At 49.9% G+C, this 115,343-nt stretch carries 104 protein-coding genes, 7 tRNA genes and 1 pseudogene (2 of these 112 running past the window's edge); 61 read left to right on the top strand and 51 right to left on the bottom strand.

All coding sequences use genetic code 11. From position 1 onward, the window contains the following. The 6 genes from BTA35_RS06720 to BTA35_RS06695 all read right to left on the bottom strand — a co-directional run. Positions 1-1,965 carry the 5' portion of a formate dehydrogenase subunit alpha gene (locus BTA35_RS06720; protein ID WP_078319048.1) on the bottom strand. 900 nt of this gene lie to the left of the window's left edge, so only the first 1,965 of its 2,865 coding nucleotides appear in the window; it begins with the start codon at positions 1,963-1,965; its stop codon lies off the left edge, out of view. A gap of 18 nt (positions 1,966-1,983) precedes the next feature. Then, positions 1,984-2,229 (bottom strand): twin-arginine translocation signal domain-containing protein, encoded by a 246-nt coding sequence (locus tag BTA35_RS06715; protein WP_078319047.1) that lies wholly within the window; start codon positions 2,227-2,229, stop codon positions 1,984-1,986. 205 nt (positions 2,230-2,434) lie between these two features. Next, positions 2,435-3,085, bottom strand: a complete 651-nt coding sequence (locus BTA35_RS06710) for a TorD/DmsD family molecular chaperone (protein ID WP_078319046.1) — start codon at positions 3,083-3,085, stop codon at positions 2,435-2,437. Positions 3,086-3,097: 12 nt separating this feature from the next. Next, positions 3,098-4,912, bottom strand: a complete 1,815-nt coding sequence (locus tag BTA35_RS06705) for a 4Fe-4S binding protein (RefSeq protein WP_078319045.1) — start codon at positions 4,910-4,912, stop codon at positions 3,098-3,100. A 471-nt stretch (positions 4,913-5,383) separates the two neighbouring features. Beyond that, complete coding sequence (locus BTA35_RS06700; protein ID WP_160055128.1) at positions 5,384-6,082, bottom strand: DUF3306 domain-containing protein; 699 nt, start codon at positions 6,080-6,082, stop codon at positions 5,384-5,386. Further along, positions 6,079-6,606, bottom strand: a complete 528-nt coding sequence (locus tag BTA35_RS06695; protein WP_078319043.1) for a DUF3305 domain-containing protein — start codon at positions 6,604-6,606, stop codon at positions 6,079-6,081. The genes BTA35_RS06700 and BTA35_RS06695 overlap by 4 nt, the downstream gene beginning before the upstream one ends. Positions 6,607-7,128: 522 nt before the next feature. On the opposite strand from BTA35_RS06695, the gene BTA35_RS06690 reads away from it, so the two are divergent. Together BTA35_RS06690 and BTA35_RS06685 are read left to right on the top strand one after the other, a co-directional pair. After that, complete coding sequence (locus tag BTA35_RS06690; protein ID WP_078319042.1) at positions 7,129-7,812, top strand: GntR family transcriptional regulator; 684 nt, start codon at positions 7,129-7,131, stop codon at positions 7,810-7,812. Between the two features lie 331 nt (positions 7,813-8,143). Next, entirely contained in the window at positions 8,144-9,661 is a 1,518-nt protein-coding gene (locus tag BTA35_RS06685; protein ID WP_078319041.1) for an aldehyde dehydrogenase (NADP(+)), read from the top strand. A 146-nt stretch (positions 9,662-9,807) separates the two neighbouring features. Here the strand turns inward: BTA35_RS06685 and BTA35_RS06680 are convergent, their stop codons facing one another. The 11 genes from BTA35_RS06680 to BTA35_RS06635 form a co-directional block, all read right to left on the bottom strand. Further along, positions 9,808-10,824, bottom strand: a complete 1,017-nt coding sequence (locus BTA35_RS06680) for an Ldh family oxidoreductase (RefSeq protein WP_078319040.1) — start codon at positions 10,822-10,824, stop codon at positions 9,808-9,810. Positions 10,825-11,119: 295 nt separating this feature from the next. Beyond that, positions 11,120-12,148, bottom strand: a complete 1,029-nt coding sequence (locus BTA35_RS06675) for a trans-3-hydroxy-L-proline dehydratase (RefSeq protein ID WP_078319039.1) — start codon at positions 12,146-12,148, stop codon at positions 11,120-11,122. Positions 12,149-12,151: 3 nt separating this feature from the next. After that, entirely contained in the window at positions 12,152-13,267 is a 1,116-nt protein-coding gene (locus BTA35_RS06670; RefSeq protein WP_274378419.1) for an NAD(P)/FAD-dependent oxidoreductase, read from the bottom strand. Next, entirely contained in the window at positions 13,215-13,481 is a 267-nt protein-coding gene (locus tag BTA35_RS18690) for an FAD-dependent oxidoreductase (protein ID WP_274378418.1), read from the bottom strand. The genes BTA35_RS06670 and BTA35_RS18690 overlap by 53 nt, the downstream gene beginning before the upstream one ends. Before the next feature lie 94 nt (positions 13,482-13,575). Further along, positions 13,576-14,550 (bottom strand): 4-hydroxyproline epimerase, encoded by a 975-nt coding sequence (locus BTA35_RS06665; protein ID WP_078319038.1) that lies wholly within the window; start codon positions 14,548-14,550, stop codon positions 13,576-13,578. Then, entirely contained in the window at positions 14,538-15,500 is a 963-nt protein-coding gene (locus BTA35_RS06660; RefSeq protein ID WP_078319037.1) for a dihydrodipicolinate synthase family protein, read from the bottom strand. Before BTA35_RS06660 ends, BTA35_RS06665 begins: the two co-directional genes overlap by 13 nt. Positions 15,501-15,668: 168 nt before the next feature. After that, positions 15,669-16,391, bottom strand: coding sequence for an amino acid ABC transporter ATP-binding protein (locus BTA35_RS06655; protein WP_078319036.1), 723 nt, complete (start codon positions 16,389-16,391; stop codon positions 15,669-15,671). Beyond that, positions 16,388-17,050 carry an amino acid ABC transporter permease gene (locus BTA35_RS06650; RefSeq protein ID WP_078319035.1) on the bottom strand — a complete coding sequence of 221 codons (663 nt, stop codon included), beginning with the start codon at positions 17,048-17,050 and terminating at the stop codon, positions 16,388-16,390. Before BTA35_RS06650 ends, BTA35_RS06655 begins: the two co-directional genes overlap by 4 nt. 13 nt (positions 17,051-17,063) lie before the next feature. After that, complete coding sequence (locus BTA35_RS06645) at positions 17,064-17,726, bottom strand: amino acid ABC transporter permease (protein ID WP_078319034.1); 663 nt, start codon at positions 17,724-17,726, stop codon at positions 17,064-17,066. Positions 17,727-17,800: 74 nt separating this feature from the next. Continuing rightward, positions 17,801-18,601 carry a transporter substrate-binding domain-containing protein gene (locus BTA35_RS06640; RefSeq protein ID WP_078319033.1) on the bottom strand — a complete coding sequence of 267 codons (801 nt, stop codon included), beginning with the start codon at positions 18,599-18,601 and terminating at the stop codon, positions 17,801-17,803. Positions 18,602-19,379: 778 nt separating this feature from the next. Then, positions 19,380-20,282 (bottom strand): AraC family transcriptional regulator, encoded by a 903-nt coding sequence (locus BTA35_RS06635; protein WP_078319032.1) that lies wholly within the window; start codon positions 20,280-20,282, stop codon positions 19,380-19,382. Between the two features lie 154 nt (positions 20,283-20,436). On the opposite strand from BTA35_RS06635, the gene BTA35_RS06630 reads away from it, so the two are divergent. From BTA35_RS06630 to BTA35_RS06610, 5 genes are all read left to right on the top strand, one after another. After that, on the top strand, positions 20,437-20,973 hold the full coding sequence (locus BTA35_RS06630) for a peroxiredoxin-like family protein (protein ID WP_078319031.1): 537 nt from the start codon (positions 20,437-20,439) through the stop codon (positions 20,971-20,973). A gap of 345 nt (positions 20,974-21,318) precedes the next feature. Next, positions 21,319-22,242 (top strand): formate dehydrogenase accessory sulfurtransferase FdhD, encoded by a 924-nt coding sequence (locus BTA35_RS06625; protein WP_103989716.1) that lies wholly within the window; start codon positions 21,319-21,321, stop codon positions 22,240-22,242. Positions 22,243-22,304: 62 nt separating this feature from the next. Then, positions 22,305-23,213: a substrate-binding domain-containing protein gene (locus BTA35_RS06620; protein WP_078319029.1), complete on the top strand. Its 909-nt coding sequence runs from the start codon at positions 22,305-22,307 to the stop codon at positions 23,211-23,213. A gap of 192 nt (positions 23,214-23,405) precedes the next feature. After that, on the top strand, positions 23,406-24,659 hold the full coding sequence (locus BTA35_RS06615; protein WP_078319028.1) for a YeeE/YedE family protein: 1,254 nt from the start codon (positions 23,406-23,408) through the stop codon (positions 24,657-24,659). Positions 24,660-24,826: 167 nt separating this feature from the next. Then, a complete protein-coding gene (locus tag BTA35_RS06610) occupies positions 24,827-25,159 on the top strand; it encodes a YnfA family protein (RefSeq protein WP_078319027.1) in 333 nt (110 codons plus the stop codon). Between the two features lie 335 nt (positions 25,160-25,494). Here BTA35_RS06610 and BTA35_RS06605 read toward each other — a convergent pair whose 3' ends face one another. The 4 genes from BTA35_RS06605 to BTA35_RS06590 all read right to left on the bottom strand — a co-directional run bounded on the left by BTA35_RS06605 (position 25,495) and on the right by BTA35_RS06590 (position 26,760). Continuing rightward, the gene (locus tag BTA35_RS06605; RefSeq protein ID WP_078319026.1) at positions 25,495-25,782 is read right to left on the bottom strand and encodes a type II toxin-antitoxin system RelE/ParE family toxin; all 288 of its coding nucleotides are present in this window, start codon (positions 25,780-25,782) and stop codon (positions 25,495-25,497) included. Next, on the bottom strand, positions 25,775-25,996 hold the full coding sequence (locus BTA35_RS06600; protein ID WP_078319025.1) for a TA system antitoxin ParD family protein: 222 nt from the start codon (positions 25,994-25,996) through the stop codon (positions 25,775-25,777). The genes BTA35_RS06605 and BTA35_RS06600 overlap by 8 nt, the downstream gene beginning before the upstream one ends. 75 nt (positions 25,997-26,071) lie before the next feature. After that, positions 26,072-26,398: a branched-chain amino acid transporter permease gene (locus BTA35_RS06595; RefSeq protein ID WP_078319024.1), complete on the bottom strand. Its 327-nt coding sequence runs from the start codon at positions 26,396-26,398 to the stop codon at positions 26,072-26,074. Then, entirely contained in the window at positions 26,356-26,760 is a 405-nt protein-coding gene (locus tag BTA35_RS06590) for an ABC transporter permease family protein (RefSeq protein WP_078319023.1), read from the bottom strand. The genes BTA35_RS06595 and BTA35_RS06590 overlap by 43 nt, the downstream gene beginning before the upstream one ends. Positions 26,761-27,213: 453 nt before the next feature. On the opposite strand from BTA35_RS06590, the gene BTA35_RS06585 reads away from it, so the two are divergent. Next, complete coding sequence (locus tag BTA35_RS06585) at positions 27,214-28,695, top strand: Fic family protein (RefSeq protein WP_078319022.1); 1,482 nt, start codon at positions 27,214-27,216, stop codon at positions 28,693-28,695. Positions 28,696-28,876: 181 nt separating this feature from the next. Here the strand turns inward: BTA35_RS06585 and BTA35_RS06580 are convergent, their stop codons facing one another. After that, positions 28,877-29,167 (bottom strand): type II toxin-antitoxin system RelE family toxin, encoded by a 291-nt coding sequence (locus BTA35_RS06580; RefSeq protein WP_078319021.1) that lies wholly within the window; start codon positions 29,165-29,167, stop codon positions 28,877-28,879. Next, positions 29,157-29,441, bottom strand: a complete 285-nt coding sequence (locus tag BTA35_RS06575; RefSeq protein WP_439098063.1) for a type II toxin-antitoxin system Phd/YefM family antitoxin — start codon at positions 29,439-29,441, stop codon at positions 29,157-29,159. Before BTA35_RS06575 ends, BTA35_RS06580 begins: the two co-directional genes overlap by 11 nt. Positions 29,442-29,658: 217 nt before the next feature. Here BTA35_RS06575 and BTA35_RS06570 point away from each other — a divergent pair, with 217 nt between their 5' ends. Beyond that, positions 29,659-30,291, top strand: coding sequence for a peptidase M15 (locus tag BTA35_RS06570; protein WP_078319020.1), 633 nt, complete (start codon positions 29,659-29,661; stop codon positions 30,289-30,291). Positions 30,292-30,511: 220 nt separating this feature from the next. On the opposite strand, the gene BTA35_RS06565 is transcribed toward BTA35_RS06570, so the two are convergent. The 4 genes from BTA35_RS06565 to BTA35_RS06550 all read right to left on the bottom strand — a co-directional run bounded on the left by BTA35_RS06565 (position 30,512) and on the right by BTA35_RS06550 (position 35,494). After that, positions 30,512-30,838, bottom strand: a complete 327-nt coding sequence (locus tag BTA35_RS06565; protein WP_078319019.1) for a branched-chain amino acid transporter permease — start codon at positions 30,836-30,838, stop codon at positions 30,512-30,514. Then, positions 30,796-31,548, bottom strand: coding sequence for an AzlC family ABC transporter permease (locus BTA35_RS06560; RefSeq protein WP_078319018.1), 753 nt, complete (start codon positions 31,546-31,548; stop codon positions 30,796-30,798). Before BTA35_RS06560 ends, BTA35_RS06565 begins: the two co-directional genes overlap by 43 nt. A gap of 368 nt (positions 31,549-31,916) precedes the next feature. Further along, entirely contained in the window at positions 31,917-34,058 is a 2,142-nt protein-coding gene (locus tag BTA35_RS06555; protein WP_078319017.1) for a sensor histidine kinase, read from the bottom strand. After that, positions 34,058-35,494: a sigma-54-dependent transcriptional regulator gene (locus BTA35_RS06550; protein ID WP_078319016.1), complete on the bottom strand. Its 1,437-nt coding sequence runs from the start codon at positions 35,492-35,494 to the stop codon at positions 34,058-34,060. The genes BTA35_RS06555 and BTA35_RS06550 overlap by 1 nt, the downstream gene beginning before the upstream one ends. A 342-nt stretch (positions 35,495-35,836) precedes the next feature. Between BTA35_RS06550 and BTA35_RS06545 the strand changes: the two genes are divergently transcribed. The 9 genes from BTA35_RS06545 to moaA all read left to right on the top strand — a co-directional run bounded on the left by BTA35_RS06545 (position 35,837) and on the right by moaA (position 43,874). Further along, positions 35,837-36,673 (top strand): ABC transporter substrate-binding protein, encoded by an 837-nt coding sequence (locus BTA35_RS06545; protein WP_078319015.1) that lies wholly within the window; start codon positions 35,837-35,839, stop codon positions 36,671-36,673. Between the two features lie 209 nt (positions 36,674-36,882). After that, positions 36,883-37,587: an ABC transporter permease gene (locus BTA35_RS06540; RefSeq protein ID WP_078319014.1), complete on the top strand. Its 705-nt coding sequence runs from the start codon at positions 36,883-36,885 to the stop codon at positions 37,585-37,587. Between the two features lie 13 nt (positions 37,588-37,600). After that, entirely contained in the window at positions 37,601-38,350 is a 750-nt protein-coding gene (locus tag BTA35_RS06535; RefSeq protein WP_078319013.1) for an ATP-binding cassette domain-containing protein, read from the top strand. Between the two features lie 196 nt (positions 38,351-38,546). After that, positions 38,547-39,155 carry a molybdenum cofactor guanylyltransferase MobA gene (gene mobA, locus BTA35_RS06530; protein WP_078319012.1) on the top strand — a complete coding sequence of 203 codons (609 nt, stop codon included), beginning with the start codon at positions 38,547-38,549 and terminating at the stop codon, positions 39,153-39,155. 319 nt (positions 39,156-39,474) lie between these two features. Continuing rightward, entirely contained in the window at positions 39,475-40,083 is a 609-nt protein-coding gene (mobB, locus tag BTA35_RS06525) for a molybdopterin-guanine dinucleotide biosynthesis protein B (RefSeq protein WP_078319291.1), read from the top strand. Continuing rightward, the gene (locus tag BTA35_RS06520; RefSeq protein WP_078319011.1) at positions 40,083-41,393 is read left to right on the top strand and encodes a bifunctional molybdopterin-guanine dinucleotide biosynthesis adaptor protein MobB/molybdopterin molybdotransferase MoeA; all 1,311 of its coding nucleotides are present in this window, start codon (positions 40,083-40,085) and stop codon (positions 41,391-41,393) included. The genes mobB and BTA35_RS06520 overlap by 1 nt, the downstream gene beginning before the upstream one ends. Positions 41,394-41,549: 156 nt before the next feature. Beyond that, positions 41,550-42,389 carry a cyclic pyranopterin monophosphate synthase MoaC gene (gene moaC / locus BTA35_RS06515; RefSeq protein ID WP_078319010.1) on the top strand — a complete coding sequence of 280 codons (840 nt, stop codon included), beginning with the start codon at positions 41,550-41,552 and terminating at the stop codon, positions 42,387-42,389. A 4-nt stretch (positions 42,390-42,393) separates the two neighbouring features. After that, positions 42,394-42,867, top strand: a complete 474-nt coding sequence (gene moaE / locus BTA35_RS06510) for a molybdopterin synthase catalytic subunit MoaE (protein WP_078319009.1) — start codon at positions 42,394-42,396, stop codon at positions 42,865-42,867. Then, on the top strand, positions 42,864-43,874 hold the full coding sequence (gene moaA / locus BTA35_RS06505) for a GTP 3',8-cyclase MoaA (protein WP_078319008.1): 1,011 nt from the start codon (positions 42,864-42,866) through the stop codon (positions 43,872-43,874). Before moaE ends, moaA begins: the two co-directional genes overlap by 4 nt. Positions 43,875-43,880: 6 nt before the next feature. Here the strand turns inward: moaA and BTA35_RS06500 are convergent, their stop codons facing one another. The 4 genes from BTA35_RS06500 to BTA35_RS06485 all read right to left on the bottom strand — a co-directional run bounded on the left by BTA35_RS06500 (position 43,881) and on the right by BTA35_RS06485 (position 49,588). After that, positions 43,881-45,821 (bottom strand): hypothetical protein, encoded by a 1,941-nt coding sequence (locus tag BTA35_RS06500; RefSeq protein ID WP_078319007.1) that lies wholly within the window; start codon positions 45,819-45,821, stop codon positions 43,881-43,883. 82 nt (positions 45,822-45,903) lie between these two features. Beyond that, the gene (locus BTA35_RS06495) at positions 45,904-47,010 is read right to left on the bottom strand and encodes an ABC transporter substrate-binding protein (RefSeq protein ID WP_160055060.1); all 1,107 of its coding nucleotides are present in this window, start codon (positions 47,008-47,010) and stop codon (positions 45,904-45,906) included. A 134-nt stretch (positions 47,011-47,144) separates the two neighbouring features. Next, positions 47,145-47,774, bottom strand: a complete 630-nt coding sequence (locus BTA35_RS06490) for a response regulator transcription factor (RefSeq protein WP_078319005.1) — start codon at positions 47,772-47,774, stop codon at positions 47,145-47,147. Positions 47,775-47,803: 29 nt separating this feature from the next. Next, positions 47,804-49,588, bottom strand: coding sequence for a sensor histidine kinase (locus tag BTA35_RS06485; RefSeq protein ID WP_160055057.1), 1,785 nt, complete (start codon positions 49,586-49,588; stop codon positions 47,804-47,806). Between the two features lie 363 nt (positions 49,589-49,951). On the opposite strand from BTA35_RS06485, the gene BTA35_RS06480 reads away from it, so the two are divergent. Continuing rightward, complete coding sequence (locus tag BTA35_RS06480; RefSeq protein WP_078319003.1) at positions 49,952-50,542, top strand: diguanylate cyclase domain-containing protein; 591 nt, start codon at positions 49,952-49,954, stop codon at positions 50,540-50,542. A 121-nt stretch (positions 50,543-50,663) separates the two neighbouring features. On the opposite strand, the gene BTA35_RS06475 is transcribed toward BTA35_RS06480, so the two are convergent. Together BTA35_RS06475 and BTA35_RS06470 are read right to left on the bottom strand one after the other, a co-directional pair. Beyond that, on the bottom strand, positions 50,664-51,197 hold the full coding sequence (locus BTA35_RS06475; protein ID WP_078319002.1) for an alpha/beta hydrolase: 534 nt from the start codon (positions 51,195-51,197) through the stop codon (positions 50,664-50,666). A gap of 59 nt (positions 51,198-51,256) precedes the next feature. Further along, positions 51,257-51,922: an acyltransferase gene (locus BTA35_RS06470; RefSeq protein ID WP_078319001.1), complete on the bottom strand. Its 666-nt coding sequence runs from the start codon at positions 51,920-51,922 to the stop codon at positions 51,257-51,259. A 167-nt stretch (positions 51,923-52,089) separates the two neighbouring features. Here BTA35_RS06470 and BTA35_RS06465 point away from each other — a divergent pair, with 167 nt between their 5' ends. Beyond that, positions 52,090-52,374: a cysteine-rich CWC family protein gene (locus BTA35_RS06465; RefSeq protein WP_202931194.1), complete on the top strand. Its 285-nt coding sequence runs from the start codon at positions 52,090-52,092 to the stop codon at positions 52,372-52,374. Positions 52,375-52,383: 9 nt separating this feature from the next. On the opposite strand, the gene BTA35_RS06460 is transcribed toward BTA35_RS06465, so the two are convergent. Next, positions 52,384-53,658 carry a cyclic di-GMP phosphodiesterase gene (locus BTA35_RS06460; RefSeq protein ID WP_078318999.1) on the bottom strand — a complete coding sequence of 425 codons (1,275 nt, stop codon included), beginning with the start codon at positions 53,656-53,658 and terminating at the stop codon, positions 52,384-52,386. 254 nt (positions 53,659-53,912) lie between these two features. Between BTA35_RS06460 and BTA35_RS06455 the strand changes: the two genes are divergently transcribed. Both BTA35_RS06455 and BTA35_RS06450 read left to right on the top strand, forming a co-directional pair. Continuing rightward, the gene (locus BTA35_RS06455; protein ID WP_078318998.1) at positions 53,913-56,135 is read left to right on the top strand and encodes an OsmC domain/YcaO domain-containing protein; all 2,223 of its coding nucleotides are present in this window, start codon (positions 53,913-53,915) and stop codon (positions 56,133-56,135) included. Positions 56,136-56,150: 15 nt separating this feature from the next. After that, positions 56,151-56,618 carry a hypothetical protein gene (locus tag BTA35_RS06450; protein WP_139363631.1) on the top strand — a complete coding sequence of 156 codons (468 nt, stop codon included), beginning with the start codon at positions 56,151-56,153 and terminating at the stop codon, positions 56,616-56,618. Positions 56,619-56,732: 114 nt separating this feature from the next. Here the strand turns inward: BTA35_RS06450 and BTA35_RS06445 are convergent, their stop codons facing one another. From BTA35_RS06445 to BTA35_RS06425, 5 genes are all read right to left on the bottom strand, one after another. Further along, the gene (locus BTA35_RS06445) at positions 56,733-57,191 is read right to left on the bottom strand and encodes an NfeD family protein (protein ID WP_078318996.1); all 459 of its coding nucleotides are present in this window, start codon (positions 57,189-57,191) and stop codon (positions 56,733-56,735) included. 2 nt (positions 57,192-57,193) lie between these two features. Then, positions 57,194-58,138 carry an SPFH domain-containing protein gene (locus BTA35_RS06440; protein WP_078318995.1) on the bottom strand — a complete coding sequence of 315 codons (945 nt, stop codon included), beginning with the start codon at positions 58,136-58,138 and terminating at the stop codon, positions 57,194-57,196. 205 nt (positions 58,139-58,343) lie between these two features. Beyond that, entirely contained in the window at positions 58,344-60,947 is a 2,604-nt protein-coding gene (gene acnB / locus BTA35_RS06435; protein ID WP_078318994.1) for a bifunctional aconitate hydratase 2/2-methylisocitrate dehydratase, read from the bottom strand. Positions 60,948-61,145: 198 nt separating this feature from the next. After that, positions 61,146-61,862, bottom strand: a complete 717-nt coding sequence (locus tag BTA35_RS06430; RefSeq protein ID WP_078318993.1) for a UDP-2,3-diacylglucosamine diphosphatase — start codon at positions 61,860-61,862, stop codon at positions 61,146-61,148. A gap of 193 nt (positions 61,863-62,055) precedes the next feature. Beyond that, a complete protein-coding gene (locus BTA35_RS06425; protein WP_078318992.1) occupies positions 62,056-62,553 on the bottom strand; it encodes a peptidylprolyl isomerase in 498 nt (165 codons plus the stop codon). Positions 62,554-62,872: 319 nt separating this feature from the next. Between BTA35_RS06425 and BTA35_RS06420 the strand changes: the two genes are divergently transcribed. Together BTA35_RS06420 and cysS are read left to right on the top strand one after the other, a co-directional pair. Next, on the top strand, positions 62,873-64,555 hold the full coding sequence (locus tag BTA35_RS06420; RefSeq protein WP_078318991.1) for a glutamine--tRNA ligase/YqeY domain fusion protein: 1,683 nt from the start codon (positions 62,873-62,875) through the stop codon (positions 64,553-64,555). 5 nt (positions 64,556-64,560) lie between these two features. Further along, positions 64,561-65,946, top strand: a complete 1,386-nt coding sequence (gene cysS, locus BTA35_RS06415) for a cysteine--tRNA ligase (protein WP_078318990.1) — start codon at positions 64,561-64,563, stop codon at positions 65,944-65,946. 103 nt (positions 65,947-66,049) lie between these two features. Here cysS and folD read toward each other — a convergent pair whose 3' ends face one another. Then, positions 66,050-66,907 (bottom strand): bifunctional methylenetetrahydrofolate dehydrogenase/methenyltetrahydrofolate cyclohydrolase FolD, encoded by an 858-nt coding sequence (gene folD / locus BTA35_RS06410; protein ID WP_078318989.1) that lies wholly within the window; start codon positions 66,905-66,907, stop codon positions 66,050-66,052. Positions 66,908-67,128: 221 nt separating this feature from the next. Here folD and BTA35_RS06405 point away from each other — a divergent pair. From BTA35_RS06405 to BTA35_RS06345, 13 genes are all read left to right on the top strand, one after another. Further along, positions 67,129-67,205 (top strand) — tRNA-Pro (locus BTA35_RS06405). A 16-nt stretch (positions 67,206-67,221) separates the two neighbouring features. Next, positions 67,222-67,298: transfer RNA gene (locus tag BTA35_RS06400), tRNA-Arg, on the top strand. 47 nt (positions 67,299-67,345) lie between these two features. Beyond that, positions 67,346-67,421, top strand: a tRNA-His gene (locus BTA35_RS06395). A 60-nt stretch (positions 67,422-67,481) separates the two neighbouring features. Further along, positions 67,482-67,558, top strand: a tRNA-Pro gene (locus tag BTA35_RS06390). Between the two features lie 25 nt (positions 67,559-67,583). Then, positions 67,584-67,659, top strand: a tRNA-His gene (locus tag BTA35_RS06385). A gap of 28 nt (positions 67,660-67,687) precedes the next feature. Beyond that, positions 67,688-67,764, top strand: a tRNA-Pro gene (locus tag BTA35_RS06380). Between the two features lie 239 nt (positions 67,765-68,003). After that, positions 68,004-69,323, top strand: a complete 1,320-nt coding sequence (tig, locus tag BTA35_RS06375) for a trigger factor (RefSeq protein ID WP_078318988.1) — start codon at positions 68,004-68,006, stop codon at positions 69,321-69,323. Positions 69,324-69,402: 79 nt separating this feature from the next. Beyond that, positions 69,403-70,020, top strand: coding sequence for an ATP-dependent Clp endopeptidase proteolytic subunit ClpP (clpP, locus tag BTA35_RS06370; RefSeq protein ID WP_078318987.1), 618 nt, complete (start codon positions 69,403-69,405; stop codon positions 70,018-70,020). A 65-nt stretch (positions 70,021-70,085) separates the two neighbouring features. After that, entirely contained in the window at positions 70,086-71,369 is a 1,284-nt protein-coding gene (gene clpX / locus BTA35_RS06365; protein ID WP_078318986.1) for an ATP-dependent Clp protease ATP-binding subunit ClpX, read from the top strand. Positions 71,370-71,589: 220 nt separating this feature from the next. Further along, a complete protein-coding gene (lon, locus tag BTA35_RS06360) occupies positions 71,590-74,013 on the top strand; it encodes an endopeptidase La (protein WP_078318985.1) in 2,424 nt (807 codons plus the stop codon). 117 nt (positions 74,014-74,130) lie between these two features. Further along, on the top strand, positions 74,131-74,403 hold the full coding sequence (hbs, locus tag BTA35_RS06355) for a non-specific DNA-binding protein Hbs (RefSeq protein ID WP_078318984.1): 273 nt from the start codon (positions 74,131-74,133) through the stop codon (positions 74,401-74,403). Positions 74,404-74,427: 24 nt separating this feature from the next. After that, positions 74,428-74,504, top strand: a tRNA-Asp gene (locus BTA35_RS06350). A gap of 192 nt (positions 74,505-74,696) precedes the next feature. After that, positions 74,697-76,556, top strand: a complete 1,860-nt coding sequence (locus BTA35_RS06345) for a SurA N-terminal domain-containing protein (RefSeq protein WP_078318983.1) — start codon at positions 74,697-74,699, stop codon at positions 76,554-76,556. 102 nt (positions 76,557-76,658) lie between these two features. On the opposite strand, the gene BTA35_RS06340 is transcribed toward BTA35_RS06345, so the two are convergent. The 6 genes from BTA35_RS06340 to gloB form a co-directional block, all read right to left on the bottom strand. Continuing rightward, positions 76,659-78,209, bottom strand: coding sequence for an ABC transporter ATP-binding protein (locus BTA35_RS06340; protein WP_078318982.1), 1,551 nt, complete (start codon positions 78,207-78,209; stop codon positions 76,659-76,661). Next, positions 78,209-79,276, bottom strand: coding sequence for an ABC transporter permease (locus BTA35_RS06335; protein WP_078318981.1), 1,068 nt, complete (start codon positions 79,274-79,276; stop codon positions 78,209-78,211). The genes BTA35_RS06340 and BTA35_RS06335 overlap by 1 nt, the downstream gene beginning before the upstream one ends. 1 nt (position 79,277) lies before the next feature. Beyond that, on the bottom strand, positions 79,278-80,363 hold the full coding sequence (locus BTA35_RS06330) for a microcin C ABC transporter permease YejB (RefSeq protein WP_078318980.1): 1,086 nt from the start codon (positions 80,361-80,363) through the stop codon (positions 79,278-79,280). A 94-nt stretch (positions 80,364-80,457) separates the two neighbouring features. Next, positions 80,458-82,290: an extracellular solute-binding protein gene (locus BTA35_RS06325; protein ID WP_078318979.1), complete on the bottom strand. Its 1,833-nt coding sequence runs from the start codon at positions 82,288-82,290 to the stop codon at positions 80,458-80,460. Between the two features lie 187 nt (positions 82,291-82,477). Further along, a complete protein-coding gene (locus BTA35_RS06320; RefSeq protein WP_078318978.1) occupies positions 82,478-84,157 on the bottom strand; it encodes a LysM peptidoglycan-binding domain-containing protein in 1,680 nt (559 codons plus the stop codon). A gap of 30 nt (positions 84,158-84,187) precedes the next feature. Next, entirely contained in the window at positions 84,188-84,949 is a 762-nt protein-coding gene (gloB, locus tag BTA35_RS06315) for a hydroxyacylglutathione hydrolase (protein ID WP_078318977.1), read from the bottom strand. A gap of 328 nt (positions 84,950-85,277) precedes the next feature. Between gloB and BTA35_RS06310 the strand changes: the two genes are divergently transcribed. From BTA35_RS06310 to BTA35_RS06240, 15 genes are all read left to right on the top strand, one after another. Next, positions 85,278-86,075 carry a class I SAM-dependent methyltransferase gene (locus tag BTA35_RS06310; protein WP_139363630.1) on the top strand — a complete coding sequence of 266 codons (798 nt, stop codon included), beginning with the start codon at positions 85,278-85,280 and terminating at the stop codon, positions 86,073-86,075. A gap of 180 nt (positions 86,076-86,255) precedes the next feature. Further along, positions 86,256-86,705 carry a ribonuclease HI gene (gene rnhA / locus BTA35_RS06305; RefSeq protein ID WP_078318975.1) on the top strand — a complete coding sequence of 150 codons (450 nt, stop codon included), beginning with the start codon at positions 86,256-86,258 and terminating at the stop codon, positions 86,703-86,705. 126 nt (positions 86,706-86,831) lie between these two features. Then, entirely contained in the window at positions 86,832-87,545 is a 714-nt protein-coding gene (gene dnaQ / locus BTA35_RS06300) for a DNA polymerase III subunit epsilon (RefSeq protein ID WP_078318974.1), read from the top strand. A gap of 47 nt (positions 87,546-87,592) precedes the next feature. Further along, positions 87,593-88,345, top strand: coding sequence for a hypothetical protein (locus BTA35_RS06295; RefSeq protein ID WP_139363629.1), 753 nt, complete (start codon positions 87,593-87,595; stop codon positions 88,343-88,345). Further along, positions 88,345-89,262, top strand: a complete 918-nt coding sequence (locus BTA35_RS06290) for a type II secretion system protein N (RefSeq protein WP_078318972.1) — start codon at positions 88,345-88,347, stop codon at positions 89,260-89,262. The genes BTA35_RS06295 and BTA35_RS06290 overlap by 1 nt, the downstream gene beginning before the upstream one ends. Before the next feature lie 136 nt (positions 89,263-89,398). Beyond that, entirely contained in the window at positions 89,399-91,300 is a 1,902-nt protein-coding gene (gene gspD, locus BTA35_RS06285) for a type II secretion system secretin GspD (RefSeq protein ID WP_160055054.1), read from the top strand. Position 91,301: 1 nt separating this feature from the next. Beyond that, positions 91,302-92,897 carry a type II secretion system ATPase GspE gene (gene gspE, locus BTA35_RS06280; RefSeq protein ID WP_078318970.1) on the top strand — a complete coding sequence of 532 codons (1,596 nt, stop codon included), beginning with the start codon at positions 91,302-91,304 and terminating at the stop codon, positions 92,895-92,897. A 2-nt stretch (positions 92,898-92,899) separates the two neighbouring features. Next, the gene (gspF, locus tag BTA35_RS06275) at positions 92,900-94,111 is read left to right on the top strand and encodes a type II secretion system inner membrane protein GspF (RefSeq protein WP_078318969.1); all 1,212 of its coding nucleotides are present in this window, start codon (positions 92,900-92,902) and stop codon (positions 94,109-94,111) included. A 62-nt stretch (positions 94,112-94,173) separates the two neighbouring features. Continuing rightward, entirely contained in the window at positions 94,174-94,638 is a 465-nt protein-coding gene (gene gspG, locus BTA35_RS06270) for a type II secretion system major pseudopilin GspG (RefSeq protein WP_078318968.1), read from the top strand. Between the two features lie 6 nt (positions 94,639-94,644). Further along, on the top strand, positions 94,645-95,229 hold the full coding sequence (locus BTA35_RS06265) for a prepilin-type N-terminal cleavage/methylation domain-containing protein (RefSeq protein WP_078318967.1): 585 nt from the start codon (positions 94,645-94,647) through the stop codon (positions 95,227-95,229). Positions 95,230-95,320: 91 nt separating this feature from the next. Continuing rightward, positions 95,321-95,890, top strand: coding sequence for a type II secretion system protein GspM (locus BTA35_RS06260; protein WP_160055051.1), 570 nt, complete (start codon positions 95,321-95,323; stop codon positions 95,888-95,890). 6 nt (positions 95,891-95,896) lie between these two features. After that, complete coding sequence (gene gspI, locus BTA35_RS06255) at positions 95,897-96,334, top strand: type II secretion system minor pseudopilin GspI (RefSeq protein WP_078318965.1); 438 nt, start codon at positions 95,897-95,899, stop codon at positions 96,332-96,334. 3 nt (positions 96,335-96,337) lie between these two features. After that, on the top strand, positions 96,338-97,027 hold the full coding sequence (gene gspJ / locus BTA35_RS06250; protein WP_078318964.1) for a type II secretion system minor pseudopilin GspJ: 690 nt from the start codon (positions 96,338-96,340) through the stop codon (positions 97,025-97,027). Continuing rightward, positions 97,027-98,055, top strand: coding sequence for a type II secretion system minor pseudopilin GspK (gspK, locus tag BTA35_RS06245; RefSeq protein WP_078318963.1), 1,029 nt, complete (start codon positions 97,027-97,029; stop codon positions 98,053-98,055). The genes gspJ and gspK overlap by 1 nt, the downstream gene beginning before the upstream one ends. Before the next feature lie 46 nt (positions 98,056-98,101). After that, entirely contained in the window at positions 98,102-98,851 is a 750-nt protein-coding gene (locus tag BTA35_RS06240; protein WP_160055048.1) for a type II secretion system protein GspL, read from the top strand. A gap of 67 nt (positions 98,852-98,918) precedes the next feature. Here BTA35_RS06240 and BTA35_RS06235 read toward each other — a convergent pair whose 3' ends face one another. The 3 genes from BTA35_RS06235 to BTA35_RS06225 all read right to left on the bottom strand — a co-directional run bounded on the left by BTA35_RS06235 (position 98,919) and on the right by BTA35_RS06225 (position 101,430). Then, positions 98,919-99,317, bottom strand: coding sequence for a DUF6172 family protein (locus tag BTA35_RS06235; RefSeq protein ID WP_238377511.1), 399 nt, complete (start codon positions 99,315-99,317; stop codon positions 98,919-98,921). A 203-nt stretch (positions 99,318-99,520) separates the two neighbouring features. Continuing rightward, positions 99,521-100,162 (bottom strand): response regulator, encoded by a 642-nt coding sequence (locus BTA35_RS06230; RefSeq protein ID WP_078318961.1) that lies wholly within the window; start codon positions 100,160-100,162, stop codon positions 99,521-99,523. A gap of 269 nt (positions 100,163-100,431) precedes the next feature. Beyond that, positions 100,432-101,430, bottom strand: coding sequence for a sensor histidine kinase (locus BTA35_RS06225; protein WP_078318960.1), 999 nt, complete (start codon positions 101,428-101,430; stop codon positions 100,432-100,434). Positions 101,431-101,811: 381 nt separating this feature from the next. Between BTA35_RS06225 and BTA35_RS06215 the strand changes: the two genes are divergently transcribed. From BTA35_RS06215 to BTA35_RS18685, 4 genes are all read left to right on the top strand, one after another. Then, positions 101,812-102,450, top strand: a complete 639-nt coding sequence (locus BTA35_RS06215; protein ID WP_078318958.1) for a MipA/OmpV family protein — start codon at positions 101,812-101,814, stop codon at positions 102,448-102,450. A 158-nt stretch (positions 102,451-102,608) separates the two neighbouring features. Beyond that, complete coding sequence (locus tag BTA35_RS06210; RefSeq protein ID WP_202931193.1) at positions 102,609-103,184, top strand: hypothetical protein; 576 nt, start codon at positions 102,609-102,611, stop codon at positions 103,182-103,184. 363 nt (positions 103,185-103,547) lie between these two features. Continuing rightward, positions 103,548-104,069: a PAS domain-containing protein gene (locus BTA35_RS06200; protein ID WP_078318956.1), complete on the top strand. Its 522-nt coding sequence runs from the start codon at positions 103,548-103,550 to the stop codon at positions 104,067-104,069. Then, complete coding sequence (locus BTA35_RS18685) at positions 104,044-105,345, top strand: methyl-accepting chemotaxis protein (RefSeq protein ID WP_078318955.1); 1,302 nt, start codon at positions 104,044-104,046, stop codon at positions 105,343-105,345. The genes BTA35_RS06200 and BTA35_RS18685 overlap by 26 nt, the downstream gene beginning before the upstream one ends. A gap of 84 nt (positions 105,346-105,429) precedes the next feature. Here the strand turns inward: BTA35_RS18685 and BTA35_RS06190 are convergent, their stop codons facing one another. Further along, a complete protein-coding gene (locus tag BTA35_RS06190) occupies positions 105,430-105,903 on the bottom strand; it encodes a LabA-like NYN domain-containing protein (protein WP_078318954.1) in 474 nt (157 codons plus the stop codon). 150 nt (positions 105,904-106,053) lie between these two features. Between BTA35_RS06190 and BTA35_RS06185 the strand changes: the two genes are divergently transcribed. Further along, positions 106,054-106,968 carry a bestrophin family protein gene (locus BTA35_RS06185; RefSeq protein WP_078318953.1) on the top strand — a complete coding sequence of 305 codons (915 nt, stop codon included), beginning with the start codon at positions 106,054-106,056 and terminating at the stop codon, positions 106,966-106,968. 6 nt (positions 106,969-106,974) lie between these two features. On the opposite strand, the gene BTA35_RS06180 is transcribed toward BTA35_RS06185, so the two are convergent. Next, on the bottom strand, positions 106,975-107,973 hold the full coding sequence (locus BTA35_RS06180; protein ID WP_078318952.1) for a YeiH family protein: 999 nt from the start codon (positions 107,971-107,973) through the stop codon (positions 106,975-106,977). A gap of 287 nt (positions 107,974-108,260) precedes the next feature. Here BTA35_RS06180 and BTA35_RS06175 point away from each other — a divergent pair, with 287 nt between their 5' ends. The 4 genes and pseudogenes from BTA35_RS06175 to nirB all read left to right on the top strand — a co-directional run. Next, positions 108,261-109,400 carry an efflux RND transporter periplasmic adaptor subunit gene (locus BTA35_RS06175; RefSeq protein WP_160055045.1) on the top strand — a complete coding sequence of 380 codons (1,140 nt, stop codon included), beginning with the start codon at positions 108,261-108,263 and terminating at the stop codon, positions 109,398-109,400. A gap of 1 nt (position 109,401) precedes the next feature. Continuing rightward, positions 109,402-112,561 (top strand): annotated as a pseudogene (locus BTA35_RS06170) (efflux RND transporter permease subunit). 101 nt (positions 112,562-112,662) lie between these two features. Then, positions 112,663-113,520, top strand: a complete 858-nt coding sequence (locus BTA35_RS06165) for a Rossmann-like fold-containing protein (protein ID WP_078318950.1) — start codon at positions 112,663-112,665, stop codon at positions 113,518-113,520. Positions 113,521-113,846: 326 nt separating this feature from the next. Next, positions 113,847-115,343, top strand: partial view of a nitrite reductase large subunit NirB gene (gene nirB / locus BTA35_RS06160; protein WP_338013004.1) — the 5' portion only. It continues 1,047 nt past the right edge of the window; the window shows 1,497 of its 2,544 coding nt (coding positions 1-1,497); the start codon lies at positions 113,847-113,849; its stop codon lies beyond the right edge, outside the window.

Below are 115,343 nucleotides of genomic sequence, written 5' to 3'. Positions count from 1 at the left end.
CATCTCAGGAGTACCCCAGCACGGCCAAGGCATTCCGTAGAAATCACCATCCGCTGCGCCACCGTCTGCTTTCAGGGTTTCAAAGTCGAAGGTGTGCCAGTTTTTCTGGTGGTCTTTCAGACGTTCAGGGCTCTGGGCGCTGTAACCGATGGTCCACATGCCGCTGTTAAACTCACGGGTGATGTCTTCAATCACCGGAATATTGTTTTCAACCCGAATCTTCTTGAACAGTTGATCAGCAAAGCCAAGCTTCTTAGCAAAGCGATACATGATTTCATGGTCTGTTTTTGACTCAAACAGAGGTTCAATCACCTGATCCCGCCACTGAATAGAACGGTTCGATGCCGTCACAGAGCCGTAGGTCTCAAACTGAGTACAGGCCGGTAACAGGTAGACACCATCTTTACGGTCATGCATAACCGCCGCATGGGTTGGATAAGGGTCAACGATGACCATCATATCCAGCTTCTCCATCGCTTTTTTCATCTCAACGCCACGGGTCTGAGAGTTTACGGCGTGACCCCAGTAGAACATGGCGCGGATGTTGTCTTTTTGCTCGATCTGATCTTTGTTTTCCAGTACGCCATCTACCCAGCGTGATACCGGAATACCGGAGTTGTACATCGGCTGTTTGCCACGGTACTTGCCCTGGTCGAAACGACTTTTGATCCACTCCAGGTCAAGATCCCAGACTCCGGCCCAGTGCTTCCAGGCTCCGGCAGCAAGACCGTAGTAGCCCGGCAGGGTGTGGGAGAGAACACCCAGGTCGGTGGCACCCTGTACATTGTCGTGGCCACGGAAAATATTAGCGCCGCCGCCACTAACACCCATGTTGCCCAGAGCCAACATCAGAATGCAGTAGGCGCGGGTGTTGTTGCTGCCGGTGGTGTGCTGGGTTCCGCCCATACACCAGACAATAGAGCCGGGGCGGTTGGTGGCCAGCATTTTGGCAACTTTGCGCATCTGCTCTTCGCCAACACCGGTAACATTCTCAACTTCAGCCGGTGTCCAGTTGGCAACTTCCTGACGTACCTCGTCCATACCGTAAACACGCTGGCGGATAAACTCTTTATCTTCCCAGCCATTTTCAAAGATATGCCACAGCAGACCCCAAACGTAAGCAACATCTGAGCCCGGGCGAATACGGACATATTCGTTCGCTTTGGCTGCGGTACGGGTGAAGCGGGGATCAACCACGATAATTTTGGCGTTGTTGCGCTCTTTAGCCAGCAAAACATGCTGCATGGCCACCGGGTGTGCTTCAGAGGGGTTAGAACCGATCAGGATCACCGATTTGCAGTTATGCATATCGTTGAAAGAGTTGGTCATCGCACCGTAGCCCCAGGTGTTGGCGACACCGGATACGGTGGTGGAGTGACAGATACGTGCCTGGTGGTCTACGTTATTGGTTCCCCAAAGTGAGGCAAACTTGCGGAACAGGTAAGCCTGTTCATTGCTGTGTTTCGCTGAACCCAGCCAATAAACAGAGTCCGGGCCGGATTCCTGGCGGATCTGCTGAACTTTGTCGCCGATCTCATCAATGGCGGTTTCCCAGCTGACTTTCTGCCACTTGCCATTAACCAGTTTCATCGGGTATTTCAGGCGGCGTTCACCATGGCCGTGCTCACGCAAAGAAGCACCTTTGGCGCAGTGGGCACCCCGGTTGAACGGGTGGTCAAAAGCTGGTTCCTGATAGGTCCAGACGCCGTTTTGTACTTCCGCATAAACACCGCAGCCAACGGAGCAGTGAGAGCAGATCGTACGCTTCACTTCTTTTGGTACATCCGGTGAAATGGTTTCGGTTTTGGCTTCAGCCTGGCGGATCATGCCGTTGCCCATAAAACCTGCTGCTGCCAGGCCACCTGTGGTGATACCGGTGTTTTTCAGAAAGGTACGACGACTCAGGCCGAGACCTTTACTGTCTGCCTTGCCTGCGCCATTGGCGTTTTTCTTGGTCAGTTTCATATGCTGTTCTCCGGTCCGTTAGCGCAGAGTGTCGTAGAAAGTACGGATATGATCCGTTTCACGGTAACCGTTTTGCTCTTCTTTGGCAGACTGCTGATCGGCTTCAGGGGAGGCTGCAGCAATGGCCTGGGAGGCGGTAACGGCTGCAACACCTGCGACGGCACTGCCTGTGGCCAGAGTCTTTAAAAACTGACGGCGGCCCGCATGTTGCAGGCCATCGGTCTGATCCGGTGGTGACGTGACCTTATTATTATTTTCACTCATTGTGTTCTCCTCGTTGCCTTATGCAGAACCAGGCTGGTGCTGGCCTACTGTTCCTTTAAAGGAACTTATTTTTCACGGTTGCCGGGCCGTTGGCCCTGTCTGTATTTCAATCGGGCTGAAGGACTGAGTGCCTGCAGCCGGAATCGGGTGCATATCTGAAACCGGCACGTTCTGTCGATCCGTGCTGCTTTCTGATCAAGCGCTGCTATTGCAGCTCAATCGCCTGTTCTTTAATGGCGGCCATGCTGTCGGTTTCAAAATCGGTGAAAGCCCGACCCAGGGTGCCGATGCTGCTGTAAAATACGGCAGACTCTGCTTGCTGAAGATCCCGGAAGAAGCGCCCGATCCATTCCGCCAGATGGCGCTCGTAAAAACTTTTCTGGGTCGTGCTGCCACTGCCGGTCATAATCAGAAACGCCATCACCTCAAACAGAGCCGCAGCATGATCTTCCGGCTCTTTAACGCGCTCTTCCCGCTCAAACCCTAATAGCTTCAGATCCTGCCGCAGAATCGCCAGCGGCGTTTCCATCAGGGAGCCGGTCAGATACCAGGAACCGTATGGCACCAGCTCACCTCGGCCCAGGCCGATAAAGAGCTGCTGGTACTCGTCTTCCAGTTGTTCGGCCTGAGCATGGCGGGCAGCTAACTGCAGACCACTCCAGGCTTTGCCCATATCAGAGCCATCATGCTGGTCGGTTTCCAGCTCTTTCAGCCACTGGATCATCTCCGGGCTGGGTACACTGCGTAACAGGGCGGCGAGCAGGTTGTAGATGTCGGCCCGCATCAGGTCATGCTCACCAATTGCAGGTTCACTGATGTTTGTCTGTACGGTGGCCTGCTTCTGTTCAGTCGTCATAATATCTCTCCCTTACAGATTCAGCTGAGCTTGTGGATCAGCCGCTAAACCGCGGTAGATATCTTTTACACGACAGTCTTCGCAAAGCTCCAGTCGGCGCAACGCCTCCCCGGCGAACATAGCGTGGTCTTTCAGCTTCTCTTTCATCTTGTTGACCGTGCTGGTGGGGGCAAAAGGTTTGCCGCAATCCAGGCAGCAGAAGGCTTCATCTTTGTGCAGTGTGCGTGGGTTGTCCCGCAGGTCAGCGTTGAAGATAAAGCGCTGTTCACGGCTAATGGCATTTTCAGGGCAGGCACTTTCACACAGACCGCATTGAACACAATCCATCTCGGTAAGCAGAATCGCAGGAGCCTCTTTACCGGTTTGCAGCGCGTTGGTCGGACAGATATTGGCGCAGGAGAAGCACAGTGTGCAGGCATCGCTGTCGATACTGACCTGGCCAAAGGGCGCACTGGCTGACATTAGGATCTGTTCCGCTTTTTCACTGTCCGTCGGGGCCATCTGCTGCAGACGGTTAATATTACTGATCAGGCGCTGGCGTTTTGACGGTGCTTCAGCGAAAGCCTGAACCTGATGAAGGGTTGCCGGGGCTGACGCAACCTGTATACCGTTTGCTTCAGTGACTGCCTGTTTTTCTTCGGTTAACCCGGTGATCTCGCCGCACAAGCTCAGACTGTTCTCGCCATAACCCATGGCTGAAAGCAGTTGATTTCCCAGCTTGGTTTCACGCTCCAGCAGCTGAATCAGGCTGGCAGGTGTGCGATGTTCGTCACTGTCAGACGTGAGGAAGATGATGCGTGATGCGCCTTCATTGAAAGCGTGCATCCATAACTCCATACCCACGGTGGCGATCTCTTCTAGCGCCACCGGAATAATGTTTGAGGCCAGTTGGTCGGTGGTGACGTCCTGCTCATCGGCATGGAAAAGAATAACCGGTTGTTCGCCGCCCTGTTCGCGGTAGTGGGCGAGCAGGCGGGTCAGGTAGTCGGCCATCATTTCCGCTTTTGGCATACCGTAACTGATGGCACCGGTGGGGCAGGCGGTAGAGCAGCTGCCTGCACCGTGGCAAAGATAAGAATCCACTTCGATCTGGTTGTTAATGCTGGAGATCGCATCCGCCGGACAAACATCCAGGCAGCGGGTGCAGCCGGTTTTGCCACGACCTGCGTGGGCGCAAATATCATTGTTGATACGGAAATAAAGCGGCTTTTCAAACTCGCCGTCATAGTCCGGCAGGTCTGCCAGAACCGCTGACAGGCTGAGGTTATCACTGCCTACGGCAAAATAGCCCGGAGGGGAAAGCTCCTGACTCAGGGCCGGCTCACGGCCCAGATCCAGAACCAGATCAAAGTGGCTGCGCTGGATCAGTGCCGGAGCCAGATCTATCGCGTCAAGGCTGTCTGTACCGGTTGTAAGGGGTGAGTCCGTTGTCGTTGGCTTGATCCGGGCCTGAAATTCACCCAAATAGCCGTTCAGTTCGTCCAGTCTGCCATAGGCGACCGGTAGTATTTCTGTTTTGCTTAAGGCCTGCTCAAGCGCTTCATTACCGGGGTTTTGTACGGCGTCTGTGATCAACAGACTGATGGACTGTACACCTGAGCCTGCTTTGATGCTGATCGCTCCGGTTTCCGACTGGGTCAAAAGTTCACAGGCGGCCAAACGGGTCAGATCATCGGCACCTATGATCAGCAGGTGGCCTCCCGCCTGGTAACTAACGGAGGGGGCCGCAAGATTCTGTGGTGGTGACAAAGCCCCAAGTGCGCTAATGCGTGCCTGGTGGTTATGTCCGTGTTGTTGGCGCTGCTGTTCAGTGAACGGAGCTGTCATTATCTATCCTCATCCGCTGTTTTATCTTCTGGCGGTTTTTAGTCTGAAGCCGTATCACGTTCGGTTTCAGTCGCTACAGAAGAGCTGAGCAAAGCGGAGACCTGTCTTGGTCATGTTTTCTTATTGTTGGAATGACGGGGTCAGCATTCTTTTTTCAGGTTTATCATCTCTTGCTACAGCAAGTGCCAGACCCGGAATTCCGAAAACAAAAAGCGCTTGGTTCTGCTTTGCTCTGTTTGGTTAAGTGGTTTTGTACTCTGCTGGGACATTTTGTCCTTTATGGGTGGGTGGTTTTGGAAACTGCCCCATTTTGTCCCTTTTTTTATTCTGGATATTGAAACGCTGATACAGGTTCCGGGCCGCTTTTTGGCCCGCTATCGCCCTGTTTTATAATGGTTTTTATACTTTGGTCTAACTTGTTTGTGGCCAGGTTGACGTTGAGGTCAAGCTGTCCCGGCCTTTTTATAACCTTTATGGCAAGGGGTTCTCAGAAGCAGAATCCGCTGATGTCGCCTTATCTGACGCAAGGTCCGTTTGATTTTGATCTGGCTCAGGTTTTTCTTTTGCTATGTTGTCGTCGGTGTTTTCGGTGGCGGACTCTGCCGTGGCATTTTGTGGCACCTCTGCCGTATCGGATTCCGCAGCGTTCACGTTTTCGTCAACACCGGTAAGGGCTCTGGCTTCCTGCTCTTCGTTCTGCCCGGCAGTGCTTTCCGATTCAAGGGGGTCTTTATTGTTAAACCACTGGCGCAGCCCTGATACGACATCTGCGGTTAATTCCGGGGCGTCGGTATAATCCAGATCGTAATCGTCCATACCATCGCGGATATTAAACTCAGGTTTCAGAAACATCGCCTTCAATGCTTGCTTACGCAGTTTTTCACTCACCCCTTCACTGAAAAAGGCACTGACGTTGGTGTTGCCGTCAATGGCTTCTACATCGGGCATATCGTCATCGGTCAGCTGCGGTTCTGCTGCCGTTGTCATCCCGGGGGCGTTATGGTCTGCGGCGGATGAATCCTGTGTTGGCTGTGCGGCAGGAGCGTCAGAGGCTTCCTCTGAGCTGTCGGCCAAAGAGTGCTCTGATGCTTGTTTGTTCAGAGCCTCCTGTTCCTGTTGAACTTGTTGTTTGCGTGCTGCCCAGCGGGAGAATAGGCCCTTGTCGCTCACAGTGGGTCTCCTGTTTTTTCTGATGCGGATGGTTTTTCTCTGTTAGCGGTACGCTTATCCGCTTTATCACCGGCATAGCGTTTCTTTTTCTTCACTTCGATCAGCTCGCCATGTTCGGTAATAAAGGCTTCAATCCAGCATTGAAGGGCTTCAGGCATGGGGTATTCCAGCACCTTTTGCTCTCCATCCAGCCAGGAGGCCGCCAGATCCTGGCAGGCGGTAATCTGCATCGGCAGCCACTCATCGTCTTCGGTGTCATCACACAAAACAAAGATGTGCGGGACAACGGAGTTCAGATTAAACCTGTAGGCGCTGCGCTCATCGCGATGCAGTTCCAGAGGTAACCAGGTCAGAGGGTTGCCATCTTTACTCAACTCCTGGTGCCCCTCCTCTGGCTCAGGGTCAGGGGCTGGCCAGAGGTTGTCGATCTGCCACTCATGGAGCACCCAGCGGCCGGATCTCAGCTCAAGGGGCGACAGCTCTATGCCTAAAAGGCGTACATTGTTTTGCTTCTGCTCTCTCATAGGAAAATCCTTTTCTTCTGTGTGTTTGATCAGTACTAACTGTAGGTTAGATTAGTACTCACTGTATATTTGATCAGTATAAACTGTGTGTTTGACCCATGTTAAATGTGTGCCTGATCAGTATTGTCGGCACCGTGATGCGTCTTGGGTCCTGTTTATTCAGGGTAGACGCTGATCCGGTGTCAGTCGCAAACTCAGGTTTTAAAAAAATAAAGTTTGCTTCTGACAGTCTGTTAACGCAAGGAGTGAGCCATAGCGAGCGGGAAAGGAAGGGGATAAAAAGGAGGAAAATTCTGAACAAAGTGCCTGAGAACACCTCCTGATGACCGGTGAGGGGCAATATTAGACTGAAGTTTACTCTAAAAATTCACCGATCCGGCCCCAAGGTAGGTATAATGTCCGGAAATCGGAATTGTATTTTGGATATTGTATCCCACATACATATATGTTGAGTTGTTGTTCGCCAGGAGTAGTACGGTTCTTATCTCCGGCGTACACAGAATGAGTTAGGAGGGGAGTGGCGTGGCTCAAAAGAGGGCTGTTGTTCGTCAAAGTTTACCAGATGTTATTGTGGCGGATCTGCGCAAGCGGATTCTTTCCGGTAACCTGGTTGAAGGAGAGCTGATCCGGCAGGAGTTGCTCGCTGACGAATACGATGTATCCCGCATGCCGATCCGCGAGGCTTTGAAGCGCCTGGATGCTGAGGGCCTGGTAGTATTTCAGAATAACCGGGGTGCTACGGTAACTAAGCATACGTTGGAGGAGATCGCTGAGATTTTTGATGTCCGCATGTTGCTTGAAGTTGATCTGTTCCGCCGCTCTATTCCGAATATGACCGAGCAGGACTTTGCAGAATGTGAAGAAATCCTTGATGCCATGCATACGTCTTATGCTTCCGGGCAGGTTGCTGAGTGGGGGCCTCTGAATGAGGAATACCACAGCAAGCTGTATGAAGCTTCCGGTCGCGAGCTGACCAAAGCCTTGCTTGAGCGGGTCAGTCTGCAATCAAACCGGTATGTCGGTATGCATATTGATGAATTGAATAAATCCGACAATGCGGAGAAAGACCATCAGGCATTACTGGATCTGGCCCGCAAGGGACAGGTTGATGAGGCGGCTGAAAAACTACGTTCCCATATCGAAAATACTAAGCTGCAGATGCTGGAATTAATTGCAGCCAAGCGGGCAACAGAAGACGCGCCCTAGTATAAACCCCACGATTCATCGCCCTGTTTGTTCTTTGGTTGCGGCCTGTATTGAGGCTGTTATAAAAGCCGCGACAGCATCGGCTTGCCTGATGCCCTATGAGCTGGGGTATCAGGTATTCTCTCTCTTTCTCTCTTTCTCTCTTTCTTCCTTATATTGCTTTTTCTTTGTTTCTGGTTTTCTGGTGGCGATTCGTTATGGCTCAGGAATAATTTCCGGGCTTCGTCGACGGCTCTTGTTATATGTAGGATATTGGATACAATATCCATTAAGTGTTCATTACTTATAATGCGAATGAAAACAAAAACTCAATATACAGGAGCGTGAACCCATGTCTTTTCAGCCCCATGGTAAACATCTGATCGCCGGGCAGTGGCTGGCGTCAGAAGAGCAGTTTCTTTCGTCGCCGGCATCCGGCCCGGCATATAGCTTTAGTAAAGGATCAATCGATTTGGTAAACGCTGCCGCAGAGGCTGCAGAGGCAGCTTTTGTTGAGTACGGATATACCAGCCGTGAAACCCGCGCGCATTTCCTGAACGTGATTGCTGATGAAATTGATGCCCGTGCGGACGCCATTACCGAGATTGGTTGCTTTGAAACCGGTCTGCCGGGGGCGCGCCTGATCGGGGAGCGAGGCCGTACTGTGGGCCAGCTGCGTCTGTTTGCTCAGCATATTCTGCAGGGGGCTTATCTGGATAAACGCCATGACAAGGCTATGCCTGAGCGTGAACCTCTGCCCCGTTCCGATCTGAAGATGATGCAGCGCCCTATCGGCCCTGTGGCGGTTTTTGGTGCTTCAAACTTTCCATTGGCTTTCTCCACGGCAGGTGGTGATACGGCTGCGGCTCTGGCTGCAGGCTGCCCTGTTGTCGTTAAAGGCCACAGTGCGCACCCGGGAACCGGAGAAATTGTTGCTGAAGCCGTTGCAGCGGCTGTTGAGCAATGTGGAATTCATCCGGGTGTTTTCAGTTTAATTCAAGGTGGTGACCGAGCGGTGGGTTCCGCATTGGTTCAGCACCCATTGATTAAAGCCGTTGGCTTTACAGGTTCGCTTACCGGTGGCCGGGCACTGTTTGATCTGTGTGCTGCCCGTCCTGAGCCTATTCCTTTCTTTGGTGAGCTGGGTTCGGTAAATCCAATGTTTCTTCTGCCTGAAGCGGTTACCGCCCGGGGCGATGCCCTGGCAAATGGCTGGGTTCAGTCTCTGACCATGGGGGCGGGCCAGTTCTGCACTAACCCAGGTATTGCTATCCTGAAAAAAGGTGATGCAGCGGATCGTTTTCTGGAGACAGCTCGTTTGGCACTGGAAAAAGTACCGGCTCAGACAATGCTGACGGACGGTATTGCTGAGGCTTATCGGGCCGGACAGAAGCGTATTTCGGCGACCACAGGGGTGCAGGAAGTCCTGATGACGCAATGTGATCAGCGGGATGCCACACCGTATCTGTTTGCTACCACTGGCCGTCACTGGCTGGCGAATGAGGCTCTGGCAGAAGAGGTGTTCGGTCCTTTAGGTGTCGTGGTGACGGTTGACTCGGATGCACAGATGCTTGAAATTGCGAAGAGCCTGCAGGGGCAGCTGACCTGTACGTTACACCTTGATGAGGCTGATACCAAGCTGGGACGGGAGCTGATGCCGGTTCTGGAACGTAAAGCGGGCCGTGTATTGGCAAACGGCTTCCCGACGGGTGTTGAAGTCTGCGATAGCATGGTTCATGGCGGCCCTTATCCGGCGTCCACAAACTTTGGTGCAACCTCGGTGGGTACTTTGTCGATCCGTCGCTTCCTGCGTCCGGTATGTTATCAGGATCTTCCGGCAGCGTTATTGCCTGATGACCTGAACCTGTAACCGTTTTATTGACAGGTGCTGTAAAAGGCTTTTTTATACCGGGGGCGTGGAACCCGTAGAGAAAGAAAGCGAATAAAAACACCCCCTTGCGAATGACTTTGCAAGGGGGTGTTTCTGTTACTACTGCTGTTTTCTGAACGATGAAATCAGTCTTTCAGCTTGAGTATATCCTGATAGAGCTGGGCCGGAATTTCTACGGCATTACGCTTCAGGTTTTGTGAACGGGCCTGATAGCGGCGCTGTGATGGCAGGCGGGCCCCCTGATCAATAATATCGGCAAACAGGCGTTCGGCGCGATCATCGTTGCCTGCAACCTTACCGCCACTGAGCATTTCAGGATTCATGGCGATAATAATTTCACCGTGATAGGGTGCTCCGGCATTTCCATTGGCTGCGGCCATACTTTCAATACTGGTAAGGTCATCGATCAGCGGGCCTGCCATCAGCTCAATCATAATCGACAGGGCAGAGCCTTTATAACCGCCAAAGGTCAGCATTGCACCTTCCATTGCTGCTGTCGGGTCTGTAGTCGGGTTGCCGTTTCGGTCAATGGCAACACCCTCCGGCAGGGCTTTTCCTGCACGCCGGTAGAGCTCAATCTCACCGCGGGCAAACTGGCTGGTGGCGAAGTCAAAGGTGAAAGGATCTTTACCAAGCCGGGGCCAGCTGAAGGCCAGAGGGTTGGTGCCCAGTGTGCCCCGCGTCCCGCCCGCAGGGGCAACCCATGCATGACTGGGTACCATGGCGATGCCCGCCAAACCCTGAGCGGAAAGCATCTCAACTTCGGGCCAAAGAGCCGAGAAGTGGAAGCAGTTGTTAACAGCCAGCGCTGCGATGCCCTGGGTTTTGGCTTTTTCTATCAGCTTAGGCATGGCTTCATTCAGAGCCAGTAAAGAGATCCCTTTATGGGCATCGGCCTTAACCACAGCGGGGCCGGGTTCAGTGAGTGTTGGGGTCGCATGGCCATCAACCTGGCCGCTGCGCATTGTTTCAACACACATAAAGAGACGGAACAGGCCGTGGGAGTGGCAGTCATCCAGCTGGCAGGCATAGATAACGTCTGTGATCGCCTGAGCATGTTGTGGGCTGTAGCCGTTTTGAGTCAGTACGGAAAGACTGAGATCTCTGACATCCTGCAATGACAATGTGATGTTTTGTGACATAGCTAACTCTCAAATTTGTCCCTTGGAACGTGGGTTTTGTATGTTGTTTTAGGGGGTCTGTCGTTCGTTTCACCAGAGGTTTTGTGGATCGCTTTACCAGACTCTGAAAGCAAAAAAAGCTAAAGAACCCGCCTAGGCAGGGCTCTTTAGCAAAGCTACACGACTGAAGAAAGGGCACGTGGATACCCCTTCGCGCGCGTAGAGAGTCTTAACGGTATGACGATTTCTCACTGTTCTGCTTTTATGCTCCGGAGCTGTTGTTCTCTGGAGCTGACACGGTTCCGCTGTTGCGTTATCAGGCGCCCCAGGTATCACTTAACCGATAGCCGTCCGGCCAGGGGTCATCAGGGTCCAGCATATGCTGATGAGTACCTGTGATCCAACCCCGACCGCTAATTTGAGGTGTAATGGCGGGATGACCACAGGCTAACTGCGTTCGTTCCAGCACTTTGCCGTTAAAGGTTGAGCCTATGATGGATTCCGCTTCAAACTCGTCACCTTCATCCATCTGGCCTTTAGCCACCATGAGTGCCATACGGGCGGATACGGCGGTGCCTGTGGGGGAGCGGTCGATTTTTCCGGGCTGAATTGCGACGGCTGAGCGGCCTTTATAGCCGTTTTCCGTTTTGGTCAGGGGGCCGCAGAAAGCGCAGAAAGAGATATGATCCCAGTCCGGGTTATCCGGATGGCTGAATCCCAGCTGCTGATTAGCGGCGTTTGTGATCTGAATCCCCAACTGTGCCAGTTTTTTAGCATTGGCTTCGGTGATCTCTATATCCAGCTGTCCGGTATCCACGACGACAAAGCTGTCACCTCCGTAGGCGGTATCGACGGTTAGTGTACCCAGTCCTTCGACATCCAAGGAAACGCCGATTTTGTCCGCGAAACTGGCAACATTCTGTACGAAGATACGTTCGGCTTTTCCATTCCGGCAGGCGGCACGTACCTTGACCAGGCCACCGGGAGCTTCCAGTATCAGGTCGGTGTAGGGCTCCTGCATCGGAATCAGGCCGCCGTCAAGCAGAACGGTGGAGACACAGATAGAGTTAGAGCCTGACATGGGCGGGGTGTCTTCCGGCTCCATAATAATAAAAGCAGCATCGGCTTCCGGGTGCTTAGGCGGCACGAGCAGGTTCACATGCCGGAAAACACCACCTCTGGGCTCATTAAGCACAAAGTTTCTCAGGGTCTCATCCTGTGCGATAAAGGCACGCTGTTCCCAGAGAGTATCCCCCGGTGGTGGAAGTACGCCGCCTACAATAACATCGCCGACTTCGCCTTCAGCATGGGCGGAGATGACATGCAGTGTTTTATTGCTTCGCATCGCTTAACTCCTGAAACGCTTAGCTGAGAATGGGGCAACCGGAATAGCTGGTTTGTCGCCATTGACCAGGGCGCAGACCAGTTCTGCGGTACCTGCGGACTGAGTTAAACCCAGATGGCCGTGGCCAAAGGCATAGATGACTTTATCTGTTGCACCGGCATAGCTGACCACGGGCAGACTATCCGGCATTGACGGGCGGAAACCCATCCATTGCTTGCCTTCCTCTTTGCCCAGACCGGGGAGGAAGCGGGCGGCTTTATCGAGCAGTACCTGAGCGCGCTGATAATTAGGTTTCAGCTGAAGACCACCAAGCTCTACTGCTCCACCAACCCGAATCTGGTCACCGATTTTACTGACCACAAAGCCGTGGTTGCTGAAGGTGACATGGGTGTTCAGCTTAAAACCACCACTGGGTAGCGTGGTGTTGTAGCCACGCTCGGTTTCCAGAGGGATATTATCGCCAAGACTGGCTGCCAGCGCTTTTGACCAGGCTCCGGCGGCCACAACGACACGGCGGGCCTGATATTGTTTGCCGGAAGTGACGCTCCCACCTTCAAGCTGAAGACTAACGTTGTCATCTTCTGCCGTCAGCTGGTGAATACTGGCGCTCTCATAGCACCCACCCTGATCGATAAAGTGCTGATAGAGGTGGTGAGTCCAGGCTTCCGGGTCGGTTGTGTTCATCCACTCCGGTGTATAGCCTGCATGGGTGAAACGTGGGTCTATTCCGGGCTGAATTTTTGCAATTTCCGCCGGTGACTCCAGCAGTTCACAGGTTACACCATGTTCCATTCGGGTTTTCCAGCCCGGCAGACTGGCTTTAAATTCCGCTTCACCCTCATAAAGCTGCAACTGCCCTTCACGGCGCATCAGAGCTTCACCGTTAACGGCCCGGATCTGACGCTCAAGGGCTTCTTTAGAAAGATCCATTAAACTGGATTGGGCGCTTATGGCATTTTCGTATCTGTCCTGCCAGCTGGCGCGCCAGAACTTAAGCATCCAGGGAATAATTTTCAGTGCGTATGCAGGTTTAATACTTAAGGGCCCCAGAGGGTCCAGTAACCATTTAGGTGCTTTGCGAATAATGCCGGGGGGTTGCCAGTGGGACAATATCAGCAAAAGCGAAAGCCCCTGCGTTGCCGGAAGAGGTTTCCTTTGCCACACCGTTACGATCCAGCACCAGAACCCTGTGTCCTTCAGACTGGAGTTTGAGCGCGCAACTGATACCGACAATACCGGCACCAATTACTATTACATCATATGAGGTTTTGGTCATAGGTTTTGCACTCAGTGTTATTATTTTTGCCTGAAAAACAGCCCATAAAACTGCCATAGGGGCGGGTAAAGCCTGCCCATCGTTTATGGGCACAGTGTTGACTATGGGCTCAGTGTTGACTATGGGCACAGTGTTGACCGGTTTTCAGTCATCAGATGTTCAGGTCGATACCCTTTTTCAGCGGGTCCTGGCTGTTAAATATCAGTGTGGCTTCCCGGGTCACGAAAGCCTGACCTGTAATTGTCGGGCTGACAGGTTGGTCACCGGGAAGGTCATCACGGCTGGCAGATTGATAGCTGATGCTGTAACGACTGCCGATAATGCTTTCCTGTATGATCTCTTTGCCCGCAGGTAAGCGATCTTCCGCCGCCAGGCAGGCCAGCCTTGCTGAACAACCGGTGCCGCAGGGGGAGCGGTCATAAGCGTTATCAGGACACAGTACAAAGTTCCGGCTATGACCTTCAGGGGTCAGTGCATCACCAAACAGAACAATATGATCGATAATACCGCCCTCGCCACCGGTGATATTTTCCCGCTCAAGGGCTGTTCGGATGGCGATAGCTGTTTGCGTTAACGCCATAATATTGTCCGGTCTGACCGCGGTAGGGCTTTTATCAACCATAAAGAACCAGTTACCGCCCCAGGCGATATCACCTTTCACGTCAACAGAGGCACCGTTAGGGCCGATACCGTCGACCTGAATGACCCTGTCTTTCTCAAGGCGATAGCTGTCAACATTGGTTACCGATACGGTATTGTTGTCCTGCAGCGTGATCTCAACCACCCCAACCGGTGTTTCAAGCTTATGGCTGCCGATACCTATTTTCCCCAGATGTGCCAGGGTTGCGGCAACGCCTATGGTGCCGTGGCCGCACATGCCGATAACCGCTGCGGCATCAAAGAAGATGATACCCGCTACGCATTCGGTATTGACCGACTCGACCAGCAAGGCACCCACCATGGCTTCCTGACCATAGGGTTCCTTCACCAGTGATCGGTAAAGTTCCCGGTGTTCCGTGGCTAACCGTTGAGCTCGTTCCGCCAGAGAACCCGATCCTAGATCGGGGCCTCCTGACAGAATCACACGGGTTGGTTCCCCTTCGGTATGACTGTCTACGACATGCATTCTGCGATCACTCCACCTTGTTTGCTCCAGTTAGCAAACCATGATTTGAACAGGTTGTATTGGTTTTCGCAGTAATGGCGCTGGGCTGCATTCAGTTCGTCGGTTTCGTTGAAGTGCAGGCTGTACTCTTCTTCACCGTTCAGAACCAGCAGGTATTTAAAGAAAAGAACCAGTTCCGGGCCTTCGTCAAAGCTTGCCAGTACATTGAAAGCGGCTTCCAGTTCAAGGGCGCGTTCACGGGCTTCGGCATCGCCTTCAGCCGCTTTTTTCGACAGAGCGCACAGCAGCAGAACCTCTTTCGGCAGAGCGGTACCTATCCCGGTGATTGCACCGGTTGCCCCACAGTTTACAAAACCATGGAAAACGGCTGTATCCACGCCCACCATCAGGGTGACATCGTCGTCCTGAGAGGTGATATTTTCCGCTGCGTAGCGCATCGCTTCATCACCGCCGAACTCTTTAAAGCCTACCAGATTGGGGTGCTCTGCACGCAGAGAGAAGAAAAGATCGGCCCGGGTTGAGAAGCCGTAAACCGGACTGTTATAGATAATAGCCGGGATACTGGGTGATGCTGCCAGAATCGCTTTAAAGTGTTCTTTTTGCGCGGCAATAACCGGTCCGCGGGACAGTACCCGGGGAATAACCATTAAGCCCGCTGCGCCGACTTTTTCAGCATGAGCAGCATGGGCAACGGCTGATTTGGTATTGATGGCACCGGTGCCAACAACAACGGGAATACCTGCGTTTACAAGGCGTTCAACACCTTCCATACGCTGTTCATCGCTCAGCAGTGGCCAGTCGCCCATTGATCCGCAGTAGACCACCGCAGACATGCCGGATTCGATCATTTCGTGGCCTTTCTTTACTAACGCATCAAAGTCAGGTGTACGGTCTGCTTTGCAGGGTGTCATAAGTGCAGGCATGGTTCCGGTGAAAACATTATTATTCATTTTTCTTACCTTATGTTTTGTCAGTTGTTATTCGGGTCTGGTTGTTCGGGTCTGGTTGTTCGGGTCTGGTTGTTCGGGTCTGGTTGTTCGAGTCTAAATTACGTGTTCAAACCTGGGCTGCTCAGATTGATGGCAGTACAGATTCCGGTTTTCTGCTAAATCGGCTTATCAGCGAACGTTGGCCAGGAACTTCTGAGTGTGCGCTGACACAGGGTTGTCAAAAATCTGCTCAGGAGGGCCGATTTCTTCCATCACACCGTGGTGGAAATACGCCACACGGTCAGAGACATCCCGGGCGAATCCCATTTCATGGGTAACGCAGATCATGGTCATGCCTTCTTCGGCCAGCAGTCGCATCGTGTCCAGAACCTCGCCGACTTTCTCGGGGTCAAGTGCTGAAGTGGCTTCGTCAAACAGCATGTATTCCGGCTCCATGGCCAGTGCCCGTGCGATAGCCAGGCGCTGTTGTTGTCCGCCGGATAGTGCGGACGGATAGCTTTTCAGTTTGTCGCCAAGGCCCACATGTTTCAGCTGGGTCTCAGCAATATGCAGGGCTTCTGCTTTTGACTTGCCCTTGACGATCCGGGGTGCCAGTGCCACGTTTTCCATGGCGGTCAGATGGGGAAAGCTATTCCACTGCTGAAATACCATGCCTAGCTTCTGCCGGAGCTTGTTTACATCGGTGCTTTTTGCATGCACATCGATGCCATCAATTTTTACGGTACCCTGCTGAATCTTTTCCAGGCTGTTGATGCAATAAAGCAGAGTAGATTTACCGGAGCCTGAAGAACCGATAACAGAGAGTACTTCGCCTTTTTTGACCTCCAGGTCGATGCCTTTAAGGACATGCAGGTCGCCGAAGTGTTTGTGAAGATTGCGAATCTCAATCATTGTGCCCACCGTTGTTCAAATTTGGCCGCGTAGCGTGAAATAGGGTAAGAAAGTGCAAAGTAGAACGCGCCTGCCAGAGCCAGAATAAGGAAAGGCTCCTGGGTTCGGGTGATCAGAATCTGACTGGCTTTCAGTAGTTCTACATAGCCCAGCACCGACACCAGGGCGCTGTCTTTCATAACACCCAGAACAACGCCGATCCATGCAGGGAAGACCGCTCTGCCACCGATAGGAAGCACGATATAGAACAGATCCTGCCAGTAGCTCATGCCCAGTGTGCGCGATGCTTTGCGCATTGGCGTAGGAACAGCTTCAATACCACCTCGGGCTACGTTTGATACGAGGGCGGCGGTATAGATGGTCAGGATCACAACACCGGAGCCAAAAGGGTCCAGGTTCAGACCGATCATGGGTGCAAAGTTATAAAACAGTACCAGCTGAATAATCAGGGGAACTGACCGGAAAATATCCAGTATCGAGCCGATGGTCAGAGCGGCTAACCATTTGCCCTCATGCAACATCCAGCCAAAAATGACCCCCAGCACAGTGCCCACACTGATTGACAAAACTGAGATCCACAGTGTTTTTAAGGCAGCGTCAGCCAAAAACCAAAAATCTGATATTCCGAAGCCACTGAAAAAAGTTATTGTTTCTTGCATAGTTGCAGTCTCGTTAATACCGGAACAGACGGGCAGATAGCAGACGCGACAGGCCAAGAATCAGCTTGACGATCACGTAGTAAATCACTGCCGTTACAGCAAAATATTCAAAGATGCGGAACGTCCGACTGGCAAAGAATTGAGTCTCACCACTGAGTTCGCGGAAACCGATCATCATGCCGAGCGATGACATCAGCACAGCCCAAACCATTTGGTTGGTAATGGGGTGATAAACGATACGGAATACCTGAGGAATGATAATTCGGGTGTAAGTTTGCCAGCCGTTCATGCCCAGACAGCGTGCTGCGTTCATCTGGGTGTCCGGTACCGCCTGAAAACCACCACGAAAGTTCTCTGCCAGGTAGCCTGCGCAGTTAAAACTCAGCCCGGTAACAATAATGACGTACGGTGGAAGATTGATTCCTGCCGCTCCCAGTCCAAAACCGAAAAAAAACAGTTGAAAAAGAACCGGTGTATTACGGGCGACCTCGATCCAGCTGACGGCAAACCATTTTAAAGGGCCGTTAAGCTTCATCCGCATCAGAGCGAGGCAAAGACCTATCGTGATACCAATCAGCATAGAAATAACAGCGACTTCAAGTGTCAGCAGGCCAGCCTGAAGCAGGTCGGGCAGGCTTTTTAACACGGGACGCCAGTGAAAATTGTATTCAAACATGGAGCGTTACCTCTTAAACCTCTCCCTTCACAGGGAGAGGTTTTGGCAAAAACGGTTATCGCATGGTGACCGGATTAGTACATCACACCAGGGATGCGCAGCTCAGGTACATTATCGCCAACATATTTGCCCCAAAGCTCGTCATAACGACCTGAACGAACCTGATGGGTAACGAAGAGGTTTAGGTAGTTGAGCCAGGTAACATCCATGCGCTTACCGACAATGGAGGTGTAATCGGCTGTCCAAGGCATACGAGGGCCTTCTTTTAGGGTTTTGAACTGGCCCGTAATAGGCTTAACTGCGGTATTGGTTGTGATACCAATATCCGCTTTACCCTGTGACACGGCTAAGAAGACTTCATTTTCAGACTGGTAGCTCTGGTAGAGATCTTCTTCGCCCCATTCTTTAGCAATCTTCAGCCACTCCTGTTCCGGAACGGTGCCTAAAGCTGCAGCAACACGTTTACCGCGCATATCTTCAAAGCTGTTGATTTCTACGTCTGTGTTAACCACGCCTTGAGCAAAGTAGATCGCATAAGGAATGCTGAAACCCACGGTACGCGCTCGTGCCAGACTATCTGACGTTGCACCGAACACCACATCAGCACGACCGGTTGCAATAATCGGCAAACGCTCTGACCAGGTTACCGGGATGATTTTGGCCTCTACCTCCAGTGCTTTGGCCAGATCTTTGCAATAGTCCACATCAAACCCGGCAGGGTTGTTACTGGCATCTCTGTAGCCGATTGGCGGGAAATCCAGAACAACACCGCAGCGGAGTTCACCCCGGTCTACAACATTATCAAGTGTGTCTGCTTTAACTGGCGTAGTTGCCAGCAGAGCGGCGGAAAGTAAACAAGTTATTGTTTTTTTCATGGTATCGACCTCTTTTATGAGTGTTCTTTTTTATGAATTTTCTATTTGTATTTTGTATCCAAAATACAAACTGATGGTGAAGCCGTCAAGGAAAGTTTGATTTTTTAGTGCAGCATTAGAATGAAGTCGTGCGTTCCAGGTGGGATATTTGAGTGAGTCGTGGTTCTTTTTTCTGATGTCGGTCGGTTATAAAATCTTTATATTTCAATGGATTGTGTTGTTTTTTTCTTGCTTGAGGAGGTGAGAGGTAGCGCGTTTATAAGCGGGTTTTTCGGGCAAAAAAAATCCCGCAGCCCATTAGGATTCGTATCCAGTGGGTTGCGGGCTCCAGAAGCGTTCTGGTATTCCGATGTAACCGGCCTGACGATGAAAGGCCTTTCGGAGGTGTAAGAAGGTTACCGCGATTGGGGGGGGTAATCTGATCCCGCATATCATAGGACCAGACAAAAAAGCGCCGTCTCGGAACTCCGAGTAACCCGCCGAACAGAGTTCGTCAGGCCGGCGCAGAACAACCCCAAAAATTATCCGGTACATGGCAGCTAACGGGGTCGGCTTACGAACTGTGCAGGGTGACCCCGTTAAGGCCGGATAACTCTTCAGTGTTATTGCAAGCGCGGTGCCAGTTTTTTGGAGGAGGGGAAGCTATCTTAGTCGCAAAAAATACCCATAAAAAGAAGGGGTTATTTGTTGGTTGGGACAAGTTGGGACAACCGTGATGCCCCGCTGCCTCTAAATGACTGTTTTTCTATAAAGGAAGACCATCACTGGCTGAAAGCGGTTATGTAGCCGCTTCTGCCATTTCTTCTTTAATCTCGCTAAAAGCGACGCCTTTTTTATAAAACCCCGGTGGATGGCCGGTAACTTTTCGGAATGCCCGCCGGAAGGCGGTTTCACTCTGATAGCCCAGTTCATCCGCCAGGGTGGCAACACTTTCTGATCCTGAGCTGATCTTCTTGCAGGCGATACTCATCCGCCACTGTGCCAGATAATCTGCAGGGGTAAAGCCCACCACCTCCCGAAAGCGTTTGCTGAAGGCGGTGCGGGACATGCCTGCGGTGTTCGCCAACTCTTCCAGTGTCCAGTTTTCCCCTGGGGTATCATGAATACCTGTCATGGCCCGGGCCAGGCGAAGATCGCTTAAGCCGCCCAGTACACCGGTTGAGACTTTCTGATTTGCCATCAGGTGCCGCAAGAGGTTCACCAAAAGCACTTCTGCCAGACGGTTTACCACTGTGGTATGGCCACAGCGTTGCTGCCCGGCCTCCTGAAACATAAGCTCCACCAGAGGCTTCAGACTGGATTCCTGATTCTCACTGGCAGGCAGAAACAGTAAATGTGGCAGGGTGCTTTGCAATAGGTTTAATTCCTGGTTGGGCTCTCTGTGCAGGAACAGAATCTCAATTTTTGTCACCAGGGCCGGGGGTTGCTGGTTCAGGTCGGTATCCGGTTGTCGCAGCTCTGTGAGTTGATGTGCATCCCCCTTGGGTATCCAGATCAGATCTCCGCACTGGCACTGCCGGGTTTCCTGCCCGCTGCTCAGTTGCAGTCGGCCGGATTTAACCAGATACAGATGACTGCTCTCATTTTTTGCTACCGTTATGGGAGCCTGATACAGGCTGGTTTGGCTGACATTACGTGCTTCCGGCTGAAATAAATTGAGTAAGGCGCTGAGTCGGTCCATAGTCTGAAACCTGCTTATAAAGTAGCGGATAAATGTTTGTTTTGTACGAACTGCTATTAAAGATAGCAAAACTGCGTATAGATCGTACAGTTTTCTACGCTACTATCTCTCCATCGTCACACATTAGCGTGACTCAATTTTGGAGAGAATTATCATGGTTAAGCCATTAATGCCCCGTCAGCCTGTACCCGGTCTTGTTGTTCCTACTGTAGGAGGCGACAACTGGCGTCTGCAGGATCAGCAGCCGGAAAACTTTACTCTTGTGGTTTTTTATCGCGGTTATCACTGCCCAATCTGCAAAAACTACCTGGTAGAGCTGAACCGTCTGGCAGATGACTTTGCGGCAAAAGGTGTTTCAGTTCTGGCCCTGTCCAGCGATACCGAAGAGCGCGCGACGGCCGTCAAAAATGAGTGGCAACTGCCCAACATTACCATCGGTTATGACCTGACCATGCAGCAGGCTAAAGACTGGGGTCTGTACACATCAGCAGGCAGAGGCGTAACGTCTATCGGTGTGGAAGAGCCAGAGGTCTTCAGTGAGCCAGCCGTTTATCTGCTACGCCCGGATGGCACTCTGTACTGGGGTAATGTCAGCACTATGCCGTTTGCCCGTCCGCACTTTAAAGAGCTGCTGGGTGCGCTGGATTTTGTTATCAAGAATGATTACCCGGCCCGTGGTGAGTTAGCTTAAGCCGCGAGTTAGTCTGAGAGTACGCTGCAACACCCCGAGAAGGAACCGCTGGTCTGTGATACACAGATCCGCGGTTTTTTTATGTGACCTGCTTTTACCTCCGTTTTGTACCCTCATACCTTTTTTGTGCCTTCATCTCTCTTTTATGTCCCTGGGGCTTCTTGCTTTTTCTTTTGTATAGCCAGATATCATTAATGCAGCCCACTATATGGATTGCTGTTTTTAAACTTTGTCGGATTGTTCTGGTAATGGCGTAGTGACCGAATATACTTTGTCCATTGGACTTTTTCTGATGCCGTAATCCTGATATCCGTGCCTCACCATGACAAAGATATGTACTCCGCTATGACAGAGCTAAACGATAATCTGCAGGACAACCTCCGTTCTGAACACCCCGCCGTTAGTCAGGCCCGTGCTGAGCTGACACAAACGACTCAGGTCTATGACGAGTATGGCGAAACCCGTGATGTTGCTATTGCAGGTGAGCGACCACTTACTCTCTACCTCAACAAACGTGAAATTGTCACCCTGATGACCCTGGGTGCCGAGCCGGAAGCGCTGGTACTGGGGTATCTGCGCAATCAGGGCATGGTGAAACGCTTTGAACAGATACGCGCCGTGCAGGTGGACTGGGAGGTGGCGGCGGCTGTAGTGGTCGCCGATGAGATCGGCGAGGAGCTGGAAGAGAAGCTTGCCCACAAAACCGTCACCACAGGTTGCGGGCAGGGGACCCAGTACGGTGCCTTAATGGACGATGTCGATAAAATACAGCTGCCGGACTTTACGGTTGCCCAAAGCGATATCTACCGGCTGTTAAAAGCCCTGAATGAGTACAATGAAACCTACCGTTCTGCCGGTGCTGTTCATGGCTGCGCGCTTTGTGCTTTGACCCCCTCTGCAGATACTGACCCGCACCGGGCTGAAGTGCTGGCTTTCTCAGAGGATGTGGGGCGTCATAATGCGGTGGATACCCTTGCGGGTAAGCAGTGGCTTTCTTCCGACCCGATGGTACGTGAGCAGATGGTGTTTTACACCACAGGTCGTCTCACCTCTGAGATGGTGATAAAGATTGCCCGAATGGGGATTTCGGTGCTCTTGTCCCGGTCTGGTGTAACGGCCATGGGCTTGGCGCTGGCAAAGCAGTTGGGCATTATGTTGATCGCCCGCGCAAAAGGGCAGCACTTTATGCTGTACCAGGGGCGAGAGCGTTTTGAGTGGGATGCACCACCTCCGGTGCGGCCAACATCACCCGTCGGAACCAAGCGTTGAATCAGAATCAAGTGTTAGATTTAAGCGTTGCATACCCTATATTTTAAGTCTGAGAGAACCGCATGTCTGAAGTGATCGCTGATACACTTTTTATGAATGTAAAACAGGTGGCTGAATACCTGCACCTGAACGAGAAAAAAGTTTATGCCCTGGCCAGTGAGGGGCAGATCCCGGCGACCAAGGTAACCGGTAAGTGGCTATTTCCGAAGAAACTGGTGGATCGTTGGTTACTGGAATCCTGCCATAGTGGCCTGATGGCGGACCGTTTGTTGTTAACGGGGAGTGATGATCCTTACCTGCAGGCGATGATGTTACGTCTGCCCTCTGTGGTGGGAAATAAAGCTCTTTACAGTTATAGCGTCACCGGAACGCGCATGGGATTAAGCCTGTTGTCTCAGGGCCATGCTGATGTGGCGGCGATTCACTGGGGGCGGGCAGAGGAGAGTCATCTGCGTCATCCGGGCTTGGTGCGTCAATTCTCTCACTATCGCCAATGGGTGCTGATTCATGCTTTTAAGCGAACCCAGGGGCTTATTGTTAATGCTGAATTTGACACCGATGATGCGGATCATCTGCCCGCGCACCGTATGCGCTGGGCGATTCGTCAGGAAGGAGCCGGATCTCAGCGGTTCCTGCAGGAGTGGTTATCAGCCCGGCAGATGCAGGAGTCTGACCTGAATATTTCAGCCCAGGCGTTCAGTGAGCGTGAAATGGCGTCCATGATCTGTCGCGGAGATGCGGATGTTGGCCCTGGAAGTATGAGTGCTGCCCATGAATACGGCCTTAGCTTTATTCCTGTCTGTGAGGAAGCCTTTGATCTGGTGGTGCCCCGTAGTGTCTATTTCCGTGGGTTGTTCCAGCAGCTGTTTACCTATATGCAAAGTAAAGAGGGGCGGGCGCTGGCAGACAGCCTTGGCGGGTATGACCTGAGCGAGTGCGGCAAGATGGTCTGGAATGGCGCAGAGAGCTAGCCGACCATCCTCCTGATAAGTGGACAACACGGCAACAGATGAATGAGGCCCAATGCTTTTCCCTGCTATTAGCTTATAACTGATTGGTCTTAAACAAAGATTGAACTATAACTTTAGTAAATTAGAATTCTGACTTTATTCATAGCGCCTCATTTGAGGCGCTTCTTTGTTTTATCGCGTTGGAAACACCTTATGAATGTTAAAGAGCATCTGGGCGGCTTTGCGCTGCTTGGTTTGGTATTGATTTTAGGGGCCGTGGCCCTTGAGTCCGCTATTTTCTTCCGTTTACTGATCGGCCTGGGCTTTGGTTACGCCCTGACCCGTGCATCCCTGGGGTTTGCCGGTAGTGTGAATCGTGCCTACCGTGCAGGCTCTACGCGTCTGATGCGGGCGCTGATGCTGATGTTTGTGGCAACGGCGATTGCATCTACCGCATTTCTTTATAAACAAGATCCGACTCAGATGGGGCTATGGGTAAACCCTATTAATGCAGGCTTGGTTCTGGGTGGCCTGATGTTCGGTTTTGGCATGTCCTTCGCGGGTTGCTGTGCTTCCGGTGTACTGACCTATTTCTCCAGCAGCCTGGCTCGTCCTGCTCTGGTACTGTTCAGCTTTGGTATGGGCGTTTTTCTGGGTTTCCCGCTGCAGGCAGAGGAAGGCTGGATTCGTGAAACCTGGGTATCCACCCCGACGTTTGACGGTAAAGGCGTGTATCTGCCAGATCTGTTTGCCGGAGGCCCTATGGACGGTTACTTCGGCGCGATTCTGCTGACCGCTTTATTTGCCGGTGCCGTGATCTGGTTGGCCCAGCGTTATGAGCACCGCCGCCATAAAAGCGATACGTTTATCGGCGTTGCAGCAGAGAAAGAACAGCTGGATAACAAGCCGTCGGATCTGGCTCAGCATCCTTTCTTCAGCCGTGAAACCTACCACGCACTCTTTGTGAAGCGCTGGTCGATGACCACAGGTGTCGCGGTAATTGTTGTTCTGTTTACTCTGCTGATGGGTGTAACCGGTTCCGGCTGGGGAGCTTCTTCTCCCTTTGGTTTCTGGTTCGGACGTCTGTTGATTGCCGTGGGTGTTGACCCCGCAGCAATTGCAGCTTTTACCCATCGTCCTGAGAAGTTCTTCACCATGCCGTTCTTCAGCCATCCGGTGAACACTCAGAACGTTGGCATCATGCTGGGTGCGGTGATCTCCCTATTGCTGGCGGGTCGTTTCTTCAGTGGCATGAGCCGTATGCGCCTAGGCGGACAGGAAGCGGCTATGCTGGTCGTTGCAGGTCTTGCCATGGGTCTGGGAACCCGCTTCGCCAACGGCTGTAATGTTGGCGCACTTTACACTCCAATCGCCAACTTCTCACTGTCTGGCTGGATCTTCCTGGTGGTAATGGTTGCCGGTGGTGTTTTCGGTAACTGGCTGGGTAAAAAGATGAAAAATGCCTGATTGGTGTTTGAACCGCTCAGCAAAACGCCCCGTCGCTGAAAAGCGCCGGGGCGTTTTGCTGTCTGGTCGTATGACGTCATACTAAGCATCCGCCAGACTACAAACCGTGTTTATTACGGGCAGATTGATATGAAGACTCTATCTGGTACAGAAAGGAGCAAATTCTTTTGACTGAGTTGAAAACCGTTGGCTTATTCCTTGTGACCGCTTTGGCCGAGATTGTGGGTTGTTATTTGCCTTACCTTTGGCTGAGGGAGGGAAAAACGATCTGGCTGCTGGTGCCCGCAGCACTGAGCCTTGCTGTTTTTGCATGGTTGCTAACCCTGCACCCAACCGCATCGGGCAGGGTTTATGCCGCCTATGGCGGCGTATATATATTTATGGCAATACTCTGGCTCTGGGCCGTAGATGGCATCCGCCCAACGGTCTGGGATCTGGTTGGCTCTGCTGTCGCCCTGCTGGGCATGGCAATTATTATGTTTGCGCCGCGTAGCTCGTAAATGGCTTAGCATCTGTAGACTGGATTAACTCGTTGCCGTGCTTCGTCAGATGCGGCTCACTCAAAACCCTCTTATCTCATTGCCATGCTCCCCGTGGTAATGCCTCCCATGCTGGAAGCCACTCCGCCAACTCGTTCCAACGCTCCGAGGCTGTGAAAGTATTAATTCTAAGCAGGTAAAAACATAACCGCGGGATGGTGCAAAGCGAAGCGAGCCCATCAAATTGCGGGGGTTATTGATGGGCTCGGCCACTGAGTGTCCTTAGCCCATCCTACTTATGATTTCTTTCACAGCCTCGGAGCGTGTGAGCCAGTCGAAAGATAGACTAAGTAGGTTCAGCCCCGTTTCAAATCTCGATAGAAGTTCTCGTGGGAGCCTAATGCGATTAGCTCCAGTACCAGAGTGCCATCTTCATAGCTGTAGCCCAGCAGAGTCAGCTGTTTGAGCATCTTAAACTTGTAGACTCTGAGAAAGTGCAGGTCGCCCTTTTTCTGTTCGCCTAGTAATGGATCTTCCATCAGCTCTTTAATAGCCCGATTCAGATCTTGTTTCTGATTGGCGTGCAGTTTTTTAACGGTTCGTTTAAAACTGGCGGTCTGTAAAACAGTGGTAATTTTAGTCAAAACTGTAAGGCTCCAGCTTACCCGCCTCTTTCTCAGCTTTTGCTATGATCGCCTGTTTAACAAACTCATAAGGCAGATCTGGATTGTCTTCCATGATCTCGCCTATTTTGGCCCAGTGTTCAATCTGTTTGGGGGTGGTGCGGTTGAGTGCTTTGCCCATGATAGCTGCTTTATCCACCAGCTCCTGATCCAGCCTAACGCTTGCAGTTGCCATACTCTTTGCTCCTGATATTTTCTAAAATTGTAGCGTTGAGCATCTTTTGTAGCAAGTTGCATCAGCTGCCTGCTCTCAACTAACCCCCATCTGCACCAGCGCCATATAAGCCCCAGTTCCCCCCAGAATACTCACCAGTGGATGCTTAAACAGCAGGTGTAGCGTTGCGGTCAGTGCTAAACATCCCAGCTCCGGCAGAAAACCGGTACTGGCCAGATCCTCATTCTTAAAGGTGTATACCACCAGTAAGACTATCATCACCGGTGGCAGATATTTCCCCAAAAATACCAGAATATGATGATCCGCTACTTTATAGAGCAGTACAAAAGGCAGTACACGGGTTAAAAAAGTAGCGGCGGTCATGACGGCGATGACGGTGAAGAGGTAGCCTGCGGATTCCATCGTTTACCTGCGTGTATCATTAACAGAACGCTCATGCTGAGCAGAATAGAGATTAACAGCATCTGATCACGGCTGATAAACAGCAGAGTCAGCACGCCAATGGCCAGCGCGAGAATAAAGGGCGCGGGTTTGTTCAGGTTTTTGTATTGCTCAATAGCCAGCACCATAAAGAGTGCGGGCAGGACAAATTCGATACCGGCGGTGGAGAAGGTGATCTGACCACCGAGCCAGGCGCCCAGTGTGCAGCCGATCACCCAATAAATCTGATTAAACAGGGTAACCTTAAACTGAAATTCCGCCGGATCGACCCACTTGGGTAGGCGGGTTGAGGTCAGCAGGGAGTAAGTTTCAACTCGTTCCAACGCTCCGCGTTGTAATGCATACCCCAGCCAGAATTCAGCTTTACGCTCAGTTGTTTTGATGATTTACCAACTCGTTCCAACGCTCCGCGTTGTAATTCATACCCCAACCAGCATCTGGCTCCACACTGAGTTGGCTGGATGATTATTTGCTGTTTTCCCGCAAACCATGCTCGTATTCTCCGACTTAATGCGCGGTTTACCAGTGCCGGAAAATTGGATAAGCTGCAAAACTAATACATTATGGAAAGCAGATGTTGGATAGCAGGCACTTGCTTATTTGAGATAACGTGCATACGCGTTGAGCAGGGAAGCAGTCAGATCAAGAGATGGATTTCTCCTTTCTAATCATACACTTCTTTGCTTTTTAGGCCGGTATATTGAAATCGGTAAACTTAATATGTCTGATAATAAGTTGTTTTTCAAAAGAACATACTTTTAGAGGTTTATAGAATTATGGAATATTCAGCAATTGAAGGCTTGATTGAAACCTCTGAGCTGGAATCATCAGAGCTTGCTGCTCTTGGAGCCCTTTGGAAAGAGAAAAAAGGGGAGCTTGAGGATTCTGGAGAGTATCAGAATTTTATAAAGAAAATGCAAAGAGAGTGGGCGATTGAAACCGGTATAATCGAGCGCCTCTATTCTTGGGACAGGGGGGTTACAGAAACCCTTATAGAGCAGGGTGTAGATTCTACTCTTATCAGTCATGGTGGAGGGATAAATAGAGAAGAAGCTGAGAATATAGCCAAAATGATTCACGATCAACAAAGTATTGTGGAGGGGCTATTTGGGTTTGTAAAAGGTGAACAGCCTTTTTCGGAACACTTTATTCGATCAATGCATGAGCAGCTTACAGCCCATCAAGACCATACTGAAGCGATGACTCCAGAGGGGCGACTGGTAAGAGTAAAGCTTCTAAAAGGGAGGTATAAAGAGCAGCCAAATAACCCAAAGCGGCAAGATGGCTCCATTCATAAGTATTGTCCCCCAGAACTAGTGACAGATGAAATGGAACGTCTTGTCCGCTTGTATGCCGAGTACGAAGAACAGGGGGTCGCACCAGAAATATTATCAGGATGGCTTCATCATAGGTTTACTCAAATACATCCGTTCCAAGATGGGAATGGCCGAATAGCTCGCGCAATTGCTTCTCTTGTATTTCTAAAGGCTGGTCTTTTTCCCTTGGTCATCAGAGATTCTGATAGAGAGATCTACATAACAGCCCTTGAACATGCTGATCAAAACGATCTTTTGCCTTTGGTAAAACTATTTGCAAAAAGGCAGAGAGACTCAATTCTATCAGCGTTAGGAATTCAGCAGCAGGTAGAACAGGCTAAACATTCGCAACAAATAATTACGAACGCCATCGCCCTACTAAACAAAAAGTCAAGGATGGAAAAAGAGCAAATTCGTTCGGTGTATGATGTTTCCGGGAAGCTACAAGTTAGAGCTGAAGAGAAGCTAGATGAAATTCGGCAGCAGCTTGATCCTCAACTGCGCGAGGTTGATACAGCTAGTGGCGAAACATATAACGCGAGTCTTAAGTATGCTCGGGACGGGCAACAAGACAGTTACTATTTTCGCCGTCAAATCGTTGAAATGGCAAAAATGCATGATTATTATGCCAACTCAGATCATTACAAATCATGGACTAGGTTGGTTATCTATACGGCGAATATATTTGAGATTGTCTTTAGTATTCATGGGTATGGACACGGAGACAATGGGGTTATGGTTGTTTCAGGGTTCACCTTTGAGAAAGTGCCATCCGAAGAGACAAATACAGGGACTGAATCAACAAATATAAAATCATCAAATCGAGATATTTTTCAATTTAACTATCTCGAAAGCGAAGAAAATATATTAAAGCGGTTTGATGAATGGCTTGATGATTCGATCACCTTTGCATTAGCTGAGTGGCAGAAGTCACTTGCATAACAAACTGCCGGATGGCGCGCCAATCGGGCTTCAGGCTGTTTGCTGGTGCGGTGTCGGGCGCTTATCCAACCTACGACTGGTGCGTAACTGGAAATGATAGGGGATCTGGCTTGTCGACAGCTAAAGCTTGAAAAGACCGGAAACACAGAATGAACAAATGATGGTCGATAAACACCGGCAGTCAACCATCTAACCTTTTCATAGCGTTACGATAAACGTCACTACGTTCGCGTTTGCCGACTGCTAAGACGGTTACAATGATGACATCGTCTTCAACTTTGTAGACGAGACGGTAGCCTGATTGCTGCAGCTTAATCTTATACATGTTGTCAGCTCCAGAAAGTTTTGAAGCCGGAACATGTGGGTTTCCTATGCGTTCGACGAGCTTTTTCTTAAATTGTTGTTGTACTGTTGAACCAAGCTTTTTCCACTCTTTGAGTGCGCTTTTTTTAAAGTCGAGCTTATAGGTCATCAATATTAACCGAAATACTCTCTTCAGATTCACGCTCTTTAGCAATAGCCAGCAGCTCAAGATCTTCGAGTCTGTCCATCATCATTTCATACGCTTCCGCAGGTACGCAATAAAATGCTGGCTCATTTCGGTTCAGTATAGCAACAGGTTCACCGTAAGCACTGGTTGCAACTTTCATGGGGTTGACTTTTAACTCAGTAATGCTCGCAGCAACATCGGCTAGAATTCTGGTGGTCATTTTGTAGGTCTCTTCAGCGGTCTTTAAGCTGGTCATTTTAGTCTCGACCAAGCGGTATAACAAGTTGCTTAAGAGTCATTCGTAAGACGTTCAATCCGCAGAAGAACCTAACAGGTTCTGGTTGTTGAGAATTTATCGCGTGCCTACGTTGATTTAAGAATATACGTAGAAGCACTGCTTTTAGTGCAAAAAACGATCAATTTTTGAGGCTGAGCTTTCTACACAGTCTCGTTACGGCTCAAGGAGAAGGGGAGTGAAAAAACCACAGTCGGTAAAAGGGCTTGAAAATTTGGGAAGAATACGCCTGTCTGATTCGTTTTTTATGCGAGATTTTTTGCATTCGGAAATCTCGCAAATTGAATCCATCCCTAATATCCCTGATTTTCCGGATGTTGCCATCGAAGTTGGCAAACAGTTGTGTGAGAAAATACTCGAACCGCTAGAAAAAAAGTTTGGGCGAGTAAGCATTCGTTCCGCATATCGTGCGCCTGCTGTGAATGGCAAAGGGGCGGAGAACAAGAACCAGTACAATTGTGCCAGTAACGAAAGTAACTATGCTGGCCACATTTGGGACTATCGAGACGCTGGTGGTTACTTGGGAGGTACAGTTTGTATCATTGTTAATTCGTTTATACCTTACTTCGAAGAAACAGGAGATTGGCAGGCTTTAGCGTGGTGGATACATGATAATATTCCAGAATATTCCCATATGCAGTTTTTCCCAAAAATGGCAGCGTTCAATATTTCTTGGCATGAGTCACCGAAGAAGATCATTAGAAGCTACATTCCAGGCGGCCCTAAGCTCTTGACCAAGCCGGGAATGGATAACTTTGCCGGTGATCATTCAAGCGATTATCAGGCAATGCTTGAGAAGATTGGGTTATAACAAACTGTCGGATGGCGCGCCAATCGGGTTTCAGGTTGTTGGCTGGTGCGGTGCCGGGCGCTTATCCAACCTACGACGAGAGGAGCTTTGTGCGGGTATATGCGCCATCTGTCGCTTCAAATCCCTGATCATTATGGCGAAGGCTACCACGCGGAGCGTGGGAGCCAGATAGAAATTGTAGCGTCTTGCATCATTTGTAGTAAATGGCATCAACCAGACTTCAACTCATGCCCATCTGCACCAGCGCCATATAAGCTCCGGTTCCCCCCAGAATACTCACCAGTGGATGCTTAAACAGCAGATGCAGCGCTGCGGTAAGCGCTAAACATCCCAGTTCCGGCAGAAAACCTGTACTGGCCAGATCCTCATTCTTAAAGGTGTATACCACCAGTAAGACCATCATCACCGGTGGCAGGTATTTCCCCAAAAATACCAGAATATGATGGTCCGCTACTTTATAGAGCAGTACAAAAGGCAGTACACGGGTTAAAAAAGTAGCGGCGGTCATGACGGCGATGACGGTGAAGAGGTAGCCTGCGGATTCCATCGTTTACCTGCGTGTATCATTAACAGAACGCTCATGCTGAGCAGAATAGAGATTAACAGCATCTGATCACGGCTGATAAACAGCAGAGTCAGCACGCCAATGGCCAGCGCGAGAATAAAGGGCGCGGGTTTGTTCAGGTTTTTGTATTGCTCAATAGCCAGCGCCATAAAGAGTGCGGGCAGGACAAATTCGATACCGGCGGTGGAGAAGGTGATCTGACCACCGAGCCAGGCGCCCAGTGTGCAGCCGATCACCCAGTAAATCTGATTAAACAGGGTAACCTTAAACTGAAATTCCGCCGGATCGACCCACTTGGGTAGGCGGGTTGAGGTCAGCAGGGAGTATGTTTCATCGGTCAGACCAAAGATCTGATACACCCGCTTTACGCCCTTGTTGGGAATTTTTCCCACCAGAGAGATACCGTAAAACATATGGCGGGAGTTGAGCAGAAAGGTGGTGATAAACATCTCAGTCAGACCGGCGCTGTTGGCCAGTAATCCCACCGCCAGAAATTGTCCGGCTCCGGCGAAGATAAAGAGTCCCATCAAGGTGGCAAAAAACCAGTGATAACCCAGATCGCTGAACAGTACACCAAAGGCCATGCCCAGGGGGATATAGCCAAACATCACTGGTAACGATGCCTGAAAGACAAAGCGGTTGGCCGAGGTCTTGGCTGAAGTGTTGGCCCGTGTTGATTCTTTGGAAGGCATAGTGATTTTCTTAAATGACGTGTGAATAGTCTGAATGAAAAGGGTGAGCCAGCGCGATCGACTATATTAGAAGTCTTTTTTGGAAAAACCAAATGATTCGCGATGAATTAAGGTCAGCCTAGACCAAAGTTTAGGGTGGTCGTGTGAGGTTACTTGATAAAAGCTTGACAGCGAGTAGTGCTTAGCCCGGTGTCGGATGGTACGCCAGTAAAGACCTGTGTGACGCAGGTTTCGTTTATGGCGCTTATCCAATCTGGTTTAGCTCTGTATTCAGAGGCTAAGTTAGGCTCGTTCCCATGCTCCGCGTGGGAATGCATAGGAGGCTTGGCTCTGCGCTACCACGCAGAGCGTGGGAGCGAGCAGATGTTTCAGCGTTTGCGTTGGGCTTCTGACAGAGTTGCCAACAGTTGTTCGGTGGTGGCCTGATCACTATCGTTATAGCGGGCCTGGTGCAGCAGGTAGACCCTGAAGATACTGCCGTGCCCTTGCTCACTGTGTACCTGAATATCACCACCATACCGACGTATGATGCCGTAGCTTACGGATAGCCCAAGACCTGTACCGTTATCACGGGTGGTAAAGAAGGGGTCAAAGATATGAGGCAGTATCTCTTTAGCGATCCCTTTTCCGGCATCCTCTACTTCTACGATAACCCCTTTCAGGCTGTCGCCTTCATACCAGTCCTGGCTGCGAACATGTATGGTTTTATAACTTTGTGAGGCATTGGCGGCATTCATCAGCAGGTTTACAAACACCTGCTGCAGTTGCTGGACATTGGCTTGTGCTGAGCATTTAGCCTGTAAGGTAAGTTTTACCTCCAGGTTTTCCTTCTCAAGGGTGTGACGCACCAGTAGCAAGGTATCCTCAATCACCTGGTTAATATTCAGTGGTGACATGGATTGCGTGTACTCTCCGGGACGACTGTATTGCAGAAGGTTGTTGACCAGGGCCCGTATCCGGTAAACCTGCTGCACAATCAGCTCGATCTCTTCTTCCACATCCTCGGCGTGATCACCCAGTGAGACCTGCAGCAGATCCATATTACCCAGGATAACCGCTGCGGGGTTGTTGATCTCATGGGCGATACCGGCGGTAAGCTCACCGAGGGCGGCCAGTTTCTCTTTGGTAATCAGCTGGGCGCGGGTGGCCTGAAGCAGCCGGATATGCTCTTCCAGCTCACGGGTTTTATTCTGCAGAGACTGGGTGCGGGACTCTACTTTATGTTCCAGTACGTCTGCGGCCTGCCGGATCTGTCGGTTACGCTCCTCCAGCAGATCCAGCATGGTATCGAACTGTTCCGCCAGTTCACTGAATTCATCCTGGGTGTCCATCATGCCGATACGCTGACGTTTACCGGCTTTGACCGCCTGAACCACACTGTGGATGCGGCGGATCGGATGGGTGATCAGTCCGGTGCTGCGTAATACCAGAAATACTGAGATAACGGCCACCAGAACAAACGCCAGTGTCAGGTTCAGTAATGTCTGATTGTGAATCTCCCTGTAGGGCTTTTCCAGAAAACCGGAATAGAGCATGCCGATCCGTTTACCGGACAGATCCTCCACCGGGTTATATGCTGAGATATACCAATCATTAACCACAAAGGCGCGATCGACCCAGCTTTCCCCTTTGACCAGAACTTTCTGATAAACATCTTTAGAGACCCGGGTGCCTACCGCCCGGGATGCGGGCGTAGGGTCGCTCTCTATGCCGGAAGGTGAAGGCAGATTTTTATTTGGCACATTGGTACTGATACGGACATCATCCAGAAACAGGGTGACGGTGCCAAGACCGCCATCAGGCAAAGTGCCGGGCCGATAGACAAGGTCACGAATCTCATCGACAAAACCATTGTTACGATTCAGCAGACGGCCGCTGTCCAGCAGTGCGATCATCTCTCCTTTTACATTGTTGATCGGGTGTAGTGCCCGAATAAACATGCCTCGCTTCTCAAAATGGCGCTCTGTTGATTGCGCCATTGGGGTTTGCAGAAGTCTTATGCGTACCTGTTCAATCAACACTGGATCGATAAAAGCCAGCTCATCCGGGCTGATAAGCTGCAGCCCGGCATCTGCATTACCCGCCAGTACCTGAGAGGCGATCTGCCCAAGGCTGGGTTCTTTCAGTACGCGCTCACTGAGTTTGGCTGCGGGAATGATGCGTACAAAATCCAACCGGTGCAGCATTTTGAAGTTATAAAGTTGTTGGCTGATACGGGCGGGCTTCTGGAGTTCGACGCTTTCCTGAAGCTGCTGATTCAGGCTCAGTTGCTTCAGGTTAATCAGATCCTGCTGCTTGAGTATATTGAGAAAACCTTCCGCCACCGACAGGTCGGCCCGTACTTTCCGGTCCAGTAAATCAGTCGAGTAGCTGTTAACCCAGTAGCTGGTCATGCCGATCAGGGTAGCAAGCGTAAGGGCTAAAGGGGCAAGGCTCAGCCCTAAAATTTTAATTCGGATTGATGAGCGCATGAACCAGCGTCGTTTTGCCTGTTTCAATGTGGATGACATCAGGATTCAGAACCCTGAGCTTCATCCCACGCCTGCAATTTTCGATCCAGAGTTTTGCGCGATATACCCAGTTGGCGTGCAGCGGCAGATTTATTGCCCTGAAACTCGCTCAGTACCTGCAGGATATGGTGTTTCTCCACTTCATCCATCGCCCAGGTTGACGGGTAACCGCGGCCTTCAGCCTGAGCTGTTTCGCGGTTTTGGGACAGAGTGTCCCCACTGACAAAGGTTTCGATGGGCAGGCGGCCCAAAAGGATACAGCGTTCAACAAAGTTTTTCAGTTCGCGAATATTACCGGGCCAGCTATAGCCCGAAATCGCCGACATATCTTCGTGGGTCAGTGGCACAGGGGGCAGGCCCAGCTCTTTGGAGAGTCTGCGGGAAAAGCTGTGTACCAGTGTCGGAATATCTTCCGGGCGATCTCTCAGGGGGGGCAGGGTTAATGTCAGTACATTCAGACGGTAGTAAAGGTCTTCACGGAAGCGTCCTTCTTTAACTTCCTCCTGCAGGTTTCGGTTTGTGGCGGCGACGATACGGACGTCGATGCTGACCTCCTGCTCGCTGCCAACGGGCCGAACCGCTTTGAGCTCCAGTACCCGAAGCAGTTTAGCCTGCATCGCCAGGGGCATTTCACCGATCTCATCCAAAAACAGCGTGCCGCCACTGGCAAAGGAGAAGAGGCCTTCACGGGCTTTCTGTGCGCCGGTAAAGGCACCTTTGGTGTGGCCAAACAGCTCGCTTTCGAGAATATCAGCGGCGATGGCACCACAGTTAACCGGGACAAAAGCACCGGTCCGGCCACTGTTCTCGTGCAGAGCCCGTGCCGCCAGCTCTTTACCTGTGCCGGATTCACCCTCGATCAGAACCGCTGATGGCGTTGGGGCAACTCTGCGAATGATGCTGTCGACATCGCGGATCACCTGACTTTCCCCGAGCATGGCACTGCCGGAGCTGTAAACCGTGTTCAGCTCACGTTTAAGCACGAAATTTTCCCGGGCCATCAGGCGGCGTTCAACGCACCGGTCGATGGCGGCCATCATCTGCTCCAGCCGGAAGGGCTTCAGAATAAAGTCACTGGCACCGGCGCGAAGTGCTTCAATGGCAGTCTCCAGGTCAGCATAGGCTGTCATAAAGATAATATCGCTTCGGCGCTCATTATCGGTTGTGGCTTCGTGCCACTCTATGCCGGAGCGGCCGGGAAGCTTGATATCACAAACGATAAGATCAAAGTGACAGCGTTTCCGAATCTCTTCAGCGGTTTCAATGCTATCTGCAGATTCAACCAAGGCGAAGCGCTTGCTAAGAGCCTTAATCAGAAAATTGCGCATGCCGGGCTCGTCATCAACGATCAGAACGGAAATTGCAGGCGATAAACTGCCGGAGACGAAGGGGGCATGGGAAGAGTCTAATGCAGCAAAGCGAGGTTTTTTATCCATGGATAACCTTGTGTCGTTTCTTGTGCTCGGTGGTGTAAATTGCGTTTTTATTGTCTTTATCGATTGTTTTTTGTTTTTGCTTTAAAAATCCGACCACCAAGGGTGTTGCGTTATTGAAAATATGATCAGAATACCCGGGTGTGTCATTTTGTCCATTGTGTGTTTTTTATGGGTCAATATGGCCCTTTTTTGATCTCTGTCGGCGGTTTGCCGTCAGATATAATGATTATGTCTGACTTGCAGGTCAGGCAGGGCAAGGTTAGTGCTTTTTGGCATCTATCTTGCTCAAAAAGGGGTCTGATCATAACAAACATTGCACTTTGAAGCATTTAAAGGACGAGCATGAGTACACCTAAAATGAGCAAGCTAAAAACCTTTATCCGTTCTGCTGCGTTGGCTGTTGTTGCCGCGACAGTTTCTATTCAGTCATATGCTGAAGACCTGGGGATTGTTCGTTTGGCGACGACAACAAGTACTTATAATTCCGGTCTGCTGGATTATCTGTTGCCAGAGTTTGAAAAGAAAAACGGTGCGACCATTCAGGTTATTGCTGTAGGTACAGGTAAAGCGCTGCGTATGGGCCGTGATGGGGATGTGGATCTGGTCATGACCCACGCACCTAAAGCAGAAGCTAAATTTGTTGATGAAGGCCACGGTGTTCAGCCCCGCGGCATCATGTACAACGATTTTGTTCTGGTGGGCCCTAAGAATGATCCGGCAGGTGTTAAGTCTACGGGCAGTATTGAAGATGCTCTGGCTAAAATAGCTAAGAACCAGTCGCTGTTTATCTCCCGTGGTGATGACTCCGGTACCCACAAGAAAGAGCTGGGTCTTTGGAAAGAGGCCGGTACCTCTCTGCCATTTGAGGGATACCGTGAAGTTGGTCAGGGTATGGGCAAAGTACTGCAGATCAGCTCAGAGCTGCAGGCTTATACACTGACAGACCGTGGTACTTGGTTGGCGTATAAATCTAAAGTTGATCTGGCCATCGCGTCTGAAGGTGATAAGCGTCTGTTCAACCCATACCAGGTGATTCTGGTGAACCCTGCCAAATATGATGGTCTGAACACGAAAGGTGCTCAGGCGCTGAGTGACTGGCTGATCTCTGATGAGACGCAAAAGCGTATTAATGATTTCCGTCTGCATGGTGAGCGTCTGTTTATCGCAAACGCTAAATAAGCCGCTGTAAGACGTGTTCAGCCGTACTGACTTAGCCGTTGGTGCGGCGCTCTTGTCTGAGAAACGATACCTGTGGGTAGCGATTTATGCGATCCACGGGTTTTCTGTTTTTTCGGGCCGGATTAATTCCATTGGGTCTGTGAATAACCCTTTTGCTGCACCGTTTATCCTATGTTTGAAAGAAAAATAAATATAAGGCGCTACCGTTAATGGCTTCACTGACTGAGACTTTTGTTGCTGCGGTTGAACTTCTGGTATCGGGGGATGATGCTCTGTGGGCCATTATTGGTGTCTCTTTTCGGGTCTCTTTTTCCGCACTGGTTCTGGCTATTGTTCCCGCGACGCTGATCGGCTTCGCTCTGGCCTACTGGCGGTTTCCCGGCCGTTGGTTGCTGTTATCGCTGACTCATACGCTGATGGCGGTACCTACCGTTGTGGTTGGTCTGATTCTGTTTATGCTGCTTTCCAGAGCGGGCCCTTTGGGTGACTGGCGTTTGTTGTTCACCCAGGATGCGATGATTATCGGGCAGTTTCTGTTATGTATGCCGCTGCTGGTATCGATGAGTCACAGTGCTTTTCAGGGGGCAGACAAACGTGCCTGGGAAACAGCAAAAATGCTGGGAGCCAGTCCGTTTCGTTGTCTCTGGGTTTTAATGCTGGAGGTGCGATATGCTTTGTATGCCTGCTTTATTGCGGCCTTCGCCCGTATTATTGCCGAGGTTGGCTGCGCCATGATGGTCGGTGGCAATATTCTTAATTATACCCGAAGTATTACGACCGCCATCGCTCTGGAAACCCTGAAGGGGGAGTATGCCCAGGGTGTTGCTTTGGGCTTGGTTCTTTTTATATTGGCAATGGTTCTGAATGTTGGAATGGGTTTGCTTCGTGGCAAAGGGCAGCTGGCAAGTCGCTGATTAAGGTGTTGTTGTGCTTGATAAATCTTCTTACCTGGCGGAAAGGCCTCCCATGGAAAAACACGATTCACCGACAGATACAAGAGACTTGCTCAGTATTGAGCGGCTTCACCAAAGCTGGCCGGATCAGGCTGAGGCTCTCTTTGATATTGAACATGTGAGCTGGTCTGCAGGGCAGCATGTATGGCTGCAGGGGGCGAATGGTTCCGGGAAGACGACATTTATGCGTTTACTGTCCGGGCTTGAGCCTGTTCAGCAGGGCCGTATTGATCTTTTTAAAAAGCGATCTGGGGCAGAAGAGCCGAGAATCTGCTATTTGCACCAGACACCTTATCTTTTTGCCGGTAGTGTTGAACGTAATCTTCAGTTTGTTATTCGCTCTCTGGCATCGGCTCAGCGTCCTGCGGCGCGTGTGGCCCTTGATCTTGGTTTGCAACTTGCTGGTCTGGAGGGTTTACGTCACCAGGATGCGGTTACTTTATCCGGTGGTGAGCGGCAGCGTCTGGCCCTTTTGCGTGCCTGGCTGCTGCAACCGGATATTTTGTTGTTGGATGAACCCGCTGCTAATCTGGATGATGACTCTGTGGTGTTAATGCATCGCTTAGTCACTGATCTTATTGAGAAAGGCGCATCCATTATGGTGAGTTCTCACCAGAAGAATCTGCTGACCAAGCTATGTAATACCCGCTGGCTGATCGCCTCTGGCACATTAACTGCTTCTTCTTTGGAGGCGGCGGCTTCCCTCCGGTGCCGTCCGGCCTGAATTAACAGAACTGTTCTTCTTTTGATGTGGCCCTTTGGTGTGGTCTCTGCGTACTTTTCAGGCACGAAATGGTAAAAAGAGTATTCATGTTTTCGTTGGCAAGTTATAGTGCTTTTTAAATATATCTTTATTGATGTGCGTAGGAATCGCTATGTCAGATCTTAATACAGGGATTTCGTCAGGAGTGGTCCAATCGATGTCAAAGCAATTAAACACCATCAGGCCTTCAGAGGTTACCGCCGTTATTCTCGCCGGTGGTCAGGGGCAGCGTATGGGAGGGCAGGATAAAGGCTGGGTCAGTTTCAATGGTCGGCCTATGATACACCATGTACTCAGTCAGGTGTCCCCTCAGGTAAACCATGTACTGATCAATGCGAACCGCAGTCAAAAAGAGTATCAGTCCCTTGGGTGTGATGTTGTTGAAGATATTGAACAGGGGTATCACGGCCCTTTGATGGGGATGTTAACCGGGCTGGTCTCAGCCAAAACCGATTGGGTCTTATTTGTTCCCTGCGATATCCCTTTGTTGCCGGAGGATATTGTTCAGAAACTGGCCGCTGCGATTGTTGATCATGGTGCTGATATCGCCGTGGTTCACGATGGTGAGCGTCTGCAGCCGGTGATCTCCCTTATGCATCGTAGCTTGCTTCCGAGTCTGCAGGAGTGGCTGGCAGCCGGTAAACGAAAAATTGATCGTTGGTATATGCAGCATCGTATGGTTGTTGTCCGCTTTGATGGTTCCTCTGATGATTTTATCAACCTGAATACCCTGCAGGATGTTCAGGCGCTGGAACAGCGTCTCTGATTGAGTGTTCTGATAAGCTGTTAAGTCTTTGCTCTCTAATCACATAATGCCTGCGAGCATCGTATCCGCAGTGACCCCTGTTATTTTTAACCGGGGTTTTTTTATGGGTCGCTTTCTGACTTTATGATGGTGCTTCTTATATCAGGGATCTGGCTTTATGATGGAATGCCCGACTTAAATGGATCTTATTGGAGCTTTTTTGATCTGGTTCAGACCAGGCGTGGAATACTCCTTGCTGCTCTATATCGTATTAACCATCAAGACCTGAAAAACATGCTGCCAGCTCAGTCCGGGCTGTGTTCAGGAAATAGGAATGCTTATGCTGAAGTTCCCCCTACCTGTACTGGGTTTCGCTGCGTTTAGTGGCTCCGGGAAAACCACGCTGTTAAAAAAAATATTACCTCTATTGGTTAAACGGGAACTCAGGACTGCTGTTGTTAAACATGCGCACCATGCGTTTGAGGTTGATCATCCCGGTAAAGACAGCTTCGAGCTACGTAAGGCGGGGGCTGCACCCATGCTGGTGGCGTCATCTCAGCGTATGGCGATGATGCTGGATTTTTCTGACCCGGAAAATGGTGCGGTGCAGGACCCTGATCTGCTTGAGATGATCGATTATCTGCCGCTGCACCGGCTGGACTGTGTTTTGGTCGAAGGTTTTAAGGCTGTTCCTTTTCCGAAAATTGAGATACACCGTCCGGCTACGGGTAAACCGCTGATCGCTCTGGATGACAGCAATATTATTGCAATTGCTACCAATGATGCCGCTAAGCTGAAAGAGAGTCTGCGGGATCGTGGTGAACGGGTTAACCTGTTACCACTGTTAGATCTTAACGACCCGGATGCGATTGCAGATTTTGTGGTTGAGCAGGTACGGCAACAGCGTTTGGTTTTACCCTCTGCAGAAAGCCAAGAAGGAGCTCTGTAATGTCATCGGAACAGAATACCTATCAGGCCTCCGTCAGTTGTTTCGACCAGCCCGGTCAGTTAAGTGTTCAGCAGGGTCGGCAAGCTCTGCTTGATGCCATTGTATCGGCAAAACATCCTGGGCGGATCAGGCAACCGATTGCTGAGTTGGTCGGCTCTGTTCTGGCGGAGGATGTGATCTCACCGATCAATGTCCCCGCCCAAACTAACGCTGCCATGGACGGTTTTGCCCTGGCCCTGCCGGAAGCGAGTGGTGATAGCTTCCCGTCAGAGTATCAGTTGGTGGGTAAGGCTCTGGCGGGTCATGGCTTTGACGGTGAACTGGAAACCGGTCAGGCCGTGACGATCACCACAGGTGCTCCGGTTCCTGCTGGTGCCAACAGCGTTGTCATGCGGGAGATCTGCCAGCCCGGTGAGGGTGTGGTTTTGATTGAAAAGCCGGAGTCCCTGCGTCTGAACGATAATATTCGTCAGGCTGGCGAAGACCTGGCAACCGGTCAGGTCGCGGTGAAAGCCGGCACCCGTCTGACGCCAGCGCACCAGGGGCTGATCGCATCCCTCGGCCTGACCGATGTTGCGGTATTTAAACCTCTGGTGGTGGCGGTGTTCTCCACCGGTGATGAGGTTGTGGCTCAGGGGCAGCCGCTACCTCCCCACAGTATTTACGATACCAACCGTTATTCTCTGATTGCGCTGCTGAAAAAACTGCATTGTGAGGTGATTGATCTGGGGATTTTGCCGGATCAGGAAGAGGTACTTGCTAAAACCCTGGCGGATGCGGCGGTTAAATCGGATGTGGTGATCTCATCCGGTGGCGTTTCGGTTGGTGTTGCGGATTACATCAAAACCGCCCTGGCAAGGGTCGGTGAGATCGGTTTCTGGCGTATGAATATACGCCCCGGTCGCCCTTTTGCCTTTGGCTGTATTGGTGCGGATCTGACCCAGGATAATGCTGATTCCGCTTGGTTCTTTGGCCTTCCCGGTAACCCGGTTGCGGTCATGGTGACCTTTATGCAGCTGGCGCAACCGGCTTTGCGACTGCTTCAGGGCGAGACGGGTTGGCAGCTGCAGGCCATTCCGGCTATTGCCAGCGAGAAGATGCGTAGCCGGGAAGGGCGTACCGATTTCCACCGGGGCATTTTCAGTCTCAGTGCGGAAGGTCAGCTGCAGGTGCAAACGACAGGTACTCAGGGTTCCGGTATTCTGCGCTCCATGACAGAAGCTAATTGTCTGATTGAGATTGGCGATGAGCATGGGGCTATTGCGGCGGGGGGCTCTGTGAAAATTTACCCCTTTGCGGATCTTCTTTGAGCGGGGACGAACGGTTGTTCAGTATTAAGGCACGCATGTCACGAAATAGGCGCGTGTATCCGGAATAACAAGCAGATCAAAATAAAAAGTATCACCGCCCCAACAGATTCTGTCGTAAGAGAATGGATATGAAGGGCGGGAAGTAGAGAGAATACTATGACTCAGCAAGCAAACACTCCAGTGTCTGATCCGCATCCTGAAGGCTTTACCCATATCAATGCTAAGGGTGAGGCCAGTATGGTGGATGTGACCGAAAAAGCGGTTACTGCCCGGGAAGCCGTTGCGGAGGCCTATGTCGAAATGCAGCCGGAAACGCTGCGCATGATCGTTTCCGGTGAACACAAAAAAGGCGATGTGCTGGCGGTTGCCCGTATAGCCGGTATTCAGGCGGCAAAGAAGACCGCGGATCTGATTCCGCTTTGCCATCCGCTGATGCTGACCAAGGTTAAGGTTGAATTGACTCCAGAGCCTGAGCATAACCGTATCCGCATCGAAAGCCTCTGTAAGCTCGCCGGTCAAACCGGTGTCGAGATGGAAGCGCTGACGGCGGCTTCGGTGGCGGCATTAACGCTTTATGATATGTGTAAAGCCGTGGATAAAACTATGGTGATATCCGGTACCAAGGTGCTGGAGAAGAAGGGCGGTAAGTCCGGGAACTGGCAGATGGCCAGTGATTCTTCCGGTGCTCAGGTGGTATCCGTGTCCGGTTCGCAAGCTGCATCTCCGTCTGCTGTAGGTGGGGGTGTTGTTAAGGTACGCTTCTTTGCCGGATTGCGGGAGACACTGGGCTGTGAACAGCTCCCGCTGTCGTTGAATGCAGAAGCAGTAACCCTTGCGGATGTTAAAGCGTTGCTGATCACGTCTCACCCCGATTGGGAGGATGCTTTATCCGCTAAGAATCTGCTGATGTCGGTAAACCAGCAGATGGCCAAAGCATCGGCTCTGGTAACAGTGGGTGATGAAGTGGCCTTTTTCCCGCCGGTGACAGGGGGGTAAGCGGATGAGCTGTCAGATTCAGATCAGTGTTCAGGAGGCGGAGTTTGACCTTGGGGCGGTTAACCGGGCGATATCTGCTGACCGTACCGATATCGGGGCTATTGTGACCTTCAGTGGTCTGGTGCGGGACTTTAATGAAAAACCGGATGTACTGGCGCTGACTCTGGAGCATTATCCGGGCATGACAGAGCAGGCGTTGGCGGAGATTGCTGCAGAGGCTGCAGAGCGCTGGCCATTGCAGGCTATTCATGTGGTTCACCGGGTTGGCCGATTGACACCGGGAGACCCTATTGTGTTGGTCGCTGTGGCATCAGCACACCGTCAGGCGGCCTTTGATGGCTGTAGCTTTATTATGGACTTTCTGAAAACCCGAGCCCCTTTCTGGAAAAAAGAAAATACGCGGCAAGGTGACTATTGGGTCTCGGCCCGTTCATCGGATGCGACTGCTGCTGAACGTTGGCAGGAGGGTGAGATATGAGCACCGTTGAGACTCCGGTTACTCCCCTGATTGATGGTTTTGGTCGTCAGGTGACCTATGTCCGGTTGTCGGTAACAGACCGCTGCGACTTCCGCTGTGTGTACTGCATGGAGGAGGATATGATCTTTCTGCCCCGTGAAAAAGTGCTGACACTGGAAGAGATAGCACTGATTGCAGATGCTTTTGCGCAGCTTGGGGTGAATAAAATTCGCCTCACCGGTGGTGAGCCCCTTGTGCGGCGGAATGTGATGGAATTGATCCATCATATTGGTGATCTTGAGCAGATTACAGATTTTGCCATGACCTCTAACGGCTCACAGTTAGGTCGAATGGCTGGTGATCTTAAAGCTGCAGGCCTTAAGCGGCTGAATATATCCCTGGATTCCCTCGATCCGGTGCTGTTTCATCAGTTGACCCGTAAGGGGGATCTGAATCAGGTTGTCGCGGGTATTGATGCGGCTGTAGCAGCGGGCTTTAAGGGTATTAAACTGAATGCTGTGATTCTGAAAGGTCGCAATGATCATGAAATTCTTGATCTGCTGGAGTTTGCGATAGCGCGGGATATCGATATCAGTTATATCGAGGAGATGCCCTTGGGGGAGATCTCTGAACATCAGCGTGACGAGACCTACTGCTCAAGTGATGAGGTTCGGGAGACGATTGCCGCCCGTTATGAGCTGTTACCGACCACAGAGAAAACCGATGGACCGTCCCGTTATTTCCGTATTCCTGGTCTTAAAACCAAGGTAGGTTTTATCTCGCCCTATAGCCATAACTTCTGCAGCAGCTGCAATCGGGTTCGTGTCACTGCAGAAGGGCGTCTTCTGCTCTGTTTGGGTAACGAACATTCGGTTGATCTCAGGGCGATTATCCGGGCAAATCCGGGTGATATTGAGCCGCTGAAACAGGCGATCCGTGACAGTATGGCGATTAAGCCTGAGCGACATCATTTTACAACAGATGGTGATGTTCAGGTGGTGCGCTTTATGAACATGACCGGTGGTTAAACTGGGTTAATCCCGTAGTCGCCTGGCCTCAATCAGGGCTTTATACCAGTCCCGTTTGGGGGCGGCTACCACTGGTGGACGTAGGTTCAGGTAACTGACCTTACGTTCCCGCGATGTTGTAAACTGACTTAACATATTCAGTCTGCTTTCGCGGGCATGGTAGGTGTCACGCAGGAACGCGATGGCATCTTCTCCAAGCTCAACCTGGTAATGTTTCACCAGTGCCAGAGCGAGACGCTCAGCGGCCACCGAGAGATCGTGCCTTTTTTCATTAGCCATAGCACGCCCCATGGCGGTTTTGGTGGCAGCACTCATTCCTGGCTCAATATCATTCATATAGATAGCATTCGTACTGTAAATCGCGCGCTGTATCTCCGGTCGGCTCAATAAAATATGTGGCTCCAGAGCCAGCGCAATTTCGATGGCCAGTTGCTTGGCTATTTCAGGGGTAATGTGATCTTCGGGCAGCAGAGAGCGCTCTACACGACCTCGGAGGGTTTTGTTACGGGCGAGGTTCTGATCTTCCGGGGTGAGCTTATGCTTGACCAGAAAGTCATTTAATCGGGCGCAGACTTCACTGATGGCTTCTTCATCCAGATAGATAGACTTTTCAGTGACGGTCAGACCCCGATGGCCAGAGCCGATCTGGAGCTTGGTATCGCTGACAGAGAACGTATCAACGAACTTTTCCCAGCGTTGGGATGCTTTCAGCAGCTGGACGTGCATGCGTCCGATATGCTCATAAGCCCGGCGAATTTCTTTCCAGAGATTGAGTGCTTCACCCAGTTGCCGTGCCTGTTCGCGAATCCACTCTTTATCAGCATCGGCGCGTTTTCTTTTGGCTTGTCTGCAGTATTCTGACAGGCGGCTGGCGCATTCATCCATATAGCGTTCGGTATTTTCCACCAGAATGTCGGCAGACTGGTTGATCTGCAGCTGTTCGATCTCTTCCTCTTCACTGGTGCGCTGAAGCAGGTATTGTTGATTAATAAAACTGGCCAGAGCTCTGATACGGCTGAGGCCGGTGGCCTGGGCAATACGGTATTCACTGCGATTGCGTTCCATCTTATCCAGTGCGGTTGCCAGCTCCCAGCGCCCGCGGTAGGTAAATGTGAGCATAGGGATTTTCCGGCCACACAGCAGTTCAAAGGCAAGCACGATCATCTCTTCGACATCTTCGTCTGACATCAGAAGATCGTTCTCTTCTTCAATGGCGGCAAAAATACGCTCAATAAAGTTTTCCTGACGGGGCATACCCACTTTCTGATCCGGGCTATCGCCCTGTAAACGGGTTCTAAGGTAGGGGATAGCGTCGGGTTCAACGGACTCTAACTGAACCAGTACGTGGCGAATCAGGAATCGCTGGCTCTCTACCAGGTCATCGATCCGGCGATCCATGCCAACCTGGCGGTAAATTTCGATTTGACTGATCAGGCGGGCAAATGCCTTATTCTGAGTAAGATCATAAGTCGCTTGCTTCAGTGATTCCGGGTCGAGGTCCGCTTTCTGCAGTAGAAGCTTGGCAACGTAGCGCTGGCGCTGCTCCGGGTCATGCTGATGGGTGTGAAGATCCAGGACCTGCCAGCGGAGTTCCGGTAGCTGCTCTAATACCAGGGAGACTCTGCGCTTTTCCTCTTCCAGTTTCGGCACCCGGGTTAAGCGATAAACGACCTGAGCAACAATACCTGCTACACCTGTGATAATGGTGTAGATGATAAAGAACATCAGGTTTTCCTGGGTAGGGGCTTTGTTATAACCGAGCACATAGCTAAGTTGTGCGGCCAGGAGGGTAACAGGCCCTGCAGTCCAGGCCAGAGAGAGAAGCGATAAACCCCAGGGCATGGTGGTTACGGCTTCACTGATCTGACGGATATGAGCGAAGCCTTCACGCTGAATAGAGACTTTAGTGGTCGTACTATCTGACTTTTTCCGGCTGAAGAAACCCATAACCATATTCCAGTTTTTACCGTAAAAACAACAGTCTAAGGATGGGGTGCCACAAACGCAAACCTGTGTGCATGCTTTTCGGCTATGGCACGTGGCGTTGTTCAAACAGATAACGATTTTTTTGATCGCTTTGCTGCGGTTGGTCAGAGATCAGGCTCAAAGAGGAGAAATCGATATTGGAAAAATCAGTGTCTGGTTTTACCCAGAGAATCCCTTCCGGAGTGGGCTGAGGGACTTTGAAAGAGTGCCTGCCGGATTGCAATGGTATTGCTAAGCGACGGTATTTATGAGAACTATCGTGCAAAATATCGTGCAGGTAAACCAGTCCCCAGGCTGCTGACAGTGCGTGTCCGCCATAGCTGTTAAGCAGCTCCCCTGTTTTAATTTTTTCCTGGGCTTCCGGCAGAAGGTCAAAGCCGGTAATCAGGACATCCTTTCCGGGAATTAATCCGGTTTCTTTTACAGCCTCTGCCGCGCTAAGTGCCATGGCATCATTGGCGGCCCAGATAGCCCGTACACCAGGGTAACGCCTGTGGGCTGTAAGGGTTGCATGACGCGCATGCCGTGTATCATAGCGTGTTCGGAAAATTTGCCGGATCTCTACCTGCTTGCTGTAGGTCATTAATGCATCAAACATTCCCAGCAGCCGTTGCGCGTTAGCTCTTGATGCTGTCCGGCCCTCCAGAACGATTATTGGCAGAGGGCGTTGGTCCGGGAACATTGTCAGAGCCTGATTAAGTAGCTCCTGGGTTAGCTGGCGACTGGCTTCATAGTTACCTGCATCGATTTGGCCTACCCAGTACCGATAAAACTGACCCGGAAGCCCCATGTTATCTTTTGGAGCAAAGCCGTTGTCGTAAACAATACTGTAGACCTGGTGCTGTTCAAGCAGCTCCAGAATAGCTTTCCCTGTATTTTTGATATTGGGGAAAAGTACCGCATTGGGTTTATGGCTGGAATTCACCAGAGCAGAAAGAACACGGACGGGGCGCAATGGGTTGTTGTTGATAGCAATAATCTGCAGTTCCAGATTAAGGTCGCGGGCTGCTTTTTCTGCTGATGCCCTGACCTGTGACCAAAAGGGGTTCTCTGATTTATTGACCAGCACAACAATCCGGTAGGTGGTGTGGTGATGTTCTTGTGCTGGAATATCAGCGGAATTACTTCTGTCTGCCGGTGTCAATTCCAAGGCGGAGGCCAGACTGCTGATGGGCAGTGACAGCAATATAAGGCAACAGGCAAAGCTCCTGCAGGCCTTTAAAAAAAGTACCTGTATCAGGTAGGCAGGGTTTATTAGAGGCATATTTTTCCGGGCCACGGGCTCTATATTTTACAGGATTTCTGGTAGGTCAGGTGAAGCCTGACCAGCTCGGGAAGTGAATTAACTGCCGTTTTGCGCATAATATTACTGCGATGATACTCAACGGTTTTGACGGTAATATTCAGCTCGCGGGCAACCTCTTTGTTTGCACACCCTTTGACCAGCAGCTCCAGGATCTGATATTCGCGTTTTGTCAGTGACTCCAGAGCTTTATGACTCTCCTGTTCGATCTGTAAAGCACTCTTTGTTTCACGGAACTTCTTTAAAGCCGACTCTACTTTAAAGATTAACTGGCTGTGGTCGATGGGTTTTTCCAGAAAATCGAATGCACCCAGTTGAATGGCTCTCACCGCCATAGGAACAGTTGCGTGACCGGTAATAAAAATAACCGGCGCAATCACATCCAGTGATTCCAGTTGCTGGAAAAGCTCAATGCCGCTCATTCCCTGCATCCTGACATCGAGAAGGAGGCAACAGGGTTCAGAGGTTTTGGCCTCCATGCTGTGTAAAAAGTTCTCGCCGGATGAGTGAGTAATGGCATCATAGCCATAGGATTCCAGTAACATCTGAAGTGAAGCGGCAACAGACTCAGTATCGTCAATAATATGGATTTTTTGTGGTAGTGCCTGCAAGTGGATATCTCCCTGAAAGTAGCCAGTGTTTATGATGGGTTCAGTGGATCAGCTTCAGATTCTGAGGGTTCAGTTTTCAGTATTGCGGTCTTTTTATCTGTTATATCGATATGGTCAGGCAGGCGCAAAGTAAACTCAGCGCCACAGGGGGTGAGGTTGCGGGCTGTAATTGAACCATGATGCATTTCCGCAATACTACGACAAATAGCAAGTCCCATACCCAGTCCCTTTTCTTTGGTGCTGAAATGAGCGGTGAACACCCGCTCTATATTTTCGATACCAGGCCCGTTATCTCTGATCTGAATCACATAATTGTGATCTTCACGGTCCAGTGAAATGTTGATCTCCCTGGGATCTGCAGTGCTTTCAGCGAGTGCTTCTATAGCGTTTGAAAGCGTATTAATCATGATCTGTTTGAACTGAACTTCGTTAGCAACAGCGGTCGCTTTTTCCAGCTCAGAGTGGAAGCTAAGGGTAATGTTATGCTTATCTGCCCTATGCTGACACAGGGCCTGGCTCTCTTCGAGTGCCTGAATAAGATTCAGTGGTTGCTGCGGGTAGTCATTACGGCCAAGCTGAGTCCTGGCCTGCTGTACAATCTGGGATGCAATATCGGCTTGCTGCATTAACTGCTCAAGGCTTTGGTGAAGCTTGTCCTGATTGATCTGTCCCGATCTGCTGAAGTTGATCGCAGACAGAGCATAATTCTGAATAGCGGCAAGTGGTTGATTGATCTCGTGGGCAATGGTTGTTGCCATTTCAGCAATAGCCATCTGATTTTGACGGAAGTTCATCAACTCATTGGCTTCTTTTTCCAGTTTTTCAGCCCGTATTTTATCACTTACATCCCTTAGCGTGACGTAATAAATCCCTTGTTTCTCAAACATGACCACATTGAAATGTAACTCTATCTGAAGATTCGCTTTCTGTAAGGAGGGGGGGAGCGTGTTGCTGTTAAGCAGATAGCGACCATGCTCCAGAGGTTTAGATCCGAACATAGCTTCAAAATCCTGCTTAATAAGCTGATCAAGCGCCCGGTCCAGAATACTCATGGCTGCCAGGTTTGCATCGATGATGCGAAAGCGTTCTTCCTCTTCCAGGCGGAAGCTTTCCACAATAAGAAGCGCGTCTACATTCCGGTGGAAGAGTGCCCGATATCGTTTTTGGCTATTCTGAAGCATATTGGTCAGCATACGGGCGGATTCCCGGCTCTCAGCGACCTCATTCGTACGTTCAATAAGCTTTGCGTGTGCTTCCTGCTGGCGGTTGTGGTAGCGGAAGTTATTTTCCTGGAGCTGATTATAGGCACCGATCAGCTCCTTAATCTCTCCGGGGTCGCTGCGCCTTGGGTCTATCCGGCGCAGGTTATCCGGTCGGGAGTCAGATATTTTCCTGATAAGATAGCTGAGTCTGCGCTGAACTTTCTGATGCAGGAATAAAGTCAGTGCCAGCAAAGGGAAAACAAACTTGAGAATGCCAAGGGCGATAATAGTGGCGAGGGCTTCGGTTCGGCCTTCCAGCAGTATCTGAGGGTTATATTGAATATTAATATTGCCCAGTAGTAGGCTCTGCCCGCTATTGTTTGTGTAGCTCAATGACCTGGATACCGCTATAGAAGGGAGCTGCATGTTTTCGCTGTTTCTGCTTCGCAGATAAACCCGTGAGAACTGGTCCGAAATCATCAGATAATCGACATTGGATTCTTGGAAAAGACTGTCGCCAACCAGGCTGATGGTTTCTGCATCAGCATCATAAAGTGCTTTGGAAAGAATCGGTACAATCAACTTTATTTGTTTGTCCGCGTGGGCCTGCATGCTGGTTGCACTGAGTTGATAGTAAAGGTACAGCTGCAGAGCTGAAAGAAGAGCGACCACAAGTAAGGCTGGTAGGACGATCGACCTAACTAGCTGATTTGTAAAAGATATTTTTTTGGGCTCTTCCATTTTCATATCCAGTTCGCAGTATGATTTTAGTATACCTTTGACAGCCGTATTATACCCTAGGGAAAACCCTGAAAGAGAACAGTAGTGAACCCAGTAGCCTTGTTACAGGCTTTAACTCAGTATTACAAAAGAACACGCTTTGGCTTGATACCAAATACTATTTTTCATGGCATTTGTTCTGACTCCCATCACAACAAAAAGAACAATGTGATGCGCCATTAAAGAGGTCTGGTTATGACAATTGAAACCCGTGCTCCGGTTTTTACTCCAATGGATTCGTCGAAATGGGCTTTGACGGGTATATCAGACCATTATGACGCACTAACCGGTTTACTTTGTCGTTCTGTATTGGACAGTGATATCAGGGCACCGGCGTTATCCGGCCGTGAGCTGGTGATTGTGATGGTTGAACTTGATCAGTTTTCGCGCTTTAACCGGGAGCATGGGCGGGCTATTGGTGACTTTGTTCTGGCGATGACGGCAAACCGCCTGACCGGTATCCGTCAGCGTTGGGATAGTCGATGCTATCGCTATGATGGTGACTGCTTTGTGCAGTTATTATTGACCGACGCTCCTGTTGATGGCGAAAGTCTGAAGACTCTCTCTCTGGATATTCAGCAAGCCCTTAAGCCTGGTATTCATCTGGCGGATCAATTAATTGAGCTAACCTGCACGGTTACAGCTGCCATTACGATGGGGAGTGCCCCATTGAGTCAGGTTCTGGCTGAGGCTCAGCGCTACAGTAACAGTATGAAATACCAGGGGGTGGGGCAGCTTCATATCCTTAACTTTGACCAGGAGTTGAAGGCAAAAGCTTGCGGATAGTTTGTTTTTCAGTGTAGAGCCCATACAGGCCGAATAGGCTATTGCTCTTAGGGGACATGGGATGTCCTCTTTTTTTGTTTTCATGGGCTGTTCTTTCGCATCAGGCCTGGGTCAGTCTTCTTTATGCGTTCAGGGTGCTTTCCAGTTCAGCAAGAAAGATCAGAAAGTCCTCTTCAATCAGATCCAAGCTGTCACTAAGACGATGATCGTCCGCCAATAGATGAATCTTGCAGTCAAGCTTTTGACTTAACATATTGGTGTTCATCCAGGGGATTGTACGATCAAATAAGCCGTGTACCAGATATACTGAGCCCGCTTTGATTTCAGGCCATTGAACAGGGTAGTGTTGCAGCCCTATTGCCGGGGCCATCAGAAACATACCAGCAGCCCTGTACTTCTGACTGGCACGGGCTGCGACATATCCCCCCATGCTGGAGCCCACCAAAATGAGTTCATTACCGGGGATTTTAGTTTCTGCCAGATAGGCATTCAGCATTTTAACCCGGCTCTCTGGGTCGTCAGGGTTTTCAGCGCTCAGGTAGTTTAAGGCACTGAACTCGTGGCCGCGTTCGTTGGCAATTCGGGAAAAAAGTTGGCCCTTGTTACCCCAGGGGCCACTCTCTTTTCCATGAATAAAACAGATATGTAACGGCATAACGGCTCCGTTTGTAAGTTTTAGGGGTAAGAATAATACGACGGACTAACGGGTTGATATTATTGCTCCGAAATACCGGTGGCCTTCTCTCTGTAACCTATCGGTTTCTCACGGCGATCACCAATCAATTTAGCCGGATTGCCTGCTACAATAGCAAACTCCGGAACATCTTTGGTCACCATGGCATTCATTGCGATCACGGCGTGATCTCCGATTGTGACGCCGTCCCGTACACCTACCCCGGCCCCAATCCAAACATCCCGGCCAATAACGATCCCCTTTGAGCGGTTACCCTGCTGATAGATTGGCATGTCGGGCGCCATACCGTGATCAAAGGCATAAAGCTTTACCTGATTGGCAATACGGGTCTGGTCGCCGATGGTAATACCGGCTTTGCCGCCATCAAGGGAACAGCTGTGATTGATGGCAACTTCCCGGCCGATGATCAGGGGGCCGTGTAAGAAACAGTTTGCAGCAACAAAGGTCTCCTCACCTAAAGTGATGGCTCGCCCCGGTTCAGCAAAAAGTGCGGCGTCTGGAGAGATAAAGACTCTCTCTGCAATCCTTATGGTTTCAAGCTGCATCAGTGTTTGCTGAAGATCATCCTGCCAGGGTTTTGCCCATTTCAGGTTTTTGGGCTTTAGGCGGTAATAGAGCCAGGGCATCCAGCTGAGGCGTTTTTTATGCTGCACCTGATAAAATTCTGGTGATTGTTCCCGGGTCATGATCTGTCGGTTGCCATCTTATGGGTGATAAAGTGCGTCATTTTGCCAGATCAGAGAGCATCAGAAAATCAGTTTGATAAGCTGTGTTATTTTGACCGTCAGGAGATATGCTGTGCAGACTGAGTATAAAAGTTGGTGGTTATAGTGAGTCAGATAAGGAGTCTATCTTGAGTAAAGCTGATGTTGTTATTTTTGATCCGCTGCATGCCGTTAAAAATAATGCTGGTAAAATTGACCCCGCAAGATGTCCGCTTTGCCATCGGCTGAATAACTGCGCGCATCATAATGCCCTGGGCTCTGGACAAGGTTGCTGGTGCTATGACCCCGAAATCTCATTTCCGGAATCCCTGCTCATCAGTATCCCTCCTGAACAACGTTCAAAGGCATGTGTGTGCCGTGATTGTGCTGTAAAATATCAGGAGGAATACTCCGGAAAAGAAGGTGGTATCTGAACCATAGGGTTATGCACTGCTGGCTAATTTCTCAAGATCCTGCAGGTTATTTTCATCCAGTGTGCGCGTGATACTGATGTGCGCATATTCCGGAGCCATCAGGTCCAGCTCAATATTGCCATTAGCAGAAAGTTGTCCGCCGCTCTTCAGAACCCGGACAACCGGGCGTGTGCGGTTTTCAGGATTGATCATTGTAACCACGGCCATCCGTCCATTCATCAGCTCAACCATGCATCCTGGTGGGTAAACCCCCAGTGCTTTGATAAAACGAGTGACCAGCCGACTATCAAACAGTTTAGCTCGCCAGCTATAGATGCGGGATAGTGCCTGGGTTGGATTAGACGCATCGCTATAGAAACGTTCCCGAGTCATGGCTTCATAGGTGCTGGTGATGCCGAGAATCTGGGCCAGATACGGAATATTCTCACCTTTGATGCCCCTGGGGTAGCCTGAGCCGTCATAACGTTCATGATGGTTGCCGATGATCTCTTTTAACTGAGGGAGTGTGGATAGCTCGTTATGCAGACCAACAAAGCTCATACCTTCAATGACGTGATACTCAATAGCCTGTCGCTGGGCTCTATTGAGTTTGCCTTTATAGCTGAGCAGGTAGTTTGGTACTTTCAGCATACCGATATCATGCAGTAATGCTGCCATGCCAAGCAGATAGATGGTGTGCTGATCCAGTTCCAGGTACTGTGCAAAAGCAATCGTCAGGATGCAGACATTGGCAGACTTTTCCGCCAGAGATTGCTCTTTTTCCTTTAGTCGGGAAAGAAGTAACAGTGATGCCGCATCATTCAGGGCGTCATCCATCAACCGGTGCACAGCTTCAGTCAGTTTCTTGAATGATACCCTATTGCCATCACTGACCCGTGTGAACAGGTCTTTCACTTCTCCGACACAAACAGCGATATTGCTTTCGATAACCTGAAGTTCTTTACGGTTGAGCAGTTCCGGTGCTGCAATCAGACCCTTACGGTTTTTGAGGGCATCATTTTCAGCTTGCTGAGCTTTTTCTGATGTTTTCTTTTCAGTGTTGTCGGTTTTTTTGCGAGCTTTTGCCGGCTCTACCGGAGTGCTTCTGAAGTGCGTCAAAGAGTGGCGTGCAGATGCTTCAACATCAATGACCACTTGCTTGCAGGCCCGGTTGAGCTTGATCAGTTCTTCTTCGGTTTTAACAGTAAAGGCGCGACGCCAGAAAGGGGACTCGAGCCAGTTTACATCCAGCTCAACAATGCGCATGCCAATTCTTACATGCTCTGTAGCAATAGTCTTTTTCATGATAACTGCACTCAACAATCCTTATTTGCCACTTAAAGTACGTGCTGGGTATTAAATGCAATTTTATGCATTGATCTGTGACATGTTTTTATAGTTGCAATAAATTTACACGAATACAGGGCTTGCCGCAAACTTCATTGATGGTATCCCATCGGTAAACGAGGGCGTAAAGCCCAAGACGCAGCCTCTAAAAAATGGATAATAGCGGGCAACCAGCACTTGTGCTAAACCTGCTTTCACGGAGTATTCTTTGCATGCAAATTAATGTTAACTTTCTGGACAATCTCCGCTTAGAAGCCAAGTTCGATGACTTTACCGTCATCGCAGATCAGCCGATCCGCTATAAGGGCGATGGTTCGGCTCCGGGGCCGTTTGATTACTTTCTGGCATCGTCTGCTATGTGCGCTGCTTATTTCGTCAAAGTTTACTGCCTCGCGCGGGATATTCCCACTGATAATATTCGGTTGTCGCAGAACAATATTGTTGACCCCAATAATCGTTATAACCAGATATTTAAGATACAGGTGGAGTTGCCGGAAGATATTTCTGAAAAAGATCGTCAGGGCATTATTCGCTCGATCGACCGTTGCACAGTAAAGAAGGTGGTGCAGACTGGCCCTGAGTTTGTCATCGAGGTCGTGGAAAACCTGGATGAAGATGCCCAGGCACTTCTGATGGCGGATCTGGATGAAAGCGCTAATACCTGTATTCCGGGAAAAGACCTGCCACTGGAAAAGACCATTGCCACCATGACCCGGCTGCTGGCCGATATGGGCATGAAGATTGAGATCACTTCATGGCGAAATATTGTACCGAATGCCTGGTCGCTTAATATCCGGGATGCAGCGTCCCAGATGTGCTTCACCAATGGTAAAGGTGCCACTAAAGAAGCGGCGCTGGCTTCTGCTCTGGGTGAGTTTCTGGAACGCCTGAATTTTAACTTCTTTTATAATGATCAGTATTTTGGTGAAGAGATCGCACACAGCGAATTTGTGCATTATCCGGATGAACAGTGGTTCCAGCCCGGTGATGATGACCGCCTGCCGGAAGAGATTCTTGATGAATATACCCGGGAGATTTATGACCCGGAAGGTGAGTTGCGTGGCTCTAATCTGTTTGATACCAACTCTGGCCGCATGGATCGTGGTATCTGTTCCCTGCCGTTTGAGCGGGTATCTGATGGTGAAACCGTTTATTTTCCCTCCAACCTGATTGAAAACCTCTATCTCAGTAACGGTATGAGCGCCGGTAATACACTGGAAGAAGCGCAGGTTCAGTGTTTATCAGAAATCTTTGAGCGTGCGGTGAAGCGGGAAATTCTGGAGCAGGAGCTGGCGCTGCCGGATGTACCTGAAGCGGTTCTGGCGAAATACCCTCAGATTGTTGAAGGTATTAAAGGGCTGGAAGAGCAGGGCTATCCTGTTCTGGTTAAAGATGCCTCTCTGGGTGGTCAGTTTCCGGTGGCCTGTATCACGCTGATGAACCCGCGTACCGGTGGCGTGCTGACCTCTTTTGGCGGTCACCCGCGTTTTGAGGTGGCCTTTGAGCGCTGCCTGACAGAACTGATGCAGGGGCGGAGCTTTGAAAGTCTTAATGATGTACCAAAGCCAACTTTTGAAAGTAATGCCGTTCGTGAGCCTAACAACTACGTTGAGCATTTTATCGACTCAACCGGCGTAGTTTCATGGCGTTTTTTCAGTGATAAGGCTGATTATGAGTTTTGCGAATGGGACTTTTCACACCGGTTGGAAGACGCTGGTCGACAGAGTAAAAGCTCCAGTGAGGAAGAGGCAAAAACGCTGTTCGCTATTCTTGAGCAGATGGGCAAAGAAGTTTACCAGTCTGTGCGTACGGAACTGGGTGTACCGACCTGCCGTATTCTGGTGCCGGATTATTCTGAGATCTATCCGGTGGAAGATCTGATCTGGGGTAACACTAACAAGGCGCTGAAATTCCGTGAGGATATCCTCAATCTGCACCGTCTGGATGATGAGCAGCTGGAAGCTCTGTTTGAACGTCTGGAAGAGAGTGAAGAGGATGATTACACCGATATTATCACCTTTATCGGTGTTGAATTTGATGAAAATACTGTCTGGGGACAGCTGACCATTCTGGAGCTGAAACTGATGATCTGTCTGGCTCTGGGGGCGCTGGAAGATGCCAAAGAGCTGGTGGATATGTTCCTGCAGTACAACGACAACACCCTGGAACGTGGCCTGTACTATCAGGCCATGGGAGCTGCATTGGACGTTGTGCTGGATGACGAGTTGGAATATGAAGACTTCCGTAACAGTTTCCTCCGTATGTTCGGACAAGAGCGTATGGATGCTGTTGAAGGCTCCATTGAAGGGACGGTGCGCTTCTATGGCCTGACCGAAACCAATATGCAGCTGGAAGGGTTGGAGAAGCATCAGCGTTTAATCGAGAGTTATAAAAAACTACACGCAGCACGGGCTGCCGTTGTGGTGGAAGGCTAGAAAAGGGGCGGTATTATGGAATACTCAATTGATAATATAAGGTCAGTTATAGACTTAAAGCTAAGACAGTTGGCGCAGGAGCTAAGTGTTAATGCGTCTGTATCTGGCCGGATGCTGAGAGTCGTTGATCTGGGTGTTTTACCTTTTTTCCAGACAATTGAGATCTCCTTCCTGTTTGAAGGCGACAAGATCCCTGGTATGGATGAACAGGCCGGTGATGATGAGATTGCTGACTGGCCGTTTTATGATTTATCCGGCATTAACGAAGGCCGCTGGCCGGAAGCAGAGCCTTTGGCTGCTGAGATGTCCGGTATCTGGAACGATAACCCGGATATTGAGCGCTTTCTGAAGGATTTTGCCGCAGCGCTGAAAGCTGAAAAAATGCACGATGCATTATCACCGTTAACTCTGGCGAGTGATTTTACCTTTCAGATTCTCAACCCGGATCAGGATAACAGTCCTAATTACTGTATGGAGCGTTAGCGCTTCTTCTCACCTGAACCGGAAGATGTTTCTTCGCTTGTTAGCTAAGTGCTAAAACCCGGCACAAAGGCACCGACATGATCTTCTGAAGGTCATGTCGGTGGGTTTGTCGGTTTAATCCGCTACAACATCTACCCAAAGTACGCCAACTTCCACCTTGGAAATATAGACATGGCTGCCCTTTGCCAACGGTTGCAGGCTTTTCAGTTTCCAGCTGATACCTGAATACTGGTAGAGCGTCTCACCTTTAATATCGACATCAGACTCCAGAACAAAACTATGATCGGCAAAGTCAGTTTTAACCTGTTTCCCATCGGTTTTTGACTGAGCGATTTTCAGTGGTTTCCAGAGAGCAAGGCTTAGTAGCGCGGTCAGAGCGGCATTTGACCAGAAGGCTGTACTGCCATTGTCAGGCAGTATGCCCGCGGTCATCAGGCCACCGGTGATTAGCAAAGATAAGCCAAAGAAGAAAAGTACAAAGGTTGAGAAACCCAATATGGCAACTTCAATAATCAGCGCCAGTACACCCAAAACCATCAGGGACTCGGCCAGATTCTGCAGCAGAAATTCCATAGTTATGCCTGTTGCTTGCTATTCAGTGAGTTAATGATGGACATAGACGAGGCAACAAGAGCGCTGGCATCGGTTCCGCCATCGGGCAGAAGAACCACAGAGCTTTCTTTGGCGATTGCTTGTTTTGCTTCAATCGCTTTAGTTGCCAGATCCAGTTGAATCGCTTTCTGACCCTGCTCAGTATTTGCCTCTTCACCGACTTTGCGCAGTGCTTCGGCCTGAGCATCTGCTACTGCGAGAATAGCCTCGGCCTCACCATGAGCCTGCAAAATTTGCTCGGTTTTATCGGCTTCAGCAGCCAGTACCTGAGCTTGCTTTTTACCTTCAGCAACATTGATAGCCGCCTGACGGTCACCTTCTGATTCCAAAATCTGGGCGCGCTTAACACGCTCAGCTTTCATCTGGGCTTCCATCGCTTCCATTACCGAATTAGGTGGCACGATATCTTTGATTTCGTAGCGCAATACCTGAATTCCCCAGGGCTCTGATGCCTGGTTGATGGAGGATACAATATTTGCATTCAGAAGATCCCGCTCTTCAAAGGTTTTATCCAGTTCCATTTTGCCGAGTTCAGAACGCATCGTGGTTTGGGCCAGCTGGGTTACCGCAAACACATAGTCGTCGACGCCATAGGTTGCTTTGTAAGGATCCAGTACGCGGAAATATAGCACGCCATCAACAACCAGGGAGATGTTGTCTTTGGTGATTGCACTTTGAGAAGGGACATCAACCGCTTGCTCTTTCAGGCTGCGCTCGGCAGCTATACGGTCGATGAAAGGGATAATAAAGTTCAGCCCGGCTTCTTTGGTGGACTGATACTTACCAAAACGTTCAACCAGCCATGCCTGGTTCTGGGGGACAAATTTAATGCTGCTTTTGATCAGTAGCAACACCAGTATGAGTAGAATAACTTCAAGGGAGAGAAGGGTTTCAAGTAAAAGTTCCATTTAATCAATAGCTCCTGCAGCTAAGTTAGGTAAGCCTGCTATGGTTTTAGCATGGCGGTACCCGATTCTAACACCTGAAAGCTGATAGAGAGGCAATATCATTCGTTTTTATAAAGAGTAAATAAACAGCCTGTTTCTTATGGGCAAAAAAAACCCCGGCAATGCCGGGGTTTTCTGGTTCAGTGCCTTTTCTGACGGGTCAGAATTAAGCTTCCTGAGCCAGTGGGATAAACTTAGAGGCAGCCGCCTGATAGGTGGCGATCTGATCAAAGTTCAGGTAGCGGTATACGTCCTCAGCCATAGTATCCAGCTTCGCAGTATACTCCATGTACTCTTCAACTGTAGGCAGTTTGCCGGTCAGAGCGGCTACAGCAGCCAGCTCAGCAGAAGACAGGTAAACGTTAGCACCAGTACCCAGACGGTTCGGGAAGTTACGGGTAGAGGTCGATACTACAGTGGTGTTGTCGCCAACACGTGCCTGGTTACCCATACACAGAGAGCAACCCGGCATCTCCATACGTGCACCCGCTTTACCGAAGATGTTGTAGTAACCTTCTTCAGTCAGCTGAGCCTGGTCCATCTTAGTTGGCGGCGCGATCCACATGCGGGTAGGCAGTTGCTGACCTGCTGCATCCAGCAGTTTACCAGCGGCACGGAAGTGACCGATGTTGGTCATACAGGAACCGATGAAGACTTCGTCGATCTTCTCGCCAGCCAGCTCAGACAGCAGTTTCACGTCATCCGGATCGTTAGGGCAAGCCAGGATAGGCTCTTTAACTTCATCCAGATCGATTTCGATAACCGCTGCGTATTCTGCATCAGCATCGCCTTCCAACAGCTGAGGGTTCGCCAGCCAGTCTTCCATACCTTTGATACGACGCTCAATAGTACGTACATCGCCGTAGCCTTCTGCAATCATCCACTTCAGCATGGTGATGTTAGAGCGCAGGTATTCTGCGATTGGCTCTTCGTTCAGCTTGATAGAACAAGCGGCTGCAGAACGCTCTGCTGCAGAGTCAGACAGTTCGAACGCCTGCTCAACTTTCAGGTTAGGCAGACCTTCAATTTCCAGAATACGGCCAGAGAAGATGTTCTTCTTACCTGCTTTCGCAACAGTCAGAAGACCTTGCTTGATTGCGAAGTAAGGGATTGCGTTAACCAGGTCACGCAGAGTAACACCAGGCTGCATCTTCTCGCCTTTGAAGCGAACCAGAACAGACTCAGGCATATCCAGAGGCATAACACCCGTTGCTGCAGCGAATGCAACCAGGCCAGAACCTGCTGGGAAAGAGATACCGATAGGGAAGCGGGTGTGAGAGTCACCACCAGTACCTACAGTATCAGGCAACAGCATACGGTTCAGCCAAGAGTGGATTACACCGTCACCAGGGCGCAGAGATACGCCGCCACGGTTCATGATGAAGTCAGGCAGAGTGTGGTGGGTGTTCACGTCCACTGGCTTAGGATAAGCAGCAGTGTGGCAGAAAGACTGCATCGTCAGATCTGCAGAGAAGCCCAGACATGCCAGATCTTTCAGTTCGTCACGGGTCATAGGACCAGTGGTATCCTGAGAACCCACAGTGGTCATCTTAGGCTCTACGTAAGTGCCTGGGCGTACGCCTTCAACACCACACGCTTTACCCACCATTTTCTGAGCCAGAGAGTAACCTTTACCGGTATCTTTCGGCTGCTCAGGGCGTTTGAACAGGTCAGTAGGACCTTTCGCCAGGAATTCACGGGCTTTTTCCGTCAGACCACGACCAATGATCAGTGGGATACGGCCGCCGGCACGAACTTCGTCCAGCAGAACCTGTGTTTTCAGTTTGAAAGTAGAAACAACTTCGTCCGTGCCATGCTTGCACACTTTACCTTCGTATGGGTAAACGTCGATTACGTCGCCCATGTTTAGGTTTTCTACGTCCATTTCGATAGGCAGTGCGCCCGCATCTTCCATTGTGTTATAGAAGATAGGAGCGATCTTGCCGCCGAAGCAGAAGCCACCGGCACGCTTGTTAGGAACATTCGGAATTTCGTCACCGAAGAACCACAAAACAGAGTTAGTCGCGGACTTACGGGAAGAACCGGTACCTACAACATCACCAACGTAAGCAACAGGGTGACCCTGATCCAGCAGTTCACGGATCTGTTTGATTGGGCCTTGAACACCGTGCTCGTCAGGGTTGATGCCATCACGTTCCATCTTCAGCATCGCCATAGCGTGCTTAGGAATGTCAGGACGAGTGAACGCATCCGGTGCAGGAGACAGGTCGTCGGTGTTTGTCTCGCCGGTTACTTTAAATACGCTCAGAGTGATCTTTTCAGCCAGCTCTGGTTTGGAGGTAAACCATTCGCCTTCAGCCCAGGATTCGATAACGCCTTTAGCGATCTCGTTGCCTTCTTTTGCTTTATCAGCAACATCATGGAACGCATCAAACATCAGCAGAGTGTGCTTCAGTTCTTCAGCGGCTGCTTCACCCAGATCTGCATCATCCAGCAGACCCACCAGGGTTTCGATGTTGTAGCCACCCTGCATGGTGCCCAGCAGTTTAATCGCGTGTTTCTTGTCGATCAGTGGAGAGGATGCTTCACCCTTGGCAATGGCAGACAGGAAGCCCGCTTTAACGTATGCAGCTTCGTCTACACCAGGCGGTACGCGATTGGTGATCAGATCCAGGATAAATTCTTCTTCACCTGCTGGTGGTGTTTTCAGCAGTTCAATCAGTTCCGCGGTTTGTTCAGCGTTAAGCGGCTTAGGTACAACACCTTCAGCGGCGCGCTCTTCTACGTGTTTGCGATATGCTTCAAGCACGGTAAGACCCTCATCAGTTTATGCCCCGACTCACAGTAAAAAAGACAGTTTATTACGTGAAATCAAAGCGTTCGATGTATTCATCGACCTTCTTATTCGGTGGCACGATTCTAAATTAAAATGTCGACAATGTTAAGTTGGGTGACAAGGGTATAGAGTTCAACTTTGGTCGTTGATCCTGGTCACTATGTCTGAAATTCAAGCAATATGCGTGAACTGGCATAGTTTAGGGGGGCCGCTATCCTTGATTTCTGCGTACCAGATCTCATGGTCCCAGTCTGAGAGTGTCACCCGTTTATGGCCCTGCTCTGCTACAGCCTGAATACCGGGTTTATGGGTATGACCATGAATAAGGATATCGGTCTGATTCGCTTCAAGCAAAGCGTTAATGGCATCATCATTAAGGTCTGTCAGCTCATAGCCTGCCTGATGCTCTTTGCTTTGCGCCCGTGCCTGCTCAGCAAAGATCATGCGCTCTTCGAGAGTCTTATTGAGAAAATCTTGCTGCCATTGTGGGTTGCGCAGTACTTGTCTGACCTTTTGATATTCCGTATCCGTGGTGCATTCGGCGTCCCCGTGACAGAGAAGAATGTTGGTGCCGGGGAGTTTGTAAGGTTCTTCGATAAGTTGCATTCCCGCCCGTTCGCAGTAATTTTTGCCGACAAGAAAATCCCGGTTGCCAACCATAAAGTAGAGATCGGTTTTGTGATTCTCTTTAAGATCTTTCAGGCGAGCTGCGATCTTATCCGATAGCTCACTGATAGCATCATCTCCGATCCAGTACTCGAAGAAATCACCGAGGATATAGAGCTCGTCGGCCATGGCTGCCTTTTGATCAAGAAAAGCGAAAAACGTTTGGGTGATGGGGGCATTGAGATCTTTTAAGTGTAAGTCTGAGATAAAAAGTTGTTTCATGGCGTTCCGTCACTTTGGCCTGGCGTTGTATTAAAAAGGTATTGCTGATTGCTGATTGCTGATTGCTCTATTGCTGATGCTCTGCGGCTTCTGGTTTTCGGGTAAAAAAAAGAGCCGTGAGTGGCTCTTTTTTTGGCTTTCTTTATTTACCTGGAAGGTAATTAAAACGGCCAGTCTGACAGACGAGGCGGGGTTACGCTTCGATGAGTTCTGCAGATTCGATAATAACAGCCTCAGCCGGAACATCCTGATGTCCCGCTTTAGAGGTTGTTTTGACCTCTTTAATCTGATTGACCACTTCCATGCCTTCCACAACTTTGCCGAATACACAGTAACCCCAGCCCTGCATATCTTTGCTGGTATGGTTCAGGAAGGTGTTGTCCGCAACGTTGATAAAGAATTGGGCAGAAGCAGAGTGAGGGTCCATAGTGCGGGCCATGGCCAGAGTGCCTGTTTCGTTGGACAGGCCATTGTCAGCTTCATTCTCAATAGGGTCGTTAGCTTCTTTTTGCTGCATGTCAGCGTCAAAGCCGCCACCCTGAACCATAAATCCATTAATGACGCGATGGAAAATGGTGCCATTGTAGTGGCCGCTGGTTACATACTCTTCAAAGTTTTTTGCAGTTACCGGCGCTTTCTCATAATTCAGCTCAATTGTAATGTCGCCGAAATTAGTATGCAGAACAATCATGGTATGACCTTATCTCGTTGTTTAATCAGCAAACCCATTCAAAGTGGCTCGCATCATTGATACGTTAAACAGGATGGCTTAATGGCTCCCCGTCACGCTATAATAGCGCTTTTGCGTGTTTGGCAAAAGAATCAGGCTGTTGGTTAGCGAATCAGAAGCGGTTTTACTTTATCTCTGCGCTTTAATTGACAAAATCTGCCTGAATCACCTGACCGCTGAACGGCCATTTTAGGCCCGGGCCTGAATTAACAGCCCAAATAAAAGAACGGGCGCAAGCCCTGAGAAATTCACGCGATTACCCAGAGATTTGCTAAAGATTATGAGCAACACTGAAAACACTCCTGCTCCAAATTTTATTCGTACACTGATTCAGGAAGAGCTGGCTGCTGGTCAGTATGAGCAGATCGTGACCCGTTTTCCGCCAGAGCCGAACGGCTACCTCCATATTGGCCATGCAAAATCCATCTGTCTGAACTTTGGTTTGGCTGAGCAGTTTGACGGAGGGTGTAATCTGCGTTTCGATGATACAAACCCTGAGAAAGAGAGTCAGGAATATATTGACTCCATTAAAGCTGATGTTGAGTGGCTGGGGTTTCAGTGGGCCGGTAATATTCATTTTACATCTGATTATTTTGATCAGCTATATGGCTATGCCGTTGAACTGATCAAATCCGGAAAGGCTTATGTATGTGAACTTAACGCTGAGCAGATGCGTGAATATCGCGGATCACTGACCGAAGCGGGTAAGGATAGTCCGTTCCGTGATCGCTCTGTTGAGGAGAATCTGGATCTGTTTGAGCGTATGCGTGCCGGTGAATTTGATGATGGTGCGAAAGTACTACGGGCTAAAATTGATATGTCAGCACCAAATATCAATCTTCGTGATCCGATTCTCTATCGCATCCGACGTGCTCACCACCACCAGACCGGGGATAAATGGTGCATCTATCCCAGTTATGATTTTGCCCATGGCCAGTCTGATGCGATTGAAGGGGTGACGCACTCTATCTGTACGCTGGAATTTGAAGACCACCGCCCTTTGTACAACTGGTTTATTGAAAACCTGCCGGTACCGTCTCAGCCAAAACAGATTGAATTTTCCCGTTTGAATCTGAACTACACCGTTACCAGTAAGCGTAAGCTGAAGCAGCTAGTGGATGAAGGCCATGTGGCAGGTTGGGATGATCCTCGTATGCCGACCCTGGCTGGACTGCGTCGTCGTGGCTATACCCCGGCATCTCTGCGTAAGTTCTGCGATATGGCAGGTGTAACCCGGAGTGACGGTGTCGTGGATGTAGCTATGCTGTATCACGCTTTACGTGCTGACCTTGAAGAAAATGCACCTCGTGCGATGTGTGTATTAAATCCGATTAAAGTGACCATCACCAACTACCCGGAAGATCAGGTGGAAGAGTTCACGGTTCCGTCTCATCCGGCGAATGAAGCGATGGGCGAGCGTACACTTCCGTTCAGTCGCACTTTGCTGATTGATGCAGAGGACTTTATGGAAGATGCACCGAAAAAATTCTTCCGCCTGACTCAGGGTAAAGAAGTGCGCCTGCGCAACTCATACGTTATTAAATGTGAGGATGTGGTTAAGGACGAGCAGGGCGAAGTGGTTGAGCTTCTGTGTACATACGACCCTGAGACCTTAGGCAAAAATCCGGAAGGGCGTAAGGTAAAAGGCGTTATTCACTGGGTTTCTGAGCCCCATGCTGTGCCTGCTGAAGTACGTCTTTATGAAAACCTTTTTACTGATCCGAATCCTGACAGTAATAAAGAGGTGGACTTTCTGGAATATGTTAATCCTGAGTCTCTGGCCGTGACAACAGGCTATTGTGAGCCTGGTTTACTGACTGCTGCGCCTGAAGATCGTTTTCAGTTTGAGCGTGTTGGCTACTTCTGCGCCGATCGTTTTGATCATGGTAAAGATGACAAATTGGTATTTAACAAGACAGTTGGTCTTAAAGACAGCTGGGCAAAAATTCAGAAGAAGGGATAATTGGAATGTTACAGATCTACAACACCATGACGCGCAAGAAAGAGGTTTTTACACCGATTGAGGCGAACAAGGTACGCATGTATGTCTGTGGCATTACGGTTTATGACCTTTGCCATATTGGTCATGCTCGGGTGATGGTGGGCTTCGATATGATTACCCGCTATCTGCGTCACCGTGGTTACGATGTGAACTATGTGCGTAACATCACCGATGTGGATGATAAAATTATCCGCCGTGCCGGTGAAAACGGTGAGTCTGTTGAGGCTCTGACCGAGCGCATGATTCAGGCGATGCATGATGACGAGGATCGTCTGAATGTACTGCGCCCTGATCATGAACCCCGCGCGACACATCATATGCAGGATATTCTGAATATGGTGCAGACCCTGATCGATAAAGGTTTTGCTTATGCCGCTGAAAATGGCGATGTCTATTATCGGGTTAATAAATTTGAAGGCTACGGTAAGCTGACCAACCGTAATCTGGATGATATGCAGGCCGGTGCTCGGGTTGATGTGCAGGATGCCAAAGAAAATCCGATGGACTTTGTGCTCTGGAAGGCTGCCAAAGAGGGTGAGGTCAGTTGGGAGTCGCCTTGGGGTAACGGGCGTCCGGGCTGGCATATTGAGTGCTCGGCGATGTCCACTTGCTGTTTGGGTAATCATTTTGATATTCATGGCGGCGGACCGGATCTTCCGTTTCCGCATCATGAGAATGAGATCGCCCAGTCGGAAGCGGCTACCGGTGAAACCTATGCGAATACCTGGATGCATGCCGGTGCTGTACGTGTCGATCAGGAAAAAATGTCCAAGTCTTTGGGTAATTTTTTCACCATTCGGGATGTACTGGAAAAGTACAACCCTGAGGTGGTGCGCTACTTCCTGTTATCCAGTCACTATCGCAGTCCGATCAATTACTCGGAGGATGGTTTGAAGTCTGCCCGTCAATCTTTGGAGCGGTTTTATACGGCGCTTCAGGGTGTTGAAACGGCTGTTGTCAAACCTGAGGGCGAGTGGGTTGAACGCTTTAAAACGGCAATGGATGACGATTTTAATACGGCGGAAGCTTTTGCTGTATTGTTTGATCTGGCTAAGCAGCTCAATATTGCCAAAAAAGAGGGTGATGTGGCGGCTGCAACTCAGTTGGCCGGTACACTTCGTCTGTTTGGTGATGTGCTGGGGCTCTTCTGGCAAGATGCAGATGCTTTCCTGAAAGGAGAGGAGCAAAGCGGAGGGTTGACTGAAGAGTATATTGACGCTCAGATCGCAGCCCGTAACCAGGCGCGTAAGAATAAAGATTTTGCTGAATCGGATCGCATTCGTGATGCGCTGGCTGAGCAGGGGATTATTCTGAAAGACTCCCGTGAGGGGACGGCCTGGGTGAGAGAGTAGTCTTACCGGTTTGTTTTTTCTGAACTCAGCACCGAGTGCTGAGGGCGGGTTGTAATGAAAAAAGGGATGCCGGACTGGCATCCCTTTTTTTGAGACTCAAGGCCTACTCGGAGTCATGCATCTCAGCGGCCTGAAGTGTGTTTTCAAGTAGTGCGGCCCGGGTCATCGGGCCAACACCGCCGGGAACCGGAGTGATCCAGCTTGCCCGTGCGGCTGCAGGCTCAAACTCAACGTCGCCAATTAGTTTGCCGTCATCCTGGCGGTTAATGCCAACATCAATAACAATGGCCCCTTCTTTAACCCGCTCGCCTTTAACAAGTCCAGGCTTGCCAACAGCCACAACCAGCACGTCAGCTTCAGAGACTTCCTTTTGCAGGTCTTTGGTGAAGCGGTGGGTTACTGTTACGGTGCAGCCTGCCAGCAGAAGCTCCAGAGCCATAGGTCTGCCAACAATATTGGATGCACCAACAATGGTTGCTTTCAGGCCGTGCATGTCGCGACCTGTGCTATTCAGGAGTGTGATGATTCCTTTGGGCGTGCATGGGCGCAGAACAGGCAGACGCTGCGCCAGTCGGCCCAGATTGTAAGGGTGGAAGCCATCCACATCTTTATTGGGTTGAATCCGTTCCAGGATCAGGTCGGATTTAAGGTGCGCTGGTAAAGGCAGTTGCACCAGAATTCCATCAACTTCAGGATTGCTGTTCAGATCGTCAACCAGTTTCAGTAGCTCATCCTGCGAAGTACTTGCAGGAAGGTCATAAGAAAATGATTTAAAACCCGCTTTTTCGCAGTCAGCTTTCTTGTTGCGTACATAAACTTCCGAGGCCGGATCCTCGCCAACCAATACAACGGCTAAGCCCGGTAGGCGTTTACCATTATCTATACGTTTTTGTACTTTCTCAGAGATAGAATCCCGAATGTTTTGCGCAATCTGTTTGCCATCGATAATTTTGGCGTTCATCGTTTGGAGGTGCTCCTGCCCATACTGTGTGACTGATATATCTATTTTCGCATGTTCATCACTGCGGGGGAATATCCAAGGCTAATGTCTTGTATCTAAATGAAAATCTTAAATTTTTTTAAGATTTTAGTTGACGTAAAATTCTAAGGTGTATAAAATGCGCCGCATGTTGAGACGGCCACTCACTGAAGTCATCGAAACATAGTTAGTCGAAAGTAAGTCGGGATATAGCGCAGTCTGGTAGCGCGCCTGCTTTGGGAGCAGGATGTCGGGGGTTCGAATCCCTCTATCCCGACCATTTTTGGACTTGTAACGCGCCTATAGCTCAACCGGATAGAGCAACGGCCTTCTAAGCCGTAGGTTGCAGGTTCGAGTCCTGCTGGGCGCGCCAGTGTTCAGTTCGGCGGTTGCTGGATGTGTAAGCATTTAGTGTATGTGGTGAGCGTAGCTCAGTTGGTAGAGCCCCGGATTGTGATTCCGGTTGTCGTGGGTTCGAGCCCCATCGTTCACCCCATTTTAAGATTGGATGCTGTTAAGGTGTCAAGGCCTCTGTCAATTAGAGGTGTTTTTAAGTCGGGATATAGCGCAGTCTGGTAGCGCGCCTGCTTTGGGAGCAGGATGTCGGGGGTTCGAATCCCTCTATCCCGACCATTATCGTACTCTTGTATGATTTGTGGTGAGCGTAGCTCAGTTGGTAGAGCCCCGGATTGTGATTCCGGTTGTCGTGGGTTCGAGCCCCATCGTTCACCCCAGTTCTCTTCGGGATCTGGTTTTATATGTCGGGATATAGCGCAGTCTGGTAGCGCGCCTGCTTTGGGAGCAGGATGTCGGGGGTTCGAATCCCTCTATCCCGACCATTTCTCTCTTTCTTCTCTTTTTATTTTCTCTTGATGTAACTCTTTGAATTTTATTGTTTTTATTTACTTTTTAGTGAATAGTGTTACTAGAATGTCTAGAGTTAACATTTTTTGTATTTCTTTTGTCATCTTATGACCTGTAAGAGCGATAACCGCTTGCTTGCGAGTGTTTCTGCTCTTAAAATCTCATTCTTTCAGCTTATCTATAAAGAAGCATTAAAGTATTGCGAGGATTTTTCATGCAAGTTTCCGTTGAAACGACTTCTGGTCTTGAGCGTCGCGTCACAATTCAGGTGCCAGCAGCGCAAATTGATGAAGCAGTTGAGGAGCGTCTGAAACAGACTGCTAAAAGCGCACGTATCAACGGCTTCCGTCGTGGCAAGGTGCCGATGAGTTTTGTTCGTCGCCAGTATGGCAACGAAGTACGTGCAGAGGTTGTTTCTGAAGTTATGCGTACCCAGTACGTTGAAGCGATCACACAGGAAAAACTGAACCCAGCCGGTTACCCTGAAATTGATGCTTCTGTAAATGAAGCAGGCAAAGACCTGGAATTTGTTGCAACTCTGGAAGTTTACCCGGAAGTTGAAGTGGGTTCTGTTGCGGATCTGTCTATTGAGAAGCCTGTTGCTTCAGTTTCTGACGAAGATCTGGACAAAATGATTGAAGTTCTGCGTGAGCAACAAGCTAAGTGGAACGAAGTTGATCGTGCCGCTACCGAGCAGGATCAGGTGAATATCGATTTTGAAGGCTTTATCGATGGTGAAGCATTCGAAGGTGGTAAAGCAGAAGGTCACGACCTGGGTCTGTCTTCCGGTACGTTTATCCCTGGTTTTGAAGCACAGCTGGTGGGTGCTAAAGCCGGAGAAGAGAAAGATGTAAACGTTACTTTCCCTGAAGATTACCAGGCTGAACAGCTGAAAGGTAAAGATGCAGTATTCAAAGTTAAAGTGAATAAAGTATCTGAGCAACAGAAGCCTGAACTGGATGATGACTTCTTCAAGCTTTATGGCGTAGAAGAAGGTGGTCTGGAAGCGTTCCGTGCTGATGTTAAGAAAAACATGGAGCGTGAACTGGAGCAGACTGTTAAGAGCAAGGTCAAAGAGCAGGTTGTTACCGCTCTGGTTGAACGTAACGAGTTCGATGTGCCTAAAGCTCTTGTCAGCAATGAGATTGATGCTCTGCGCCAACAGGCGGTACAACAATTCGGTGGCCCATCTAACTTTGATGCTTCTGCGTTGCCGGCAGAGTTGTTCCAGGAACAAGCTGAAAAGCGTGTTAAGCTGGGTCTGCTGATGGCTGCTGTTGTTGAAGCGAAAGAGCTGAAAGCTGACGATACGGCACTTCGTGCTTATGTTGAGAAACTGGCTGAGTCTTACCAGGATCCTCAGCAGGTTGTCGATTACTACATGAACAATGAGCAGATGCGTCAGCAACTGGAATCGGCAGTTCTGGAAGAGCAGGTTGTTGAAAATCTGCTGAATGAAGCAACTGTAAATGAAGTAGCAATGTCCTACGATGATGCTATTAAGCCAGCTGAGCAGAATGCTGAAGCCGCTTAATCCGCAAAGATCGTTTTGACGACTTCATAGCCTGGCCTCTATTATGGGGGTCAGGCATTTTTACGAAGGGTATATGCATATGAGCAATCCGCACGAGATTATGAATTCTGGCCTGGTGCCAATGGTTGTTGAGCAATCATCACGGGGCGAACGTGCATACGATATCTATTCACGTCTTTTAAAAGAGCGTGTTATTTTTCTTGTGGGCCCTGTTGAAGATCACATGGCCAATTTAGTCGTCGCTCAATTGCTGTTTTTAGAGTCAGAAAATCCGGATAAAGACATTCATCTGTATATCAACTCCCCAGGTGGATCTGTGACGGCTGGTATGTCTATTTATGACACCATGCAGTTTATCAAGCCGGATGTCAGTACTATGTGCATCGGCCAGGCTGCCAGCATGGGCGCTCTTCTGCTAGCCGGTGGCGCGGAAGGTAAGCGTTATTGTCTGCCTCACTCCCGAATGATGATTCATCAGCCGCTGGGCGGCTTTCAGGGACAGGCAACAGATATTGAAATTCATACTCGTGAAATTCTGACAATTCGCGAGAAACTGAATAAAGTCCTTTCCCATCACACGGGCAAGCCGATCGATGAGATCGCTAAAGATACTGACCGTGATAACTTTATGGATGGTGAGACGGCAGTAGAATATGGGCTGATCGATAAAGTTCTGGATCAGCGAGCGCAGGGCTGATTAAGCACTGTTGAATTTTAGTGGTGGCCCGAGGGTTGCCATGATTAAGTAAACCGAGGTAACGAATGGGCCAAAATGATTCCGGTAATGATGGCGGCAAGCTGTTGTACTGCTCATTCTGCGGAAAAAATCAGAATGAAGTTCGCAAGCTGATTGCCGGCCCTTCTGTTTATATCTGCGATGAATGCGTTGACCTGTGCAATGATATTATTCGCGAAGAGATCGCGGAAGACACCCCAGAGACTGAATCTGAGCGCCTTCCTGTACCGCAAGAGATTCGCTCAACTCTCGATGATTATGTTATTGGACAGCCAAAAGCTAAGATGACGCTGTCTGTTGCTGTTTATAATCATTATAAGCGCCTGCGTCACGGTGGTCGGGCTAAGAGTGATGTTGAGCTTGGCAAAAGTAATATTCTGCTGATCGGGCCTACCGGTAGTGGTAAAACCTTGCTGGCAGAGACTCTGGCACGCCAGTTAAATGTTCCTTTTACCATTGCTGATGCTACGACACTCACTGAGGCTGGCTATGTCGGTGAAGATGTTGAGAACATTATTCAGAAATTGCTCCAGAAGTGCGATTACGACGTAGAGAAAGCCCAGCGAGGTATCGTTTATATCGATGAGATCGATAAGATCTCCCGTAAATCCGATAACCCGTCGATCACCCGTGATGTTTCCGGTGAGGGTGTTCAGCAGGCATTGCTGAAGCTGATTGAAGGCACGGTTGCTTCTGTGCCGCCTCAAGGTGGTCGCAAGCATCCGCAGCAGGAGTTTTTGCAGGTTGATACCTCAAATATTCTGTTCATCTGTGGTGGTGCTTTTGCCGGACTTGAAAAAGTAATCCAGGAGCGTTCATCCAAAGGAGGTATCGGTTTCTCAGCTGAGGTACAAAGCAAAGAAATTGATAAGTCTGTTGGTGCTATGCTGCAGGATGTTGAGCCGGAAGATCTTGTTCGTTTTGGTTTAATCCCCGAGTTTGTGGGGCGTCTGCCTGTTGTTGCAACGTTGCAGGAACTGGACGAAGAAGCACTGGTCAAAATTCTGAGTGAACCTAAGAATGCACTGACCAAGCAGTATGCTAAACTATTCGAAATGGAAGATGTTGAGCTGGAGTTTCGTAGTGAAGCTCTTAAAGCTGTGGCTCAGAAAGCGATGGAGCGTAAAACAGGGGCCCGAGGCCTGCGTTCTATTCTGGAGTCTGTGCTTCTGCCGACCATGTATGATATCCCTTCTGCGCAAGGGGTCAGCAAAGTTGTTGTTGATGATAATGTCATTAACGGTGAATCAGAACCTCTGCTGATTTACAGCAATGATGATACTGATCTGGCTTCTGGTGATAAGGGCTAAATTCAGTACTCTAAAGGGGCCCTCTGGGCCCTTTTTTTTTGATTTCATATCGCTCAGCTTGCGTAGGGCAAATAGTTGCTGTCGTATTAGAGTGAAGCTGCGCATTATTTTCTAAGTCAGATCAAAGGGTTGTATTATTTATTTACGGCCCCATCTGCAAAAGATAAGTTTTTAACGTATTGGATTGGCCGGTACGTTCCGGTTTAGAGGTGGTTCTGCTATGGAGCAGAAACAAGCAAACGAAGTATTAGATACGCAGACCTTACCGCTTTTACCTTTGCGGGATGTGGTGGTTTTTCCACAGATGGTTCTGCCTTTATTTGTGGGGCGTGAGCGCTCAATTCAGGCGCTTGAAGCCGCTATGGCTGATGGTAAGAAAGTCTTTCTGGCGGCACAGAAAGAAGCGGGTGTTGATGAGCCTTCCTCCGGCGATCTATATCGTGTTGGTACAGTGGCCTCAGTACTCCAGCTGCTTAAGCTTCCTGACGGCACAGTTAAGGTATTGATTGAAGGGGAAGCCCGGGCTGAACTTAACCAGATTAACGATACTGGAGACTTTCTTGAGGCTGAAGTTTCTTTGCATGGGTTGGATGCACTAAGCGAGCGCGAGTCAGAGAGCTTGTGCCATGTACTGATGAATCAATTTGAACAGTACACCAAGCTCAGTAAAAAGGTTCCGGCAGAAGTTCTGACATCACTGAAAAACATCACAGACCCAAGTCGGCTGGTTGATACGATGTCAGCACACCTTTCTCTGAATGTTGCTGAAAAACAGAAGTTGCTCGAATCTGCAAGTGTGCGGGATCGCATTGAGCAGCTGATGACCTATATCGAAACTGAGATAGATCTGCTTGAAGTTGAGAAGCGCGTTCGTGGCCGCGTTAAGCAGCAGATGGAGAAAAATCAGCGTGAGTACTATCTGAACGAACAGATGAAAGCGATTCAGAAAGAGATGGGTGACCTGGAAAATGGGGCATCTGAAGCTGATGAGCTGGCTGACCGGATTGAGAAAGCCGGGATGCCAAAAGACGCAAAAGAGAAGGCATCTGCTGAGCTTAAAAAGCTGAAGATGATGTCGACTATGTCTGCAGAAGCAACTGTGGTGCGTAGTTATATTGACTGGATGGTAAGCCTGCCGTGGAAGAAACGCTCTAAAGTTTCCCATGATATGGAGAAGGCAGAAGAAGTTCTTGAAGCAGACCATTATGGTCTGGAAGAAGTGAAAGAGCGAATTCTGGACTACCTGGCGGTACAGAAGCGTGTTAAGAAGCTGAAAGGCCCTGTACTTTGTTTAGTGGGGCCTCCGGGTGTCGGTAAGACCTCCCTTGGGCAGTCTATCGCCAAAGCCACCAACCGCAAATATGTGCGCATGGCGTTAGGTGGAGTACGTGATGAGTCTGAGATTCGGGGTCACCGACGCACTTATATCGGCTCTATGCCCGGTAAGCTGTTGCAGAAGATGTCTAAAGTTGGCGTGAAAAACCCACTCTTCCTGTTGGATGAGATTGATAAAATGGGTATGGATCACCGTGGTGATCCGGCTTCGGCACTGTTAGAGGTGTTAGATCCAGAGCAAAACAGCAAGTTTAATGATCACTATCTGGAGGTGGATTACGATCTGTCCGATGTGATGTTTGTTTGTACCTCTAACTCGATGAATATTCCGGGCCCTTTGCTGGATCGTATGGAGGTGATCCGTCTGCCGGGTTATACCGAAGATGAGAAGCTGGCAATTTCAGAGCGTTATTTAGTCAAAAAACAGTTTGAGCGGAACGGTCTCACAGAAAAAGAGCTTTCTTTTGACAAGGATGCCCTGCTTGAGTTGATCCGCTATTACACCCGTGAAGCAGGCGTGCGTGCTCTTGAGCGTGAGATCGCTAAAGTTTGTCGTAAAGCGGTGCGTGAAATTATCAAGCGTGGCTCAGAAGGCTTCAGTGAACCGATTGTACTGACTCAGGAAAAAATTGAAGAATACTGCGGGGTTCGAAAGTTCAGTTATGGACTGGCTGATGAAGATAATCAGGTGGGTCGTGTTACAGGACTTGCCTGGACGCAGGTTGGTGGTGAACTGCTGAACCTTGAAGCGGCTTCGGTTCCGGGTAAAGGTCGCACGATTCATACCGGTTCCCTGGGGGACGTGATGAAGGAGTCTATCCAGGCAGCAATGACCGTTGTCCGTGGCCGTGCTCAGGGCTGGGGTATTGACCCGCAGTTTTATGAAAAATGTGATATTCATGTTCATGTGCCAGAGGGTGCCACTCCAAAAGATGGCCCAAGTGCTGGTATTGGTATGTGTACTGCTCTGATCTCTGTGCTTTCGGGAATTCCGGTTAAAAGTACAGTGGCGATGACAGGTGAGATTACACTTCGCGGTGAAGTTCTGCCAATTGGTGGCCTGAAAGAAAAATTGCTGGCGGCCCGTCGTGGTGGTATAAAAACGGTAGTTATTCCTGAAGAGAACCGTAAGGATCTGAAAGAAGTTCCTGATTCTATTAAAGGGGAGCTTGACATTCGCCCTGTGAAATGGATCGATGAGGTACTGGAGGTTGCTTTGGCAGAAGAGCCAGTGCCTTTTGTCGCTCCTTTGGTCCAGGAAGAGGCCGCACAGGGAAAAGATAAAGGTTCTCAGGCAAGTACTCATTAGATTACTTGACGCTACGAAGGTGTATTGGTATAAATTGCGCCTGTTTTTTTGCGTAAGCCACCAATAATCTGCGCATTTGTTTTTGGCCGTATTGGCCGTATTGTTAAGGGGTGAAGAGTGAATAAGTCTGAACTGATTGATGCGATTGCAGCGTCTGCTGATATTCCTAAAGCTGCTGCCGGTCGTGCACTGGACGCAATGATCGAAACTGTTTCTGAATCTCTGCAAAAGGGTGATTCAGTAGTATTGGTTGGCTTTGGTACTTTCTCTGTAAAAGAGCGTGCAGCCCGTACGGGTCGTAACCCTCAAACAGGTGATCCAATCGAGATTAAAGCAGCAAAAGTTCCTAGCTTTAAGCCAGGTAAAGCTTTAAAAGATGCTGTAAACTAAGATATACTTTAGTTTAAGAGATTTGGATCGGTAGTTCAGTTGGTTAGAATACCGGCCTGTCACGCCGGGGGTCGCGGGTTCGAGTCCCGTCCGATCCGCCAAATCGAAAAAAGCACATCTTCGGATGTGCTTTTTTTTTATCTGAAAACGGAACCATCAGGCCTGCAACTTTTTAATCCTATGAATTTGTTCGGCTATTTATTGTCTCAGCATTTTGTATTGCTGCTCAGGCAGTTATAATCAGGCTAATTTAAGCTTAAGAATTCACATTAAAACCCACAAGAGACATTTAAATGCTTCAGAACATCAGGGACAAGTCATCCAGCTGGGTGGTAAAAGTCATCGTAGGTTTTATCATTTTGACCTTTGCGATGTTTGGTCTTGACGCCATTGTTGGTGCATTCACCGGGGGTGGCGATGAAGTTGCTACCGTTAATGACAGCAAAATCAGCCGCTATGAGCTGGAGATCTCCACTCAGCGTCAGGTTCGCCAGGTTCTCTCTCAAATGGGGCCGGATGCGGACCCTTCTGAGTTAAATGAAAATCTGATTCGTCAGCGAGCTCTGCAGACACTAGTGAATCGCGAAGCTGCACTTCAGGCTGCAGAAGAGGGTGGCCTGACGGTGAGTGAGTTACAGATTGACCGCTTGATTCTGGCGACGCCTGAATTCCGGGGGCCGGATGGTCAGTTCAGCGCTGATCAGTTTCAGGTGATGTTACGAAATGTAGGACTTGCTCCCCGTCAGTTCCGTGAAGAGCTTCGTAAAGATGTACTGATTAATCAGTTACAGGGTGGTGTCAGCCTGAGCGAATTTATGCCTGAGAAATATATTCGTCAGGTCATTGCTCTGGACAGTCAGACCCGTGATCTGCGTTATATCGCTTTAAAAGCAGACCAGCAGAAGGGCGTTTCGGTCTCTGAGGCGGAAATAGAAACCTACTATCAGAACAACCAGTCTTCCTTTGCTCTGCCAGAGCGCGTAAAACTGAACTATATCCGAATCAGTCAGGATGATTTTATGTCTGATACTGAGGTATCGGAAGAGGCACTGCAGAGCGCTTATGCCAGCTATCAACAGCGTAATGCGGGCCAGGCAAGTTATTATGCGTCCCATATTTTACTGGATACTGATAGTCGTTCAGAAGATGAAGCTGTCGCTGAGCTTGAGAAAATTAAGGCACGTGTAGAGCAAGGTGAATCCTTTGCTGCACTGGCAAAAGAATTTTCTGAGGATGTGGGCTCTTCCGCAGATGGTGGTAAGTTGGGACTTGTTGAGCCCGATAGCTTTGATGCTGATTTTGAGAATGCTCTTTTTGCACTGGAAGAGGGTGGTGTTTCAGAACCTGTGATCACAGAGTTTGGAGCCCATCTGGTTTATCTTGACAAAAAAGAGACTGTAAAACAGGCGTCTTATGAGGAGATGCAGCCCGTCTTGTTGGCTGATCTGAAAGCGAAAAAAGCGGCAGATAAGTATCTGTTGATGACCGAAGAGCTGGCAAACGCAAGTTTTGCTTCTCAAGATCTTCAGGAACCTGCTTCTGAGCTGAATCTGACCGTTGAATCTACCGACTTTTTCTCTGTTCAGGGTGGCGAAGGTGTTGCTTCTCATCCTGCGGTAGTTCGCGCTGCCTTTTCTGATCTGGTGAAAGAGGAAGGCTCAAACAGTGACCTTATTGAGCTTGATGATCACAATGCCGTGGTGATTCGTGCGGTAGATGTAAAAGCACCTTCGATTCGCCCTCTGGTGGACGTCTCTGAGCAGATTCGTCAGACTCTGATGATCGAGAAGCAGGTTGCCGCGGTAGAAAAAGTGGCCGCAGAGCTGATCGAGAAATCTGAAGCATCAGATCTGGCTGAAGCTGCTACAGCCTCGAATTATGCCGTCACATCTGCTGAGGCTGTATCACGCGTGTCACAGGAAATCCCACGTGCAGTGGTTCAGCAGGCTTTTGCACAGCCTGAAGGCCGTGTTGAGAAGGTGGTTGCAGGGGATACTGTTTATCTGGTTCAGGTAACAGGTATTGAGCAGCCGGAGATGTCAGAAGAGATTGTTGCTTTCTATCAGCAAGCTATTCAGCTGTCCCAGGCCCGTAACACGACTCAGCAACTTCGGGCAGCCATTACTGGCAAAGCTGAAGTGACGTACCTGTAACAATCTGAATAACAGCGTGACAAATGCCGGGGTCAGGCTTAGGCTGGCTCCGCCTTGATGAACATAAAAAAGGAAGCCGTAGTGGCTTCCTTTTTTTGTTTCTCAGGCTGGTATGTGAGTGCTTTCCCCATCAAGATGAATCACCTTATGGCACATGGATTGAGTGATAGCTGGATCATGAGTAATCAATATATAGCTGATGTGATGCCTGGTCTGAAGCGATTTCAGGAGTTCCACCACCTGTTTTTGTACGCTTTTATCCAGAGCTGATGTGGGTTTATCCAGAATGATCAGCTTGGGACGAAGGATCAGTGCCCGGGCGATAGCCACCCTTTGACGTTGTCCTCCTGAAAATTCGTGAAGGTAGCGATGCCGGGTATCCGGATCAAGGCCAACCTCTTGCATAACGTTTATGACTGCCGTTTTAATTTCTGAATCTGATGCTGGGTAGTGTACTTTTAATCCCTCAGCAATAATGTCACCTACGGCCATACGTGGGCTAAGGCTGCCAAAAGGATCCTGTAGAACGACCTGGATTTTCTTCCTGATTTCTCTTAGTGCTTCAGGTGAAAGCTGATTAAGATCCTGTCCATCAAAGCGGATTTCACCCTGGCTGTCTATGAGGCGGAGAATCGCCATTCCAAGTGAGGTTTTTCCAGAGCCACTAGCCCCCAGAAACCCGATACACTCTCCCTGGCAAAGGTCAAATTCGGCACCGGTTACTGCTTTGATGTGACCGGTTACTCGCTTCAGAAGGCCTGTTCGGATTGGGTACCAGACATTGAGTTGCTTAACGGTGAGTAGGCTTTGTGCATCGGGCTCCAGAGGAACAGGTTTTCCATCAGGATCAGCGGCGAGAAGCATTTGGGTATACTCCTGTTTCGGATCAGAAAAAACAGATCCGGTATCGGCCGTTTCAATAACTTTGCCCTGTTGCATGACGCACACCCGATCTGCGTAGTCGCGAACGATATTCAGATCGTGGGTGATCAGAAGAACTGCCATCTGGTACTTCTTCTGTAGCGCTTGAATAAGGTCCAGAATCTGCTTCTGAATCTGCTGATCCAATGCGGTTGTAGGTTCGTCGGCAATCAGGAGATCCGGCTCGTTAGCTATCGCCATGGCGATCATCACCCGTTGGCGCTGTCCGCCAGAGAGTTGGTGCGGCAGGGCATGATAGCGCTGTTCCGGGTGCTCGATACCGACTTCCTTCAACCGCTTTACGGTTTCGTCAAACAGCTCATGTTTGCTAAGAGGGCGGTGCAGCCGGATGACTTCTGAGATCTGCTTGCCGATACTGTGCAGGGGGTTCAGGGATGACATTGGCTCCTGAAAAATCACTGAAATACGGTTACCCCGCAGGGCCATCAGCTGCTTTTCATTAAGTTGGCTCATATCTTCGCCGTCAAACCAGACTTGTCCATTGAGCTGCTGGGCTGCAGAGGGTAGCAGGCGCGGAACGCTCAGGGCTGACAGGGACTTGCCTGAGCCACTTTCTCCGACGATACCAAGAGTTTCACCTCGTTGTACGTAAAATGAGACCTGATCGACAACCGGATTCCTGGGGTCAAAAGCCAATGTCAGCTGTTCAACCTGAAGTAACGGGGCTTCAGCACTGTCTGATGTTACGGTTTGTTGTTCGGAACAACTCATTACAGACCTCCCGTATGGCGTGGGTCGAAGGCATCCCGCACGCCTTCACCGATAAATACCAGTAGTGTCAACATGCCGGAAAGCACCACAAAAGCGGTGATGCCTAGCCAGGGAGCGTGCAGATTAGATTTGCCCTGAGCGACCAGCTCACCCAAAGAGGGTGAGCCCGGGGGAAGGCCAAAGCCAAGAAAGTCCAGAGCTGTCAGAGTGGTTACGCCACCGGTAAATATGAAGGGCATAAAGGTCATGGTGGCGACCATGGCATTAGGCAACATGTGCCGCCACATAATCAGTCTGTTGGGCACACCCAGTGCTTTAGCGGCCATAATGTATTCAAGGTTACGACAGCGTAGAAACTCGGCCCGAACAACGTCCACCAGCGCCATCCAGCTAAACAGCAGCATAATACCCAGTAGCCACCAGAAGTTGGGCTCAACAATGCTGGAGAGAATAATCAGGATAAACAGCGTTGGTAGTCCTGACCAGATCTCGATAAAACGTTGGCCAAACAGGTCAATTTTGCCACCAAAGAAGCCCTGAATCGCACCGACAAAAACGCCGACAATGGTACTGCCAATCGTCAGGGTAATGGCAAATAGCAGAGAGATACGGAAACCATAAATAACCCTTGCCAGTACATCACGTCCCTGGTCGTCGGTGCCCAGCCAGTTTTCACTTGTTGGCGGGCTTGGGGCTGGCTGGTCCAGCTGATAATTGATGGTGTCGTAACTGAAAGGGATCAGTGGCCAGAGTATCCAGCCTTTTTCTTCAATCAGCTCCTGAATATAGGGATCTGTGTATTCCGCTTCGGTGGTGAAGTCACCACCAAAACGGGTCTCAGGGTAAACCTCCAGGACAGGTACAAACCATTCGCCCTGATAGCGGATCAGCAGAGGCTTGTCATTTGCAACCACTTCAGCAAACAGGGTCAGTACAAACAACAGGCTGAATATAATCAGAGCCCAGTAGCTGCGTCGGTTCTGCCGGAAACTTCTGATACGTCGCTGGGTAATTGGTGAGGGCTGCCAGCGCTGCTTTTTTTGTGATGTTGTATTTGTCAGGCTCATATCAGCGATTCTGTCCTTCAAAGCTGATTCTCGGGTCTACCATAATGTAGGTGATGTCACTGATCAGCTTCAGCAGGAGGCCGATCAGGGTAAATATATAGAGTGTGCCGAAGATAACCGGATAATCCCGTTGCATAACAGCCTCGAACCCAAGCAGACCAAGACCATCCAGGGAAAAGATGACTTCAATCAGCAGGGAGCTGGAGAAAAAGATGCCAATCAGCGCAGCAGGCATACCGGCTATAATCAGCAGCATGGCATTGCGGAAGATATGGCCGTACAGCACGCGTTTCTCGGAGGCTCCTTTGGCGCGGGCGGTCATAACATACTGCTTATTAATTTCATCCAAAAAGCTATTTTTGGTCAGCATGGTCAGGGTTGCAAAGCTTGAGATAACCGAGGCGAGAACTGGCAGGGTGATATGCCACAGATAATCCGTGATCTGGTGATACCAGGGAAGCTGATCAAAGTTTTCCGAGGTCAGACCCCGAAGAGGGAACCAGTCGAGATAACTGCCTCCGGCAAATACCACAATTAATAGAATGGCAAACAGGAAGTTAGGAATCGCATAGCCCACAATGATGATGCTTGAGGACCAGACATCGAAGGGAGAGCCATGCTGCAAAGCTTTGCGGATACCCAGCGGAATAGATACACCGTATACAATCAGGGTTGTCCAGAGACCAAGGGAGATGGAAACCGGCATTTTTTCCAATATCAGATCCAGAACAGGTTTATCCCGAAAAAAACTATCACCAAAGTCAAAGGTCAGATATTGGGTTATCATCTGGAAAAATCGTTCGTGGGCAGGTTTATCAAAACCAAATTGTTGTTCAATCTCTTTGATCAGAGCAGGGTCGACCCCCTGGGCCCCTCTGTAGTCAGAGTTTGAACTCTGGGACTGGAGTTCCGTTTGCTCTCCAGAGCCGATGCGCGTACTCGACTGACTGTCCATGCCGTCCAGCTGAGCCAGTACCTGCTCCACAGGCCCACCAGGGGCAGCCTGAACAATAATAAAATTGAGCAGCATAATGCCAAAAAGTGTTGGAATCATTAGCAGCAGGCGACGGGTGATATAGCTCCACATGGGATTTCCTAATCAGGTGCTGTTATGGATCAATAGGATTGCACCTTGCCGGGTACTCGTCAGCGGCTGACGGCAAGGTGCTCTGATTACCGGATTACTTCTTCTGGTGCCACCAGGTATCTGTTGCCAGCTGGTAGGGGGGTGTCACTGCAGGGTGCATGATTTTATGATCGTAAGCGACGCGATACTGAGTAATTCCCCAGTGAGGGACAACATAATGTCCCCACAGCAGAACCCTGTCCAGTGCCCGGGTTGCGGTGACCAGTGCCGGACGATCTTTTGCCGTAATGACAGCCTCAACTAATGCGTCAACCACCGGGCTTTTGATGCCGATGACATTACTGGCATTTTGTTTGTCCGCATACTCTGAGTGCCAAAACTCTCTTTGCTCATTGCCCGGAGAGTTCGATTGCCCGATGCTATAGACGATCATATCAAAATCGAAACCACGGACCCGGTTGATATATTGGGTCGTATCAACAATCCGAGTGTTGAGTGTAATACCTAAGCGCTCAAGGTTTTTCTTGTAAGGGTGCACGACACGCTCGAAGGTTGAGTCATAGAGCAGCATCTCTATAACGACGGGGTCACCGTTCTGATCGACCCGTTTACCATCTCTTACCGTCCAGCCGGCCTGTTTCAGTAGACGTGAGGCCTGGCGTAGTTCATTTCGGGTATTACCGTCGCCCTTGGTTTTATTAAGGGTAAATTCCCTTGTAAAGACTTCGGCAGGCAATTGATCTTTATAGGGTTCAAGAAGTGCTTTCTCTTCAGAAGATGGCAGGCCTTTAGCGGCAAGTTCAGAGTTTGAGAAATAGCTCTCTGTCCGGCTATAGGCTCCGTAGAAAAGATTCTGATTTGTCCATTCAAAGTCGAAAGCGAGGTTGAGTGCTTTTCGAACCCTGATATCCTGAAACTTATTCCGGCGCAGATTGAAAATAAATGCCTGCATGCCTGTGGGGTTTTTGTGGGCGATACTCTCTTTGATAATACGGCCTTCGCTGAGGGCAGGGGAGTCGTAAGATGTTGCCCAGAATTTTGAACTGTTCTCACGGCGGAAATTAAGATCGCCTGACTTAAATGCTTCAAGGGCAACCGTACTGTCACGATAATATTCAAATGCCATCAGATCGAAGTTATGGCGTCCTTGGTTGATAGGCAGATTTCTCCCCCAGTAATTGCTATCCCGCTGATAATGGATCGAGCGTCCGCTATCAACTTTGGCGATTTTATAGGGGCCGGAACCCACAGGTGGCGTCAAGGTTGTTTTAGTGAAGTCTTTATCCTGCCAGTAATGTTTTGGTAACACAGGAACCTGACCAATAATCAGAGGCAACTCACGGTTCTCAGTGGACTTAAAGTTGAAGCGGACGGAATGTTCTCCTGTTTTTACGATATTGCTAATGTCAGCGTAATAGGCCCGATAAAAAGGGCGACCTTTTTCTCTTAGTGTGTTGAAGGTGAAAATAACATCTTCTGGCGTTACGGGTTTGCCGTCATGAAAGCGAGCGCTGGGCCGTAACGTAAACTCTACCCAGCTATTATCCTCTGCCCTAATGACACTTTCAGCCAGCAGACCGTATTGAGAGAAAGGTTCATCAGCGGAAGACTCCATCAGGGTATCGTAGATAAGCCCTATACCGGCTGCCGGTACCCCTTTGATAATAAAAGGGTTCAGGGAGTCAAAGGTACCTACTGCCGCCTGCCTGAATGCACCGCCTTTGGGGGCTGATGGGTTGACATAATCAAAGTGGCTAAAGTCCGATGGATACTTAAGATCGCCGTGCATCGCGATACCATGCTGTGGCGATGCGGCAAAAGAGAGCGCTGAAGTGGTCAGTGCAAGCCAGGTGAAAGCGGTACAGGTGAGTTGCCTGATTGGCGTTCGGCGGCTGATGAAGGTCGTCTGCTTAAGGGCGTTCAGCATAATAGAAGGCTCCTGCCAAATTTTCTTATATTCTTCAATAGGCTACGAATAAATTGTCTATGTCAGAGAATACGGATCTTATCGGGATAGGCAACAAAAAAGGGGTGCGCAGCACCCCCTTTTTTGTCTTCAGAATCTCAATGATCCGTTCTGATAATTAAGACCGAAAGATATATGACGAGTTCAATTAATGGCTGCGGGTGACATCGACATACAAGGTCAGGCTTTGACCGGGTTGCAGATACTTGCGTTTATCAATCTTATTCCAGCTGACAATCTGGTTTACGCTGACGTTAAATTTACCGGCGATTCTTGCCAGAGAGTCACCACGGCGCACTTTATAGCCTACACGGCGGATAATTTTACGATTCTTTGCATCGTTGCTCACCGCCTGGTCTGCTTTTGACCAGATCACCAGTTTCTTTCCGGGCATCAGAGGGTCATTGGGTGCCATACCGTTCCAGCGCGCGAGCTCACGAATACTGACCTTATGCTTGCGGGATAATAGCCAAAAACTATCACCGGACTGGACATAGTGGACGATTTTATTGCCGCCGGTATTGCTGCGGTCATAGCTCTGTTTACGCTTTAGCCGCTGACTCGAGCTCAGCGCATAATGGCTGGCATTGGCTTTGGGAATGGGGATCAGCAATCGGCTGCCAGCCCGAATAGAGTTGCCGCGTATCTGATTGGCATCACGAATCAGAGCCGGTGTGGTACGGAAACGTTTAGCGATACTAATTAGGCTGTCGCCGGACTCAACCTTGTAGCGTTGCCAGGCGATCCGTTTTTGCGGAGGAACCTTGGACAGGTTTTCTTTGAAAGTATCTGTATTCTCAACTGGCACCAGCAGGCGGTGGGGGCCATTTGGTGAGGTTGCCCATTGGCTGTATCCAGGGTTCAGCAGGTACAGTTCATTGATGGTAATATCGGCCATTTTTGCCGCCTGAGCCAGATCGATCTGGGCTTCGGTATTTACTGCCGCAAAGTAGGGTTCATTAGGTATATGACGCAGCTTGATGCCGTATTCTTCAGCATGTTTCACAAGCTTCGCCAATGCGATCAGCTTGGGAACATATGCTTTCGTTTCAGCAGGAAGCCTCAATGCCCAATAGTGTGTCGGTTTGCCGGCTTCACGGTTCTTTCGAATGGCTTTATTTACTGTGCCTCCACCTGAGTTGTAGGCTGCCAGAGCATGCATCCAGTCGCCATCGAAGCGCCTTGCCAGACGATCAAGGTAGGTCAGAGCCGCATCAGTGGAGTCCAGTACATCACGACGCCCGTCATACCACCAGTCATTTTTGATGCCGAAATAGCGAGCCGTTGACGGGATAAACTGCCACATGCCGGATGCGCGTCCGTGGGAGTATGCGAAGGGGTCGTAAGCACTCTCAACAATCGGCAGTAATGCTAATTCACCGGGCAGGTTGCGGGCTTCTACCTCTTTAACAACGTGGAACATATAACGCTCAGCACGGGTAAATACACGCTCAAGATAATGAGGATGGCGCTTATACCAGTTTAGCTGTGCAGCGATACGCGGGTTGTCGATCTCGAGGTCCAGTTTGAAACTCTGCAGCAGACGATCCCAGAGGTTAAACTCAGGAAGAGAAGGGTTATCCCATGAGCGCCATTCGGTTCCCGGGCTTTCGATGTCGGTATGGGAGAGACCGAGATCCTGAATTGTCTGTTCACTCTGGGCACGATAGGTATTCAGTGAAATAAAATGTTCATCTGCCGGGGCCACTGCAGAACGGGTGGCCGATTGTTCAGATGTAGGTTTGGTATTGATGCAGCCGGTTAATGCCAATGAAAAGGTGAAGGGTAAGAGGCAAATACCGGCTTTTTTGATTTTGGTGACTATCATAGATTTTATGGGTACTAAGTTCGGTCCTGATTAAAAACAGTTTTTCCACTGGCGGATAGCCGTAAAAACTTTAACAGGATCAACAACTAATGTGCCCGATTGCTCTGTGGCAGCAGCGATAACCGGGGGCTGGTGACTTCTGAGGAACGGATTATGACATTTTTCATCGCCAATTGTCGTGGGTAACGTCGGTAAATTACTGTTACGAACCCGATCTGCTTCGCGGCTGGCTTTGAGTACATAGGGGCTGTCCGGCTCCACTGCAGCCGCAAATTTCAGGTTAGCCTGAGTGTACTCATGGGTAGGGTAAACCAGGGTTTCATCAGGAAGTGCCGCGAGTTTCATCAGTGACGTGTACATCTGTTCCGGTGTGCCTTCAAAGATCCTGCCACAACCGGCGAAAAACAGTGTGTCACCACAGAACAGCACCTGCTCTTCCTCTGAGTAAAAACCAACATGATCCAGAGTGTGCCCGGGTATAGACAGAGTCCTGAAGCAGCTTCCCAGTACATCAAGCGTTTCATCTTCACCCAACACCTTGTCTGTGCAGTGCGCTACATCAGCACCGTACGCCTGTACGTCATAGGTCTGCTTCAGTTGGTTAACGCCGCCGGTGTGGTCCTTATGATGGTGGGTTATCAGAATTCCTTTTAACCGGAGCTTTTCATCGTTCAGGTGGTCTATTACCGGAAGGGCGTCGCCGGGATCAACGACCCAGGCTTCAGATTTATTGTTGGTCAGCAGCCAAATATAGTTATCGTTGAATGCCGGAATCGGTTTAATCTTTAGCATAATGCGCTTTCCTGATAATTATTTTGCCCAGTGACACGAGATTGTTATGTGGCCAGTGCCTGCCTGATCGGCCATGTGCATACAGGCAAGTAGAGCGTATAGTGCCCAAATGTAGAAGCGAGCCCGCTATTTTCTAACATAATGACTCAGAAAAAGCTGTTATTTCAATATGCGGGTATCTGTTGTGCCTGCCAGTATTCAATGAGATCTACTCCGCTAAGGCTTCATCACGTCGAAGGGAGTGAGCTGGCGGATGCTTTTGATTTAAAAGCGATGATCAGATTTTACAGTGGTATTCAGAAGATAAGTTCGTCATGTGGGAGTTGATGTGAAATTTGCTGGTTTTAGACAAGACAAAAGAACTCTTTCAGCTTTCTCAGAAGCACTGGAACTTTGGTGGCGGCAGCCGCTGGGGCGCGAGCTTTTCGAGGCGGAGTCTGCACGGCTGGAGCCTTTTTTAGCAAAAACATTTGGCTACCACTTCCTTAACTTGGGTGTGTCACCCCATGTCAGTCTCGAACATCTGAGCCCTATTAAGCATCCGATGGTCTGGAGTCCGAGGTTAGTGACTGACGCCGGGGGCTCTGTTTTGGTCTCTCAGCCCGATGCTTTGCCCCTTCCTGATGACAGTATTGATGTGGTTTTGCTGCATCATCTGCTTGATTTTGTCGAAACGCCGCATCTTGTTCTGCGGGAAGCTGCCCGGGTAACCCAGCATAAGGGGCATCTGGTCATTGTGGGGTTTAACCCGTTAAGTAGCTGGGGAGCCTGCCGTTTTGTACACCCCCGACGGAGAGTTCCCTGGGGAGGGCGGTTTATCGGCCTGAGCCGGTTGAATGATTGGCTGACATTGCTCGATTATCGTATTGAGGATGTTGAAACCGTTATGTGCCGCCCTGCGGTTAATAGTCGCAGCTGGCTGGAAAAAAGCCGCTGGCTGGAGTCTGCTGGTATGCTTGATCGTTTTGGGGCTGCTTATATCGTTTGGGCTAAAAAAGAAGTCGGTTGTTCAACGCCGGTGCGTAAGCCCTGGCAGCAGAAACAGTTTATTCCCGGTGTTGTCTCGCCAGCATCAAATAAAGGGATGGGGCGAATGAGATTGCGTCGTCCGGACAACAAGAGTTAATCATCCGGTCGCTCGACAGTGCTGGCTGACCGGCCTGTTTCATCTGGCTAAGGTGGGATTTTATCCGCTTTGGTCGTTTACTTTCTGCTAGAATCCACCGCTTCTGGCTGAAGCATCAGGGTGTTTCGGATGATTTACATACTCCCTGATAAAGGGATTGTGGATTTATGAGAGGTTGTTTTGAGTAACCAGTTGGTGCGCATATTTACCGATGGTGGTTGTAAAGGAAACCCCGGCCCGGGCGGCTGGGGGGCGATACTCTACTATGGCGATGCAAAAAAAGAGATTAAAGGCTCTGAAAAAGAAACAACGAATAATCGTATGGAGTTGATGGCGGCTATTCAGGCCTTAGAGCTACTGAAGCGTCCATGTGAGGTTGAGCTGACAACCGACTCTCAGTATCTGCGACAGGGTATCACCCAGTGGATCCACAACTGGAAAAAGCGAGGCTGGAAAACAGCTGATAAGAAGCCGGTTAAGAATCAGGATCTTTGGCAACGGCTTGATGCCGCTGTCGGGCAGCATAAAGTGACATGGTCCTGGGTGAAAGGGCATGCTGGTCATCCGGATAATGAGCGCGCAGATGAGCTGGCTAATGAAGCGATAGCAGAGTTGCTAACAGGGCAGTAAAATGAGTGGCCAGTCGGGGTTTGATAAATAGCCAGCCGGGATTTGATGACAGAACCCGTTCCATTATATTTTCGCCCTGCTATGATTCTGCGTTTTTGTTTTAACACATCGTGAGAAGACAGTTCCATGAGACAAGTTGTACTGGATACGGAAACGACAGGCCTTGAGGCTTCCCGTGGCCATAGAATTATCGAAATTGGTTGCGTAGAGCTGATTAACCGTAAGTTTACCGGCCGCACTTACCATCAGTACATTAACCCTGAGCGGGAAATTGATGCTGAAGCGGAAGAAGTACACGGTATCTCTCTCGACTTTCTGAGCGATAAGCCGGTATTTGCCAAAGTTGCCCAGGAGTTTTTTGACTTTATCCGGGGCAGCCAACTGGTTATTCATAACGCGCCTTTCGATGTGGGCTTTATGGATCACGAGTTTAAGTGGTTGGATGAGGCGACCGGCTCGACCTATGGTAAAACGGAGGATCATTGTCAGATCCTTGATACCCTTGTGATGTCCCGCCAGATGCATCCCGGCTCACGCCATTCTCTGGATGCTCTGTGCAAAAAGTACGATATCGATAACTCCCATCGTGAGCTGCACGGTGCATTGCTTGATGCTGAAATTCTTGCAGATGTTTATCTGCGAATGACCGGTGGTCAGACCGACCTGAAACTGGTGGCTGAAAGTGAAGAAAATGGTAACGATCATTCTGATGTGACCGCTATTCACCGCCTGAACCCCAATCGTAATCCACTTCCCGTTATCACCGCTTCTGACGATGAGCTGTTGGCTCACCAGGAGAAAATATCCAGTATTGATGGCCTGTGGGATCGACTGAGCTAGAAAAGGATTGTATGAGTCAACGTGGCGTTTTTTTTTCCAGGAAATGGGTGAAATTTATTCTGCCCATAGCTTTCTTTTTAGGGCTAATCGCAAACTTTCCGGCGAAAGTGGCCTGGGGGTATGTAGAGAAATCTTTAAAGCTTCCTGAGGAACTGTCCCTGGTATCCATTGGAGGAACGGCCTGGAACGGGCACTCTGTACTTTCCATTTCCAATAAAGATCAGCTGCTTCAGTTTAAGGTTGACTGGCAGCTTGGTTTGCCTGCTTTGCTGAGCCATGGTCGTTTTTTTTCACTGGCATTGAGCCACCCTGGTACAAAGCTGGAGCTTACCGCAACCCCAAACTGGAGGCTGACAGGCCTTAAAGGCCAGGTGTCGGGGCATATTCACCCCCTGCTACTGAACCCTTTTCTGAAACAAAATAAAGCCTGGATATCCGGTACGGCTTCAGTGAACCGGCTAGGTTTCAGCTTTGTCGATGGTAAACCTGAAACCTTATCCGGCGCTATTGTCTGGCAAGGTGGCGATACCTATTTTTTACCGCCCGGAGGGCGCTCTCCTCAGCTGATTCGTTATCCTCAATTAGCGATTCGGGTATCAACCCAGAGTCAAACCGGCGATATTCATGCCACTGTTACCCGGTTGGGTGACGATGGCGCTCTTGTGTCGGGAGTGTTGAATCAGGATGGCTGGCTGTCTGTCCGGGTGAATGGTCGCCTGAAAGAGGCGGTGCCTGATCTGCCTGTCCCCAGAAAGCCAGCAGACCAGGCTCTGATTAAATACAAAGAGAAGGTGTTCTGATGATGCTATGGCATAAGCTTCAGGCCGCTTTGGCACCCCTGACGGGTGCCCTCCTGACCGGTATTGTGGGATGGCAATTGGGTGCGCTTGCTGCTCTGCAGTTCTCTGACCCAGACAATGTGGTGCTTTCTAATCAGGCTGTTGAATCCTGGCTAATTGCAGGCCAGCGCCCAGACCTTATCCCTTCTGAATTAGCATATCAGCGCCTTTTTGATCAGGACGATGCCGTGGAGGAGCCGGTGCAGGCTCCGTCAACACCTCTAAAAATGGTACTGAGTGCCGTTTTTGTTGCCCCGGATAATGCTGACTCTGGCGCTATCATTGCGACGCTGAACAAAAAAGCCCGTTACTACAAGACCGGTGACGAGGTTGAGTCCGGTATTTACCTGAAAACGGTATACGATGACCGTGTGCTGCTGAACCGTAAAGGGCGCTCAGAGGTGCTGTACTTCCGCACATCAGGCGGTTCCGGAGTATTGTCACCTGTTCAGCGCTTACCGGAACCCAAGGTATCTGCTGCTCAGCGGGCTGTTACCTCTTCGCCTTCTGTTCCCAGGGCTGTTCAGAACCTTCCTCAAACAGAGTTGGGCAGTGATATACGCAGATTGAACGCAGCGGCCTTTATGCGCAAATACCAGAAGAAAATGCAGGAAGATCCTGTGAGGCTGCTTGGTGAAGCGGGAATAACACCTGCGGCTAATGGTGGCTATCAGGTAGGGGATAGTCCGTATGCCTCCCTGCTGACGTCCGCAGGGCTGGAGATGGGCGATGTGATCTTATCGGTTAACGGAACAGCCCTGGGTGACCCTCAATCGGATGCTCAGCTGCTGGGAACTCTTTCCCAAAAGCAGGAGGTAGAGGTGATGATTCAGCGTGGCTCCCGGCAGTTTGCTGTTACTTTTCCTGTAACACGTTAAGTTTGTTAAATTTTTCCTTAAATAAGGTTTCTGAGAATCGTTATTGTTTGTATTTTAAGGTATTCTTGTCACTGGCCGGTCATCCTGAAATCAAACATTGGCAACAGACAGACTCACAGATAAAAATGGAGTTTCGGTGTTTAAAAAAATAATACTCATCAGCGTTCTGATTTTTTCACTGCCGGTATCTGCCGGGCAGTGGAAAGTGAATATTAAAGATGCCGAAATTGATGCTTTTATCAGTCAGATCGCCGACTTCACCGGTAAAAGCTTTATTGTGGACCCCAGGGTTAAAGGGCGGGTCACGGTTATTTCCAAGGCATCAATGGATGATGAGGCTGTATATCAACTCTTTCTTTCTGTCCTGAATGTTCATGGCTTTGTTGCTGTTGAGACTGATGATGGCGCGATCAAAATTATTCCAAACGCAACAAGTAAGCAGGAAGGTAACCGGTCTGCAATTCGTACTGGTGATAGCTTCCTTACTGAGGTCATTCAATTAAAGTCTGCAACAGTATCGGAAGTTGTTCCCGTGCTGCGGCCTCTGGTTCCTCAGTATGGTCATCTGGCGGGGGTTCAGTCGTCTAATGCACTGATTATCTCTGACCATGGGGCTAACATTGAACGCCTGAAGAGGATTATTTCAAGGATAGATGCGGGTAAAGATGAGCAGATCGAAGTGATCAGTCTGCAGCATGCCTGGGTTGGTGATTTGGCAACCCTGATTGAAGAGTTAGAATCTGCACAGTCTGGCAGTAAAGCTAAAAACCAGGATGGTCGCTTTACTATTGTGGCTGATGAGCGTTCTAACCGACTGATACTCAAGGGGAGTGACCCTGATCGTCAACGTATAAAGAATCTGATCGCTAAGCTGGATAAGCCCTTTGAAAGCAAGGGCGTTACACAGGTTATTCAGTTGAATTATGCTGAAGCTGTCAAGGTGGCCGAGTTACTGGATAAGGTGATCAATGATACATCTTCCTCCTCTGAGAAAGCCCCTATGACGGTGACAAAAGCTCAGTTCCAAGCTGATGAGTCTTTAAATGCCCTTGTGATTCGGGCCGAACCTATGGTGATGTCCGAAGTAAAAAGTCTGGTTTCTCAGCTGGATATCCGCCGGTCGCAGGTGTTAATTGAGGCGGTTATTGTGGAGGTGAGTGGCAGTAATGGTGAGCAACTGGGCGTCCAGTGGCTTGTGGGTGATTTTGAGAACGGGCCTGTTGGCGGAACCAGCTTTGGTAATGCGGGGGTTTCCGGTGCCAGTTTAATCTCTGATGCGGTAACAACCGGAGGTGCGGCGACAATAGGTAAAGTCAGTGGTGCTTTTTTAGGTGGCAGTGGTTCTGTTGATGGGCAGGATTTAGGGCTTCTGGTTCAGGCTCTGGCGACAACATCGAATGCGAACCTGCTTTCAACACCGAGTGTTATGACGCTGGATAATGAAGAAGCAGAGTTTGTTGTTGGCCAGAATGTCCCTTTTCTGACCGGTACAACGACCAGTTCAACCACTACAAACCCTTTTACCACGATCAGCCGGGAAGATGTGGGGGTGACTCTCAAAGTTAAACCTCAAATCAATGATGATGATAGTGTGCGTCTCGAGGTTTTGCAGGAGGTTTCTTCATTAGTGGCGTCCGACAACCCATTGGCCACAGGGTCAGCCGACCGTATTACGAATAAACGCTCCATTGATACTACGATTCTGGTATCTGACGGTGAAACGATTGTGTTAGGCGGTTTGATTCAGGATGATATTCAGGAATCCGTCAGTAAAGTTCCGCTTTTAGGTGATATTCCTCTTATCGGTGCGCTTTTTCGCAGCACCCAGATCACAAAAACAAAGCGTAATCTGCTGGTATTTCTGCGCCCTAAAATTATTCGCGACAGCAACCGGCTGAAAGCCATTGCTGATGCAAAATATCAAGGGATATACCGTGTTGGTGCCTATAACGGCGAACTGCAGGACCGACACGGTGGTGACGCAGGACAATCGGCGCAGGGGAGTGTCGAGCAGTTATTTGAGGGTGGGAAGGATTGATATGTGCCCGGATTTTCCTGCAACCCCAGTCTCACCGGATACCTCTGCAGAGGGGGCACCGACCCTCTCAGAAAGTGCAAAGGCACTGCCTTTTTTATCCGGCCTTACGGTTTTTACAGCACTTCCTTTCACCTTTGCCAAGAAACAAGGGGTTTTGTTGACCCTCAGTGAGCGCGGCTTGGTTTGTTACGCCCGTGAACCTCTGAATACGACGGCGTTAGGTGAAGCGATTCGCGTCTGTGGTACACCGGATGCGCTTGAGGTGTTGGCTCCAGAGATATTTGAGCAGCAGCTTACCCAAAGTTACCAATCAGACTCCTCCGAAACACTGCAGATGGTGCAGGGTATCGGCGACCAGATGGATCTGGCCAGTCTTGCGGACTCGGTTTCTGAAACAGAAGATCTGTTGGATCAGCAGGATGATGCCCCCATTATTCGCCTGATTAATGGCCTGTTGCAGGAAGCCATTCGCGATGGTGTCTCTGATATTCATATTGAGACGTTTGAAAAGCGCCTTGTCGTCCGTTTTCGTGTTGATGGTATTTTGCGACCTGTCGTCGAGCCAAAGCGGGCGTTGGCCCCGTTGCTGATCTCACGTATTAAGGTGATGGCTAAACTGGATATCGCTGAAAAACGGGTGCCACAGGATGGGCGTATATCGCTGCGTCTGGGTGGCCGTGAAGTGGATGTTCGTGTTTCAACGTTACCCTCCAGTAATGGTGAACGGGTGGTACTGCGTATTCTGGATAAGAACGCTGGGCGTATGGATCTGGCGCAGCTGGGTATGTCGGAACAGGTTCATGCAGGGTTGAAAAACCTGTTGGCCAAGCCCCATGGCATTTTTCTGGTGACCGGGCCAACCGGCTCAGGTAAAACCACCACGCTCTATGCCTCCCTGACCGCTTTGAATGATTCCAGCCGTAATATTATGACGGTGGAAGATCCTATTGAGTACAACCTGGAAGGTGTGGGTCAGACACAGGTTAACCCCAAGGTTGATATGACCTTTGCCCGTGGCCTTCGTGCCATGTTACGTCAGGATCCTGATGTGGTGATGGTGGGTGAAATCCGCGACATTGAAACCGCTGAGATAGCCGTGCAGGCCAGTCTTACGGGGCACCTTGTTTTGTCTACCTTGCACACTAATACTGCCGCCGGTGCGGTGACCCGTTTACAGGATATGGGGGTTGAACCCTTTCTGTTGGCTTCAAGCCTGTTAGGTGTCCTGGCACAGCGCCTGGTTCGGGTGCTTTGCACCGAGTGCCGTTCACCCTACGAACCGGATGATACCGAGCGCAGACTGATGGGGTTATCGGCTTCAGACTCGGTAACCCTCTACCATGCGCAGGGCTGTCCACACTGTAATCAGCAGGGATACCGGGGACGAACCGGTATCTATGAACTGTTAGCGGTAGATGAAGATATACGCCGCCTGATTCATCAGCAAGCCGGTGAGCAGGAGGTTGAGCAATATCTGAAGCAGGCAACAGCTCTGAATGGCGAGTCTTATCAGACGATCCGGCAGGATGGCCTGCGCCTGGTAAGGGCCGGTGTCACCACCGTTGAAGAGGTACTGCGTGTGACCCGGGATGATTGATCATGGCTGCTTTTAATTATCAGGCTGTCACCAGCTCAGGGGCGAAAAAGAAAGGTGTTATGGAGGGTGAAAGCCCTCGTCATATTCGCCAGCTGCTTCGTGATCAGGGGTTGATTGCGGTATCTGTTGAGCCCGTTGTTAATGCCGGAAGTAAGCCCAGCCGGTTTCTTGCCGGCCCCGGTATGTCGGTTAAAGAGCTGGCGCTCTGCACTCGTCAAATGGCGACGTTGGTACAGGCGGCAATGCCGTTGGAAGAGGTGCTTCAGGCGGTCGCCGCCCAGTCTGAACGGCCAAAGGTGAAAAGTTTGTTACTGGGTGTCCGGTCACGTGTATTGGAAGGCCACACCCTGGCCGATGGCATGGCCGGTTTCCCGAATGCGTTTCCTGAAATGTATCGCTCAACAGTGGCCGCCGGTGAGCACGCCGGACATCTGGATCTGGTGCTGAATGAGCTGGCAGATTATACGGAGCAGCGTGAGCAGGCGCGTCAGAAAATCCAGCTGGCACTGTTATACCCAGGGCTTTTGACACTGGCCTCCATTGCGATTGTCAGTTTTCTTCTGGCGGTGGTTGTGCCGGATGTTGTGAAGGTCTTTACCCGCACCGGGAATGACCTGCCACCACTAACGGCCGGGCTGATTGCAGTGAGTGATTTTCTGAACCAGTTTGGCCTGCATCTTCTTTTGTTGCTTTGCCTTGGGTTTCTTGGCTTTTCTTCTGCTTACCGTAAGCCGGGATTTCGTTTACAGGTTGATCGCTGGCTGACGGATTTTCGTCTGACCCGCAGAATCAGTCGTGGTATTAATGCTTCCCGTTTTGCGGGAACCCTGAGCATTTTATCCCGTAGCGGTGTCCCTTTGGTCGAGGGGCTTAGTATCGCCGCTGCCGTGATGCCGAATCATTTTATGCGCCAGCAGGTCAGTGAGATCGCCGGTAAAGTGAAGGAGGGAACCTCGCTGTTTAAAGCGTTAGAGCAAAGTGGGCGTTTTCCTCCCATGATGCTCTACATGATCGCCAGTGGGGAGCGCAGTGGGGAGCTGGAGAGTATGCTGGATCGTGCGGCGAAACAGCAGCAGCAAACACTGGAAGCGCTGGTGGCAACCGTCGTTGGCCTTTTTGAACCCGTTGTCCTGATTGCGATGGGCGGTGTTGTATTGACTATTGTACTGGCGATCTTGTTACCGATTTTGAATATGAACCAGCTGATTGGCTGATTCTGTTTAGATAATATTAGCGAATATTTGAAGGAATTTTTATGAAGGCTCAGGACATACAGATGCAAGACGAAATCTGCTCAAAAAACAACGCTTCGGCGCAGCGTAATTGCCATAAGCAACAGGGCTTTACCCTGATCGAAATTATGGTTGTTGTGGTTATTCTGGGTATTCTGGGGGCCTTGGTTGCGCCTTCGATTCTGGGTCGCCCGGATGAAGCACGGGTAACGGTTGCGAAGAATGATATTCGTTCTATCAGTAATGCCCTGGATATGTACAAGCTGGATAACTTCCGTTACCCCACAAATGAGGAAGGCCTGAAAGCATTGGTCGAAAAACCTTCAGCCGCGAAAAACTGGAATCCGGATGGCTATCTGCCTCAGATGCCTGAAGATCCCTGGGGTAATGCATATATTTATAAGCGCCCCGGCGAAAAAAGCCGCCATTTTGACCTCTACTCCCTGGGGGCGGATGGTCAGGTTGGCGGTGAAGGCACCGATGCGGATATTGGCAATTGGGACAAGTAACTCCCCGTGAAACCCGGTAATCATCAACAGGGTTTTACCCTGATTGAAATTCTGGTCGTTGTTGTCATTATCGGTGTTTTACTGACAGCAACGGTTGCCCTCAGGGGCGACCACTCCGGCCAGAGGGCGCTGATTGCCGAAGGTGAACGTCTGCGTGCTGTTTTTATCTCCGCCCAAGAAGAAGCGATTCGTAGTGGCCTGCCTTTGAATTTTGTAGCAGCGACTGACGGTTATGGTTTCAAGGTATTTCAGCCGGAATATGGTGACGATCCGATGACCGTTTCAGAAGGGCTTGTTCCTTCTGCGGGCATTGAACTGATGGTATTGAAACGTCAGCCTGTCGGGCAATGGTCTGAGCCGGAGCTTCGCTCTCTGGGTGAATATCAGCCGGAACGAACGATACATGTTTCGTTACAGGTAGCCGATAAGCCTGCCACTGAGCTGTTGCTGTCATCGTCGGGCTTGACGCAGCCCTTTTCAGTGACACTTTACTTCCCTGATAACCCGGATCAGGTTCTTACCCTATCTGGTGATGGTGTCGGGTTGCCGGATTATCAGCTGTACTCAGTGCAGGCCCGTGATAAGGGATAGCTGCCTCGGGATGTGATGCCTCGAGCCTGATGTCAGAAAAAGCATGGGTAGGTAAAGTCGGTTAATGTACAGCAAAGGAAGGAGGCATTTGATGGTGTTAAATCGGAACATAGCAGCAGATTTTGGCCGTAAAGTCACTTTTCTGACGGCACAGGCACCGGTTGTGATTTCTGCGTATCTGCCAGGCTCTGTGAAGTCCGGCTGGAATAAATTGTCTGAACGTGATCGCAGTGCATTAAAGTTACTGTTCGCTGCTCTGTTACTGACGCTGCTCTATTTACTGGTTTGGCAGCCGGTGATGCAAAAAGTTGAGCAACGTAAGAGTTGGCAGCAAAAGCAGGCACTCCGGCTGGAGCAGGCCCAGTTGGCGGCATATAACCGGTTAAATCAGTTCGGTATGATAGATCTGATACCGCTGGATACCTGGTTAAAGCAGGTGCTCCCAGATTACCGTTTAAGCCTGGTTCAACATAAGGCGGGGGCAGACCCTAAGCAACCGGGACTCCTTCAGTTTCGTTACAGTGATAGCAGAAAAGCGCAGCACTTCCTTATTGCGATGAGCCGTTTTACTGAGCTTAGCCAGATCAGGGTTGATCAGCCTCGGCGAAGGATCACATTACGCTACCGCCCTGACCCCCAGTACGTGAATATGGTGCAATAGTCACCTATGTACAATATCTCTTGTCATGCTAAAAAAACGCAATACTTGCCGTGCCGTTCCTTTTCTCAGCAGGGCTTTACGCTGCTTGAGGTGATGATCGCATTGGCGATTCTGGCTGTTGCTTCGGCGGGGTTACTTACCGCCAGTAGCGGTTATGTGCGTCAGAGCAGTCAACTGGAGCAGCGGGTGATCGCAAACTGGGTTGCCCAAAACAAAATGAATGAACTGCGCTTGGCTGGCACGCCTCCTGGAATAGGTGAAAGCAGCAGTGAGGCGGAGCTGGCTGGGCGGCACTTTCTTGTGAAAGCACAGGTATTTTCCACGGAATCGCCATTCTTAGTACGGGTTGAGCTGGAGGTATACCGCCATGAAGATGGCGATACGGCCTCCGCTAAAAGCTTTGCTCTGGCCCGGCTCACCAGCTTTATGCGAACGGAGCTATAGGTCGTGGGTTTTATAACAGATCAGCCTGCCTCTGATTTAAAGAGAGATGGAAGACGTCTGCAGTCGGGTTTTACGTTACTGGAGCTGCTGATTGCTGTTGCTATTTTCGCATTGATTGGGCTTGCGGGTTATAAGTTACTCAATAGTGTTATTCGCACCTATGAGCACACCCGGGAACATTCCGATAGCTTCAGTCAGTTGCAAAAGGCTGTTTCCGTTATTGGTCAAGATCTGAAGCAGTTATCCCGTCGCCCTATTCGTGATGAATTAGGTGATCCTTTTCCCGCTTTTGCTGTGAATTATCGTGGAGGACTGCCTCTGGAGTTCACCCGTAGTGCCGATTGGCTGGTGTCAGCTTCACCCCATGATGGAACCAAGGTATCCAATGGGTTTCCTTTGACCGGAGTTAAACAGCGTGTGGGCTATCGTTTGCAGGATGGCGAGCTGCAGCGGCTACTCTGGCCGGTATTGGACCGGGCTCAGGACACGAAGCCGCATATACAGGTGTTACTGACCGGCGTAACCCATTTCAATATTCGCGTGACAGCTGAGGGCACATGGCAGGTGTTCTGGCCAGTAGAGAACCAGCAGGGAGTGACGGATTTATTTCGTTTACCGGATGGTATTGAAATCCGGTTCAACCATAAAACTTATGGCGCTATTCGTCGTGTTTTTGCCTGGACGGGGATCTGATGAAACCACCTGTGACCCGTAATCCACCTGTCTGGGCCGGTGGCAGGCAGTCTGGAGTTGCTTTGATCAGTGTTCTGCTGATTTTTGCTATCGCGGCGATTCTGGCTGCGCGTATGATGAGTCAGGGGGGTATCCGGACAGAGCAAACCGGAGCTTACCAGCTGCAACAGCAGCTTGAAGCCTATGCTCGTGGTGGTGAAACTTATGCCATTGCGCTTTTAAAAGAAGACTGGCGACAGGATCAGGCGGCAGGAGAGCAGGCTTACGATCATCCTTCGGAACCCTGGGGGCAGCTCGACCATTTCCTGTTGAACACCGGTCATGATAGTTCTGAAGACGACAGTCTGCGCATCCGTATTTTGCCAATGGATGGTTTTCTGAATATCAACAACCTACTGAAAGAAGACGGTGGCCATTCCGATGTGCGCTATCTTACCAGCTTGCGGCAACTACTGAGTATCAACGGTGTTCCGGAGGCTCTGGCAGATCAGGCTCTGGACTGGATCGACCAGAATAATATACCGACAGGTCTGACAGGGGCCGAAGATAATGACTACCTGTTACAGACGCCTGCGTATCGGACCTCAGACCAGAATCTTTTGGATACCGATGAGCTGATGCTGCTGGCGGCGGGGTCTCCGGAAGATCGCCTCCGGATGAGTGAAATGCTGGTGGGGCTTCCGTCGCATACCCAGATCAATCTTAACGCTGCGAACCCTGATGCCCTTGCTGCCCTGCTTGGGCAAACAGAGGATCAGGCCAGGTCCTTGCTGGTGGGAGCTGAATATGTGCCGATTCAATCTGTGACAAAGTTTCTGACGGAGCGATCCATACCTCTGGAATTGGCGGAGCTATTTTCAATACGCAGCCGGTTTTTTATGATTACTACCCAGGTTGACTGGCAGGCACAGCGCTTTGCTTTGACCACCTTGCTGGAACGGGATCTTGATACCGGCCATGTATCTGTCTTGCAGCGTCGCTTTCAACCCGTTTCCCGGCAGCGCTTCATACGGCAGGCTGAAGAGTGATAACCGCAACCATGAATCATCAACGTTCAGGCAAGGAGTTTGGACTATGCCGCGTAATCTGGCTGTAATTTACCAGCCATATCGAGACCCTGAAAACCCTCTGGTTTGGTTTCCATTGGATCAGTTAGCATTATCAGGTAACGGAGGTGGGTTTGCTCAGAGTGGCATGCAGGGGGATTTCTCAGATTTTCATGGGACATTAGCTGCGGAAAGTCCCACGGTTAACCTGTATCTCTTTTTGGCGGATGAGCTGCTGAGCTTTCATCAGGTTGATGTACCCCAAGGGGTTAAGCGTAGTATACAGAAGCTGCTGCCGGTTTTACTGGAGGAGCAGTTGGCTCAGGATATTGAGCAAATTGGTGTGCATTATGTGGATGTCCAATATGATGGTTCCGTGCCGGAAACGATGATGTGTAATACGGCAGTTTGGGATCGTCAAAGCCTTGAAACTCTCATGGCGAGGCTGAAAGCACCAGGGCAGCCTGATAAAGAAAACAGCAGTGCCCATGTTATCCGGTTGAAAGCGTGCTTGCCGTGTTCCGTTTGTCCGTTATTGGATGACGCCATTCGGGCTCAACCCCGACCGGACTTCTGGCAAATAATTCCCCGGATTCCTACTGCTCACCAGCTTCAGGCTGCAGATAGGGATGATAGTGTGCCGTTATTGCTGGAAGCCCATCAATGGAACTTAATAACACCGGAACAAAGTGAGGTAAGTCCTTTTGTTGGTGTCTTCGCTATGGGAGGGCTCGCGGTGGGGTTGTATCTGTTAAATCAGTGGTTGTCGGTTTTTTAGCAGGTCTTGGTCTGCGTATATAGAATACGCAGACCCGATACTGAAGTCTTTGGTGGCGAAGGCAGCGCTAGCTATCTTCGGAGGGCTGATCATCTTCAAATGGATCTGTTGCTTCACGCTGCCGGACAGTACCTACAGCGTCCTCGGTGCCATCGTTTATTTGCTCCGGCTCTTCTTCGCGTTCAACAAAAACCCGGTTTGCCGGTACTGCGATGATCTCCAGATAAAAGCTCTGCCACTGTTCAGCTTCAGCATGGCTTATTTTCTCATTGATCTGTGTAACATGAATCTCTTGTGCGCTTTCGGTATCTGCGCCGAACTTACAGTCAAAGTCCCAAAAATCGAAACCCTTAGGTAAGACCTTATTGCGTTCTCTTTTAAGGTATTTTTTGGCTTCGTTTTTGGCCGCTTCGATCAGGCGTGGATATTTGATCTTCGAATGGGAAAGCTTAAATGTTTTTTTCATTGGAATCCTGATACTTGATATGAGGTGATAAGTGATACTCGCAGTATTGAACTTATCCCCTGAAATACGCGGGCATCATAACGGATTTGCTTCTGAGCAGCTATCAGAACTTCAATGGGCGGCCGAGAAGGTTTTCAAAATATAGTGGTGTTGCAACACTCGGTTTGAAGCTGTCCCTGATAATTCCTGTTGCTTTAGTGGTGTTAGAGTAGTCCGAGGTCAATAGCTTTAAGCACGGCTCTAGTGCGATCTCTAACATCCAGTTTCCTAAGAATGAAAGAAACCTGATTGCGAATTGTGCCTTCTGAACGGTGAAGAGCTGCAGCGATTTCGATATTAGAGTAACCTGCGGCGATCAAACTAAGTACTTTCAGCTCGCCTTCTGTGAGTGTTTCTATTACAGGCTCGTAGAAGTCATTTTTTTTGGGAGGAGTAGTGAGTATCCGGTCTGTAATACCTGGCGACAGGGCCGTACCTCCTTTTGCAAGGGCTTCGATGGCACAGGTTAGGCGCTCTAGGTTGATATCTTTTAATGCGTAGCCTTTTGCTCCCTGGCGAATGCATTCCATTGCTTGCTCGGTATCATCAAAGGTGGTTAATACCAGTACTGCCTGCTGCATGTGCTGCTCTCTCATTGCTTTTAAGACACCTATTCCGTCCAATATAGGCATGCGGATATCCAGCATAACTACATCAATATTACGGGATTTATCCTCTAAAATGGCTAAAGCTTCCTGCCCATTGACGGCTTCTGCCACAACCTGAATGTTCTTCTTTAAAGCTAGCAAGCTTTTTAGGCCTTCTCTTAGTAAAGTTTGGTCATCGACAATAAGGACATTAATCATGATGAGAGCTCCTCTTTTTATCTGATCCGGTGGCATTTAGATTAAAATTGATCGCTATCAGAAAATGGCACATTGATCTGAACTGAGAATCCTTGCGTGTTATAGCCCGCTTTGACTTTACCGTTAAAAGGGAGGAACCGTTCCTCCATTCCTCTTAGTCCATTCCCAGATTGAGGAGATTGCATCCGTTTCTTTGGCAAGCAGTTATTGCCGTTATCTTGCAGGCTTAAGCTTAAACCGGTGAGGTCTTTTTTTAGCTGTATTTCTATTTATTCAGCGGTACTGTGTTTCATACAGTTGGTCAGTGCTTCCTGCACAGCCCTGAATAGAGCTCCGGCCAGCTGCGCATTACAGATTTCCAAATCAGGAGATATTCTTAGTTTGACTTCAAGCTGAGGTAGGTTGTTGCAAAGAGCCTGCAATGCTGATGTCAGGTTGATTTTTCGCTGTTCCCGCAAGGTGCTGACGGAGTTTCGGACATCACTCAGAAGCAACCGTGTGATTTGTTGTGCTTTGCTAACATGCTCTGCAGCACGCTCTGCTTTGCAGTGGCTTGCGACTTCTAGCTGAATGCTCAGACCCGTTAAGTGATGGCCTAGTGTATCGTGTAAATCTCTAGCGATCCGAAGACGTTCGTCACGAGCTATGGTGTTGTAACGCAAAGATTGGGTTGCTTTTAGTTCTCTCAATAAATTGGCGGATTGAGCTCGGGCCTGGCGTTCTGAGTGCAAACGAATAGCAAATAAATAGGCAAAGGCATTGTACAAGGTAAAGGCCAGCCCATTGACCAGAGTGTGCTGGGAGTTTCCAGAATCAGCTTTAATCAATGCTATGACTAGGGGGAGAGCTATCACAGGGATAATCAGTTTTGGCTTTAGTCCATAATCCACCAGCCTTACGAGGTAGATAATTAGCAGAATTGCCGTTAGCCCAATGTTAAAGAACAGCATCAGACCACATTGAATCATTAATGTGATGATCAGTACCTGTTTTTGCCATTGAGGCCAGCGCCATCTGTAAAAGTCAGTGAAGATCATGTATAGCAGATATAGGAAAAAAGCTGAGCAGAGTAGGGTAATGTTTAGTGCAGAAACTTCCGGCAGGTGGTTCGGAATTACGCTTGGTACCAGCCAGCTATTAAAGGTATATAAACTTACGAAGCTCCATGTAAACAATGCCAGTAGGAATTCATAACGGTCTTTTATTTGCTCAATCCGATTGCTTAGCGCTTTTCTTAGGTAGGACTGAGCTGTGTCTGGTTGGTTCATGTCAGGCTGTTCACGGCTGAAAATTATGTAGAAACTCTAGCTTTTTTAGATGGTTATTGCGAAGTGATAAATGTCACGATTTAGATTGTGACATTTATCACAAGCAGCTGATGTTGTTTCCCCTTAGACTTGCTTCCTCGTTATTTTTCGTGTGTTGAAAACTAGGATACTACGTCATGATATTACCTTGCAGAATGTTCAAACCATTCTCTTCTACTTATGTCAAAGCTTCATTAAGCATTGTTTGGGGTGTTATGCTGGTATCTGATGTGGTCCTGGCTAGTGGCCAAATGAACAGGGAATCTGAGGAGTATTCCGATCAAGTGCGCTGGGAGTTTGGCCTGATGTCTGGTGTGCAGCGGGCTTCATGGAAGGGGGGGCATGACACAAAACACGGCTTTACCTTTTATTAATGCTGAAGTCGGTAACTGGCATATTGGTCCAAAGTATGGTATCGCTCAGTACATAATCCGTTTTCCTGACGCTCAGTATGGTTTAGGTGTTGGCTATCGGGATGATAGTTATCATACAAACTGGATTCCTGGCTTTAAAGCGTCAAGGGCTCCTGAGCTGGATGGCTATGAATCCGGTGGTGGTGATGTGACTTTTTTAGCGCAGTTCAGGTATCGGCAACTGACTCTGAAGATGGAGCAGGATATATCCGGCAATTCTGACGGCTTTACTGCAGAAGTTGCCGTGGAACATATTTTGTTCGGCCGGGGATTAGGGTTGAACCTAAAAGCGAATACTGGGTTTTACTGGCAAAGTCAGGATTATGTCCGTCACCTGTACGGGGTCTCCGGCCGGAATGTTGATACCAATAAAGGCAGGTTTTTCTATGAGCCTGATAGCGCTTTGAACCTGTTTGCCAGCGTCAATGTAAGTTATATCTTTGACCAACGGTGGGGCGTGCATAGTTCCTACCGGTTTGAGTATTTTGATACTACGATTACCGACAGTCCTATTGTTGATGGTAAAAACAAACAGGCACTGCATGTAACCTTAACCTATCGGATGTAAGCATAATTTTTTTGTATACAGCCTTTGTTAATATTCGATAAATCAGCATGTTAGATTCTTTTTCGGTGGAAACATTTCAATAAAAGAGATTTTTTAATTCATTCATCCGGTGAGTATAGTAAGGTACTTTAGATTTAAGTTTAATAAAAGGCGTTCTGATGAACTCACAAACGAATCTCCTGATACGCACATCCTTTGCCAAACTCTTCTCAATTATTTTCTTGGTTTTGGCCCTTGCAATTGTTTTCTCTCTGATTTTCGACATCTTTAATGATCTGGTCGATGGCGTAGGGTTTATGCAGATTTTTCTGGGGAGTATTAACACTGGGATTATCGCGCTGGCTGTTTTTGAATTAGCTCTGGTTATCCATAAGGAGTATTCCGGAGAAGAAGCAGAAGATGAAGACCCGGTGGCGGCTTTAAGGAGGACGATTCCTCGTTTTATCGGAACCGTATGTGTCGCCTTGTCACTGGAAGGGTTGATCATGGTCATCAAATATAGCCAGTTTGATCTGGCTGGAAACCTCTATTACCCGGTGGCTATTATCAGCAGTACAGCCTTTTTGCTGATCGCTCTGGGCGTATTTATTTTTCTGAGTGACAAATCCACCCGTGCTCTTGCAGTAGAAAACCAGTCAAAGGTACTGCAGACAGGTGCACCTGCGGCGGGGCCGGATGCTGGTGAGCTTCATACTGCCAACTTTACTCCGGATGATAAAAAAGCAGCATCTTAGCTGAATTTGCGCTAATTTTTGTCGTCAGTTACTTGAAGTTACTTAAGGAATATGACATTAACGTTGCTTCTTGACGACCTGAATAGTTTAATACTGGGCCGGATGGGTGGTGACGTTGGCTGGTTTTTGGCCATGCAGTCTCTGCACAGCAAACCAGTAGCCCTTAACGACAGGGTTGTAGCTTTTCTTCTTTATGCGTTCCTGGTCGCTGCCCTGGCCATATTGGTGGCGTGCTTTGGTTCTACCTTTTCAGACAATATTTGTATGAAGGTCTGCCATTCCAGGCACGTTGTGAGGCCTCTTATCTAATCGGGGCTAACCAGAACTCAGTCCTGTGACTGTGTTGAAAAAAGTGAGGTTACTTTGAAACCTAAATCGATCAAGCCGACACAGATCGAGCGTAAGATGCGTCCGGAAGACTTTATTGTTTCCAAAACCGATGCTAAAGGACGAATTACTTACTGCAACCCGATTTTTCTTGAATTTTCCGGTTATACAGAACAGGAACTGTTGGGCGTCCAACATAATATTATCCGGCATCCTGATATGCCAAGGACAGCTTTTAAGCTGGCCTGGGACACTATTCAGTCCGGTAAAGAGTTTTTTGCTTATGTGAAGAATATGAGCAAAGACGGCAGTTTCTACTGGGTACTGGCTCATATGACACCCGATATGGGAAACAATGGCCAGCCGATGGGTTATACCTCTGTTCGGCGTTGCCCCCGGCCTGAAGCTTTAGATGCGATAATACCTATTTATGAACAACTGTTGTCAGCGGAGAAAGGGGCTGGGTCCCGTGATGCTCTGGATGCGGGTTTTCAGGTTCTCGATACACTATTAAAGCAGGAGGGTAAGACTTATGAAGAACTGGTTCTCACAATCTAGTCAGTATTTGCTCCCTGTACTGCTTTTGCTGTTGGGCGCGGTAGCTTCTGCCTGGCAGCCAGCTGCAGCTGTTGTTAGCAGTGTTCTGGCTGCTGTTTGGCTGTTGGGCTTGACTATGAAACCTCGCCAGAACCCTGAAGTAGCTCAGATTCAGTCTCTGTTTCAGAAGGTTGCTGATGGCCGATTGGAGCAGCGATTACCGAACACGCTGAATGACCCGGAGCTTGATCAGCTTCGTATCAGTATCAACTCTGCCCTTGATCAGACTGAGACGGCTTTTCGTGAAATTCTGGGTGCAATTCGGGCATCCGGAAATGGCCTGTATTTCCGTAAATTACAGGTCACCGGCTTACATGAAACGTTTCGTGGTGTGCTGGAAGAGATTCAGCAGGTGCTTGATGAGGTTCATCGCACACAGGAAATTGTTGATCGTGAGTCTCTGCTGTCCAGGATTTTTCTACGCTCAGAGCGAGGCATGTCTTCGGCAATGGATACGACAAATGCGACGCTGGAAAATGTGAATGAGCAAGCGAGTCATATTGCAGATTTTTCGCATAGTTTTTCTGAAACAGCGAGCGACATGGTTCAGGCTGCAGAGAAAATGTCTGCGGCTCTGATGGATGCGGGACAGTCAGCTGAATCCAGCTTTGCAGCTCTGCAGGCATTGACTGATGCGGCAACGGATATTCGAAATCGCAGCTCTCAAATTGATGAGCTGGCCTCCCAGACCAACCTTTTGGCTCTGAATGCCGCTATTGAAGCTGCCCGGGCAGGAGAGGTTGGCCGTGGTTTTGCTGTTGTTGCGGATGAGGTGCGAAGTCTGGCTGATCAGTCCCAGGGAACGGCTCAGCAGATCTCGTCATCCATCAAAATTATGATGGATACGCTATCTTCTATGGTATCCCGGTTTGAGGTATTGCGTGAGGCGGTTGATGAAGCCCGTGAGACCTCCGGCGTGTTTGGCGAAACATTGAAAGAGTCTGCTGAATCCGCCTGCACAGTTGATCAACAGGCGGGGCAAATCAGTAAGCTTGCCGACGTAATGGAGGGCTCTATGAGGCTCCTGCGTAGTGCTCAGAAAGCCAGGGCCGATGTTAATTCGATTCTGAATGGCAAGCCGATAGAGATCGGTAATCTGTCTGATATTGAACAGAAAGCAATTGATATGGCTGTAGAGGGGCGCTGGTCAAAAGATAGTAGTGACCGGGAAGCTCTGGTAGGCATATACGATCAGGTATTTACCGATATTGAACGTCAGTTGAATGGGCTACGCTAGCGCCTTTAAGATGAACTGTAGATTTGGCTGGTTTGACCGCCAGCCTGTCTCTTTCGTGTTAGCCGATATCCCCCTGGCAGATACCTAAACCAGCATCTCCTGGCTAATCTCATTAAAATGGTCACAGCTCTGAATCAGGCTGTTGGCGGTTAGAGAAGAAACACCATAAACTTCGGTTTGCGTGCCGAACTTTTGTTTGACCCGCTCCAGAAGCTGATCAAAGTCCCCATCGCCGGACAGCAGAATCACCTTATCCACGTCAGGTGCCTGCTCATAGAGATCCAGAGTGATCCCCACATCCCAGTCACCTTTTGCAGAACCATCGCTCCTTTGGATAAACGGCTTTAGTTTTACCGTAAAGCCGATGTGTTTCAGGGCTTGCTGGAACTTCTGTTGGCCTGGGTCCTGACTATTGATGGCATAAGCTGTAGCGCTAACAATATCACCTTCCTGACTTATCCGCTGCCAAAAATAGCGATAATTGAACGAGCGTCCAAATACCTGGCGGGTGGTGTAATAGATGTTCTGAATATCAGCAAAAATCGCGATTCGTGACATGACCAACCTTAGGCTTTTATCTGTATGGAGAGCCAAGGTACAGGATCTTTCCATTCGGTTAAACCCTGTTGTTTTGATGGCATAGGGCCGCCTCTTGTTTAGTGCTAAACTGCTGCCATTTTATGTTGCTGTCTATACTGAGGTGTTATTGTGATCATTCATAAAAGAGCTGGATTTCTTACTCTCTTATTTACCGTGCGCGGTTCTGTGGTTCCCCGTGTTTTACCACAGATGATCCTGTTGGCTCTTTTTTCAAGTGGTATCGTCTTTATTTACCAGTACCACACCTTTGAGCTACCGGAGTTCAGCCTGACACCCTTTACATTGCTGGGAATTGCCCTGTCGCTTTTTTTGGGGTTCCGCAATAACGCTGCTTATGATCGCTGGTGGGAAGGTCGGAAACTTTGGGGCAGCCTGGTGTATGAAACACGGGCAATTGGCCGGGCTACGGAGTTACTTCTGATGCCGGACAGTGCCCGTCGTCCTTTGCTCAAACTAACCGCAGCATTTTCTCATGCTATGTGTCAAAGCCTGCGCCCGGACTCTGATTCCGGCCCGGCCATCGCAAGTTTGCTGGATGCTAAAACCACATCAAAGCTGATGCAGTCAGCAAATCCAGCAGATGCAATTTTACGAGAGATGGCCCGAATTGTTGCTAAAGAACACGAGTTAAAGCGACTGGATACTATAGCCGTTAATATGCTGGATCAACACCTGACGGCACTGGCTGGAGTTCAGGCCGGGTTAGAGCGTTTAGCAAATACACCCATGCCGTTTGCTTTTACGTTATTGGCTCATCGCACGGCTTATATTTACTGCTTTTTATTACCATTAGGCTTGGTGGGTAATGCGCTTTGGTTGACGCCATTTTTTACAACTCTGGTGGCGTATTGTTTCTTTGGTTTGGACACCTTGTCAGAGGAGCTTGAATACCCATTTACCAAAGAAGGGGCAAACCATCTGCCTTTGGAAGCGATGTGTCGAGTGAATGAAATCTCAGTGGCGGAAGCTCTGGGTGAAAAGCCTCCTGTGCCACTGCAGCCGGTTAAGCATATTTTGAGCTAGCTATACTCAGGTATAGAGCACCAGATTCAGGCCTAAACCTGCACTTATTAAGAGTACAAACAGCAGGGCCGCAAGCAGAAGAGGCTTTAAGCCGGCCTCCCGCAATGTACTCCAGTGTGTGTTGTACCCCATGGCGGCCATCGCGATGGTCAGGCTGAACTGGCTGGTGAAGTGGATCACGTCATGGGCGGTTTCCGGTAGAGAAACCAGGCTGTTTGCCATAACCGCCAGTACGAAAAAAATAATGAAATAGGGAATGGTGATCGGTAGCTTTTTTGTATTGTTATCGGGGCTGGTCTGCTTATCTCTGAATAGCAGCATACCTAATGTAACCACCACAGGGGCAAGGCAGAGAACCCTAATCAGCTTGGTCATAATCGCTGTTTGCAAGGCTTCAGGGCTTATGGTTTGCCCGGCGGCCACGGCCTGGGCAACCTCATGCACGGTGCTACCGATAAAAATACCAAACTGTTCCGGCGCTATATGCAGTATGTTAAACAGAACCGGGTAAATAAGCAGGGACAGGCTGCCAAACAACACTACGGTTGCTACGGCAACGGAAACCTGACGGTGCCCGCCTTTGACAACAGGCTCTGTTGCCATAATTGCAGCAGCGCCGCATACAGCGCTGCCGACACTGGTCAGTACCGCTAGCTCCCGACTCATTCCCAAAAAGCGAATGCCGGCAGTAATACCCACTAAAAGTACCAAGCTAATGATGACCACATCGATCACAAACGCTTGCCAACCCAAAGCGGCAACTTGCTGAAAAGTCAGGCCAAAACCCAGTAAGATAATCCCCAGTCGCAGCAGTTTCTGCTGGCAGAAAAGACTGCCTCTGGAAGGCTGTGAGGCTGACTGGTTAAAACCTATGCTGCGGAAAAGAGCCCCTGAGATCATGCCGAGCAGGATAGCGAGTGGTAAGCTGCCAAGACCAAGCTCTATTAAAAAAGGGTGTTTGGCAAGTGTGATAGCAAGTAATGTGATGAGAAATAGAAAAGGCATAAATAACGCTCTGAGTCACAAAAAATTCAGGGTTATTATGTGCTCGTTTTTAAATCTGAAAAATGAATTAAATCTATTTTGTTAATCGATTTAATTGATAAGTAATATGGTTATTCATTTTTTGTCTGAGTTTGTTTTCCGGTATGTTTTCTTGTTATAAGAAAAATGGCAATAAAGGGCAAAAAAAAGAGATAAAGCCTGAGATGTTTGTCATGATTCACCTGAAACTTTTTTGAGCCAGCCCGTTCAGGGTTGGGCCTCTGCATCCCGATGGACGATTGCACCCAGTGAATATTAAACTTTCGCATGTTGCCGCAGCAGTTGCTGTTGTGGGCTTTGTAGGTTGGGCATTGACAGCCCGGATAGATACGGCACTGGCTGAAGCCCCTGAAGCTTCAGGGAACTCCAAGCCTGAGGTCACGTTGCCCCAGGTAGAGGTCCAGCTTTCGGAAGCCTCCCTCTATGACCGCGAAACAGTCCTTCAGGGGCAGATTGAACCGTGGCGTCGTGTTCAGCTTAGGGCTCAGGTGTCGGGAACTGTGGAGTCGCTACTGGTACAGCAGGGTGCCCGGGTCTCACAGGGGGAGCCTCTTATTCGGTTGTCCGGGAGTGAATATCAGGCTCAGTTACATAGCGCTAAGGCCAGTGTGCGCCTGAAAGAAGCTGAGTTAAAAGGCGCCCGTAAGCTCTATAAAACCAACCTGCAAACTGAGACTGCCGTTCTGAGCCTTGAAAGTGAACTGGAAAGTGCGCGTTCAGGCCTGGTTCTGGCTCAGCAGCAGTTGGATCATGTTGTACCAAAAGCCCCTTTTGATGGTGTCGTCGATCAGCTGGATGCAGAGCTTGGGCAATACATGACACCAGGTGAGGAGTGGGGGTTGCTGGTAAATATTGATCGCCTGAAGGTCACCGCTCAGGTGCCGCAGCAGGATGTGATTCATGTGGCTGTAGGCCAGCGGGTTGAAGTCGCATTATTAGATGGGCGTCAGCTGGAGGGTTCTGTCAGTTTTGTGGCCAGCGCTGCGGACCCCTCAACCCGAGGTTTTCCTATTGAAGTGGCACTGGAAAACCCTGATCAGCTTCGGATCGCAGGTGCCAGTGCGACATTGAATATTCATCTGGGAAGTGTACCTGCCCATAAACTATCGCCGGCATTGCTTAGTTTGAATGAAAAAGGTGAACTGGGGGTTAAGTGGGTCGATGCACAGAATAAAGTGGTGTTTGCCCCGGTTAGTCTCCTGAGTACCGGTACAGATGGAGCCTGGATCACAGGGCTACCGGATAAAGTGTCGGTTATCAGTCTGGGCGGAGGCTTTGTTCACCATGGCCAGACGGTTTCTGTGGTGAATATTTCCGGTACCGATACCCCCGTCACCGACTACAGCCGTGATGATTCTGAGCTTGTGATTGCGCGCGGAGCAAACTGATATGGAAACCCTGATTCGGGCGGCGATGAATCGAAGCCGGGCCACGCTTTTTGTTCTGATTATGTTGGTCGTTGGTGGTATTGCGTCCTATCAGACGATTCCAAAGGAAGCCAATCCTGACGTTACCATTCCCATTATCTATATTTCTATGACCCTGAGTGGCATTAGTCCGGCGGATTCCGAGCGCCTTTTGGCCCGCCCCATGGAGCAGGAGCTGCGTTCACTGGAAGGCATTAAGAAGATGACCGCCATCGCAGGAGAAGGTCATGCTTCCGTCACTTTGGAGTTTGATGCTGGCTTTGACCCAAAAACGGCACTGCAGGACGTCCGGGAAAAGGTTGATAGTGCTCAATCAAAACTTCCTGCAGAAGCGGATGAAGCGACGGTGCATGAGATCAACGTGGCGCTCTTTCCGGTGATGTCTGTGGGGTTATCCGGCCCCGTCAACCAGAAGCAGCTGATTTATATCGCCCGCCGTCTGCAGCAGGAGCTGGAGGGTATTCCGGAAATCCTTGAGGTTGATATCGCAGGCGACCGGGAAGACCTGCTGGAGATCGTGGTGGACCCTCAGGCGATGGACAGCTATAACCTGGATTACGCCGATCTTTACGCCCTGGTGAGTAACAACAATCAGCTGGTGGCCGCCGGAAGCCTGGATACCGGTGCTGGCCGCATGACCCTGAAGATTCCCGGGGTGATCGAACATCTTGAAGATGTGATGAATATGCCGATCAAGGTTTCCGGCCAGACGGTGGTGACCTTTAAAGAGGTGGCGACGATCCGTCGCACCTTTACCGATCCGGAAGGGTTTGCCCGAATTAATGGTCAGCCTGGGGTCGTGCTGGAGATTAAGAAGCGCGCCGGAGCCAATATTATCAATACCGTTGATAAAGTGCGGGCGCTATTTAAAGCGGCAGAACCTCAATTACCGAAAGATTTGCAGGTGCGCTATCTGATGGATCAGTCCTCAGAAGTGAAGAGCATGCTATCGGATCTGCTCAATAATGTGATGACCGCTGTTATTCTGGTTCTGATTATTATGCTGGCGGCGATGGGTGCCCGTGCTGCTTTTCTGGTGGGACTGACGATTCCCGGAGCCTTCCTGACCGGGATTCTGGTGGTGTCATCCCTGGGCTTTACCATGAACATTATTGTTCTTTTCTCTTTAATCCTGGTGGCGGGGATGCTGGTGGATGGAGCCATTGTGGTATCAGAACTGGCAGACCGTCATCAAAAAGAAGGTTTTTCACGTAACGATGCCTGGGCCCATGCCGCCAGCCGTATGGCATGGCCGATTATCGCTTCGACCCTGACCACCATTATGGTCTTTCTGCCCTTACTCTTCTGGCCGGGAGTGATGGGAGAGTTTATGCAATATCTGCCGGCAACCGTCATGATCTGCCTGTTTGCTTCATTGGCGATGGCGCTGATCTTTTTGCCGGTGATGGGCAAGGTCTTCGGTAGACGGGAATCGCTGGATAGGGATAAGCGTCCTACGGTTAGTGATATCGATATGAATCATGCTCAGAATCAGTCCGGTGGCGGTAAGGTTTATCGCCGTATTCTGAATCTTTGCCTGCGCTTTCCCGCGAGCACCCTGGTGCTGATGCTGGTACTGATGGGCGCAATCTATGCGGCCTACGGCAAGTTTAACCACGGCATGGAATTTTTCCCTGATGTTGAGCCTGAATCGGCCCAGCTTCAGGTGCGTACTCTGGGGGATTTTTCTGTTTATGAGAAAGATGCCCTGCTGCAGCGAATTGAAAACCGTTTGTATGGTATGCCAGAGGTGGAGGCGATGTATGCCCGCTCCTTTGCAGCGGCGGGTGGCCAACTGGCGGAAGATGTGATCGGTGTGATTCAGTTCCGCTTTACCGACTGGGAGGCACGGCGACCGGCGAACCTGATATTGGATGAGATGCGTGAGCGCACTCAGGATATTCCCGGCGTGATTCTGGAGTTCCGTAAGCAGGAAGGTGGCCCCCCATCCGGTAAGCCGGTTGAGCTGCGTATCAGTGGCAATGATCCTGAGGAGATTAACGCAGCGGTGGCTCAGATCCGTCAGATGATGGATGAGTTGGGTGGTTTTGCCGATGTGAACGATGATCGGGCGCTACCGGGTATTGAGTGGCGCTTTGAAGTGGATCGGGCTAAAGCCGCTCAATATGGTGCAACGATATCCAGTGTGGGTAATGCGGTTCAGCTGGTCAGTAACGGCCTGAAACTGGCAAGTTACCGACCTGAGGATGCCAGTGATGAGGTGGATATCCGTATTCGCCTGCCGGAGTATGCCCGTACTCTGGACCAGTTGAATCGACAGAGTCTTAACACCCCCTACGGTCAGGTTCCTCTGAGTAACTTTGTCACCCTGACCCCGGCCCCTAAGACCGGTATTTTGCGTCGCCTGGATGGCAAACGTACGATTACCATCTCCGGTGATGTGGCTGAAGGTGAGCAAGTGAACGAGCGCCTGATTGCCCTGAAGGGACGCTTGGATGAGTTGCCGGATACCGTATCCGTGACCTTTGGCGGTGAAGATGCCGATCAGCAAGAATCTATGGTCTTTCTGATGGGGGCTTTTTTAGTGGCCATCCTGCTGATGATGCTGATTCTGATTATTCAGTTCAACAGCATCTATCAGACCCTGCTGGTGTTATCTGCCATTATTTTCTCAACGGCAGGTGTTCTGCTGGGGCTTTTGATTAACGGTCAGGCTTTCGGTGTTGTGATGGTAGGTATGGGCATTATTGCCCTGGCTGGCATTGTGGTGAATAACAATATTGTATTGATCGATACCTATAACCGTATTCGTGCCGGAGGTCTGGGAGCATTTGAAGCGGCGCTGGAAACCGGGTGTATGCGTTTGCGACCGGTGCTACTTACCGCTTTGACGACGGTGCTGGGCCTGATGCCGATGGTGTTAGGTGTGAATGTCAATCTGGTGGAGCATAGTCTGGGTTGGGGGGGCTCCATCGACCCAATGGTGGACCCAGCTCTCCAGCGCCATTGCCGGTGGTTTGACCTTTGCCACGGTTCTGACCCTGTTACTGACCCCTTGTATGCTGGTGTTAGGTGATGGCTTTGCGGAGAACCGTGTTTTCAGACTGTTCCGCAGACTTGTTTCACGAAAAAACACAAAAACGATAACCTCATCGCATTAGGGGGGGGTTGTCGAATCCGATAACTGATAGAATCCCGCCTTTTTCAGGTGTCCGGTTCTCCATTTTTATCGGATGCCTTGGCTGTTCTGCAAGGGCTTTTCATGTATCTCGATCCAAACTGGCGCATTCTTACCGTAGGGGATGGCGATCTCTCCTTTTCACTGTCACTGAACCAGATGCAGGCACAGACGGCTGGCTGTCAGGGCTCGGTCACCGCCAGTGTATTGGATCAGCAGGGGGAGCTGCTCGCCAAATATCAGGATTGTGCTTTTTTTGAGCTGAAACAGCAGGGTAGTGAGGTGGTCACTGGTCTGGATATCACCAGCAGTGCGACCTGGCCCGAGAGTTTGAAAGGCCGCTTTGATGCGCTGATTTTTCAGTTTCCCCTGATTCCTTCCTTTACCAGTAAAGCAGAGTTTGAACAGGCCGGTGGCCTGACCACCAATCTGCTGAATCGCCGCCTGCTGCGCCTCTATCTGCAACACGCCTTCAGCTTCTTTCTTGACCCTGATGGCGCACAGCTGGCGTTGATCAGCTCCAAAGACCTGAAACCCTACAGTCAGTGGGATCTGGAGTGCGGTATCCATCTTGGACTGGAGTATCAGGGCAAGCCGGTTGAACTGCTGGGCATGTGCCCGTTTCAGCAAAGTGCTTTTGAGGGTTACCGGATTCGTAACGTGGATCGTGATAAACAGATTCGAGGCACCAAAGGAACCACTTACTACTGGAGTGTAACGCCTGGGGCTTCCCACCCGGATCAGCAGCTGATGGAACAGCTCACGCCGCCAACGCATCCCGTGGGAGAACCGGTATCTGAGCACTACTGCAACTGGTGCAAAACCGGGCCTTTTGCCTCACCGGAAGACCGTCAGGGACACCTTGAATCCCGCCGTCACCGCAATATGCAGGCGCTGGATGATGACTGGCGGGCGTTTTTGCGGGCTCGTTACAAAGTCTAAAACGCATAACCGGGGCAGAATAGTGCGGCAGCGCACCAGTCTGGGGCGGTTTCGCTGGCTCAGAGGGGGGGTGAAACCCTCAAAATAATATCTAGCTATCTGATTTAAAAGGCTTTTTCAAAAACTGGTACAAGCCGTGCAATTAGGTAAGACAAAAGCAGCCGATCTTCTGTGCAGTTGACTGAACAGAAACAGGCCGCATAAAAACTGAATCTACCTTATTGAACAAAGGCGTTCATCTCACATGGTTTCATGTGCTGATGAGCGCTTTTTTTTTGCCTGCTGTTTGGTCTTAGACCTGGCAGCACGAAAAAAGGCGGGACGTGATGATGAACACAGCGCATACAACGACAGATCAGACAAAGAAAGCGGCTTTTAAGGTTCTTGTGGTGGGTAACGGTATGGTGGGCCACCATTTTGTTGAATCCCTGCTGGAGCAGACCCAGGCGTTAGCCGTTAAGAACCTTGACCTCACTGTTTTCGGTGAAGAGCCCCATCGTGCCTATGACCGTGTTCATCTCTCCGAGTATTTCACCGGTAAAGATGCTGAGTCACTGGCCCTGTGTGAGCCGGAGTTCTATCAGGCGCAGGGTGTTCACTTTTATCCCGGTGAGAAGGTGATGACAATCGACCGGGCGGGCAAAAAGGTGACCACAGATAAGGGTCGTAGCTACGCCTATGATGCACTGGTGCTGGCAACGGGCTCCTTCCCGTTTGTACCGCCCATTCCCGGTCACGATCGTGACGCCTGCCTTGTTTATCGGACACTGGAAGATCTGGATCAGATCCGGGATTACGCCGGAGATGGGCGTAAAGGGGTGGTCATCGGCGGAGGTCTTTTGGGCCTGGAAGCGGCTAATGCCCTGCGTGAACTTGACCTGGAAACCCATGTGGTGGAGTTTGCGCCTCGGCTGATGCCGGTTCAGCTGGATGCTGAAGGGGGTGCCGCTCTGAAACAGCGTATTACGGACCTGGGGGTTCAGGTACATACCGGTATGCAAACCCAGGATATTGTGGCTGGTGACGTGTGCCGCCATCGGATGAACTTTGCCGATGGATCCCATCTGGAAACGGATCTGATCGTTTTCTCTGCCGGTATTCGCCCCCAGGATGAGCTGGCCCGAAGCTCCGGTCTGACGGTGGGGGAGCGCGGCGGTATTGAGATCAATTCAGAGTGCCTGACCTCCGATCCTTCGATTCTGGCAATCGGGGAGTGTGCACTCTGGGGCGGCCAGGTTTTCGGTTTGGTTGCGCCAGGCTATCAGATGGCGAAGGTCGCGGCTCACCATCTGCTGGATCAGCTTGTACCGGCGGGTACGCTGACGCCGGATGCACCAACGTTCACCGGTGCGGATATGAGCACCAAGCTGAAGCTTCTGGGGGTGGATGTGGGCTCCGTTGGTGATGCCCACGCCCGTACTCCAGGGGCGAAAACCTACCGTTATCAGGATGAAGATGCTCAGGTGTATCGCAAAATTGTGGTTTCTGAGAACAAAAAAGAGCTGTTGGGTGCTGTGCTGGTCGGGGACAACAGTCGTTACGACACCCTGTTGCAGTACGCCCTGAATGGTATCGAACTACCGGCGGAACCCGCTGGGCTGATTCTGCCGGAGACCTCCGGTGGGGCCCCGATGTTGGGTGTGGATGCGCTGCCGGATAGCGCCAGTATCTGTTCCTGCCTGAATGTGACCAAAGGTCAGATTACCGATGCCGTGGCTTCCGGCTGCTGCTCGGTAGCGGAAGTCAAAGATGCGACCAAAGCCAGCACCGGTTGTGGCGGGTGTGCGGCCTTGCTGAAAGATGTGGTAAACGCCGAGCTTACG

The sequence above is a fragment of the Oceanospirillum linum genome (assembly GCF_001995095.2).
GTDB lineage: Bacteria > Pseudomonadota > Gammaproteobacteria > Pseudomonadales > Halomonadaceae > Oceanospirillum > Oceanospirillum linum.
Note: the sequence above shows the minus strand (reverse complement) of the source record. Positions and strands in the feature narration are given on the sequence as shown.

Excerpts from the sequence above, each read along its gene's own strand:
- BTA35_RS06715 (WP_078319047.1), bottom strand. The coding sequence starts at position 2,229 with ATGAGTGAAAATAATAATAAGGTCACGTCACCACCGGATCAGACCGAT.
- BTA35_RS06710 (WP_078319046.1), bottom strand. The coding sequence starts at position 3,085 with ATGACGACTGAACAGAAGCAGGCCACCGTACAGACAAACATCAGTGAA.
- BTA35_RS06705 (WP_078319045.1), bottom strand. The coding sequence starts at position 4,912 with ATGACAGCTCCGTTCACTGAACAGCAGCGCCAACAACACGGACATAAC.
- BTA35_RS06695 (WP_078319043.1), bottom strand. The coding sequence starts at position 6,606 with ATGAGAGAGCAGAAGCAAAACAATGTACGCCTTTTAGGCATAGAGCTG.
- BTA35_RS06685 (WP_078319041.1), top strand. The coding sequence starts at position 8,144 with ATGTCTTTTCAGCCCCATGGTAAACATCTGATCGCCGGGCAGTGGCTG.
- BTA35_RS06680 (WP_078319040.1), bottom strand. The coding sequence starts at position 10,824 with ATGTCACAAAACATCACATTGTCATTGCAGGATGTCAGAGATCTCAGT.
- BTA35_RS06675 (WP_078319039.1), bottom strand. The coding sequence starts at position 12,148 with ATGCGAAGCAATAAAACACTGCATGTCATCTCCGCCCATGCTGAAGGC.
- BTA35_RS18690 (WP_274378418.1), bottom strand. The coding sequence starts at position 13,481 with ATGGCAGTTTTATGGGCTGTTTTTCAGGCAAAAATAATAACACTGAGT.
- BTA35_RS06665 (WP_078319038.1), bottom strand. The coding sequence starts at position 14,550 with ATGCATGTCGTAGACAGTCATACCGAAGGGGAACCAACCCGTGTGATT.
- BTA35_RS06660 (WP_078319037.1), bottom strand. The coding sequence starts at position 15,500 with ATGAATAATAATGTTTTCACCGGAACCATGCCTGCACTTATGACACCC.
- BTA35_RS06655 (WP_078319036.1), bottom strand. The coding sequence starts at position 16,391 with ATGATTGAGATTCGCAATCTTCACAAACACTTCGGCGACCTGCATGTC.
- BTA35_RS06650 (WP_078319035.1), bottom strand. The coding sequence starts at position 17,050 with ATGCAAGAAACAATAACTTTTTTCAGTGGCTTCGGAATATCAGATTTT.
- BTA35_RS06645 (WP_078319034.1), bottom strand. The coding sequence starts at position 17,726 with ATGTTTGAATACAATTTTCACTGGCGTCCCGTGTTAAAAAGCCTGCCC.
- BTA35_RS06640 (WP_078319033.1), bottom strand. The coding sequence starts at position 18,601 with ATGAAAAAAACAATAACTTGTTTACTTTCCGCCGCTCTGCTGGCAACT.
- BTA35_RS06635 (WP_078319032.1), bottom strand. The coding sequence starts at position 20,282 with ATGGACCGACTCAGCGCCTTACTCAATTTATTTCAGCCGGAAGCACGT.
- BTA35_RS06630 (WP_078319031.1), top strand. The coding sequence starts at position 20,437 with ATGGTTAAGCCATTAATGCCCCGTCAGCCTGTACCCGGTCTTGTTGTT.
- BTA35_RS06625 (WP_103989716.1), top strand. The coding sequence starts at position 21,319 with ATGACAGAGCTAAACGATAATCTGCAGGACAACCTCCGTTCTGAACAC.
- BTA35_RS06620 (WP_078319029.1), top strand. The coding sequence starts at position 22,305 with ATGTCTGAAGTGATCGCTGATACACTTTTTATGAATGTAAAACAGGTG.
- BTA35_RS06615 (WP_078319028.1), top strand. The coding sequence starts at position 23,406 with ATGAATGTTAAAGAGCATCTGGGCGGCTTTGCGCTGCTTGGTTTGGTA.
- BTA35_RS06600 (WP_078319025.1), bottom strand. The coding sequence starts at position 25,996 with ATGGCAACTGCAAGCGTTAGGCTGGATCAGGAGCTGGTGGATAAAGCA.
- BTA35_RS06595 (WP_078319024.1), bottom strand. The coding sequence starts at position 26,398 with ATGGAATCCGCAGGCTACCTCTTCACCGTCATCGCCGTCATGACCGCC.
- BTA35_RS06585 (WP_078319022.1), top strand. The coding sequence starts at position 27,214 with ATGGAATATTCAGCAATTGAAGGCTTGATTGAAACCTCTGAGCTGGAA.
- BTA35_RS06580 (WP_078319021.1), bottom strand. The coding sequence starts at position 29,167 with ATGACCTATAAGCTCGACTTTAAAAAAAGCGCACTCAAAGAGTGGAAA.
- BTA35_RS06575 (WP_439098063.1), bottom strand. The coding sequence starts at position 29,441 with ATGACCAGCTTAAAGACCGCTGAAGAGACCTACAAAATGACCACCAGA.
- BTA35_RS06565 (WP_078319019.1), bottom strand. The coding sequence starts at position 30,838 with ATGGAATCCGCAGGCTACCTCTTCACCGTCATCGCCGTCATGACCGCC.
- BTA35_RS06560 (WP_078319018.1), bottom strand. The coding sequence starts at position 31,548 with ATGCCTTCCAAAGAATCAACACGGGCCAACACTTCAGCCAAGACCTCG.
- BTA35_RS06555 (WP_078319017.1), bottom strand. The coding sequence starts at position 34,058 with ATGTCATCCACATTGAAACAGGCAAAACGACGCTGGTTCATGCGCTCA.
- BTA35_RS06550 (WP_078319016.1), bottom strand. The coding sequence starts at position 35,494 with ATGGATAAAAAACCTCGCTTTGCTGCATTAGACTCTTCCCATGCCCCC.
- BTA35_RS06545 (WP_078319015.1), top strand. The coding sequence starts at position 35,837 with ATGAGTACACCTAAAATGAGCAAGCTAAAAACCTTTATCCGTTCTGCT.
- BTA35_RS06540 (WP_078319014.1), top strand. The coding sequence starts at position 36,883 with ATGGCTTCACTGACTGAGACTTTTGTTGCTGCGGTTGAACTTCTGGTA.
- mobA (WP_078319012.1), top strand. The coding sequence starts at position 38,547 with ATGTCAAAGCAATTAAACACCATCAGGCCTTCAGAGGTTACCGCCGTT.
- mobB (WP_078319291.1), top strand. The coding sequence starts at position 39,475 with ATGCTGAAGTTCCCCCTACCTGTACTGGGTTTCGCTGCGTTTAGTGGC.
- BTA35_RS06520 (WP_078319011.1), top strand. The coding sequence starts at position 40,083 with ATGTCATCGGAACAGAATACCTATCAGGCCTCCGTCAGTTGTTTCGAC.
- moaC (WP_078319010.1), top strand. The coding sequence starts at position 41,550 with ATGACTCAGCAAGCAAACACTCCAGTGTCTGATCCGCATCCTGAAGGC.
- moaE (WP_078319009.1), top strand. The coding sequence starts at position 42,394 with ATGAGCTGTCAGATTCAGATCAGTGTTCAGGAGGCGGAGTTTGACCTT.
- moaA (WP_078319008.1), top strand. The coding sequence starts at position 42,864 with ATGAGCACCGTTGAGACTCCGGTTACTCCCCTGATTGATGGTTTTGGT.
- BTA35_RS06500 (WP_078319007.1), bottom strand. The coding sequence starts at position 45,821 with ATGGGTTTCTTCAGCCGGAAAAAGTCAGATAGTACGACCACTAAAGTC.
- BTA35_RS06485 (WP_160055057.1), bottom strand. The coding sequence starts at position 49,588 with ATGCAGGCCCACGCGGACAAACAAATAAAGTTGATTGTACCGATTCTT.
- BTA35_RS06480 (WP_078319003.1), top strand. The coding sequence starts at position 49,952 with ATGACAATTGAAACCCGTGCTCCGGTTTTTACTCCAATGGATTCGTCG.
- BTA35_RS06475 (WP_078319002.1), bottom strand. The coding sequence starts at position 51,197 with ATGCCGTTACATATCTGTTTTATTCATGGAAAAGAGAGTGGCCCCTGG.
- BTA35_RS06470 (WP_078319001.1), bottom strand. The coding sequence starts at position 51,922 with ATGACCCGGGAACAATCACCAGAATTTTATCAGGTGCAGCATAAAAAA.
- BTA35_RS06460 (WP_078318999.1), bottom strand. The coding sequence starts at position 53,658 with ATGAAAAAGACTATTGCTACAGAGCATGTAAGAATTGGCATGCGCATT.
- BTA35_RS06455 (WP_078318998.1), top strand. The coding sequence starts at position 53,913 with ATGCAAATTAATGTTAACTTTCTGGACAATCTCCGCTTAGAAGCCAAG.
- BTA35_RS06450 (WP_139363631.1), top strand. The coding sequence starts at position 56,151 with ATGGAATACTCAATTGATAATATAAGGTCAGTTATAGACTTAAAGCTA.
- BTA35_RS06445 (WP_078318996.1), bottom strand. The coding sequence starts at position 57,191 with ATGGAATTTCTGCTGCAGAATCTGGCCGAGTCCCTGATGGTTTTGGGT.
- BTA35_RS06440 (WP_078318995.1), bottom strand. The coding sequence starts at position 58,138 with ATGGAACTTTTACTTGAAACCCTTCTCTCCCTTGAAGTTATTCTACTC.
- BTA35_RS06430 (WP_078318993.1), bottom strand. The coding sequence starts at position 61,862 with ATGAAACAACTTTTTATCTCAGACTTACACTTAAAAGATCTCAATGCC.
- BTA35_RS06425 (WP_078318992.1), bottom strand. The coding sequence starts at position 62,553 with ATGATTGTTCTGCATACTAATTTCGGCGACATTACAATTGAGCTGAAT.
- BTA35_RS06420 (WP_078318991.1), top strand. The coding sequence starts at position 62,873 with ATGAGCAACACTGAAAACACTCCTGCTCCAAATTTTATTCGTACACTG.
- cysS (WP_078318990.1), top strand. The coding sequence starts at position 64,561 with ATGTTACAGATCTACAACACCATGACGCGCAAGAAAGAGGTTTTTACA.
- folD (WP_078318989.1), bottom strand. The coding sequence starts at position 66,907 with ATGAACGCCAAAATTATCGATGGCAAACAGATTGCGCAAAACATTCGG.
- tig (WP_078318988.1), top strand. The coding sequence starts at position 68,004 with ATGCAAGTTTCCGTTGAAACGACTTCTGGTCTTGAGCGTCGCGTCACA.
- clpP (WP_078318987.1), top strand. The coding sequence starts at position 69,403 with ATGAGCAATCCGCACGAGATTATGAATTCTGGCCTGGTGCCAATGGTT.
- clpX (WP_078318986.1), top strand. The coding sequence starts at position 70,086 with ATGGGCCAAAATGATTCCGGTAATGATGGCGGCAAGCTGTTGTACTGC.
- lon (WP_078318985.1), top strand. The coding sequence starts at position 71,590 with ATGGAGCAGAAACAAGCAAACGAAGTATTAGATACGCAGACCTTACCG.
- BTA35_RS06345 (WP_078318983.1), top strand. The coding sequence starts at position 74,697 with ATGCTTCAGAACATCAGGGACAAGTCATCCAGCTGGGTGGTAAAAGTC.
- BTA35_RS06340 (WP_078318982.1), bottom strand. The coding sequence starts at position 78,209 with ATGAGTTGTTCCGAACAACAAACCGTAACATCAGACAGTGCTGAAGCC.
- BTA35_RS06335 (WP_078318981.1), bottom strand. The coding sequence starts at position 79,276 with ATGAGCCTGACAAATACAACATCACAAAAAAAGCAGCGCTGGCAGCCC.
- BTA35_RS06330 (WP_078318980.1), bottom strand. The coding sequence starts at position 80,363 with ATGTGGAGCTATATCACCCGTCGCCTGCTGCTAATGATTCCAACACTT.
- BTA35_RS06325 (WP_078318979.1), bottom strand. The coding sequence starts at position 82,290 with ATGCTGAACGCCCTTAAGCAGACGACCTTCATCAGCCGCCGAACGCCA.
- BTA35_RS06320 (WP_078318978.1), bottom strand. The coding sequence starts at position 84,157 with ATGATAGTCACCAAAATCAAAAAAGCCGGTATTTGCCTCTTACCCTTC.
- gloB (WP_078318977.1), bottom strand. The coding sequence starts at position 84,949 with ATGCTAAAGATTAAACCGATTCCGGCATTCAACGATAACTATATTTGG.
- dnaQ (WP_078318974.1), top strand. The coding sequence starts at position 86,832 with ATGAGACAAGTTGTACTGGATACGGAAACGACAGGCCTTGAGGCTTCC.
- BTA35_RS06290 (WP_078318972.1), top strand. The coding sequence starts at position 88,345 with ATGATGCTATGGCATAAGCTTCAGGCCGCTTTGGCACCCCTGACGGGT.
- gspE (WP_078318970.1), top strand. The coding sequence starts at position 91,302 with ATGTGCCCGGATTTTCCTGCAACCCCAGTCTCACCGGATACCTCTGCA.
- gspF (WP_078318969.1), top strand. The coding sequence starts at position 92,900 with ATGGCTGCTTTTAATTATCAGGCTGTCACCAGCTCAGGGGCGAAAAAG.
- gspG (WP_078318968.1), top strand. The coding sequence starts at position 94,174 with ATGCAAGACGAAATCTGCTCAAAAAACAACGCTTCGGCGCAGCGTAAT.
- BTA35_RS06260 (WP_160055051.1), top strand. The coding sequence starts at position 95,321 with ATGGTGTTAAATCGGAACATAGCAGCAGATTTTGGCCGTAAAGTCACT.
- gspI (WP_078318965.1), top strand. The coding sequence starts at position 95,897 with ATGTACAATATCTCTTGTCATGCTAAAAAAACGCAATACTTGCCGTGC.
- gspK (WP_078318963.1), top strand. The coding sequence starts at position 97,027 with ATGAAACCACCTGTGACCCGTAATCCACCTGTCTGGGCCGGTGGCAGG.
- BTA35_RS06240 (WP_160055048.1), top strand. The coding sequence starts at position 98,102 with ATGCCGCGTAATCTGGCTGTAATTTACCAGCCATATCGAGACCCTGAA.
- BTA35_RS06235 (WP_238377511.1), bottom strand. The coding sequence starts at position 99,317 with ATGAAAAAAACATTTAAGCTTTCCCATTCGAAGATCAAATATCCACGC.
- BTA35_RS06230 (WP_078318961.1), bottom strand. The coding sequence starts at position 100,162 with ATGATTAATGTCCTTATTGTCGATGACCAAACTTTACTAAGAGAAGGC.
- BTA35_RS06225 (WP_078318960.1), bottom strand. The coding sequence starts at position 101,430 with ATGAACCAACCAGACACAGCTCAGTCCTACCTAAGAAAAGCGCTAAGC.
- BTA35_RS06215 (WP_078318958.1), top strand. The coding sequence starts at position 101,812 with ATGACACAAAACACGGCTTTACCTTTTATTAATGCTGAAGTCGGTAAC.
- BTA35_RS06210 (WP_202931193.1), top strand. The coding sequence starts at position 102,609 with ATGAACTCACAAACGAATCTCCTGATACGCACATCCTTTGCCAAACTC.
- BTA35_RS18685 (WP_078318955.1), top strand. The coding sequence starts at position 104,044 with ATGAAGAACTGGTTCTCACAATCTAGTCAGTATTTGCTCCCTGTACTG.
- BTA35_RS06190 (WP_078318954.1), bottom strand. The coding sequence starts at position 105,903 with ATGTCACGAATCGCGATTTTTGCTGATATTCAGAACATCTATTACACC.
- BTA35_RS06180 (WP_078318952.1), bottom strand. The coding sequence starts at position 107,973 with ATGCCTTTTCTATTTCTCATCACATTACTTGCTATCACACTTGCCAAA.
- BTA35_RS06165 (WP_078318950.1), top strand. The coding sequence starts at position 112,663 with ATGTATCTCGATCCAAACTGGCGCATTCTTACCGTAGGGGATGGCGAT.